The organism is Segatella copri (genome assembly GCF_009494395.1).
Taxonomy (GTDB): Bacteria; Bacteroidota; Bacteroidia; order Bacteroidales; family Bacteroidaceae; genus Prevotella.
Window position 1 is genome coordinate 1 of sequence record NZ_VZCB01000098.1, and the last position, 113,548, is coordinate 113,548.

The 113,548-nt window shown below is 46.1% G+C and carries 84 protein-coding genes and 1 pseudogene; 31 read left to right on the plus strand and 54 right to left on the minus strand.

Annotated elements, in window-relative coordinates; all coding sequences use genetic code 11:
- Positions 1 to 37 precede the first annotated feature (37 nt).
- From F7D73_RS13825 to F7D73_RS13835, 3 genes are read right to left on the minus strand one after another with little or no spacing between them, the layout of a single operon-like run.
- Entirely contained in the window at positions 38 to 499 is a 462-nt protein-coding gene (locus F7D73_RS13825; RefSeq protein ID WP_228117751.1) for a hypothetical protein, read from the minus strand.
- A gap of 7 nt (positions 500 to 506) precedes the next feature.
- Positions 507 to 2,114, minus strand: a complete 1,608-nt coding sequence (locus tag F7D73_RS13830; RefSeq protein ID WP_153125602.1) for an RNA-binding domain-containing protein — start codon at positions 2,112 to 2,114, stop codon at positions 507 to 509.
- On the minus strand, positions 2,111 to 2,326 hold the full coding sequence (locus tag F7D73_RS13835; RefSeq protein WP_119064809.1) for a helix-turn-helix transcriptional regulator: 216 nt from the start codon (positions 2,324 to 2,326) through the stop codon (positions 2,111 to 2,113). The genes F7D73_RS13830 and F7D73_RS13835 overlap by 4 nt, the downstream gene beginning before the upstream one ends.
- Positions 2,327 to 3,043: 717 nt before the next feature.
- Here F7D73_RS13835 and recG point away from each other — a divergent pair.
- From recG to F7D73_RS13850, 3 genes are all read left to right on the plus strand, one after another.
- Positions 3,044 to 5,140, plus strand: coding sequence for an ATP-dependent DNA helicase RecG (gene recG, locus F7D73_RS13840; RefSeq protein WP_153125604.1), 2,097 nt, complete (start codon positions 3,044 to 3,046; stop codon positions 5,138 to 5,140).
- Between the two features lie 84 nt (positions 5,141 to 5,224).
- On the plus strand, positions 5,225 to 5,557 hold the full coding sequence (locus tag F7D73_RS13845; RefSeq protein WP_153125606.1) for a hypothetical protein: 333 nt from the start codon (positions 5,225 to 5,227) through the stop codon (positions 5,555 to 5,557).
- Positions 5,558 to 5,782: 225 nt separating this feature from the next.
- Positions 5,783 to 6,730 (plus strand): M23 family metallopeptidase, encoded by a 948-nt coding sequence (locus F7D73_RS13850; RefSeq protein WP_153125608.1) that lies wholly within the window; start codon positions 5,783 to 5,785, stop codon positions 6,728 to 6,730.
- Between the two features lie 155 nt (positions 6,731 to 6,885).
- Here F7D73_RS13850 and rseP read toward each other — a convergent pair whose 3' ends face one another.
- The 6 genes from rseP to tsaB all read right to left on the minus strand — a co-directional run bounded on the left by rseP (position 6,886) and on the right by tsaB (position 12,778).
- Positions 6,886 to 8,268 (minus strand): RIP metalloprotease RseP, encoded by a 1,383-nt coding sequence (gene rseP, locus F7D73_RS13855; RefSeq protein WP_153125610.1) that lies wholly within the window; start codon positions 8,266 to 8,268, stop codon positions 6,886 to 6,888.
- A 102-nt stretch (positions 8,269 to 8,370) separates the two neighbouring features.
- A complete protein-coding gene (locus F7D73_RS13860) occupies positions 8,371 to 9,531 on the minus strand; it encodes a 1-deoxy-D-xylulose-5-phosphate reductoisomerase (RefSeq protein WP_153125741.1) in 1,161 nt (386 codons plus the stop codon).
- 11 nt (positions 9,532 to 9,542) lie between these two features.
- Positions 9,543 to 10,064, minus strand: coding sequence for a ribosome maturation factor RimM (gene rimM / locus F7D73_RS13865; protein WP_153125612.1), 522 nt, complete (start codon positions 10,062 to 10,064; stop codon positions 9,543 to 9,545).
- A 20-nt stretch (positions 10,065 to 10,084) separates the two neighbouring features.
- Positions 10,085 to 11,395, minus strand: a complete 1,311-nt coding sequence (gene murA / locus F7D73_RS13870; RefSeq protein WP_153125614.1) for a UDP-N-acetylglucosamine 1-carboxyvinyltransferase — start codon at positions 11,393 to 11,395, stop codon at positions 10,085 to 10,087.
- Between the two features lie 25 nt (positions 11,396 to 11,420).
- Positions 11,421 to 12,029 (minus strand): DUF4290 domain-containing protein, encoded by a 609-nt coding sequence (locus F7D73_RS13875; RefSeq protein ID WP_153125616.1) that lies wholly within the window; start codon positions 12,027 to 12,029, stop codon positions 11,421 to 11,423.
- A 56-nt stretch (positions 12,030 to 12,085) separates the two neighbouring features.
- Positions 12,086 to 12,778, minus strand: a complete 693-nt coding sequence (tsaB, locus tag F7D73_RS13880; RefSeq protein WP_153125618.1) for a tRNA (adenosine(37)-N6)-threonylcarbamoyltransferase complex dimerization subunit type 1 TsaB — start codon at positions 12,776 to 12,778, stop codon at positions 12,086 to 12,088.
- Positions 12,779 to 12,869: 91 nt separating this feature from the next.
- Between tsaB and F7D73_RS13885 the strand changes: the two genes are divergently transcribed.
- The 11 genes from F7D73_RS13885 to F7D73_RS13935 all read left to right on the plus strand — a co-directional run bounded on the left by F7D73_RS13885 (position 12,870) and on the right by F7D73_RS13935 (position 24,108).
- Positions 12,870 to 13,748 carry a YicC/YloC family endoribonuclease gene (locus F7D73_RS13885; protein WP_153125620.1) on the plus strand — a complete coding sequence of 293 codons (879 nt, stop codon included), beginning with the start codon at positions 12,870 to 12,872 and terminating at the stop codon, positions 13,746 to 13,748.
- A 135-nt stretch (positions 13,749 to 13,883) separates the two neighbouring features.
- Positions 13,884 to 14,459, plus strand: coding sequence for a guanylate kinase (gene gmk / locus F7D73_RS13890; RefSeq protein WP_153125622.1), 576 nt, complete (start codon positions 13,884 to 13,886; stop codon positions 14,457 to 14,459).
- 131 nt (positions 14,460 to 14,590) lie between these two features.
- Positions 14,591 to 15,178, plus strand: a complete 588-nt coding sequence (gene nadD / locus F7D73_RS13895) for a nicotinate (nicotinamide) nucleotide adenylyltransferase (protein ID WP_153125624.1) — start codon at positions 14,591 to 14,593, stop codon at positions 15,176 to 15,178.
- Between the two features lie 99 nt (positions 15,179 to 15,277).
- Complete coding sequence (locus F7D73_RS13900; RefSeq protein WP_153125626.1) at positions 15,278 to 17,188, plus strand: phosphoethanolamine transferase; 1,911 nt, start codon at positions 15,278 to 15,280, stop codon at positions 17,186 to 17,188.
- Positions 17,185 to 18,330 (plus strand): acyltransferase family protein, encoded by a 1,146-nt coding sequence (locus F7D73_RS13905; protein WP_153125628.1) that lies wholly within the window; start codon positions 17,185 to 17,187, stop codon positions 18,328 to 18,330. The genes F7D73_RS13900 and F7D73_RS13905 overlap by 4 nt, the downstream gene beginning before the upstream one ends.
- A 138-nt stretch (positions 18,331 to 18,468) precedes the next feature.
- Entirely contained in the window at positions 18,469 to 19,473 is a 1,005-nt protein-coding gene (locus F7D73_RS13910; protein ID WP_153125630.1) for an acyltransferase family protein, read from the plus strand.
- A gap of 45 nt (positions 19,474 to 19,518) precedes the next feature.
- Complete coding sequence (locus tag F7D73_RS13915; protein ID WP_153125743.1) at positions 19,519 to 20,391, plus strand: decaprenyl-phosphate phosphoribosyltransferase; 873 nt, start codon at positions 19,519 to 19,521, stop codon at positions 20,389 to 20,391.
- A 30-nt stretch (positions 20,392 to 20,421) separates the two neighbouring features.
- Positions 20,422 to 21,063, plus strand: coding sequence for an HAD family hydrolase (locus F7D73_RS13920; protein WP_153125631.1), 642 nt, complete (start codon positions 20,422 to 20,424; stop codon positions 21,061 to 21,063).
- Positions 21,064 to 21,118: 55 nt separating this feature from the next.
- Entirely contained in the window at positions 21,119 to 22,129 is a 1,011-nt protein-coding gene (locus F7D73_RS13925) for an acyltransferase family protein (RefSeq protein ID WP_153125633.1), read from the plus strand.
- Between the two features lie 20 nt (positions 22,130 to 22,149).
- Complete coding sequence (locus F7D73_RS13930) at positions 22,150 to 22,590, plus strand: GtrA family protein (protein WP_153125635.1); 441 nt, start codon at positions 22,150 to 22,152, stop codon at positions 22,588 to 22,590.
- A gap of 30 nt (positions 22,591 to 22,620) precedes the next feature.
- Positions 22,621 to 24,108, plus strand: coding sequence for a DUF6080 domain-containing protein (locus F7D73_RS13935; RefSeq protein ID WP_153125637.1), 1,488 nt, complete (start codon positions 22,621 to 22,623; stop codon positions 24,106 to 24,108).
- 86 nt (positions 24,109 to 24,194) lie between these two features.
- Here the strand turns inward: F7D73_RS13935 and F7D73_RS13940 are convergent, their stop codons facing one another.
- Positions 24,195 to 25,220, minus strand: coding sequence for a hemolysin activation protein (locus tag F7D73_RS13940; RefSeq protein ID WP_153125639.1), 1,026 nt, complete (start codon positions 25,218 to 25,220; stop codon positions 24,195 to 24,197).
- A gap of 182 nt (positions 25,221 to 25,402) precedes the next feature.
- On the opposite strand from F7D73_RS13940, the gene F7D73_RS13945 reads away from it, so the two are divergent.
- The 4 genes from F7D73_RS13945 to F7D73_RS13960 are packed head-to-tail and all read left to right on the plus strand — an operon-like array spanning position 25,403 to position 29,580.
- A complete protein-coding gene (locus tag F7D73_RS13945) occupies positions 25,403 to 26,761 on the plus strand; it encodes a DUF6080 domain-containing protein (RefSeq protein ID WP_153125642.1) in 1,359 nt (452 codons plus the stop codon).
- A gap of 51 nt (positions 26,762 to 26,812) precedes the next feature.
- Positions 26,813 to 27,532, plus strand: coding sequence for an IspD/TarI family cytidylyltransferase (locus F7D73_RS13950; RefSeq protein ID WP_118065759.1), 720 nt, complete (start codon positions 26,813 to 26,815; stop codon positions 27,530 to 27,532).
- A gap of 16 nt (positions 27,533 to 27,548) precedes the next feature.
- A complete protein-coding gene (locus F7D73_RS13955; protein ID WP_153125644.1) occupies positions 27,549 to 28,637 on the plus strand; it encodes an NAD-dependent epimerase/dehydratase family protein in 1,089 nt (362 codons plus the stop codon).
- Between the two features lie 25 nt (positions 28,638 to 28,662).
- The gene (locus F7D73_RS13960) at positions 28,663 to 29,580 is read left to right on the plus strand and encodes a hypothetical protein (protein WP_153125646.1); all 918 of its coding nucleotides are present in this window, start codon (positions 28,663 to 28,665) and stop codon (positions 29,578 to 29,580) included.
- Between the two features lie 28 nt (positions 29,581 to 29,608).
- Here F7D73_RS13960 and F7D73_RS13965 read toward each other — a convergent pair whose 3' ends face one another.
- The 14 genes from F7D73_RS13965 to F7D73_RS14030 form a co-directional block, all read right to left on the minus strand.
- Positions 29,609 to 30,430 (minus strand): LicD family protein, encoded by an 822-nt coding sequence (locus F7D73_RS13965; protein ID WP_228117752.1) that lies wholly within the window; start codon positions 30,428 to 30,430, stop codon positions 29,609 to 29,611.
- A 6-nt stretch (positions 30,431 to 30,436) separates the two neighbouring features.
- Positions 30,437 to 31,873 (minus strand): lipopolysaccharide biosynthesis protein, encoded by a 1,437-nt coding sequence (locus F7D73_RS13970; RefSeq protein ID WP_153125648.1) that lies wholly within the window; start codon positions 31,871 to 31,873, stop codon positions 30,437 to 30,439.
- Positions 31,874 to 32,313: 440 nt separating this feature from the next.
- Positions 32,314 to 33,090, minus strand: a complete 777-nt coding sequence (locus F7D73_RS13975) for a glycosyltransferase family 2 protein (RefSeq protein ID WP_153125650.1) — start codon at positions 33,088 to 33,090, stop codon at positions 32,314 to 32,316.
- Positions 33,087 to 34,361 carry a glycosyltransferase family 4 protein gene (locus F7D73_RS13980; protein WP_153125652.1) on the minus strand — a complete coding sequence of 425 codons (1,275 nt, stop codon included), beginning with the start codon at positions 34,359 to 34,361 and terminating at the stop codon, positions 33,087 to 33,089. The genes F7D73_RS13975 and F7D73_RS13980 overlap by 4 nt, the downstream gene beginning before the upstream one ends.
- 695 nt (positions 34,362 to 35,056) lie before the next feature.
- The gene (gene ispF, locus F7D73_RS13985; RefSeq protein WP_153125654.1) at positions 35,057 to 35,536 is read right to left on the minus strand and encodes a 2-C-methyl-D-erythritol 2,4-cyclodiphosphate synthase; all 480 of its coding nucleotides are present in this window, start codon (positions 35,534 to 35,536) and stop codon (positions 35,057 to 35,059) included.
- A gap of 36 nt (positions 35,537 to 35,572) precedes the next feature.
- Positions 35,573 to 36,772 carry a type IX secretion system outer membrane channel protein PorV gene (gene porV, locus F7D73_RS13990; protein ID WP_153125656.1) on the minus strand — a complete coding sequence of 400 codons (1,200 nt, stop codon included), beginning with the start codon at positions 36,770 to 36,772 and terminating at the stop codon, positions 35,573 to 35,575.
- A gap of 23 nt (positions 36,773 to 36,795) precedes the next feature.
- Positions 36,796 to 40,380 (minus strand): type IX secretion system sortase PorU, encoded by a 3,585-nt coding sequence (gene porU, locus F7D73_RS13995; protein WP_153125658.1) that lies wholly within the window; start codon positions 40,378 to 40,380, stop codon positions 36,796 to 36,798.
- 35 nt (positions 40,381 to 40,415) lie between these two features.
- Positions 40,416 to 41,033 (minus strand): fumarylacetoacetate hydrolase family protein, encoded by a 618-nt coding sequence (locus F7D73_RS14000; protein ID WP_089544418.1) that lies wholly within the window; start codon positions 41,031 to 41,033, stop codon positions 40,416 to 40,418.
- A 120-nt stretch (positions 41,034 to 41,153) separates the two neighbouring features.
- Positions 41,154 to 42,149 carry a translation elongation factor Ts gene (tsf, locus tag F7D73_RS14005; RefSeq protein WP_153125660.1) on the minus strand — a complete coding sequence of 332 codons (996 nt, stop codon included), beginning with the start codon at positions 42,147 to 42,149 and terminating at the stop codon, positions 41,154 to 41,156.
- 108 nt (positions 42,150 to 42,257) lie between these two features.
- Positions 42,258 to 43,028, minus strand: coding sequence for a 30S ribosomal protein S2 (rpsB, locus tag F7D73_RS14010; RefSeq protein WP_153125662.1), 771 nt, complete (start codon positions 43,026 to 43,028; stop codon positions 42,258 to 42,260).
- A gap of 154 nt (positions 43,029 to 43,182) precedes the next feature.
- Entirely contained in the window at positions 43,183 to 43,569 is a 387-nt protein-coding gene (gene rpsI, locus F7D73_RS14015) for a 30S ribosomal protein S9 (protein ID WP_006848006.1), read from the minus strand.
- A 10-nt stretch (positions 43,570 to 43,579) separates the two neighbouring features.
- Positions 43,580 to 44,041, minus strand: a complete 462-nt coding sequence (rplM, locus tag F7D73_RS14020; protein ID WP_153125664.1) for a 50S ribosomal protein L13 — start codon at positions 44,039 to 44,041, stop codon at positions 43,580 to 43,582.
- Between the two features lie 330 nt (positions 44,042 to 44,371).
- Positions 44,372 to 46,561, minus strand: a complete 2,190-nt coding sequence (locus F7D73_RS14025; protein ID WP_153125666.1) for a glutamine synthetase III family protein — start codon at positions 46,559 to 46,561, stop codon at positions 44,372 to 44,374.
- 167 nt (positions 46,562 to 46,728) lie between these two features.
- On the minus strand, positions 46,729 to 47,529 hold the full coding sequence (locus F7D73_RS14030; RefSeq protein ID WP_153125668.1) for a hypothetical protein: 801 nt from the start codon (positions 47,527 to 47,529) through the stop codon (positions 46,729 to 46,731).
- Positions 47,530 to 47,850: 321 nt separating this feature from the next.
- Between F7D73_RS14030 and F7D73_RS14035 the strand changes: the two genes are divergently transcribed.
- Positions 47,851 to 49,224, plus strand: coding sequence for an ATP-binding protein (locus tag F7D73_RS14035; protein WP_153125670.1), 1,374 nt, complete (start codon positions 47,851 to 47,853; stop codon positions 49,222 to 49,224).
- 140 nt (positions 49,225 to 49,364) lie between these two features.
- On the opposite strand, the gene F7D73_RS14040 is transcribed toward F7D73_RS14035, so the two are convergent.
- The 16 genes from F7D73_RS14040 to F7D73_RS14115 all read right to left on the minus strand — a co-directional run bounded on the left by F7D73_RS14040 (position 49,365) and on the right by F7D73_RS14115 (position 76,267).
- Positions 49,365 to 49,529, minus strand: coding sequence for a hypothetical protein (locus F7D73_RS14040; protein WP_228117753.1), 165 nt, complete (start codon positions 49,527 to 49,529; stop codon positions 49,365 to 49,367).
- Positions 49,526 to 51,766: a peptidase domain-containing ABC transporter gene (locus tag F7D73_RS14045; protein ID WP_153125672.1), complete on the minus strand. Its 2,241-nt coding sequence runs from the start codon at positions 51,764 to 51,766 to the stop codon at positions 49,526 to 49,528. The genes F7D73_RS14040 and F7D73_RS14045 overlap by 4 nt, the downstream gene beginning before the upstream one ends.
- A 2-nt stretch (positions 51,767 to 51,768) precedes the next feature.
- Positions 51,769 to 52,554, minus strand: coding sequence for a galactosyltransferase-related protein (locus F7D73_RS14050; protein WP_194256929.1), 786 nt, complete (start codon positions 52,552 to 52,554; stop codon positions 51,769 to 51,771).
- Positions 52,544 to 53,551 (minus strand): hypothetical protein, encoded by a 1,008-nt coding sequence (locus F7D73_RS14055; RefSeq protein ID WP_153125676.1) that lies wholly within the window; start codon positions 53,549 to 53,551, stop codon positions 52,544 to 52,546. Before F7D73_RS14055 ends, F7D73_RS14050 begins: the two co-directional genes overlap by 11 nt.
- A gap of 7 nt (positions 53,552 to 53,558) precedes the next feature.
- Positions 53,559 to 55,850, minus strand: a complete 2,292-nt coding sequence (locus F7D73_RS14060; protein WP_153125678.1) for a TonB-dependent receptor — start codon at positions 55,848 to 55,850, stop codon at positions 53,559 to 53,561.
- A 1-nt stretch (position 55,851) separates the two neighbouring features.
- A complete protein-coding gene (locus F7D73_RS14065; protein ID WP_153125680.1) occupies positions 55,852 to 57,144 on the minus strand; it encodes a radical SAM protein in 1,293 nt (430 codons plus the stop codon).
- 68 nt (positions 57,145 to 57,212) lie between these two features.
- Positions 57,213 to 57,356, minus strand: a complete 144-nt coding sequence (locus F7D73_RS14070) for a hypothetical protein (RefSeq protein ID WP_153125682.1) — start codon at positions 57,354 to 57,356, stop codon at positions 57,213 to 57,215.
- Positions 57,357 to 57,419: 63 nt separating this feature from the next.
- Positions 57,420 to 59,081: a DUF707 domain-containing protein gene (locus F7D73_RS16255; RefSeq protein ID WP_228117754.1), complete on the minus strand. Its 1,662-nt coding sequence runs from the start codon at positions 59,079 to 59,081 to the stop codon at positions 57,420 to 57,422.
- Positions 59,082 to 59,591: 510 nt separating this feature from the next.
- Complete coding sequence (locus tag F7D73_RS14080; RefSeq protein WP_153125684.1) at positions 59,592 to 61,364, minus strand: hypothetical protein; 1,773 nt, start codon at positions 61,362 to 61,364, stop codon at positions 59,592 to 59,594.
- Positions 61,365 to 61,916: 552 nt separating this feature from the next.
- Entirely contained in the window at positions 61,917 to 63,857 is a 1,941-nt protein-coding gene (locus F7D73_RS14085) for an alpha-L-arabinofuranosidase C-terminal domain-containing protein (protein ID WP_153125686.1), read from the minus strand.
- Positions 63,858 to 64,065: 208 nt separating this feature from the next.
- Entirely contained in the window at positions 64,066 to 67,335 is a 3,270-nt protein-coding gene (locus tag F7D73_RS14090; RefSeq protein WP_153125688.1) for a glycoside hydrolase family 2 TIM barrel-domain containing protein, read from the minus strand.
- 62 nt (positions 67,336 to 67,397) lie between these two features.
- Entirely contained in the window at positions 67,398 to 68,603 is a 1,206-nt protein-coding gene (locus F7D73_RS14095; protein WP_228117755.1) for a glycoside hydrolase family 88/105 protein, read from the minus strand.
- A gap of 27 nt (positions 68,604 to 68,630) precedes the next feature.
- On the minus strand, positions 68,631 to 69,878 hold the full coding sequence (locus F7D73_RS14100) for a DUF2264 domain-containing protein (protein ID WP_420377615.1): 1,248 nt from the start codon (positions 69,876 to 69,878) through the stop codon (positions 68,631 to 68,633).
- 148 nt (positions 69,879 to 70,026) lie between these two features.
- The gene (locus F7D73_RS14105; RefSeq protein ID WP_153125692.1) at positions 70,027 to 71,148 is read right to left on the minus strand and encodes a glycoside hydrolase family 43 protein; all 1,122 of its coding nucleotides are present in this window, start codon (positions 71,146 to 71,148) and stop codon (positions 70,027 to 70,029) included.
- A 341-nt stretch (positions 71,149 to 71,489) separates the two neighbouring features.
- Positions 71,490 to 73,211, minus strand: a complete 1,722-nt coding sequence (locus tag F7D73_RS14110) for a RagB/SusD family nutrient uptake outer membrane protein (protein ID WP_153125693.1) — start codon at positions 73,209 to 73,211, stop codon at positions 71,490 to 71,492.
- An 11-nt stretch (positions 73,212 to 73,222) separates the two neighbouring features.
- A complete protein-coding gene (locus F7D73_RS14115) occupies positions 73,223 to 76,267 on the minus strand; it encodes a SusC/RagA family TonB-linked outer membrane protein (RefSeq protein WP_153125695.1) in 3,045 nt (1,014 codons plus the stop codon).
- 250 nt (positions 76,268 to 76,517) lie between these two features.
- Between F7D73_RS14115 and F7D73_RS14120 the strand changes: the two genes are divergently transcribed.
- Positions 76,518 to 80,654 (plus strand): hybrid sensor histidine kinase/response regulator transcription factor, encoded by a 4,137-nt coding sequence (locus tag F7D73_RS14120; RefSeq protein WP_153125697.1) that lies wholly within the window; start codon positions 76,518 to 76,520, stop codon positions 80,652 to 80,654.
- 47 nt (positions 80,655 to 80,701) lie between these two features.
- Here F7D73_RS14120 and F7D73_RS14125 read toward each other — a convergent pair whose 3' ends face one another.
- From F7D73_RS14125 to F7D73_RS14155, 7 genes are all read right to left on the minus strand, one after another.
- Positions 80,702 to 82,591 (minus strand): heparinase II/III domain-containing protein, encoded by a 1,890-nt coding sequence (locus F7D73_RS14125; protein ID WP_153125699.1) that lies wholly within the window; start codon positions 82,589 to 82,591, stop codon positions 80,702 to 80,704.
- A 145-nt stretch (positions 82,592 to 82,736) separates the two neighbouring features.
- Entirely contained in the window at positions 82,737 to 83,645 is a 909-nt protein-coding gene (locus F7D73_RS14130; RefSeq protein ID WP_153125702.1) for a hypothetical protein, read from the minus strand.
- Between the two features lie 27 nt (positions 83,646 to 83,672).
- Complete coding sequence (locus F7D73_RS14135) at positions 83,673 to 84,434, minus strand: hypothetical protein (RefSeq protein ID WP_153125704.1); 762 nt, start codon at positions 84,432 to 84,434, stop codon at positions 83,673 to 83,675.
- 35 nt (positions 84,435 to 84,469) lie between these two features.
- Positions 84,470 to 84,970: an RNA polymerase sigma factor gene (locus F7D73_RS14140; protein ID WP_153125706.1), complete on the minus strand. Its 501-nt coding sequence runs from the start codon at positions 84,968 to 84,970 to the stop codon at positions 84,470 to 84,472.
- A gap of 138 nt (positions 84,971 to 85,108) precedes the next feature.
- The gene (locus F7D73_RS14145; protein ID WP_153125708.1) at positions 85,109 to 87,184 is read right to left on the minus strand and encodes a glycoside hydrolase family 127 protein; all 2,076 of its coding nucleotides are present in this window, start codon (positions 87,182 to 87,184) and stop codon (positions 85,109 to 85,111) included.
- A gap of 159 nt (positions 87,185 to 87,343) precedes the next feature.
- Positions 87,344 to 88,339 (minus strand): family 43 glycosylhydrolase, encoded by a 996-nt coding sequence (locus F7D73_RS14150; protein WP_437182328.1) that lies wholly within the window; start codon positions 88,337 to 88,339, stop codon positions 87,344 to 87,346.
- A 295-nt stretch (positions 88,340 to 88,634) separates the two neighbouring features.
- A complete protein-coding gene (locus F7D73_RS14155) occupies positions 88,635 to 90,596 on the minus strand; it encodes a glycoside hydrolase family 97 protein (protein ID WP_153125712.1) in 1,962 nt (653 codons plus the stop codon).
- A gap of 238 nt (positions 90,597 to 90,834) precedes the next feature.
- Here F7D73_RS14155 and F7D73_RS14160 point away from each other — a divergent pair, with 238 nt between their 5' ends.
- A complete protein-coding gene (locus F7D73_RS14160; RefSeq protein WP_367383727.1) occupies positions 90,835 to 91,641 on the plus strand; it encodes a Cof-type HAD-IIB family hydrolase in 807 nt (268 codons plus the stop codon).
- A 368-nt stretch (positions 91,642 to 92,009) separates the two neighbouring features.
- Here the strand turns inward: F7D73_RS14160 and F7D73_RS14165 are convergent, their stop codons facing one another.
- Both F7D73_RS14165 and F7D73_RS14170 read right to left on the minus strand, forming a co-directional pair.
- Complete coding sequence (locus tag F7D73_RS14165) at positions 92,010 to 93,374, minus strand: response regulator (RefSeq protein ID WP_153125716.1); 1,365 nt, start codon at positions 93,372 to 93,374, stop codon at positions 92,010 to 92,012.
- 42 nt (positions 93,375 to 93,416) lie between these two features.
- A complete protein-coding gene (locus F7D73_RS14170) occupies positions 93,417 to 95,810 on the minus strand; it encodes a ligand-binding sensor domain-containing protein (RefSeq protein WP_194256930.1) in 2,394 nt (797 codons plus the stop codon).
- Between the two features lie 145 nt (positions 95,811 to 95,955).
- Between F7D73_RS14170 and ilvA the strand changes: the two genes are divergently transcribed.
- From ilvA to F7D73_RS14185, 3 genes are read left to right on the plus strand one after another with little or no spacing between them, the layout of a single operon-like run.
- Complete coding sequence (gene ilvA, locus F7D73_RS14175) at positions 95,956 to 97,155, plus strand: threonine ammonia-lyase (RefSeq protein WP_153125720.1); 1,200 nt, start codon at positions 95,956 to 95,958, stop codon at positions 97,153 to 97,155.
- A gap of 57 nt (positions 97,156 to 97,212) precedes the next feature.
- A complete protein-coding gene (locus F7D73_RS14180; protein ID WP_006848032.1) occupies positions 97,213 to 97,587 on the plus strand; it encodes a RidA family protein in 375 nt (124 codons plus the stop codon).
- Positions 97,588 to 97,631: 44 nt separating this feature from the next.
- A complete protein-coding gene (locus F7D73_RS14185) occupies positions 97,632 to 98,420 on the plus strand; it encodes an ABC transporter ATP-binding protein (RefSeq protein ID WP_153125723.1) in 789 nt (262 codons plus the stop codon).
- A gap of 277 nt (positions 98,421 to 98,697) precedes the next feature.
- On the opposite strand, the gene F7D73_RS14190 is transcribed toward F7D73_RS14185, so the two are convergent.
- From F7D73_RS14190 to F7D73_RS14205, 4 genes are all read right to left on the minus strand, one after another.
- Positions 98,698 to 100,533, minus strand: coding sequence for a VapE domain-containing protein (locus F7D73_RS14190; RefSeq protein ID WP_153125725.1), 1,836 nt, complete (start codon positions 100,531 to 100,533; stop codon positions 98,698 to 98,700).
- Positions 100,534 to 100,685: 152 nt separating this feature from the next.
- A complete protein-coding gene (locus tag F7D73_RS14195) occupies positions 100,686 to 101,138 on the minus strand; it encodes a DUF6078 family protein (RefSeq protein WP_153125727.1) in 453 nt (150 codons plus the stop codon).
- Positions 101,139 to 101,545: 407 nt separating this feature from the next.
- Positions 101,546 to 101,917, minus strand: coding sequence for a hypothetical protein (locus tag F7D73_RS14200; protein WP_153125729.1), 372 nt, complete (start codon positions 101,915 to 101,917; stop codon positions 101,546 to 101,548).
- A 78-nt stretch (positions 101,918 to 101,995) separates the two neighbouring features.
- Positions 101,996 to 102,895, minus strand: a complete 900-nt coding sequence (locus tag F7D73_RS14205) for a DMT family transporter (RefSeq protein ID WP_153125751.1) — start codon at positions 102,893 to 102,895, stop codon at positions 101,996 to 101,998.
- A gap of 87 nt (positions 102,896 to 102,982) precedes the next feature.
- On the opposite strand from F7D73_RS14205, the gene F7D73_RS14210 reads away from it, so the two are divergent.
- Positions 102,983 to 104,713 (plus strand): RluA family pseudouridine synthase, encoded by a 1,731-nt coding sequence (locus F7D73_RS14210; RefSeq protein ID WP_153125731.1) that lies wholly within the window; start codon positions 102,983 to 102,985, stop codon positions 104,711 to 104,713.
- 55 nt (positions 104,714 to 104,768) lie between these two features.
- On the opposite strand, the gene F7D73_RS14215 is transcribed toward F7D73_RS14210, so the two are convergent.
- Positions 104,769 to 106,427: a putative transporter gene (locus F7D73_RS14215; RefSeq protein WP_153125733.1), complete on the minus strand. Its 1,659-nt coding sequence runs from the start codon at positions 106,425 to 106,427 to the stop codon at positions 104,769 to 104,771.
- Positions 106,428 to 106,622: 195 nt separating this feature from the next.
- On the opposite strand from F7D73_RS14215, the gene F7D73_RS14220 reads away from it, so the two are divergent.
- From F7D73_RS14220 to F7D73_RS14245, 6 genes and pseudogenes are all read left to right on the plus strand, one after another.
- The gene (locus F7D73_RS14220) at positions 106,623 to 107,492 is read left to right on the plus strand and encodes a PfkB family carbohydrate kinase (RefSeq protein ID WP_153125735.1); all 870 of its coding nucleotides are present in this window, start codon (positions 106,623 to 106,625) and stop codon (positions 107,490 to 107,492) included.
- A gap of 66 nt (positions 107,493 to 107,558) precedes the next feature.
- The gene (locus F7D73_RS14225; protein ID WP_153125737.1) at positions 107,559 to 109,616 is read left to right on the plus strand and encodes an AAA domain-containing protein; all 2,058 of its coding nucleotides are present in this window, start codon (positions 107,559 to 107,561) and stop codon (positions 109,614 to 109,616) included.
- 237 nt (positions 109,617 to 109,853) lie between these two features.
- Positions 109,854 to 111,146 (plus strand): ATP-binding protein, encoded by a 1,293-nt coding sequence (locus F7D73_RS14230; protein WP_089543334.1) that lies wholly within the window; start codon positions 109,854 to 109,856, stop codon positions 111,144 to 111,146.
- A 96-nt stretch (positions 111,147 to 111,242) separates the two neighbouring features.
- Positions 111,243 to 111,644, plus strand: a complete 402-nt coding sequence (locus F7D73_RS14235) for a hypothetical protein (protein ID WP_153125739.1) — start codon at positions 111,243 to 111,245, stop codon at positions 111,642 to 111,644.
- 60 nt (positions 111,645 to 111,704) lie between these two features.
- Positions 111,705 to 113,069: an MATE family efflux transporter gene (locus tag F7D73_RS14240; protein WP_228117756.1), complete on the plus strand. Its 1,365-nt coding sequence runs from the start codon at positions 111,705 to 111,707 to the stop codon at positions 113,067 to 113,069.
- Between the two features lie 204 nt (positions 113,070 to 113,273).
- A pseudogene (locus F7D73_RS14245) lies at positions 113,274 to 113,548 on the plus strand (hypothetical protein); the annotation flags it as partial.

Sequence of the window (113,548 nt, forward strand, 5' to 3'; positions counted from 1 at the left end):
TTTGAGTATTAATAACTTATTTAATAATCGTCTCGTTTTAACGGGACACTAGTGATATGCAATAGAAAACACTTACGCAAAACAGAGTCAACATCAGATAAAGCCCCTCTCTGATATACAGGCTATGATGAAGACTGATACCCACGCAAAAGGCCACAATGATGGCAGCATAAATGCCACTACACATCAGTATCATCTTTCTGAGGTTAGCACGGGTGGTTTCTATGTTGTAGATTCCTATGGAGATGAGCGAGAAGCAGGGGGTATAGAGGAGGATGTTGATGACCGCCCCCAGATTATCGTGCATAGCACGGAACCCGAAAGTCATCTGCAGCACATATTGTATCGCCAGTCCTATCAGGGCAGCAACAATCATCCATCGAGAACGCTCATACCGCTTGTTCTCCCATCTTACATGCAGATGAGAGGCTGCCACGATGAAGGCATTGATGATCATGAATATGAAACATGCAAACTGAAGTAGAAATAATGAATCCATACGCTTCTTATCTTTTGTTTACTTTCTTGTATTTTTGATTACTTGCTGTAGGATTATCTGGATTAGTCATCTGCAAATATCCTGCTGCAACAAGGGATGTAATGTAACGCTCTCGGTTCTTGGTTTGATTGGATAAATCAAGGCGTTCCATGATCTCTGCGGTGGTTCGAGGAACTGAACAGAAATTGACTATATCCCTTTGCTTATTAGACAATGACACTTTTTTAGTGTCAGAGTGTCTAAGTCGAGTGTAAGAGTCTTGGACTTGGTTACTTTTTTCCTCGACTTGGTTACTCTCCTCTTCGACTTCGTTACTTTTTTGTTTGACTTGGTTACCGACTTGGTTACTTTTCCCCTCGACTTGGTTACTTTTTTTCTCGACTTCGTTACTTTCTTCTCTCCAAACCGTGATGACAAATTCCTGTGCCTTGTCATTATTCATAAACGTGACATTGATATCTTCGTCCAGTGCACGAGTGATGCCGCTACCTACACCAGTATATGGCAGCAAGTATATGGCATTGTTAAAAAGGAACATATTGCGAGGCATGGATGTTCCAGCCTTGATGTCATCAATAGTGAGTCCGTTAGGCAATGCACCTGGACTGTGAATCTCCACACGATTGTCGAAAATGAAAATGCGAACAGGGGCTTTCATATTCAACGAACGATGTACAAGGCTGTTTACTGTGAACTCAACCAAACTGGTATAAGGTATTTCCAACTTACCCATGCTGTTGAATTCATCTCCCACCTGCACATTATGCAGGTTACGAGTGAAGAAATCCATGATAGTATCATATTGGTGAAGCAGATTTCCCTCCATATCTGCATCATTCACCTTGTCACGGAACACCTTGCTGCCAACACTGTTGCCAGCAAAACAGATACACTTGGCTGTCATCATTGGCATCCAGCGTTGGGTGTATTTGCCAAACAGAAGCATGGCAGCAACGGTCAGTGTGCCATCGGGACGGATAAATCGCAGATTGCGAAGTATCTTCTCACAGTCATGTCCCTTAGCTATGGCAGAGCATATCATATCAAGTGATGCTTCATTAAAAGCGTCACCTGTCAAGCCTTTCTTCTCCAACACTCTTTCAAAACGATTGCCAAGAAACAGCTTGATAGTCGTTGCATCAAGGTCGTTGACAGTTGCATCCCTAACACCAGCCTCGTCTGGTGCAAAACTACCGCAGTCGGTCATCATTTCTGCAAGTTCTGCATTATCGAACACTTTACGCTTGTCGGCACCATTCTTCACCCATACGATTCCCTTGTTGTCATGATAAGGCTTGTTGAGTCCTTCCTTCACAGTAGCAATAACCAAGTTGCCATCCTCAACTTCAACAGTATCTATCTTTATCAGAATGGATGGCACTACGTTTTCTGAAGCAATATCACTCAATAAGTTGGTTGTTTCTTGTACCTCAGAATACGACAAGGCATTGGGTTCTCCGGTCTTATCCTTTATGCCAACTACCAATTTGCCACCATGTGAATTACTGAACGCCACTAACTCACAGGCAATATCATATTTGTCGAGAATGCGTTCCTTGAACTGCACCCCCGACACCTCGCCTGCCTTTATCTGTTTCAATATATCGTCCATCATTCTTTGATACATTCTTTGTTCAACAAATCGTTTACATCCACTTTCAGCAAATCAGAAATCCGTATTAAGGTTTCCAAGTCTGGTTGGCAAGTGTTGGTGCACCATTTAGAAATGGTTGCTTGGTCTTTGCCCAGCATTTCTGCCAGCCACTTGTTTGAGTGCCTGGTTACTGCCAACATTATCTTCAATCTGTTTACATATTTCTTTGCCATACATTATTATAAAATAGGTGAATACGCTTGCAAAAGTACGAAAATAATTTCAGAAAAAGGAACAATAGCCTCAAAATGTTTACGAAACATGCAAATAATTGAGTATTTCGCAATATTGCCCGTTTCATAAATAATCATAAAAACAAAGTAAAAAAAGGTGTTTTTTGGAAAATTAGATTTATCTTTGCATATATATTTGAAGGCGTTCTTTGCATATTGCAAAATACAGAAACGAGCAGAAGTCCGCTCGTTTCCATATTGTTACCTATATAATATAGGCAAACGCCCAACTTCTTGATTTTCAATCAAAGTCCAATTTAGAGCGAGTTATTTTTATTAACAATACCCCCCGTAAATGTTAAATCCGTTTAACAGAACTCTGCAGGGCGTTTCTTGCTTAACAATGATATTGCCGACAAGGACTCCTTCATGGACTTCTTGAACGAAATTATATAAAGTAGAAAGGAGGTTATTATGAGAACTGCTAATGAAATAGTTTCCAAACTAAAGGAGCATCAGTCTTTTTTGCATAGTTTTTAAGCAGCAAGACATACGTCTTAACTCCTTAACTTCCTTAACTCCTTTAACTTCCTGATATGCGAAAGCTCAGTTGTTTATAAGGTAAAGACGCAGAAATCCTTGTTTTGTAACGCAATTATAAAAAAAATAAGTAAAACTTTTGGCAGTCTTGGCATAAAATAGTAATTTTGCAACAATATGAGTAGTATTTTAGACCAAGACATCATGTACCTGCCAGGCGTAGGTCCCAAGAAGAAAGAGATACTGAGCAAGGAGCTCGGCATCAACTCTTACGGTGACCTGCTGGAATACTATCCATATAAATATGTAGACCGCTCCAAGGTCTACCATATCAGCGAACTCACCTCTGAGATGCCTTACGTACAGATAAAAGGAAGGATTCTGAGCTACGAAGAAATAGATACCGGCAAGCGGAACAAGATGCTGGTGGCTCATTTCTCCGACGGCTTCGGCGTGGTAGACCTCACCTGGTTCCGTGGTGCACAATACATCATGAAAACCTATAAGGTGGGCACGGAATACCTCGTCTTCGGAAAGCCTACCGTCTTCAACGGCAGATTCCAGTTTACCCATCCCGACATGGACGATGCTACCCATCTTCAGATATCAGAGATGGGCATGCAGCCCTACTATTCGCTTACCGAAAACCTCAGGAAGCGCGGCTACAGCTCACGTTCCATCGAGAAGATGAGCAAACAGCTGGTCACCATCCTTCCTCCTCTTCCCGAAACACTGCCAAGCCATATCGTAGAGCGCCTGCATCTGGTTTCGCGAGATGCTGCCATCCGCATGATTCACTATCCGCATTCCCATCAGGAGATGCAGAAGGCTCAGGTGCGCCTCAAATTCGAAGAACTCTTCTATGTGCAGCTTAATATATTAAGGTATGCCAGCGACCAGCGACACAAATACCGGGGCTATGTCTTCAACCGCATCGCCGACATCTTCAACGGCTTCTATGCCGACCATCTGCCCTTCGAACTGACGGGAGCGCAGAAACGGGTGATGCACGAAATCAGGGCCGACATGTGCAGCGGCAGACAGATGAACCGCCTCCTGCAGGGCGATGTAGGCTCGGGCAAGACGCTCGTGGCACTCATGACCATGCTCATCGCCCTGGACAACGGTTATCAGGCATGCATGATGGCACCTACCGAAATCCTTGCCGAGCAGCATCTCCAGACCATCCGCTCTTTCCTGAAGGGCATGGACATCCGGGTAGAACTGCTGACGGGCATCGTGAAAGGAAAGAAAAGAGAAAAGATTCTTGCCGACCTCTCCACCGGCGATATCCAGATTCTGGTCGGTACCCATGCCGTACTGGAAGACCCCGTGGTATTCCAGCGCCTGGGCATTGCCGTCATCGACGAGCAGCACCGCTTTGGTGTGGCACAGAGAGCGAAACTGTGGAGCAAGAGCGAGAATCCACCGCATATTCTCGTGATGACAGCCACCCCTATCCCACGCACCCTCGCCATGACTATCTATGGCGACCTGGACGTGAGCGTCATCGACGAACTGCCACCGGGCAGAAAGCCGATACAGACCCTGCATAAGTTTGATACCCAGCTCACCAGCCTCTACCAGAGCATCCGCCATCAGATTAATCTCGGCAGACAGGTATATATCGTCTTCCCGCTCATCAAGGAGAGCGAGAAGAGCGATCTGAAGAACCTGGAAGAAGGCTACGAGACGCTGAAACAGGCGTTTCCGGAATTCAAGCTGAGCAAGATTCATGGCAAGATGAAATCAGCCGAGAAGGAAGAGGAGATGGAGCTTTTCGTGAAGGGCGAGACTCAGATTCTCGTTGCCACCACCGTGATAGAGGTGGGCGTGAACGTGCCGAATGCCTCGGTGATGGTGATACTGGATGCCCAGCGCTTCGGTCTCTCCCAGCTGCATCAGCTGCGAGGCCGTGTGGGAAGAGGCTGCGACCAGAGTTACTGCATCCTCGTCACCAACTTCAAGCTTTCTGAGGAGACACGCAAGCGCATCGACATCATGTGTGATACCAACGACGGTTTCCGCATCGCCGAAGCCGATTTGAAGCTCCGTGGTCCCGGCGACCTGGAAGGTACGCAGCAGAGCGGCATGGCTTTCGACCTGAAGATAGCGAATATTGCCAGAGACGGTCAGCTGGTTCAGTTGGCACGCAATGAAGCCCAGAAAATCATCGACAACGACCCGCAATGCAATGCCCCTCAGAACGCCCTGCTCTGGAACCGCCTCAAGGAATTGAAGAAAACCCATATCAACTGGGCAGCCATCAGCTAAAGCGGCAATCAAAAAGGCGGCAATCAGCCCCCGTTCCTGGCGTTTCCATCGCCAGGCAAAAAACATTTAAAAACAAAAGCAATTATGGATAGAAGAAGAAAACCAGCCATCAGAGAACCTCGTCCGGAACTCACCATGGACAAGATGCGCGCCATCTTATCGGAATTGAAAGAAATAGAAAGCGTAACGGGCATCAGATACATTAAATTACATGTAACCGCCAAAATGATTATCGGCATCCGGGAATCATCGGGCAAGGAATTCACCATCAACCTGGATGACCTGTTCCGAGCCTATCAGGAATGCCTCAGATTTACCAGTCCGGAGGTAAAAAAGTATATTTTCATGGGACATTCCCCTGCCGTGGCATTGCTCAGAATCCTGCAAAAGCATGAAAACGAGCAGATTGACAATTAATTGCACCGAACCTTCATAACAAACGTTAAAAACTAGATTATCACGTTAAATATCGGGGAGTTGGCGTTAACAACCATTGTTTTTCGAGATATTTTTGTTATATTTGCAACGTCTATATAACAAAATCGCGGATTAGGGTACTTGCCCTAGTGGTTTTTGCAGAATTTGGATTATGGATTCTGCGCTTATTGACATGGACCTAAAAAAGAAAATAGAAAAAGTAGTATGAGTTTTAAAAAAAGAATGAAAAAAATTTCGGTCGTTGCCTTGTTGGCGTTAACAGCTGTTCCCGTTTGCGGACAGGATCTGTTAGCAAGACAAGCTCCAGTAGACCACAGAATGAAAGCGCTTGACACGCTTGCTGTCTCGCACTATCGACTAGTGGAAGATAGAGAAAATCCTGCAGCTGAACTGTACGAGGACTTCTCTAACAAGTATGCCCATAAGGCAACAAAATTGCCAGAGCACTTCCGTATCGATCTTCGTCATTTCTGCATGCCAACTCCTAGTCGCGTTGTCACAAGTAACTTCGGTTACCGTGCTAGCTTTGGCCGCCAACATAAAGGTATGGACATCAAGGTTTATATTGGCGACTCAATCCGCTCAGCCTTTTCAGGCAGAGTTCGCATCGTAAGATATGAAGGTGGTGGTTACGGTAAGTACATCGTTATTCGTCACAACAACGGCTTGGAGACTATCTACGGCCACCTCTCAAAGCAGCTCGTTACTGAGGGCGAAGAAGTAAGAGCAGGAGATGTAATCGGCTTGGGTGGTAACACCGGTCGAAGCACAGGTTCTCACCTCCATTTCGAAACACGTCTCTGTGGCGTGGCTTTGAACCCGGCACTCTTCTTCGATTTCCGCAACCAGGACGTCACTGGCGACTTCTACAGTTTCAATCGCGATACCTACGAGAGCGAATATGCAGAGGCTAACGCTGCACGCGGCAAGATTGGAAACGGTGGATATACCAGGGAGCAGGTGAACGGTGGAGAGGTTGGAAGATATACCGCCAGTCCATCAGGAGAAAAGCTCTATCACAAGGTTAAGTATGGTGAAACGCTCACGAGCATCGCTGAGAAACGTGGTGTAAGCGTAGAGCAGATTTGCCGACTCAACGGTTACAAGAAGGATAAGAAGCTGTCACCGGGACAGATTATCCGCTACTCATAATTAGGAAACAACAAGACACGAAATACGATAAATAGCAAACCTAATTTAAAATTAACAAAAACCGATTCATATAAAATGCAAACAAAAAGGTCGCTACCGTCATGGCAGCGACCTTTATCTTTTCTATATTTTATCCACCTTATTATATAAGGCATTTACATCAGGTGGAAGAATCTCAGCACATCATTCAGGTTAGCTACAACGAGCAGGAGGAGGAGAATAGCGAAACCGACATACTCGGCACGCTCCATGAACTTATCGCCCGGCTTGCGGCCTGTAATGATTTCGTAAAGGAGGAAGAACACATGTCCACCATCCAATGCCGGAATAGGAAGAATGTTCATGAACGCCAGGATAATGCTCAGGAAAGCGGTCATCATCCAGAAGGCGTGCCAATCCCACATAGAAGGGAACAAGCTGCCCAAGGCTCCGAAACCACCCAGACTCTTGGCACCTTCCTTAGTGAAGACATACTTCATATCGCCTACATAGCCCGACAATACATTCCAACCATACTTGATACCCGCAGGGAAACTCTGGAAGAAGCCGTAGCTGATATGGGTAACCTTATAATCCTGGAGAACAGGATGATTATAGAAGCCAAACTTCACACCGTTCTCGGTAGACTGCAGCATGACATTGTTCTTCAATGTATCGCCAGACGCCTTGAGATAGGTTACCTGAGCTGTCAATGCCTTCACGCTGTCCTGATGAGAAGAGGTAGAGGCGAGAACATCATTGATGCGTCCCAGCTCCAGCTGGAATTCATTGAAAGAATCCACCTTCTTGCCATTCAGAGCGAGAATCTTATCACCCTTTGCCAAACCCAGTTTGCTGGCAGGGGAATCCTTCATCACACTGTCAATCTGCAATGGCAGATAAACCTCTACGAAGCGAGGACTCTCCTTGATCATGCTGAGCATGTCGAGGTCGCCTGGCAGATTGAGACTCATCGGCTTGCCGCCTCGGATGATATCTACACGAGTGGCTGTAGAAAGATCGCGATACATGTCGCCATCAAAGGTCTTGAAAGCTCCGAATTCAGTACCCACGAGAATATCATGGTCCTGGAAACCCAATGCCTTTGCCTCGGTATTGAACTTCATTCCCTGAGTCATGTCCTTGGTAGCTACATAGTCTTCGCCCCAATGGAAAAGAATCATGGAATAGATGAAAAGAGCCAGAATGAAATTGACCAGCACACCACCAATCATAATCAGCAGGCGCTGCCATGCCGGCTTGCTGCGGAATTCGAATGGCTGCTCAGGCTGTTTCATCTGTTCGGTATCGAAACTCTCGTCTATCATACCCGAAATCTTACAATATCCTCCGAGCGGCAACCATCCCAAACCGTAAGTGGTATCCGAATTCTTTGGCTTGAACTCGAAGAGATGGAACCAAGGGTCGAAGAACAGATAGAACTTCTCTACTCTTACACCGAAGAGCTTGGAGAAGAAGAAGTGTCCGCCCTCATGGAGCAACACCAAGATGGAAAGCGACAGCATCAGCTGCAACGCTTTGATCAAAAATACTTCCATTTATTTACTTTGAACTTTGAACTTGGAACTTTGAACTTGATGATGAGTCCTATATCCTGCGTTCATTTTAATTATTAATTATTAATTCTACATTATTAATTATTATTTATGCATCAGCTCCGTTGCTATGCGGCGAGCCTCAGCATCCGTCTGCAGATAGACATCAAGATCAGGATTGCTGTCGAAGGTGGCCTTAGCCATCGTCTCCTCGATGATGTCTGCCATCTGAAGGAAACCACATTCGCCCTTGCGGAAGCCGGCATTCACAATCTCATTGGCTGCATTTACGATGCACGACATATTGCCACCCTTCCTGATGGCATCAAAGGCAAGTTGCAGGCACTTGAACTTCTTACAGTCAGGCTTGAAGAACTGCAAATCCTGCGTCTTGAAGAGGTCGAGACGATCGCCATCGAGATGCAGACGCTGAGGGAACGAGAAGGCATACTGGATAGGCAGACGCATATCAGGCACGCCCAACTGAGCCTTCACGGCTCCATCGACAAACTGAACAGCACTATGAACAACACTCTGAGGATGGATGAGAACCTCTATCTTGTCAGCCGGAACCCCAAAGAGCCATTTAGCTTCTGTCACCTCGAAACCCTTGTTCATGAGCGAAGCCGAATCGATGGTAATCTTGGCTCCCATATCCCAGGTAGGATGCTTGAGGGCATCGGCTGCAGTAACCTTCTCCAACTGCTCGTGGGTATAATTACGGAACGGACCGCCCGAACAGGTCAGGAGAATCTTCTCTACCTCGTTGTCGCCCTCGCCCACCAGACTCTGGAAGATGGCGCTGTGTTCACTGTCTACCGGAAGGATAGGCACATGATATTCCTGGGCAAGATTACAAATCAACTCACCTGCCACCACGAGGGTTTCCTTGTTGGCAAGACAAATTTTCTTACGAGCCTTGATGGCATGGATAGTCGGCTCCAAGCCGGAAAAACCAACCATGGAAGCCAGCACCATATCGATAGGCTCTGCCTGTACGATGTCGCAAAGCGCCTGGGCACCTGCATAAACCTTGATATCTGGCTCATCGCTCAGCATATCCTGCAATTCCTCGTAGTGGTTCTCATTGGCTATCACTACGGCAGCAGGGTGGAACTTATGTGCCTGTTCGGCAAGTTCCTTCACCCGGTTGTTGGCGGTAAGGCAATATACCTCGTAAAGGTCGCTGTGCTGTTCGATGACATCGAGTGCCTGCGTGCCGATACTGCCGGTAGAACCGAGAATACATATCTGTTGTTTCTTCATCATTATATCATTTACAAGTCAAGCAATCCTTCGGGGATTGCCATTCTGATTTCCTTCTTTTCAGCATTCACCTCTTCGATGAGGTCGTTGCTGGCAGGGATGAGAATGTCATCACCTTCAGGAGTCGTCACTTCGAAAAGGAGGTTGAGGGTGGAATCATCAACACGCTCCAGAGTACCTACCAACTTTCCGCTTACGGCATCTACCAGCTGAAAACCGATGATTTCTGCCCAGGTCATGTTCTCACCATCGCTATCCGAAAGGTGGCGTGGAAAGAAGACCTCGCGACCGGTATAGTTGCGAGCCTGCTCCTGGGTATCGATATCCTCAAATTTCACGAGTACATTCTCATCATTCTTGAAACGATACTCCTCTAAATAGAAAGGTACGAGGATGCCGTCGATGTCGAGCACCAGATACTCGGCATCCACACGGTCGAAAACATCATCGGTAATGGCAAAGGTTATCTCGCCCTTCACCCCATGAGGCTTTCCCAACTTACCTATCTTATATACTTCGTCACGTCTTATCATATTACTTGGAACTTTGAATATTAATCGCTGACACGGGTAATCTTGGCACCCAGCGCATTGAGGCGATGCTCGATATCCTCGTAACCACGGTCTATCTGAGCAATATTCTCGATACGGCTGGTACCGTTGGCACTCATGGCAGCAATCAGCAGGGCGATACCGGCACGGATATCCGGACTCGTCATCCTGCCAGCACGCAACTTGATTTTATGGTCATGACCTACCACCACGGCACGATGAGGATCGCAGAGGATAATCTGTGCACCCATATCTATCAGCTTATCAACAAAGAAGAGACGACTCTCGAACATCTTCTGATGGAAAAGCACACTGCCACGAGCCTGGGTAGCCACCACGAGGAGCACCGAAAGAAGGTCTGGTGTAAGTCCAGGCCATGGAGCATCGGCAAGCGTCATGATGGTACCGTCGATAAACGAATCAATCACATAATGCTTCTGCTCCGGAATGACAAGATCATCGCCCTCTACCTTGATCTTCACACCGAGACGGCGGAAAGAATCAGGAATGATACCGAGATCCTTGACCGAAACGTCCTTGATGCGGACACCGGCACCACACATGGCAGCCATTCCGATAAACGAACCCACCTCGATCATATCGGGCAGGATGCGATGGCTGGCACCATGCAGCTTCTTGACGCCCACAATGGTAATCAGATTGCTGGCAATGCCACTGATCTGTGCTCCCATCGCATTGAGCAGATGGCAGAGCTGTTGGATATAAGGTTCGCAAGCCGCATTGTAAATGGTGGTGGTTCCCTCAGCCAGGACGGAAGCCATGATGATATTGGCTGTACCCGTCACGGAAGCCTCATCAAGCAACATATAGCAGCCCTTGAGCTTCTTTGCCTGAATCTGATACACATTGCGCTCCTCGTCATGGACGAAGGTTGCACCCAGATACTTGAAACCCAGGAAATGGGTATCGAGACGGCGACGACCAATCTTGTCGCCACCCGGCTTGGCAATGGTAGCCTTGCCGCATCTTCCGAGCAGCGGACCAAACATAAGCACACTGCCGCGGAGCGAAGAGCATTTCTTCACAAACTCCAGACTTTCGAGATAGTCCAGATTCAGTTCGTCACTCTGGAAGGTATAGTCGTGACGGTTATGCTGAGTAACCTTCACACCTATTTCCTTGAGCAACTTGATGAGGTTGTTCACATCCAATATGTCCGGCACATTATTAATGCGCACAGGCTCATCGGTAAGGATGGTGGTACAGATTACCTCCAGCGCCTCGTTCTTGGCGCCCTGGGGATAGATGGTACCCTGGAGCGGATGTCCGCCCTCTATAATGAAAGACTCCATAGAATTCTATTTAATAATGTGTTACTTATTTTCTCTTTTTACCGTTATTATTATTGTTATTATTGTAAGGCACATCACGGATAGGAGCAAACTTAAAGGTGCCCAGATCCAGCTGTATCTTACCATGAGTATAGCGGGCAAGGTCAGAAGCCACCTTCTCCTCATCAGCCGAGCCATGACTCCACTGCATCAGGTCGCGACGCATCTGATTGGCTGTCAATTCTACAAGCGCATCACGCTCTGCTCCCGGCTCCATATGCTCGAGTTGTTCAAACACACCGAACATCATGGCTCCATAATGGCGCACAGGAATGCGCTTCATCGGATAGTCCATTGGCTCTGGCTTCTTGGCAATCTGAGCAGCATGAGCTATATCGTAAGGATAGTCGATATCCAGCTGGAATCCGCTCATGATGGCAAGATGATCCCAGAACTTACGGTCTTTCTCTGCCTGCGTCATTCCCTCTGGGAACATACGTTTCATGATACTGATGATGGACTCAGCGCAACGCTGGCGCTCATTGCGGTCAGTGAGCGTCAGACAGTGATCCACCATCTTCTGGATTTCGCGGCCATATTCTGGCAGCACGAGTTTCTCCCGCTGTGTATTGTAATCTAATCCTTGTATATTCATATTCTTCTTCATCTAATTATTTTAATATAGTCAATGCGCTCATGGATGAGAGCCGCTTAAATTAATTTCTTCGGCATCTTGGCTACGAAGTCCTTGAGATAGAAAGGCACGAAATAGGCAACATCCTCAAACTTGCCTTCTACAAATCGCTTCTCGGCAAGCGGAGCCATGTTCTTTGCCAATGGTTCAATGCCCTCTACGAGGTGAGCGTTAGGATGATTGATGGTCTCCATACACTTGGCAGCACCATTGCCGAAGAAATACACATGATGCTGATCAAGGTATTCCTTGTAAGTATCAGCATCCACAATATCAGCCTGGATAGGGCGAACCACCTTCAAGGCGCGGTCGAGCACTTCGGCATATACCTCCATGCGACGGGCGTCGAGCATAGGTACGATGAGGGCGTCTTCATCTTCAGGATGTTCGCCTAGCAATACAGGCACAGCCATCAGTTCAAGGGTTGGAACTGCTATCAACTTCACGCCACGGCCATAGCAGATGCCCTTCGCCATACTCACGCCGATACGCAATCCGGTATAGGAGCCTGGACCACAACTTACAGCCACAGCCTCTAATGGAAGACCATGAGAATCGAGGAAATCCAAAGCCTCATCAACATACACACCCAACTTAACTGCATGGTTAGGACCTGAGTGATCTTCCTTGTTGAAAATCACCTGTCCACTATCACTAATTGCCACTGAGCACACGTCCGTACTCGTCTCAATATTCAAAATACACGACATAATTAAAAAATATATTCTTAAATAAGTTGCAAATATACGCATTTTCTCGCTTTTTTTTGTACTTTTGCAGAAATTTAACGCGAAAGATTATATGATACAGTCAATGACAGGCTTCGGAAAAGCTACCGCGGCCTACAAAACAAAGAAGATTAATGTAGAGATAAAGTCATTAAACAGCAAGACGCTTGACCTCTCTACACGTATAGCTCCGCTCTACAGAGAGAAGGAGATGGAAATTCGTCAGTACATCGCTAAGTCATTGGAAAGAGGCAAGATAGACTTCTCTATCTGGATAGAGAAGGACGCATCTACCGACGCCACACCTATCAACGGTGCGCTTGTACAGAATTATTACCAGCAGATCAAGAAAATATCGGAAGAAACCGGTATTCCTGAGCCAACTGACTGGTACAACTGTCTGTTGCGTCTTCCTGATGTAACAACGAAGACAGAAGTCGAAGAATTGACAGAAGAGGAATGGGAGGTTGCCAAAAATGCAATTTGCGAGGCTGTGACCCATCTTCAGGACTTCCGCAAGCAGGAAGGAGCCGCTCTTCAGAAGAAATTTACCGAGAAAGTGGATAACATCCAGGCTCTCCTGGCTAGCATCGAACCATACGAGAAGGCTCGCGTGGAGAAGATCAGACAGAACATCGTTACCGGCTTGCAGCAGATTCCGAATGTGGATTATGACAAGAACCGACTGGAGCAGGAGCTTATCTACTATATCGAGAAGCTCGACATCAGCGAGGAAAAGCAGCGTCTTGCCAACCACCTGAAGTATTTCCGTGAGACCATGAACGAGGAAGGTCATGGCGTAGGAAAGAAACTCGGTTTCATCGCACAGGAAATGGGACGCGAAATCAACACTACCGGCTCCAAGAGCAACCAGGCAGAAATGCAGAACATCGTGGTGAAGATGAAGGACGAGCTGGAGCAAATCAAGGAACAGGTGCTGAATGCTCTCTAAAGAGAAAAGCTCTCCCCCCAAAAAAGAAAAGCTCTCCCCAAAAAGACCCCCCAAAAAAGAGCCCCCAAAAAGAGCCCCCGTTCCAGGCGATTCCATCGCCTGGCAAAAGAATGGCATATAAAAGAAAAAGGAACAATGAAGAACGGATTATTAATTTTCAGTGCCCCATCGGGCAGTGGTAAGAGTACCATCGTCAACTGGTTGATGAAAGAACACCCAGAGTTGAAGTTGGCTTTCTCCATCAGTTGTACCTCTCGTGCTCCTCGTGGCACAGAGCAGAATGGTGTTGAATATTTCTTCCTCTCTCCTGAGGAGTTTAAGGCTAAGATAGAAGCTGATGAATTCCTGGAATACGAGGAGGTTTACCAGGACAGATTCTATGGCACCTTGAAGTCGCAGGTGGAAAACCAGCTTGCCAAGGGCGAGTCGGTAATCTTCGACGTTGACGTTAAAGGCGGTGTGAACATCAAGAATTTCTATGGCGACCGTGCCCTGAGCATCTTCGTACAGCCACCTTCGGTTGAGGAATTGCGCCGCCGCCTGGTGGGTCGTAATACTGATGCCCCAGAGGTTATCGAACAGCGCCTTGCCAAAGCCAGCTATGAGCTGACCTTCGCTCCTCAGTTCGACCACGTCGTTGTCAACGATGACCTGGAGAAGGCTCAGCAGGAAGTTTATCAGCTCGTAAAAGCCTTTTTAGACGCAGAATAGCTAAAGCATAAGCAAAGAATAGTTAAAGCGAAGCCCGCTATCAGAAAGCAAAGCCCCCGTTCCAGGCGATTCCATCGCCTGTCCAAAAGGCAAATACAGCTCGCTTTGCTAATCATAAAGTTCAAAGTTCAATGTTCAAAGTTCAAAGTAAGAAAGTAGGAATCTTTGGCGGTAGCTTCAACCCCATCCATACCGGCCATATCGCATTGGCGAAAAGCCTGTGCGAGAAGGCGGGACTGGATGAGGTATGGTTTATGGTATCGCCTATGAACCCCTTTAAAAAGACGGCAACCGACTTACTCGATGACCATCTGCGACTGGAAATGGTAGAGAAGGCACTTGAGAAGGAGCCTCAGCTCAAGGCATGCGACTACGAGTTTCGCCTGCCCAAGCCATCCTATACCTGGCACACGCTTCAAGCCATCAGCCAGGAATTCACAGACATCGAGTTTACGCTGCTGATAGGTGGGGACAACTGGGCTGCCTTCGACAAGTGGTATCATCACGAAGATATCCTTGCCCACTACCCCATCGTTGTCTATCCCCGTCAGGGAAGCAGCGTGGGCGAAGTGCCGGAAGGCGTAACAATAGTAGAAACTCCATTGCTCAACATCAGCAGTACCGAGATACGGCAGCGCATCAAAGAAGGAAAGAGTATCAAGGGAATGGTACCGGAGAGCATCGAAGAACTGGTAAAAAGAAACTATAACGCCCGATAAAAAATAACATCCGGGTGTTTGGAAACTTCTGCCTTTTAAAAGCATATAACGTTTGCTTCAAAAAACTGTTTACAACATTTTAAACAACAATAGAAAGATATGAGTTGGAAAGAAATCATCAAGAAGTGTCTTAGTGTGGCATCTGCTCCTATTCGCAGAAATGCCAACTTCTTCGTGTTCATGTACTTATTGGGCACGATCAGTTCACTGGTGACCATACCGAAATATGGCTCATTGTACGACAATCTGTTCCTGGAACTCTTTGTCGACCTCTACCTCCTGTGTGCCATTCTTGCTATCTTCCCCAAGAAGGTACGCTTCTGTCTACGTATCGTGCTATACATTATATTATATAGCACCGCAGCCGCAGACACCTATTGTTTTGTGAATTTCGGCTCTACACTCAATCCTTCCATGCTGATGCTGGTGGGCGAAACCAACAGTGCAGAGGCAAGCAGCTTCCTCTCGGCACTCATCTCTGCCGAAGTACTCTTCAGCAGTGTAGGCTGGATTCTGCTCCTGGCTCTGATTCAGATACTCATCGCCATCTTCCGCAAGCAACTCATCAAATTTTACGTCTTCCTGATTACCTGTCTGGAATTGGCTTCCTGGAAAAAACGAATCAAGTCGGTTCCACGCATCACCGCAGCCATGCCGGCAAGTTTCGGAATCCTCTGTATCGCTGTTTTCATCACTGGCTTGTGCACTTCCTGGCACAACAAGACGGCTTTCCACAAGCTGATGTCGGGCAAAACCATCGGAGAGGTGGAGCACACCCTGACAGAGAAAGACCATGCCGTGCTCTATCTACCTATCTACCGACTCGACTTCAGTATCTATGCCAATCAGCTGGCAGCACACCAGATCACCCAGCTTATCCGTGCCGCACATACCGTAAAGGTGGACAGCTGCAGCTATCGCTCACCTAACATCGTACTCATCATCGGCGAAAGCTACGGCAGACATCACTCGCAGCAATACGGCTATTTCATGGAGACGACTCCTAGACAGAGTGCACTGGAAAAGAGCCGGAAACTCACCAAATTCACAGATGTAGTAACCTGCTGGAACCTGACCAGTTTCGTATTCAAGAACATGCTCTCCACCCATGTGATAGGCGAGAAAGGAGAATGGTGCGACTATCCGCTCTTCCCGGAAGTGTTCAGAAAGGCTGGCTACAACGTTACCTTTATCACCAACGAATTCCTGCCGCAGGCTAAAGAAGCCGTCTATGACTTCAGCGGTGGTTTCTTCCTGAACAATCCAGAACTGAGCAAGCTGCAGTTTGACCATCGCAATACCCAGTTGCACGATCTTGACGACGGATTACTGAAAGACTATGACGACAGTCTGAAGACATTCCAAAAGGAGCACAACCTCACCATCTTCCACCTGATGGGACAGCACGTGAACTACAAGCTGCGCTACCGCAAGGAACAAGCCAAGTTCTGGGCAAGCAGCTACGAGGAAAAGCGACCAGAGCTGACCACGGCACAGCGCAAGATGCTGAGCCATTACGACAATGCTACCCTCTACAACGACTCTATCGTGGCGCAGATCGTGAAACGATTCCAGAAGGAGGATGCCGTTGTCATCTATGTGCCAGACCATGGCGAGGAATGCTATGAGGAGGACCGCGGCTTTATCTGCCGTAACCATTCAGCCAACATCGACTGGCCGCTGGCCCACTACGAATTCGAAATTCCTTTCTGGATATACTGTTCACCGAAGTATATCAGGAACCACCGCGACATCTACCGTCAGATACGCAAGGCAAAGGACAAGAGATTCATGACCGATGCCCTGCCTCACCTATTATTATATCTGGCTGGCATCGAGACGCCTACCTACAAGGAGGAATATAATATCCTGAGTCCGAAATACAACGAGATGCGACCACGTATCCTCAAGAATTCAGCCGACTACGACCAGCTGCGCGACGAGCATCTGGAAAAGGTAGAAAAGGAAAAAAGTAAAAAGGAAAAAAGCAAGAAAGGAGATAAGAAATGAAACAGTCGATATTAACAAGAGAAGCCTGCAATGCACTGAGAGGACTTGCCATCATCGGCATCTTCCTGCACAATTACTGTCATTGGCTAGGTCCCATCGTCAAGGAGAACGAATATCAGTATATCCAGCACAACGTAGACTGGCTGGCACAGGTTATCGTCAATCCCGACTTTAACCTGCCTATCCACCTGCTCTCGTTCTTCGGTCATTACGGAGTGCCGATATTTCTCTTCCTAAGTGCCTACGGACTGGTAATGAAATATGAGGCAAACCCCCACCTCTCAGCAGAACAGGAAGCACAGATATATCATATCTCTGGTGAGAAATCGGCTTGGCGCATCAACTGGCGCGAGCCGCTGCGCTTCGTGCGCTATCATTATCTGAAACTCTTCAAGATGATGATAACCGGTTTCGCAGCATTCACCATGCTCGACCTCATCACGCCGGGCTCTCACCACTATGCTGCACTCGACATCGTGGCAATGCTGGGCATGTTCAACAATGTATTGCCAAACCCGGACAACATCATCTGGCCAGGTCCATACTGGTTCTTCGGACTGATGCTGCAGCTCTATATCGTATACCGCCTCTTCATCTATCGCCGTCACTGGGGATGGACGGTGGCGCTGATGGCAATCTGCATCGGCATCCAGCTAGCCTTGGGATTCGACAATCCGGAGAGCGAGGCGATGAACCGCTACCGCTACAACTTCATGGGAGGCATGCTGCCATTCGGACTCGGCATCCTCTATGCCCGTTATGGCGAGAAGATATTGATGACTTTCCATTCACCAGTCACCAATTTCTTTGGCATCGTCTTCTGCATCTCGCTCATCTACAGTCTGAGCGGAAGCATGCTGGGCTGGACCTTCGTTCCCTTCTTCATCTGTCTGCTGAGCGTACTGCTTGCTGAACTTCTGCAGGACATCAACTGGCTGAAGGGCACTTACAAGGTATTGGCATGGATGGGCAGCATCTCAGGTGCTCTCTTCGTCATTCATCCGGTAGCCCGCAAGCTCTTCATCCCTATCAGTCGCCGTGGCGACATCTATGCCGGTCTGCTGCTCTACATCATAGCCAGCGTTTGTCTGGCATGGCTGTTTACCCAACTGATGAAGAAGATTCCAAATCCAAAGTATTGAGAGTGAAGAACGAAGAGTGAAGAGTGAAGAATTCAATAGCTATTGAAACTCACCCTTCGTTTTTCACCTCCATAACAAAAAACAAACAAGAAGACAAGAGAATTCTTCACTCTTCGTTCTTCACTCTTCACTTAGCTTATGAAGATTAAAGATATAGAACTGGCAAATATCAGCCGATTTCGTGGCGAACTGATGGGAGCAGCCATGCTGTTCATCATCCTGTTCCATGTAGCACTACCTAGAGAGGATGCCTTTTTCGGGCTTCGCAGAATGGGCAATGTGGGAGTAGATATGTTCTTATTCCTCAGCGGAATAGGACTGTGGTTCTCGTGGACGAAGAATCCTTCTGCCAAGCATTTCTTCATCCGCCGCTATCTGCGCATCTACCCAACCTGGCTCATCATCGCCTGCCTCTTCTATATCCCAGGATTCCAGGGAGGCAGTGCATGGAACTGGATCAATCTCTTTGGCGAGATAACCATCAACTGGGGGTTCTGGCTGCACGATGAACTCAACTTCTGGTACATCCCAGCCACGATGATGCTCTATCTCTTTGCCCCTGCCTATATGGAACTCATCAAGCGCCACCCTATTTACCGGTGGTTGCCGGTGGTAATGATCATGTGGTGCATCCTGGTACAATATGTCACCCCGATACATCAGGCTGTGGGACATCTGGAGATATTCTGGAGCCGCGTGCCTATCTTCTTCATCGGCATCAATATGGGTGAGATGGTAAGACAGAAGCAGACACTCGACGGAGCCTCGATATGGATGATATGGCTGATGTTCCTGATGACGCTGCTGGCGAGCATCTTCCTGGAACAGGAGAAACATGGCATGTTCCCGCTCTTCCTGGAGCGAATGCTCTATATCCCGCTCACCATCACGAGTATCCTGCTGCTCAACCGCATCTTCCGCCGTACGCCCCACTGGTTCAACCGTGGTTTCATGCTGGTAGGAGCACTGAGTCTGGAATGTTATCTCATCCACATCCACTTCGTACTCAAATATATAGAGCCTCTTCATCTGGGCTATTGGCCAACCTTCCTTGCCTGCATCGCCATCACCCTGCCTGCAGCATGGATATTGAGCAAGATAGCAGGATGGATTTCTAAAGAATTAGCTAAGATTATCAAGTAAAAAGGAGTTTTTATGAACGAGAATAAAATGAAAGACAGCAAAGGAATGGCTGCCTTAATGCGACTGATTCGCCCTAAACAATGGATCAAGAACGGATTCATCTTCGTGCCGCTGTTCTTTGGCGGTGCCCTGTTCCATATCGATGCTTTGCTGGCTGGACTGATTACCTTCTTTGCCTACAGTTTTGCTGCATCGAGCATCTATTGCTTCAACGACATCTTTGATGTAGAGGCCGACCGCCGTCACCCCGTAAAATGTCACCGCCCGATTGCATCAGGAGCGGTAAGCATCAGGCAGGCATACGGTCTGATGTTTCTCATGCTGGCACTCTCCATGGGTACATGCTGTCTGCTGGAATCATGGGAAACCATGGGCATCATCGCCTTCTATTGGCTCTTAAACCTCTGCTACTGCGCCAAGCTCAAGCAGTATGCCATCATCGACGTATGTATCGTAGCCTTCGGTTTCGTACTCCGCCTGTTGGCAGGTGGTGTGGCTACCCATATCATGCTGAGTAAGTGGATTGTGCTGATGACCTTCCTCATCACCCTCTTCATGAGTTTTGCCAAGCGCCGCGACGATGTATTGCGCATGGAAAAGACGGGCGAGGCTCCCCGCAAGAACACCAGCCGCTATAACCTCACCTTCATCAACCAGGCTATTACCATTACCGCCTCGGTTACCCTGGTATGCTACATCATGTATACGGTGAGTCCGGAGGTTATCGAAAACTTCCATACCGATTATCTCTATCTTACCAGTGTATTCGTATTGGTGGGTTTGCTGAGATACATCCAGATAGCAGTGGTAGACCAGAAGAGCGGCGACCCTACGAAGATTATCCTGCGCGACAGGATTACCCAGTTTATCGTCCTTGCCTGGCTGCTCTCCTTCCTCATCCTTATCTATATCGTATAAGAAAGAGTTAATCCAAAAGAAGAACAAGAAATGAAGAAGAAAATATACTGTTTCGATTTCGACGGAACGCTGACAACGAGCGATACCTTGCTGGAATTCATCAAGTATGCCAAGGGAACCAGCCGTTTCCTGATGGTTTTTCTGATGTACAGTCCGCTCCTGGTGCTGATGAAACTGCATCTCTTTCCCAACTGGAAGGCAAAGCAACTCATCTTTGCTCACCTCTTTGCCGGCATGCGCATCGAGAAGTTTGATGCGCTCTGCCGTGGGTTTGCAGAAGAAAGCCAGCATCTGCTTCGTCCTAAGGGCATCACCCTGGTGCATGAAGCATTGGTAGCTGGGACTCAGGTCTTCATCGTAAGTGCCAGTATCGACAACTGGGTGCGCCCCTTCTTTGAGATTCGGAATCTGACAGGCATCCAGGTGCTTGGTACACAGATAGAAGTTGTGGATGGCAAACTGACGGGCCGCTTCAAGAGCAACAACTGTTATGGAGCAGAAAAAGTATGCCGAATCACGGAAGCCCTTTCTTCATCACAAACAGCAGATACCGGTGACAAGACATTTCTCGACCGTTCTCTCTATGAGATAGAAGCCTTCGGCGACAGCCGTGGCGATAAGGAGATGCTTGCCTTCGCAGACCAGGGGCACTACAAGCCTTTCAGAGAATAATCATTTTAGAAAGATAAGTCAAGGATATAGAAACATATAAATCAGAAGGAACCAGATGAAAAGAAATACCGATCTCGATTTCATTCGAGCCATCCTCATTGTCCTCATGATATTGATTCATATCGTGAGCTTCGGCAACGCATATCCCCAGCTGAAGGCAGGCATCCTGTCATTCATGATGCCTACCTTCCTCATCATCACGGGCTATCTCGTGAACATCGAGAAGACCGGAAGACAGATGGGAAACTATCTGAAATGCCTCGCCCTGCCCTATGTCATCATGGTGACAGGATTCTCGGTCCTCTCCTATTATATGCCGGTGAGAGATGGTATCACTGAGCTCTCCCTCTCCCAGATAGGCGAGAAAATCTTCATTACTTCCATCGGTCCCTATTGGTTTATCCAGACCATGATTATCTGCGGAACGCTCTATTACTTCTGCTTCCGTGGAAGGAATTGGAATGATTTACGCAAGAATTATACGAAAAGAGATACCTATGCCAGCCTTTTCGTCTTCGCAGTTACGCTGCTTCTGATATCAGAGACTCCAGCCCTATCGGCAAGTGCAGCTGCCTATTACTTCATCGGCGTGGTCATCCGACAGAGCAAAACGGAGTGGAACAAGCTGTTCCGCCACGAGTTCTTCGCCATCATCCTGTGGATTTATCTGCTCAACCACGATGACTGGTACGACTGGGGGAGTCTGGCTATCGTCTTTTCCTGCTGGTGCTGCATCAGCACCCTGCTGTTCCTGCAACACCTGCTCGATGCTCCCGAACGCTTCAAGGATTTCAGTCCAATGATAGGAAAAGCGGCAAAGGTGACCAACAGAATCAAGGACACCTTATTATATATAGGTCGCAACACGCTGCCTATCTACCTCTTCCACCCCATCTTTACGATGGCTGCGAAGTTCTACCATCCCCTCTTCAGCTGGGATCCGAGCGAGATTTCGTTTGCTCTCTTCACCGTGATACTCGCCATCCTGGGAAGTATCGCCATCGCCAGAATCATGGAAAAGACCAAGCTGGCTTACCTCTTCGGAAAGGGAAAGATATTAAGATAATTCAATAAAAGAATAGAACCATGAATATCAAGAAAAAAATAAACGATATGGATGATGCCAAGCGGGAAAAGCTGGGCGAAGTAGTGCGCTTTGGCATTGTGGGCGGACTAGCCACCATACTGCAATACGTCATCTACCTTGCCATGATGCCAGCCCTGGCTCATTTCATTCCGCAGATAGGCGACCATACCCTGGCAACTACCGCCAATACCATCGCCTACCTGGTGAGTTTCATCTTCAACTTCATCGCGAGCACGCGCTATACCTTCAAGGTGAAAGCGAATGCCAAGCGGGGAGCAGGATTCACCTTGTCGCACATCGTCAACTATTCGATGCAGACCCTCTGCCTGAATGTCTTCGTAGGGCTGGGACTCGCCAAACAATGGGCAATGATTCCTACGCTCTGCATCTGCATCCCAGTCAACTTCCTCCTGGTGAGGTTCTTTCTCAAAAAGAAATAGAAATAAAAGATTTATCATAGCAAAACCAATATGAGAAAAGTTTTCGATATATTCAAGATTAGAAAAGAAGAAAGATGGCTGGCACTCGTCATTTTCCTGATGCTTGCCGTCCTCAACAGCTTCGTTATTGCCCGATACGCTGGGGCTTTCACACAGATAACCGATGATTACTACAAGAATTTCATCCGCCACTTCTGCGTATCAGGCTTCGACCCGCTGACTTACTGGGTATTGAGCGACTGGAGTGCGGCATATAATGTCTACCGCCATCCATTGCTGGCAGCCTATATGTACGTTCCCTATCTGCTGAATATGGGACTGATGAAGCTGACAGGCTACAACTGTGCCCTCTTCATCGCCATCACCATTCAGATATTCTGCGGCTTCTATGCCATGATATTCCTCTATCGTATCTTCCGTGAGGTTGTAGAATTGGGACAGAAAGTTTCCCGGATGCTCACCCTGCTCTTCTTTTCCTTCGGATTCGTCATGGTCACCACCATCGTTCCCGACCACTTTGTCATCTCGATGATGCTGCTGATTCTGGCACTTTATATCTCCGGCAAGAGAATGAAGAGTCATCAGCAGTTCAAGATCTGGCAGAGCATCCTCTACTTCCTGCTCACCGCAGGAACCTCGCTCAACAACGGTTTGAAGATTTTCCTCTCTTCCTTCTTCGTTAACGGCAAGGCGTTCTTCCGGCCTAAGCACCTTCTGCTGGCAGTCGTCTTACCGGCAGGACTGCTCTGGGGATTCTGTCAATGGGAATACCGCACACTGGTATGGCCTCAGGAAATGGCGAAGAAAGAGGCGAAAGCCAAGAAGATGGCGGCAAGAAAGGAAAAACAGCAGCGTGCAGCCAAACTGAAGCAGCTGAAGGATTCGCTCGTTCAGGATTCCATCCAGCGAGGACTCAAGATTATCACGCCTGAGGAAATCGCACAGAAAGCCAAGAACGACAGCATACAGAAGGCAAAACAGCTGGCAAAGGAAGAGGCTAAGAAGAAAAAAGGACCAAAGCAGGGAGCACCGATGAAGAAGGTGGGATTTCTGAGCTGGACCGATGTCACTACCTCCAGAAGCCAGGCGCTCATCGAAAACTTCTTCGGTGAAAGCATCCAGTTGCACGAAGACTATCTGCTGGAAGATGAATTGAGAAACAACTGTGCCCGTCCGATGTTTGTACCTTATCGCCATTGGTGGAACTATGCTGCAGAAGCCATCCTGCTATTGCTGTTTGCCGGAGGTATCTGGGCAGGCAGAAAGCACAGGTTCCTGTGGCTTGCCCTATCCTATTTTGCACTCGACCTGTTTCTGCACATCGGATTGGGATTCGGACTGAACGAAGTATATATCATGACGGCACATTGGATCTATGTCTTGCCAATAGCCATGGCATATCTCTGCAAGTCAGCCCAAGGCAGATTCCGCAAGGGCATCATCACCACCATCGGCATCCTGACCGTCTATCTCATCCTATATAACGGATCATTGATATTCAGATATTTCTGTCTGTAAACAAGAAACGCCCTGTAAAGGCAAAAGCTTTAAAACTAAACGTTAATGATGCTTTTGCTCTTACAAGGCGTTTTTTATACTTTCATTTAAACATGCTTTTCCGTTCCCATCCACTTTCCAAACCGTTTCCGAACGGCTTTCAGGATGATGGAGAAATTGCCGTATCGCAGATTGAGGAAGAGTTCTTCCAGCGAACGGCCTATCTTAATCCACGGATGGCCCCAGCAATTAATTTTGTAGAGACGTTCCTTATACTCAACATCTTCCAGGATATAACGGGGATGCTTGAGCGGAAACTCCAATTCATGGCGCTTCATCATGAAAATCCTGCGATAAGCCTTCGGCGTGGTCTTCATGCTACCCGAAAAATGGGTAGACTCATCAGACAAGCCAAGATTATTAATCAGATTCTTTGCCGGCATAATCGCCATACCCGAACTCAGTAGCATGGCAGACCAGAACAGACTTTCGAAATACAGCTTGCCCGAAGCACGATGGTCCTGCATCATCCGGATAAGATCAGAACGCAGCTTCCTGCTCTTGGCAAACGACTCCAACTCCCGCATGGTATAAGCATCATCCAGGAAAGCATACTGCTCATCGCGCTTCTCGAAAACACGACGCCACGAAGCCCACCCCCAGATGGCAAATACCGAAGTAAAGAAATAACTGTTGGGACAATAAGCGGTAATCTCGTCCTCATTGAATCCTGCAATCATGGAGATACGCTCATCGTGCTCATACCGGTCGAGCATTTCCTTGCAGAAAGGAAAAAACGACTGAGACGGTACACAGTCATCTTCCAGGACGATGCACTTGTCGACCATCGAGAAAGCCCATTTCTGCGAGAGATGTCCCGAAGGGTCACATCCCTGGTTCTTGGTCTGATAAGAACGATGCACCTCACATTCCCAGTCGATATTCTCATCCGACGCAATCTGGCGGCACGCCTCAATACCCGGCACATCCCGCTCTCCCCTAGCTCCGTCCTGATAGAGGAACAGCTTGGCAGGACGAGCCTTCCTTACCTCGTCGAAAACTTTCTGGAAATGATCCGGGCGATTGAAGAACAGCATCAATACAGCCACATCTATCTTAGCAGGTTGTTTCATATATATTACTTGTTTACAAAATTAGCCAACTCTAGAAACTATATTCTCTGCAAAGATAACGCAAAAAGGAGACAATGCCAAATAAAACTGCCCCAAAAACAAGCCAAGATGCAATATTTCCCATTTTTTCTTCCTACAATCAATTTTTTACACTAACTTTGCAGGCAAATAAGAAAAGAAGAATGAAGAATATTTTTAAAATCAAGAAAGAAGAAAGGATACCGGGCCTCGTGGCTTTACTGGTATTCGTACTGCTCAACGGGTTGTTCTTCTACAAATACGGCAACCTTTTCCTCAGAGCGCACCACGTCAGCTTCTGGCAGTTGTTCGCCAAGACCTTCCATGTATCCGGATTTGATGCATGGTCGTATATCTTTATGTCGAATGGCAAACTCTATTTCGAGATTCCCCGCCATCCGCTCTTTGCAGTCATCCTTTATCCCTTCTATCTCATCAACAAGGAACTGATATCTTCGGGCGATACCAACTATGCGATGATATTCATGGCCATCCTGCTCATTGCAAGCGCCTTCTATTCCTTCATCTTCGTATATCGCATCTTCCGGGAAATCATAGAACTGAAGAAGAAAGACTGCATTCTTTTCTCCACCATGCTCTATTCCTTCGGTATGGTGATGGTTTCCATGCTGGTACCCGACCACTTCTGCTGGTCGCTCCTCATGCTGACCATGACGCTGTATCTGGCAGGCATGGCGATGAAGGAAAGACGCCAACTGTCTGCCTGGACCATCGGCATCCTCAGTTTCCTAACCGGAGGAGTCACTCTCAGCAACATTGCCAAGACCTATCTGGCAGCCTGGTTTACCAACGGCAGGAAGGTCTTTGCCCCTAAGAATCTCGTGGCTATGATTCTGCCAGCCATCCTGCTGGTAACTACTGCCTATCTTATCTATACAGAAGTAAGGGAACCCCAGTTTCATGCAGATAAGCAGATTGAGGTAAAGACACATGCCAAGGATCCGGAACAGCAGCGAAAGGATTCCATCCATCATGCATGGGTTCTGGCTCATACAGGAGAACCGATGAAGAAGGAAGGATTCTGGAAATGGACCGATACGTCAACTTCCAGGACAGATGCCCTGATTCACAACATGATGGGAGAATCCATCCAGCTCCACGACTCTTATCTCCTGGATGATATGTGCGTAAACCGACCTACCATCGTGAAGTATAACTACACATTCAATTATGTCATCGAAGCCATCATCTCGCTGCTGTTCCTCATCAGCATCGTGGTTGGCATCCGACATAAGTTCTTCCTCATGGTACTGAGTTGGCTGGGATTAGACATCGTCATCCACTTCGTGATGGGATTCGGACTGAACGAGATGTATATCATGGCTTGCCACTGGATATTCATCATTCCTATTGCCATCGCCTATCTGATGAAGTCACTCACACCGGGCAAACAGGTTATCCTGAGATATTTCTGCTGGTTACTCACCCTGTATCTCTGGGCATGGAATGGCTACTGGCTATTCACCTACATGTCAGACCAAGCAACCCAGATCATGAAATAAGCGGCCCCCAAAAGCCACATTCTTTATAATAACTCTCTAAAAAGGAATCTTATGAACATAGCAGTCATCTTTGCAGGAGGCTCTGGCCTCAGAATGCACACCAAGTCAAGACCTAAGCAGTTCCTGGAACTGAACGGCAAACCTATCATCATCTATACTTTGGAATTGTTCGACAATCATCCGGAGATAGATGGCATCGTCGTAGCCTGCATCGAATCATGGATTCCTTTCCTGGAGAAGATGATACGCAAGTTCGAAATCAGCAAGGTGGTCAAGATTGTACCGGGTGGCAACAGCGGACAGGATTCCATCTATCACGGACTCTGTGCTGCCGAAGAGTTTGCCGGCGGCAAGGATGCCAACGTGCTCATTCATGACGGAGTACGCCCACTCATCACCGAGGAAACCATTACTGATAATATCCGCAAGGTGGAAGAATGCGGCTCCTGCATCACCTGCATACCAGCCACAGAGACTTTCATCGTAAAACAGGAAGACAACTCGCTGGAAATTCCGGAACGAGACAATTCTCTGATTGCCAGAGCACCACAGAGTTTCCGACTGAAAGATATCCTCTCTTCACACCGCAAGGCGATTGAAGAAGGCAGACACAACTTCATTGATTCCTGTACGATGATGAGCCATTACGGCTATAAACTCGGTACCATCATCGGACCGATGGAGAACATCAAGATTACAACGCCAACCGATTTCTTCGTGTTCCGTGCCATGGTAACAGTACACGAGAACCAGCAGATTTTCGGTTTCTGATAAAGATAGAGAAGATATGAAACATAACGAAATAGAACTGGAAGACTGGAAAGACTTTGCCAAAAGCTTTCCGCTTTACGAACAACTGAGAAACAAGACCATCGGCATTACGGGAGCTACGGGCTTACTGGGCTCCTGCATGGTTCATTGCCTGGAAGAACTCGACAGACAGCACGGACTGAACCTGACCATCGTCTGCTTCGTAAGAAACGAAGAAAAGGCGCAGCAGGTACTGGGTCATCCTCAGGAAGAAGCCCATTCTGCAGAGGTTTTGGACAAGAACATCGTGATTCTGAAGCATGATTTTAGCAAGGCAGAGGAAATGCCGCAGGAGATTCACATCGATTATCTGGTGCATTTTGCCAGTCCTACCGCATCCCAATACTTTGTCAGCAAACCGGTAGAAACCATGATGACCGATTTCGACGGCACAGCCCAGCTCCTGCGTTTCGCCCTCCGACAGAACACCGCCTCTATCGTCAATGTTTCATCCCTGGAGGTATATGGAAGCATCTATGATGATTCCCATCCGCTCAGCGAGGAAGAGCAGGGCTACATCCATCTTTCAGATACCCGCAGCAGCTATCCCGTAGCCAAGAGAGCAGCCGAATGCCTCTGCCATGCCTATGCTCGCGAGTATGGAGTGCACGTCAAGACAGCGCGCCTCGCACAGACCTTCGGAGCTGGCGTTACGGCAGATGACAACCGCGTCTTCGCACAGTTTGCCCGCAACATCATTGCCGGAGAAGACATCGTTCTCCATACCACCGGTGAACTGAGCCGCTGCTATTGCTATACGATTGATGCCATCGAGGCAATCCTTTTCATCCTGCTGAAGGGTGAAGACGGCGAGGCATACAATGTTGCCAACGAGTCAACCTACATTTCCATCATCGATATGGCGAAGTTCCTCTGCAAGACTTTCAATCCCGACATACAACCGGTCATCCAGCTGAAGGAAGGCATGGGCTATTCTCCGATGACCCGGCTCCGTCTGTCCTGCAGCAAGGTGCATCAACTCGGCTGGACGCCAGGATACGACATGAAAACCATGTTCCAACGTCTCATTAATTCCCTGAAAGCTTCAGCAGCAGCTTCTCATTAAAACATTAAAAGCATCCATCAGCATCATGACATCCATTCTAAAGAGAATATACAAGAGTACATTGGGAATATACGAGCGCAAGGACCTGTCGTCCTGGAGCCATACTCCTGCCTGTTCTACTCCCATCTACGGCATCTACCATATCTTCTGCGACGCCAACTGGAAAGAGATGGTAAGGGAACAGATGCAGCATCTCGCCGACAGCGGACTGCTCGAGGCAAGCAACCACCTCTATATCAGCTGCATCGCCAGAAACGACGAAGACATCATGGAATTGGAAGATATCCTGCGACAATACTCTAAAGATAAGATAGAATTTGTTTCCAAGACCACCAATCCGCAGCGATTCGAGTTTCCGGCGCTCGACTATATGTATGAGAAATCGCAGCACGAAGACTTCCTCTTCTATTATTTCCATACCAAGGGAATCACCTATCAGACTCCCCTGCATCAGGAAGACAGGGAATTCAGGGGGTTCGTGGATAAGATTGTGGCATGGAGAAGAATGATGGAATATTTCCTGATGAACCAGTGGAAAGTGGCTGTCAACACCCTGGAAGCGGGATATGATACCTACGGAAGCTATCTCTTCCCTCCTTTCAAGAACAAGATGTATGCCGGCAACTTCTGGTGGGCAAAGGCTTCTTATTTCAGAACGCTCCCTGCCCTAGACGAAGATACCAAGCTGCACAACCGGTTCATGGCCGAGGAATGGCTGCTGAGTCTGCCGAGAGTAAAGGCTTTCTCGGCTTTCGATACGGTGGCAGACCTGTATTTTGTCAGAATTCCGCCAACCATCTATGAGGTGGGCAGACATTCCCTTTGGGATTCCCTCAAATACTGCACCATCTATACCTATAGAAAATATCAGCGCAAATGGTTCGGTTACAGCTATAAGCAGCACTGCCAACAAAAATTCCAGCAACTCAAGCAATCGCTTTAGTTGCTGGAATTTTCCATTTATAACTGGTTCATGACTTGAACTCCAACTTACCGACGTGCAGATTCACCTTGTCCAGATCCGGCAACTGCATATAGTTGCCATATTGGTCGGTCAGCACCTTGTCGTAGTTTCCCGGCACAGGCATCTGATGCCCCTCAAACTCCAGGGTGGTCAGCGGGAAGATATCTTTCAGATGGCGCTCTACGACAAAAGGCACACCGAAAGCATCCAGATAGGCGCCACCGGTCAGTTTGGCGATGCCTCTCATCACCGGATAAATCAGCCGTTCATTCAGATGTACCCAGCGCATCACCTTGCCCACGAGCACTTCATCCTGCAGATCCTTCCGCTTCAATATCTTGTAGGTGTGCCCGATGGTCTGCATCGACAACCGCTGCAGCCATTTGGGATGCTTGTCGATAGGAAAGATATCTATATAGATGCCCCGCTCCTTGAAAATCCTGTCATAGCCATTGTTTTCATCCAGCACCGAACGGCGGTCTCTCAACTTGGCATACTGGAAGAAATAGTTTTCGTCCGTCTGCCTGCATTGCAGCGCCATCGTTTCATCAAGTTCGCGGGGCAGAATCTCAATCATCTTCAGATAATCCTCCCGAAGCATCTGCACATCCATATCATCATCCCAGGGAATAAAACCCTGATGGCGGGCTGCACCAATCAGTGTGCCGCCTATCAGCCAGTAACGGATGTGATGGCGCTTGCAGATGGCATCAAAAGCCAGCAGCAGCTCTACCATCCTTTGCTGATGCTTCCACAGCAGAGAACCTTCGGGATTGAACCGGGCTCTCAACTCCTCATTACTATATTGTCTTGTCTGATTTTCCATCATATTCATCTATTTTTTCTTTAATACAAAACGGATACACTCATCCAATATGGCAACCCGAGCCACTTTCATGACCACGAAATATAATACGGCTGCCATCACAACCCTAGCCAGAAGCAGACATGCCTGATTGGTAATGCTCATCGTTGCCAGATAGGTGAGGCTCATCACGCCCAGAGCCGCCAGCAGGAACGGACAGGTATCTTTCAGAAAGTCCAGCGGACGGTAACTGATATAGCGGTAAGCCAGCGCATACCATACAAACATCCAGACGATGGTCAATGCCACATAGACTGATACCATCAGATGGATGCCATAAGGCCAGAGAAGCAGCATCAGCACAATCTGGGTGACACTCAAGGAAACCGTACACCAGAAATAGGCACCGGATTTTCCCTTACTGATAACCACATTGGAAAACAGCGTATAAAGTGGCATCACCGAACCACCCACGCACAGCATGCGCAGCAGTTCTGCACTCGACTGCCATTTCTCGGTCAGCGTGATGATAATGAACTCATTGGAAACGAGTCCCAATCCGAACAGCAGAGGGAAAGAAAGGAAGCAGATAAACCTGACCATCTTTCTGAAAGCCATCAGCTGGCGCTCCCTGTCGTCAGAGAGATTCACCAAGGTAGGCTGGATCACCGGATTCAGCATTCCCTGCAGCAGGAGATAACACTTCGAGTTCCACTGATAAGCCTGGTTGTAGCTACCCGTAATGGCATTGGTATAGAAACGGCCCAGCAGGATATTCATCACATTGTCGTTGATTTTGGTGGCGATGGTTGTAGCTGCAATCTTGAAACTGAACGGAAACATCGTCCTCACCGGTGCGAAATCTATCTTCAGGGAAGGTCGCCAGGTGGAATAATGCCATACCAGCAGGGTGTTCAGTCCCACATAAACCACTCCCTGGGCAGCCAAGGACCAATAGGCAAAGCCATTCCATGCCATCAGCACACCCACGCTACTCGACAGCAGCACTGCCGTGATACTCGCCTTTGCCTGCTGCTTCACCATCATGTTCTTGAAAAGAAATGCCGCCTGAGCCGTACCCAGGCTGGAAAAGAGAATGTTGATGAAAGCCAGTCTGCACAATGCAACCAGCCGTTCATCATGATAGAAATCGGCTATGAAAGGGGCACAGAAGAAAAGGATGGTATAAAGAGAACCACCCACAAGGATGTTAAACCAGAATACGGAGTTGTAATCATTGGCTGTAGGATTCTTCAGATTGCCGATGGCTGAAGCGAATCCACTGTTCTGAAGAGCAATCGCTATGAGTGGGAACACATTGATCATCGCCATCATTCCATAGTCTTCCTTCGACAACAGTCTGCCCAGGATGATGCCGAATACCAGTCCGATAACCTGCATCGCCCCATTGTTCATGGCTCCCCAGAAGAGCCCCTTCGCTGTTTTTTCCTTTAATGTTTCTGCCATTGATTTCTTAAATTTGCTGCAAAGATACAATAAAAACTGCAAACAGACATGCATTTTCATAAAAAAAGAAAGCGCTAGTCATCACGACTGGCGCTTTCTTTCTTAAAATATGTAATCAAGTAATTTCTCACCTGATATATTTTAAATACCTATTGAACCATAAATAAACCGAATTATACGGCTAAAATACCAAATTAAATATCAATTCTAGATAACACTAAACTTAAATTTCTTATGAAAAAATATCTTGAGTGTAAATGACATGTTTACGTGCCACCACACTGATCTGTCTTTATTTCGATTACAAAGATAGTGAATTTTTTGAATACGCAGGGTATAATAATTGTTTTTTAGGGTGTAAATTCTATTTTTATAGTGTAAATAAAACAACCTCAAATACTTCTTTTCTATTTTTTACCCCTATTCAAATTCCTTCTTTTTTATCGTTTCAGTACACCTCTTACCGCAAACCAGGCATGGACACAGAGGGTTGTAAGTAGACCATAATGGGTTTTCATCACCTGGAAACGCTCCTTCAGCGATGCCTTGTGATACTGGCTGGTCATTCCGCCATCCAGGAAATTCGTCAGCACCGTATGCACATTGCGCAGCGGTAATCCTCTACGAGCCGACTCCTTCATGATTCTGATGCACCAGTCTACATCTGCCGAATAACGGTAATGCAGGTCGTAATGAATCTGCTTGGCGATATCTGTACGGGCATAGAAAGACTGATGGCACACCAGCATGCCCCATTTAAAGGAACGCCAGGTCAGCTTCTTCGGTGGAGCCAACCGGCGATGGCGCAGGAATCGTCCTTCCATATTCACGATATCCGTATCGCCGTAGAGCACGCCCGGCAGGTCTTCACCTTCACCCACGCATCCTTCTACCAGCTCCAGGGTATCATCCGACGGGAACACATCTCCGGCATTCATAAACACCAGGTAATCGCCTGTTGCCCGGTCGATACTCTTGTTCATCGCATCATAGAGTCCCTTGTCGGGTTCTGAAACCACCACTATCTGATGAGCATTCTCACCTGCTTCGGTCTTGTGCTCATAGGTCTTCACCATTGAAAGGGTCTTGTCCTTCGAACCGCCATCCATGATGATGTGTTCTATATTGCAATACGTCTGGCGCTGGATACTGTCCAGTGTACGCTGCAATACGGATGCCGCATTGTAGGTACAGGTAACAACTGTGAATTTGATCATATACGATAGTGTTTGAAAGCCATCGCCTGGTTATATACCTCAATATATTGCAAAGCAACAGCATGTTGTGAATAATTGTGCATCACCTTCTGGAGGCATGCGGTCTTGATATTCTCCTGGTCTGCCTCGAAGAGTACCCAGTGGATGCCGGCAGCCAGATCCTTGGCATCCCGGTAGTTGGCTACATAGCCATTCCTGCGGTGGTCTATCATCTCCGGAATGCCTCCCACCTTGAATCCTACGCTAGGCACTCCACATGCCATGGCTTCCATGATGGTATTCGGAAGATTCTCCGACAGGGAAGGCAGGACAAATACGTCTGCCGCATTATAAATGTCAACAATGCGCTTATCCTCGCTTACATAGCCCAGGGATATGGTCGGGAAAGGCAGTTTGCCTTCGAAATCCTCACCATGACCGCCAAGGATTGCCACGCAGGTATTGTCCCGCATCTCCGGATAGGTTTCGCTCATCAGCTGGCAGGCTTCTATCAGATAATCCATTCCCTTGTAAGGATTGGTCGCCTTTTGGGCAATGAACAGTATGATGTGTTTATCCTCAGGCAGAAGGGTACGCAGGCGTGCCTCCTTCTTGTCTTCCGGACGATAGAGATGTGTATCTATCGGATTCGGGATGGTTTCTATGCGCTGACCGGCAAGAAGTCCGCTGAGCTTTGCCTCGGAAGCCAGCCAGCGGCTGCAGGTTACGAACGAAATGCTTCCAGCGCTGTACACTTTCTGTTTTTTCTTCCAGATACGGGCCGATAAGTCGTTCTTGCCTCCTCCCTGAGGCAGATACTTGCAGTTGCCGCATCCGTTATTATAGTGATGACATCCCAGGGTGAGGTGGCAGATGGAAGAAGCAGGCCAGATGTCGTGCATGGTCCAGACTACCGGCTTGCCACTATTCAAGATTTTCCTGATACCTTTCAGCGACAGCATTCCCTGATTCACCCAATGCAGATGAATCACGTCAGCCTCCTTGAATTCGGGCAGGGAAGTGATATCGTTTCCGGCATTGGCTATATCTAGGGCAAAGAGATTCTTTTTGGAAAAATGCAAATGCCAGAAAATGCACCAGCGCTCCCAAAGGAAACTCCACTGTGACTTGAGCGAACGGGGCAGTCCCACAACCGTAATATCCTCGCTCACCTTATCGCGCACCAACATCTTGGCCTTAACACCATTGTTGTTAAGGGCATCCATCAGGCGATTGGCTGCAACAGCAGCTCCACCCGCCTTCTCACTTGTATTTACTATGAGTACTCGCATTGCTAATATATTTTACGATTGCAAAGGTAAGGAAAAAAATGTGCAAACAAAAGAAAAACAAGAAAAAACTCATGCAGATTGCGCAAATTACGCTGTTCCATACCTTTTTGCCCCCTTGAACATGAGCACGGAAAACTATCCCCCAACCTACTTTCTCAAACGGGTTGGGGAATTTTGTTTCAGTATAGACAGATGACCGCACAACGGCCGAGCTACGGCTGCACAACACGTGGTGGACATGTGCACAACAGCTGATATGCGAGCGCACAACAGCTGTTGTGCGGCCAAGATACCTATATCTTACGGAAATATATCCTTATTCTTCCGACGACTTATAGTACTCTTTTAAGAGAGCTGTCAGACAAACATAACAGAGGAATGCATAAAAAACATGCCACAACTCTCAACGAGCTGTGGCATGCAATATGTTTAACTTAAAAATTCTAATCAAAGATAGTCTCACGACCTTCATCAATTATCTGTTAAACAATCTACCTTAAAACCTAATAACTAAAAACCTAAATCTATTACTACTAACCTAAACAATCTATTAACCTTTTGACGCTGCAAAGATACAATGATTTTTTCTATCCACCAAATATTTTATCAAAAAAATACTCCTTTTATGAATATTTTTTGATTTACATCAACCGAATTGCAATAATTCAATAGTTCTTAACAGCTATTAAGTGTAATTATGCCCTTTGTATCAACACCGTAGCATAAGCCGAGATACCCTCCATTCTTCCCGTAAAGCCAAGCTTTTCGGTGGTTGTAGCCTTGATGGAAATCTGGTCTTCGTCTACTCCCATCACTTCAGCCAGGCACGCCTTCATGGCAGGGACATGCGGATTGAGCTTAGGTCGCTCAGCACAGACGGTAGCATCAATATTGCCCAGGGAATAGCCCTTGGTAGCAATCAGGTCCATCGTCTTGCGGAGCAATATCTTGGAATCCACATTGAGCGTCTCGGCAGCCGTATCCGGGAAGTGATAACCAATATCACGCATATTGGCAGCCCCCAGCAAAGCATCGCAAATGGCATGTATCAACACATCGGCATCACTATGACCCAGCAATCCCAGTTCATAATCTATCTTGATGCCACCCAGCCACAAGTCTCGCTCTGCCACCAACTTGTGGACATCATATCCAAATCCTACACGTATATTCATATCTATATATAATAACTAATCAATAATCACTAAAAACTATCTCTTAAAGAGGTCCTTGAGACCGTCCATATCAAAGGAGAGGGTGAAGCGGAGCGTCTGGTCGAGCGGATTGCTCTTAGCGGTAGCCACCACATAGGCAGCATCTAGGGAGAAGACGTTCATCTTGAAACCTGCACCCACCGTGAAATACTTTCTGTTGCCCTTGCTCTGACTCTCGTGATGATAACCGGCACGCAACGCAAACTTATCATTGTAAACATATTCGGCACCCAAGCCATAGTTGATTTCCTCCATCTCTTCCTTGAAGCCGCCCGGCGCATCGCTGAAACTCTTGAAAATACCGCTGATGGCAGAAACATCATTATATTCCCTGAGCACACGATCCTTATATTCAGCCGCATCCTCACCCTCTTCCTGCTGTGGAACCGTAGGAACGAGGAACTTGTTGGCATCGGCAGCCAGGGTAATACGGTTGTACTCATCGATAGGAATCATCAGGGAAGCTCCCAGACGGAGATTGGCAGGCAGGAACTCGCTATACTCCTCACCGCTGAAAGTAATCTTGCTACCGATATTGGAAATATTCAAACCCACACCCAGCTGGCATTCACGCTGACCGATAACCACATAGTTCTGATAATAGGCGGCAATATCGGCAGCAAAGGCAGAAGCCGGAGAACTGTCCTCCTTGTAATCGAAACGCATATCCGAATAAATCCAGCGGATAGCTGCAGCAAGAGAGAACTTCTCGCTGAGCATCAGAGAATAAGCCACATCGAGCGACATCTCGTAGGGATTGATGGTCATGGCATTGGAATTGGCATTGGAATTGGCATCCGGATTTTCGGTATAAACCTCACCCATATTAAAGTATCGCAAAGAGGCAGACACTGCGCTGTAATCGCCAATGCGGTAATAACCAGACAGATAGGCAAGGTTCATGTCATTGACCAAAGAACGCAGCCAAGGGGTGAAGTTCAGGGAGACACCTGCACGCGAAATATTGAACGGATACTTTGCCGGGTTCCAATACTGGGAGTTGACATCCGGGTCGGTAGCCGCACCCACATCACCCAAACCGCCACCACGGGCATCAGGCGCAATGGTCTGCGAGATGACAGCGTAATTGACAGGATTGAACAACTTTTCCTTTGTATCATCATCATCTGCCGCCTTCACTCCCAAGGACAGACAGGAGAGGACTCCTACTATGATTATTCTGAAAGTCTGATTCATATTATGTTTATTTTTTATATTATCTATTTGATTACTATCAGTTTTTGGGTTTTCGATGCATAACTGCTACCCCCGGCAGCAATCCTTACCCGATAGAGGTAGACACCTGTAGACAAAGGTCGCCCGCCATCAACCGTCAAGTCCCATTTCACGGTATAGGTCCCGGAAGCAGGAACTCCATTTTCTGCATGTCGCCATATCAGACGACCGGAAGTATCATAGAGTTCTATCACCACATCCATATTGCTCTCTGCCCTATCATGAGAGATGATGAAGGTAGTAGAAGTACGGGCAGGATTCTCCGTCACGCCCACCTGGAAGAGATTAGGCGTAAGTCCCTTCACCACGTTGAAGTTCAGCCGGACCGTAGAACTGTTGTTCTGGATATCCCATGCACGGAACATCAGCTGATGCTTGCCCGGCTCCAACTCCGGAATGCTGTAATAAGTGGAACCACTGGTATAGCTTCCGAAATCATACGTGAAATGATCGTTGAGCACATAGGTCTTCGACATATCTCCATCTATCACGAGCTGCAGGTCATGTCCGATACCGCTACCAGACACATTCACTCCGTCCTTATCCGTAATCTGTGCCACGAAATAAGGAGTGGCATTCACCCTTCCGCCATCCGTGAAAGAAGGAGAATTGAGATAGCAATAGATGGAAGGACCGATGGAATCGTTCTGCATCTCCTCACTGCCTCCCACCAGGAAACGGTCGGAAGCCCCCTGCACCGGCAGGTTCTTGCTGCCGTTGATGGCAAAGAGATTCACCAGACCCGCACTATCCGAATAATTAATATCCTTAGGAACAGCAAAGGAGAGGACAAACTGACCATTTCTTACACTATCAGAACCATTGAAGAGGGTTTTCTGACGGTCATAGAACCTGAAAGCCTCAAAAGCTCCATCATCAGAAGTATCGTTCAACTTACAGGTAATCTGATTTCTGGAATCGCGAACCGTAGCAGTCACCACACCCTGATAATCCTCTGCCCCTTCAATATGTCCGGCAATTCGGGCAATAGAACCTGCCTTCAGTTTCGCCACCGCATCTGTCTGTCGGCAATCCACCCCATTGATGGAGTCTACCACCACCTTCATCTGAGGCAGATTGAGCGAGAGGGCAGGATCGCCCAAAAGGGAATACTGGAGATGGTTCTCTTTATTATCCTTTTCTCCCTGGACCACAGCGCCCATCATGATGTCATTCTGAGCCAGACGATGTGCCTCGCCCAATGTAATCGGCTTGCCATCCACATAGCTGAGTACTCTGCGCATAAAGGCGCGGTTGATATATTTATTCTCCAGTGCATAAACCGTACGGGTAGTACCATAGAAAGCCACAGCACCGCCATTCGGATTCAGTATCGCCTCTTCACCGATATTGGAAGTGACACCGTCAAACGGCATAATATCACAGCAGGCAGTAACCCACAAAGGCAGATTGGTATTGCGAAACTCCTTGAAATCGGTAATTTTCAACACGCCCTCGTGAGAAACCTGGGTTTCACTGGCATGTCCGGCATAATCCATAATCAATGCACCCGCTGCCTGCTGTTGCTTGATAATCCTGGTTGCCTCCGGATAAGTATTACCCGTAGAAGAGGAGACACGGGTATAGGCATCCCACATTACTTTCTTGATAAGATAACCCGGGTAAAGAGCTGAGACAAAATCAGCTACCTCATTGGCATCCTTCATGTGCAGGTTGCTGTTGCCGTCATCGCCCATGAACATCAGGGTGTTCTGCCAGCTTCCGGCATTCTCGTTATTGGCATAGTTGATGGTCTTGTCTACCATAATCCTAGCCTCGTCGACGGTGGTTACCGGGAATCTTCCAACACCCACATCCTGCAGTTCGGTTCTCGGATCCGTTCCCTTTCCTTCGCCCAGGATGCCCAGCCAGCTGTCGCTCACGAAGCAATGCACCTTGCAGAAAGACTCCTCGCTTTCATAGCAAAGCAGATAGTCGTCAGGATTCAGCGTCTTACAGCTTGCCGTCAGCATTCGGTTGTCCCAGACGCAATCGCCAAACATCAGCAGATACTTAGGCATATCTGCCTCGGTCTGAGCCTTGTCGTAGAGCATTCTCAGATAGCGGCGATAGGCATTGGCATCAGGGGTTCCGCTGGCAAACTCGTTATAGAGTTCATCAGCCGGCACTATCGTAACTCTCAACCCGTCATGGGTTTCATGAAATTCTTTCAGTCTTTTAGCTTCTTTCAGTAATTTCTGGGAGGTAGGGATGATGATGACCATATCAGCCGCCCCGTCAGCATGATGGTCCTGATTGGTGATACCATATACATATTGAGCCGCAGGCACCTGGCTGTTGAATCCAGGAAAAGGTATTGGCTTTTCCCAAGTCATCGCCACATAGTCGAGATGCATCGGACCTCCCGTCTTCGGCAGCAGGGTGATGGTATCCTTTTCTGATAAATCCTTTAGTGGATAGGTGGCAAAGCTCTCTACTGCCATCTGGTAGGAAGCATCAGAGGTCACCGACTTCTGCAGGGTGATGGTTCCCAGATAAACGCCATTCTTCTGAACTTCTACCGAACCATTGACACCCATCGTAACCCCAACGGTCAACTTTCCGTTACTGCTTCCGGTCTGATTGACGATGGCTACCTGCTGTTTGCCTCCCAACGGTACTTCGGTAGGGTCGAAGAGATTCCTTCCTCCAGGGAACCAGCTGTATCCATCCTTCTCATAGAGCGAATGATAGTCTTCTGCCTGGGGAAAATAGGTAGATATAAAGGTGGCAGAATCCATCTGCGTAGGCTCTTCCCCAGTCTGGGTAATGAAATAATATCCGTAATCAGAATAAGGATTCCGGATGCGCTGGATAGAAGTCTTGTCCTCCCAGCTTACAGGTCCCTTAGCATAGAAATAGTGCTTGCCATCAACAATACATTGCGGCACTTCCTGCAAATCATCAAGCTTCTTCAGTTCACCAGCTATAAGCGCCTCATTCTGCAGATTTCCGCCATAGCCATAAATCTTCACCTTATTTATATTAGAGAATCCGGCTTGGCGCACCACGGCATCCGTCAATTGATGAATGCCCGATTGGCTCACTCTAATCTTAGCCCATGCTCCCGATGCCAGGACAGAATGGTCAGCATAGAGCGAAGCCGATTTGCCCGCAGCACGGCTTTTCATCAGGTTTTCCTTGCCGGCTTCCTGCTGTGCCCGCTTCAAGGGCTGCGCCTTGACATCGAGCATAAAGCTCACCAGCGCCTGATATCTGTTCTGCCTAAAGAGGAGCGGAGAAAGAGAAATCATCAGGACTCCCTTCTTGCGGCATTCCATCACCTTCTGGTTTACCACCACCTGACCAGGCAGAATGGCACCGGAAAGATGATTATAATGCGCAATATCATCAGCCGACATATCGATATATTCCGGATATTTCAGCTCTACGGTATAAATGGAATCCTGATAATCACCCTGCAAGGGATAGGAATAGATGAATTGCGGCAAGACAGAGTCTACCTTCACTTCATCCGAAGTGAGGTTAAAGAACTTCTGTGCTGAAACGGGCAATGCCATGAAGAGAAGGCACAACCCTATCCACCATATCCGAAAAGTCTTACTCATATTCATATATTCCTACCTAGAATTCTATCTTTTGATTATTTACACATAAAATCGAGCACCTTTCTGTCTTCCAGATAGCCCTCCAGATGGTCGTCAATCTTCACCGGACCGCAACCAGTAGGACAGCCCGTATAGAGCAGGTCGCCCGTCTTCAGCGTGAAGTACTGGCTGATATAGGAGATGATTTCATCCACCTTGTAGAGCATATCGCTCGAACAGCCTTCCTGCACATTCTCGCCGTTGATGTTGAGATGGAAGTGGATAGCCTGGATGTCACGGAACTTCTGGATATCCACCCATTCGCCGATGGCTGCAGAACCGTCGAATCCCTTGGCAAGTTCCCATGGTTGTCCAGCCTCTCTCAGCTTCTTCTGCATCTCGCGGGCGGTAAAGTCGATGCCCACTGTCACCGCATCATAATAGCGATGGGCGAAACGCTGCGGAATGGTCTTTCCCAACTTACAGATTCTCACCACCAGTTCGGTCTCATATTCAATTCTTCCCAGATGGTCTGGAATGAAGAAAGGCTTGCCGTTGTTGAGCAGAGCCGAGTCTGCCTTGGTAAAGATAACAGGACGCTCTGGTTTAGATAACGTACCATGGAGCGATTTATTGTGTTCGGTATAGTTCATACCGATAGCAAATATCTTCATAACTCAAAAATATATATAAAAAAGAAATGGGAGTTAGAAGCAAAGCGAGGCTTAACTTCATAACTCCCGGGTATTCTAATTTAACTATAAGTCAAATTAACGCTTGCTTTTGAGTAATGATTACTCAGCAGCAAGAGTAAAGCGCTGGTAAGCAACGATCTTGAGATCCTTGCTCTGAGAAGCGAGGTACTGAGCAACAGTCTGCTTGTCACCGTCACCGAACTGGAACTCCTGGTCAACGAGGCAGTTCTCCTTGAAGAACTTAGCCAGACGACCATTAGCGATGTTCTGGATCATAGTTGGGTTCAAAGAAGCAGCCTTCTCCTCACCTACAGTCTTCTTGATGTTGCGAGCCTCTTCAGCCTGCTCAGGTGTCAACCAACCCTTCTTGGTGTTGCTCTCGATGTGATCCTCAGAGTCAACGTGAGCTGGGTTGATGCCAGCCTTCTTCAAAGCTGCGTTAACAGCCTTCTCTACGAGCTCTTCCTTAGTCTTGGCAACAGCAACCTCGAGCTCAGTCTTCTTTGTCTTCTCAGATACAGAAGACTCATTAAGAGCTACAGGGCGCATAGCAGCTACCTGCATAGCTACCTTGTGACCAGCCTCCTCGTTGTTCTCGTTGAGCTGAACCATAGTACAGAGAGTGTGCTTGTTCATGTGGTCGTAAACCTCGATGTTGTTACCCTCGAGAACGCAGTAGCCGTCGAGCTCCATCTTCTCACCGGTGATACCAGAGCGCTGTGTAACAGCAGCCTGAGCATCAGACTCGCCAACCTTCAAAGCCTTCACCTCGTCAAGAGTATGAGCCTTTGCAGCGATAGCAGCATCGAGGATGTCAGATGTCAACTTGATGAAGTCAGCACCGTTAGCAACGAAGTCAGTCTCACACTTGAGAGCGATGATAGCAGCGAAATCGTTAACCTTCTTAACGAGAACGCAACCGTTAGAAGTCTCACGGTCAGAACGCTTAGCAGCGATAGCGAGACCACGCTCACGGAGCAACTCCTTTGCCTTATCGAAATCACCTTCAGCCTCTGTGAGTGCCTTCTTAACGTCAGCAAGACCAGCACCAGTCATAGCGCGAAGTTTCTTGATATCTTCAATTGAAACAGCCATAATATTTTTTTAATATTAAAAGTTAATAATAATCTTTGCTTTAAAAGTACTAAAGCCATCGAATCATAAAACAGAATCAATGGCTCCAGTATATTTTTGTTTGCCTAATTACTCAGCCTCGTCCTTGCGAGCAGCCTTCTTCTTAGGCTGATCCTTCTGCTCTGCAGCAGCCTTGTCGTCAGCCTTCTCAGCCTTACGCTCCTCGATACCCTCAGCGATAGCACCGCAAACAGCAGTGAGGATAGCCTCTACTGAGTCCTTAGCGTCATCATTAGCTGGGATAACGTAGTCGATATTCTTAGGATCTGAGTTTGTATCAACGATACCGAAAACAGGAATACCAAGACGGTTAGCCTCCTTAACAGCGATGTGCTCCTTCATTACGTCGATAACGAAGAGTGCGCTAGGGAGACGGCTCAAGTCAGCGATAGAACCGAGGTTCTTCTCCAACTTAGCGCGCTGGCGGCTGATCTGCAGCAACTCACGCTTAGAGAGGTTAGAGAATGTACCATCGTTCATCAACTTGTCGATGTTTGTCATTTTCTTAACTGCCTTACGGATTGTAGGGAAGTTGGTAAGCATACCACCAGCCCAACGCTCGTTAACGTATGGCATATTTACAGAAGCTGCCTTCTCGGCAACTACATCCTTAGCTTGTTTTTTAGTAGCGACAAACAGGATTTTCTTACCTGTCTTGGCGATTTCCTTGAGGGCCTCAGCAGCCTCGTCAACCTTAGCAACAGTCTTGTTGAGGTCGATAATATGAATACCGTTACGCTCCATGAAGATGTAAGGAGCCATTGCTGGATTCCACTTGCGACGGAGGTGTCCGAAGTGGCAACCTGCCTGAAGTAACTGGTCAAAATTTGTTCTTGACATTGTCTTTTCTTTTTTAATTGTGTTTACTTTCTTTTGAATTCTAGCTAGAATCAGTCGATGAGTAGTCCCCGATTAATGGAATCTCACCGATTTAGATACTAAACTTTTTAGCTCAGCTATAATAATCTGAATATATAATAATATATGTATAAGATTAACGCTTGCTGAACTGGAAGCGACGACGAGCCTTTGGCTGACCTGGCTTCTTACGCTCTACAGCACGTGAGTCACGTGTCATGAAGCCTGCATCCTTCAATGCCTTCTTATCGTTAGCGTCGATCTTAACGAGAGCGCGAGCGATAGCGAGGCGGAGAGCCTGGCTCTGACCGGTGAAACCACCACCGTCGAGGTTTGCCTTAATATCATACTTACCCTCAGCTTCGAGCAACTGCAATGGCTGCTTTACTACATAGCGAAGGATTGCTGATGGGAAATATGTTTCAATATCTTTCTTGTTGATTGTGATCTTACCTGTACCCTCTGTGAGGTATACGCGAGCTACAGCGCTCTTACGGCGACCAATTGCATTAATTACTTCCATTCTACCTTAATTATTTATACTGGTTAATATCAATTGCCTTTGGCTGCTGAGCCTCATGCTTGTGCTCTGTGCCATCGTAAATGAAGAGGTTGTCCATCAAAGAGCGACCGAGAGGGCCCTTTGGCAACATACCCTTAATTGCATGACGGAGGATCTTGTCCATTCCATCAGGACGCTTGCGCAACTCAGCTGGAGTATTGAAGCGCTGACCACCAGGGTAACCAGTGTAACGTGTGTAAACCTTATCAGTCTCCTTCTTGCCAGAGAATACAACCTTAGCTGCATTGATAATGATTACGTTGTCACCACAATCTACGTGTGGAGTGAAAGTTGGCTTGTACTTACCGCGAAGCAACTTAGCAACCTTTGAGCAAAGGCGACCTACTACCTGGTCTGTTGCGTCGATTACAACCCACTCTTTCTTAGCTGTCTCCTTATTAACAGAGATAGTCTTGAAACTTAATGTGTCCATTTTAAAATTTAAATTTACTACTAAAAAACGTTTTTAATCTTTTCTTACTCACTTATGTTTCGGATAGGTGATTCACTAACCGCAAATCCCGGCCACAGGAAGTGCTATTAACACACCATATCCAGGGGACTCTAAGTGTATCCCCGAAATAATCGGACTGCAAAATTACACATTTTTATTTGATTATGTGTAGGTTACGAGTTCTAACCCTAAACTTTTATGAATATTTAACTTAGTTTGCGCTTTTCTGCTCAGGATAAGCAAAAAAAGAGTGCATTGTTAACGGCAATGCACTCTTTTTTATTATATCAATTCCTTATCCAGGAAATATTATCTGATGAACAGAAGTTCACGATACTTTGGCAATGTCCAAAGTTCATCGGCTACGAGAAGCTCGAGCTTGTCTATCTGATAACGGATTTCCTCCATCTTTGGAGCTACCGTGTCATGATAAGCTACCGCCTTCTCGCGCTCGCTCTCAATCTTGTTGGCTACCTTACGAGCCTCAACCAGAGCTTCTACACCACGCTCAATTGACTCGGTGCGTTCGGCTATTTCACGGATAATCTTCACGTTGCGGGCAGTCAACTTCTTGCCTTCCTCGCCACCGAAGATGTGAATCATGCCCTCTACGTTCTTTGCCAGACGGCTCTGATAGTGGGTTGCCACTGGGATGATGTGGTTCATGCTCAGGTCGCCCATCACACGAGCCTCAATCTGAATCTTCTTGGTATAGGTCTCCCACTTCACCTCGTTGCGCGCCTTCAGCTCGCTTTCGCTCATCACGTTGGTCTTGGCGAACATCTCGATGCTCTCCTTGTCAAGATAGCGGTCGAAGACTACCGGGCAGGATGCCTCGCAATCCAAGCCACGCTTCTGAGCCTCTTCCTTCCACTCATCAGAATAGCCGTTGCCGTCGAAGCGGATAGGCTTGCAGGTCTTGATGTCCTCGCGTACAATATCTATAATAGCCGATGTCTGGTCCTCACCCTTTGCTATCAAGGCATCTACACGAGTCTTGAAGTCTTCGAGAGCCTCGGCTACGGCAGCATTCAATACGATAAGGGATGACGCACAGTTGGCCTCTGAACCTACAGCACGGAACTCGAAACGGTTGCCGGTGAAGGCGAATGGAGAGGTACGGTTGCGGTCGGTATTGTCAATCATCAGTTCCGGAATCTCAGGGATATCCAGCTCCATACCCTTCTTGCCAGCCAGGGCGAAGAGTTCGTCCTTATCTGCCTTCTCGATATGGTCGAGCAGGTCGGTCAACTGCTTGCCGAGGAACGAAGAGATGATGGCTGGTGGTGCCTCGTTGGCTCCCAGACGATGGGCATTGGTAGCGCTCATAATTGAAGCCTTCAGGAGTCCGTTGTGCTTGTATACACCCATCAGGGTCTCTACGATGAAGACTACGAAGCGAAGGTTGTCCTCCGGTGTCTTGCCTGCTGCATGGAGCAGCACGCCGGTATCGGTGCAGAGACTCCAGTTGTTATGCTTGCCCGAACCATTCACACCGGCAAATGGCTTCTCGTGAAGGAGCACACGGAAACTGTGCTTATGAGCCACGCGCTTCATCAAGCTCATCAGGAGCATGTTATGGTCTACGGCAAGATTGCATTCCTCATAGATTGGTGCCAGCTCAAACTGGTTTGGTGCCACCTCGTTATGACGGGTCTTGCAAGGGATGCCGAGTTCGAGCGCCTGTACTTCCAAGTCTTTCATGAAAGCCTGCACACGCTCAGGAATGGTTCCGAAATAATGGTCGTCCATCTGCTGGTTCTTTGCAGAGTCGTGTCCCATCAGGGTACGACCCGTGAGCATCAGGTCAGGACGAGCCGAGTAAAGGCTCTCGTCTACCAGGAAGTACTCCTGCTCCCATCCGAGATTGGTCTGCACCTTCTTCACCTGAGGGTAGAAATAGTGGCACACCTCGGTAGCCGCCTCGCTCAGGGTATGGAGCGAGCGGAGCAATGGAGCCTTGTAGTCCAAAGCCTCACCGGTATAAGATATAAAGATGGTAGGGATACAGAGGGTATCGTCGATGATGAACACAGGCGATGTAGGATCCCATGCAGAATAGCCACGAGCCTCGAAGGTGTTGCGGATACCGCCGTTAGGGAATGAGCTGGCATCAGGTTCCTGCTGTACGAGCAGCTTGCCAGAGAATTCTTCTATCATACCCCCCTTTCCATCGTGCTCCACGAAGGCATCATGCTTCTCGGCAGTACCCTCGGTCAATGGCTGGAACCAGTGAGTATAATGTGTTACCCCGTTTTCCTCAGCCCAGAGCTTCATGCCGGCAGCCACGGCATCAGCGATGGAACGGTCCAGACGAGTACCATTATCAATCACATCGATGAGTTTCTCGTACACATCAGATGGCAGATACTTGTACATCTTCTGACGGTTGAATACATACTTAGCGAAGTACTCCGAAGGGCGCACCTTGGGAGCCTTTACCTCTACAGGTCTTTTCTTAAAGGCCTCGGCTACAACCTCAAATCTCAAATTAGCCATTCTTCTTTTATTATTTATAAGTTTGCGGGTGCAAAGTTACGAAAAAATGAGCAGATTGCTAGCGTTTGAGCGTATTTTTTATGCAAAATTCAAACTTTTCTTGTACATAGCCTGCAAAAGTTCATCATTCCATGCACCTGCCAACTATTTTTCCCATCTTGGCAACCTTAGAAGATTCTGCCTACAATCTGCAATTTGAGCACCGGATAGTACTTCCAGTCTTCGATAAACTTGGAGATGTCGTCAGCATCATCGCCCATCGTATCGTTCAACACCTTGTTGATTTCCACCTTCTCATCGTTCTGGTAAACCTTCAGGGTTCCCATAAACTGGCATCCCAGTTCCACACGTACACCTACGCGCTTCTTGGGAACCAGTCTGCCGAAGCCCAGACCCAGATAAGGACGGAAGGAATTACAGCGGATGTCGCCATGGATATCGAAGTTATCGTCCAGCTTCACGTTATAATCAGCCAGTCCCACGCTGACCAGGTCAAGGATTTCCTGCTTGTAAGCTGGATACTGGTTGGCGAATCTCTCAATCTCGTCACTATGACCGCTCAGTTTGGCGATTTTAGGATTGCCGAATGAGAAACCACCAGTAAGGAAGAACTTGCTGTTTCCTCCAAAAGGATAGAGATGTGCCTTGACGTTGAAGGTAGTACGTGCGATATCCACCTCGGTATTCACCGTAGCATCCGGGATTCTCACCGCCACTCCCTGCACGTTGAGCGATGCATTCGAATGCAAGTCAACATCGGCATTAGCCTTGATGCTTGGCATGAGACTGACTCCCGCCTCCAGCTCAAGATAATTGGTGATAGGAGCAGCCACACCCACGTTGATACCCTCAGTGCCAGCACCCACATTCAGCCCCACGTGGTTGAATATAGATCTCTGGAACTGTGCGAAACCACTTGTCACAAACACCAGGCTAAGAACAGCCATCATAAAGATTCGTCTTTTCATACTCATCTAATTTTAAATTGTTATTATTTCAGTTCTCAATAAAGTCATGATTACTTATTGTTTGCAAAGATACGACTTTTTTCTGATACCACCAAAAATGCCCTGCAGAAATGTGTTAGTAACTTCTGTAACCGCAACCACTGTAACCACCTCTGGGAGGTGTGCAAACTTTGGGACAAAGATTGATTCACGCATATTATTTCTCGGATTTGAGTATTTTAACGTCGATTATTTCTCGGATTTGAGTATTTTAACGCGATTTATTTCTCGGATTTGAGTATTTTTACTACATTTGCACCTGTTATTCAAAGAGTTACGATTATGGCAGAATATATACATAGAAACATAGATTCAGAACTCATCGCCTGGAAGGAAGATTCCATGCGGAAACCCTTGCTGCTTCGTGGTGCCCGACAGGTTGGAAAGTCATCAGCAGTTAAAAACTTTGGAAAGCAATTCGAGTATTTCGCCGAGGTAAACTTCGAACGTAACAAGGCTATCAAAACCTTCTTCCAGGGGGATATTGACGTACGATTGATTGCTAAAAAAATCAGTAGCTATATCAATGTCCCTATAGAAGCAGGTAAGACACTTCTCTTTCTCGACGAAATCCAGGAATGCCCAGAAGCCATCATGGCACTACGCTTCTTCAAGGAAGATTATCCTGAGCTGCATGTCATAGCCGCAGGATCACTTCTGGAATTTACGCTTCAGGAACTCCCTACTTTTGGAGTAGGAAGGATTCACTCGCTCTTCATGTATCCGATGACTTTCGATGAATTTCTGTATGCCAATCACGAAGAAGGGCTCATCCTTCTCCGAAATGAAGCATACGGAAACCAGTCTTTAGATCAAGCCTTCCATGATAAACTCGTGGAATACTTCCGCACCTACCTGCTTGTAGGAGGCATGCCGGAATCTGTTCTGGCATGGACCAAGACACACGATTTCAACCGATGCAGAAACATCCAGGAAGACATCATACTGACATACGAAGATGATTTCAGCAAGTATAAAAAGAGAGTCAACCCAGATTTACTGCGCACAACGATGCGTGGCATCTGTCATCAGGCAGGAGAGAAGTTGACATACAAGCAAATATCAGCAGATTATCAGAGTTCACAAATCAGAGAAGCCCTCCGCCTGTTGACACTTGCAGGAATCGTTACTCCTGTGGTTGCTACCTCGGGCAATGGTATTCCGCTGGATGCGGAAGCTGACGAGAAAAGCATGAAGGTTCTCTTTCTGGACCCAGGATTACTGTTAGCTGTGCTTCAACTGGAAGGCGACCTGTCTCAGCAGCTCATAGAACTTATTTTAGCCGGCACCCCTCAGGAACTTGTCAATAAGGGAGGTGTAACAGAAATGGTTGCCGGACTCGAGATGATGCGTTACAAGCCATGCATCCAGCGCCAGAAGATGTTTTATTGGGAGCAGAAGGGGAAGAGTGTTGCCGAGATAGACTATCTGGAAATCCACAACATGAAGATTACCCCTATCGAAATCAAATCAGGCACTCAGGGCGGCATGAAGAGTCTCTGGCTATTCATGAGAGAGAAAAAGCTCACCGAAGCCTTCCGTTGTTCCTTAGAGAATTTTGGATCATTTGATTACATTGACAAGCAGGACGATGACGCCATAAGGCATGTCACCATACTGCCTCTCTATGCATTATCTCTATTGAGAAGCCGTTAATAAAAACAAGTCATAGTTTTAGTGAAGAAAAATCCCTTGCAACATGGCTGCTGCAAGGGATTCATCATCTTTCTAGCTTAATGGTAATACACTACATAAACTTAAAAACTAAACATCAAATCCATATACAATAGATTATCTTAGAATCTATATACCACGAAGCTGTTCGCCTTCAGCTTCACATTCAAGACGTTGCCGTTAGCCTGAGCATCTGATACAACCGGAACAACCACGTTCTTGTTGTCGATCTTGTTCTCTGCCTGGATATCATCAGCATGAGGAACAGTCATCTTGTCAGGATTCAACTTCTTGATGCCATTGAAGGTAACGTTGAATTGAAATTTTCCAATTGGTTCTTTAACAAATTATAATAATATCCATTCTTTGCCACCAGTTCCTTATGCGTACCCCGCTCCACTATCCTACCCTGTCTCATGACTAGTATCTGGTCGGCATTCTTCACCGTGCTTAGGCGATGGGCTACTACCACCACAGTCCTTCCGTGGTAAAAAGCGTTCAAATTATGCATAATCTCTGCCTCATTGGTTGTATCAAGGGCATTGGTTGCTTCGTCAAAGAAGATGTACTCCGGATTCTTGTAGATTGCACGTGCAATCAGTATGCGTTGGCGCTGCCCTTGGCTCACGCCACTTCCCTCCATACCAATTCTTGTATAATATCCCATTGGCATCTTGCGCACAAAGCCATCGGCATTAGCCATGATGGCAGCACGATGCACACGATCCATTTCAAGTCGGTCCGTATCGAGAGCTATGTTGTGGGCAATGGTGTCGCTGAAGATAAAACTCTCCTGCATTACAGAACCAGTGATACTTCGCCAATAATGAGGGTTGATGTCGCACAAGTCCGTTCCACCAATCTTGATGCTGCCATGGCTAGGCAGGTAAAAACCCTGCAAAAGCTTGATGAGTGTAGTTTTTCCGCTTCCACTCTCCCCAACAATGGCGGTTACTCTACTCTCAGGTATCTCCAGACTCACATCGTATAGGGCATAGTTGCGCTCCGCACCATCATAGCTGAAGGTAACATGTTCCACCCGGATGGTCTTGTCGGCAGGAAGAACGGCTGCCTTATCCTTTATGTCTGTATCCTCATCGGGCTGGGAATGAATCTCATTCAAGCGTTCAAGGCTCAACTTAGCATCTTGCACCGCCTGGATAAAACTTATGAAATCATTGATAGGGGCAGATAGTTGTCCGATGATATAGGTAAGCGACATCATCATACCCAGCGTCATGGTGCCCATGATTACATTTCTCGCAGCAATAAATGTGATGAGGATATTGGTGGTTTGACTAAAGAATACGGAACCAGACTGCTGGAACTGTCCTATCTTGAGTCCTCTCATACTGATGCGGAAGAGCTTCATCTGCACACGTTCCCATTCCCATCGTTTCTGTCGCTCACAGTTGTTGAGTTTAATATCCTGCATACCCTGTATCAGCTGAATCATCTTGTTTCGCTCCGTCGCCGACTGATTGAAACGCTTGAAGTCCAACTCCCTGCGATATTTCAGGAAGAATGTCACCCATAATATATATAAGGTGTTACCCAACAAAAACACGCCAAGCACCAAGAGATTATAATACCCAAGCACCACAGAGAATACCACGAAGTTGGCGAGGGAAAACACGAAGCCCAACGAGTTGCCCATCAAGAACGACTTGATGCGTGAATGATCGTCGATGCGCTGCAGCAAGTCGCCCATCTTCTTGGTATCGAAGAAATGGAGCGGCATATTCATCAACTTAATTAAGAAATCAGAAATCAAGGCGATGTCTATGCGAGTATTCACATGCAGCAATATCCACCCACGGATAAAATTCACGCTGAGTTGCGCCACGAAAAGAACGAGCTGGGCGATGAGGATGAGCGTGACGAAGCCCAAGTCCTTGCCATTGACACCCCTATCCACCAACGCCTGTGTCAAAAAGGGGAAAACTAATTGCAACAAGCTTCCCAACAACATTCCCAAGAGAAGCAAGCCCACCTGACGTTGGTAAGGCTTAAGATACTTGAAAAAGAATTTTATGTTACGCTTATGATTCTCGCATTCCTCCTTGCGCTTGCCAAAGTTCACCCCAGGCACCATCAGTAACGCCATGCCGCAGTCCTGTCCTTGCACCTTGGTACTCAGCCAGCAGCGCAGAAATTCCTCCTCCGTGTAGCAGAGTTTTTGCGAGGCAGGGTCGGCGATATAGAAACGATAGCGACCTCTTCTGTCTTTCCTCACCTTGTAGCAAACCACGAAGTGGTTCTGGTTCCAATGGAGAATACATGGAAGCGAGGCATCATGGGCTAGCTGCTCCATGGTAACCCTTACCCCAAGCGTACGAAAGCCCAGATACTCAGCGGCCTCGCTGATGCCCAGCATCGACACACCATTTCGGGTTATATGGCAATGCTGGCGCAGCATCTCCGCTGAGTACTCCTTGCCATAATACTTGGCTATCATTCTCAACGAGGTGGAACCACAGTCCATCTCGTCGAGTTGCAGATAATGAGGAAAACTCTTGTACATATCTATATATCTAAGTTCAAGCGTTGCTTTATTTCCGTGGCAGACGAAAAACAAGTTATATCTTTTTGAAAAACAGAAACCCGGCGTTGGGCATCAGAGTTGTGCCTTCCATTTATATCACGAGGATGCGACAGATGATACAAATTACCAGTAATATTCTTCAATCGATATCCTAATGCTTTCCATCGCTCTATTCGTTCCCAATCTTCAGGTCCCCAGCCATAAAAGTTCAAGTTTTCCATACCAGCAGCCTTGTATCTTTCTGTATTTACCATAAATGCGCCTCCTCTCATTTCATTACCATAAGGTAAAGACATAAGGTCTCTCAACTCAGACAACACCAACATGTCACCAGACTCTACATACATTTGTCGAATGATGGTTCCGGTATCCAAGAATGTACCATCATAGGGAAATACGACATCGAAATTCTTTGAGCGTAAAGCCTCTGCTGCATCTACAACTTGTCGAGGAGGAAAGATGACATCAGAATCCCACACACCCAAATATGGAGTACAAACATCACTCGCCATTTTATTGATATATTTCGTACGATAAAATACAGGATCCATATCTTGTACAAAATGGTAATTTATCGAAGAAGGCAATACTTTTTCCAACACGTGGTTGTTGTGCTTGGAGGCTTCTGTCACAACTATACTTATATTAAAATTACTCAATAAGTAATCAATTACAGCTATCAGATTTTCTAATCTGATTATCGAATCTATCCTCACAGGAATAAGCACTGTAACATCAGCCATATCAATTTTTTCATTATTGTCCATACTCATAATCCAAAAACAGTTTAATTCCATAATAACCATTCAAAGAGAAGTTTTTCTTGGCAAAGTCATCATCAAGCTCCAACCTTTGCCAAAACGAGGATTCAACCACTCGCTTTCTCAAAGCCTCTTTGTCTGCCAATATTCCTTCCCCCACATAAGCTGCGAAAATTTTATCAAGTAAATACATACCGACAACACCCACCTTGGGAAGAATACTCATATCATAGAAATCTCTAAACAAGAGATTCTCAAAATCAACCTGCCCCTTCAGCAGTTTTGCAAAATCCGCCCACATTGACAATTTTGTCTCTTCTGCCACCAATGACACCACAACAAAAAGAGCATAACGGTTAGGATTAAGCATAGGCAGATATGAGAACAAAGAGTATTGTATTTCACCAAGAATATTGTCTATACGCTCTTGTTCTATCCCCAGTTTTCTAATTCTTACCAATGTATATAGGAATAAATATAGACCTGTATGTATATCGAAAGGCAAAGGCTCTCTAAAGAGAGCCAATGTATGTTTTTGATAGATACCATTGAGCAATTCTATCAAAAATCGTCGATGCCATTCTTTCTTATAAGGATTATCCATTTCACCATATCTCAATGAGGCATAAAGCAAGACATCAACCAGCGTCTTAGTGTCTTTACCATTTAACTCCATATCTAAACTTCTGCATGCCACCTTATATATATATTCATCCATTTTTTCCAAATAGGAATTTACTGTCCCTTTGAGATAACTGTTTTTTATGAGAAAGCGGAAACCAAATGCAATTCCGACCAATCCCTCCTCCAAATCTATACTTGTCACTTTGGCGATATTTTTCTGAATATCCTGCAAAAGCACTAATCCTTGTTGATAATAAGTGCTGTGTGTGTCATGCTTGCTCAACACAAACAATGACACACAAGCTCCCATTTTTCCATTAGACAGTCCTATTTTTGGGGACTCCATGGCATATTTCCATATTTTTTCGTTCAATGACATATTCCGCTTATTTTTCTGAGTCAACCACAAAGCGATTCTCGGTCATTCTCGTTTGCTTGCCGCCATTTAAATAAAGGCGTAAATTGAGATTGACAAATGGTCCTGTAGCTTTATTCAGGGTTGCATCAAATCTTCTTGTATAAAATTGGGTGTTCGTTGTCTGATAGATTTCCCTCTTGAATAACCCAACTGGACATATTGCCGTAACAGAAACTTGGAGTTTATCATGAAAGAAAGGACGAACAAGTGTGAACTTTGCCAAGTCTATCTTTGACAGTCCTGTACCTTGTATCGTTTGATGATGCTCTTCTATATATTGATACACCATCTGTGCCTTCAGTTTAAGAGCATTAATGGTATATTGCCCCAACAAGTCACCCATGTATACATCGGTATGTTTATTTTTCCCATCAACATCAACTATTCCATCATTGCTATAATATACATCTCCCCCAAAATAGAAGTCCTTGAATATTTTATACTTTCCTGATAGAGAAAAGCATAGACGACTCCAATCTGTATTGAAATAGCTTCTCACGATTTTATTATCATCGACAAGACTATACTGCAAATATTCATGAGAATTCTTATTTTTAAAATACTGACAGGCAATTGTTACTATCTTATCAATAAAAATGTAAGACTCCCAACTTATAAAAGTAGAGTTTTTCAAGAGTGGGTTTCCCTTTTGCCATATCCAAGAATCTACCTGATACTCAGTTGACGAAAGTTTCTCTAGATTTGGAGCAGAAGTAGAAAGTTCGAAGTTACTTCTGATCGCCACATTGTTCCAAGGCTTGTAATACAAACGGAACAATGGATTTAAAGAATAATCAGAGGTTTCTCCCTCATTGTTATCATCTCTACTACCTATCCATTGAAGTCCACCACTCAATGAGAATTTTTCAAAAGGATGCCAAGTCAACATACCAAGAAGATTATGGCGCACATTCTTTGAGTAATAACTTTCGTTACCAGTATTACGGTCTTTTTCATCATACTTCCTCCAAGTCCATGAATAATCCACATACCAATCAATATACTTGCTAATTGGAGTACTCAAATTGACATTGTATCTTACGTAGTCTTTCCTGCCAAGGGTAGGATTGACACAATTATTTTCTCCATCAATGAAAGTTCTCGTTTTTTTAACACTATAATAATTGTATGTCAAATCACTATTCAGTCTAGACTTTTTCCAAAGAGTACCGCGATAAAACAGACCTGCCGTATAATCACCAGAATAGTCTTTAATTTTAGACATTTGCTCTTTTTCATATTTTCCATCAGAAGACTCTACAGAGAACAAATAGTTTTGACGATTGTTACCTTGGTTATAAGAGCCTTGCAATTGCACGGAAAGACTGTGATTCTTTGCCATTCTATATTCTGCACCGACAGACAGGTTATATAAGAGCTCATCATCTTTATCATTTGCTACATTTTTATCCATAGGAGCAGATTTTTGTGTTATTTTGCCGAAATAAACACTCGTTTGTTCCTTACTGTCTCGTGTTGCATCATTAACTAAATTAGAAGAGATATTAAAAGAGAACTTATTTATACTATAAGTAAAGGAAACACCCAAATTCTCTTTATTCATATTTGCCTTTCCATATTGCAAATAAGAATAAGGGGTCAGGTCCCATCCCTTGTAATCATCGTACAAGCTGATGTTAACCAAAACTTTCTTGTCAGAATATTTACCCAAAGGATTATGAGTGATTTCAATCTGCTTAATTCTCTTAGGGTTTAGCTTCATCGCATAGTTCGCCCCTTGCTCCACATTATTGACAAGTATGATAATATCTTCCTTCACACCATCAATAATCAAATTGTCATTAGACCAGTCACGTAACACTCCTGGAAGCTTTTCTATCAGCTGAGCACTGCTCACAATTCCCTTACGAAGAGAGTCCGTAATTACATAAATATCCTTATCCATTTCTTGCTTCCTCAAGCTTCCCTTGACAACTACATCTTTAAGCTGAACGCTTTTTGACGAAAGTTCTATTACACCAATATCAGTTGACACAGCTAAAGTATCTGTTTTTACGAAACGTTCATAACCTAAGCAGGTAACGACAACTTTATTGATAACTTTATCAATCGGTGCCTCAAATGTACCATCATCTCTAGTCTTTGCGCCACCTAGAAATACATTGTCATAAAACAACTGAACCGTAGCGTCAGAGATTGGTGTCCTGTCATCCTTACCAATAACAGAGCCATGGTAGCTTTGTCCATAAACGACTTGCAAACAAACCATTAAAAAGAAAAATAAAATATTTCGTTTCATATTAACTAAGTTTTTTATTGTTGATAGTACGAAGACAATAGTCTTTTATTGCAAACTCTATATGTTCTTTTACCGAAGCATTACAAACAAATGTTTTTCCTTGTTGCTTATTTTTCAAACGAATAGCAGGGCATTCTCCAAGACAAACAGGATAATATACACACCCCATGCACTCAGACGGAATTTCGGGAAAGACATTCTCCTGACCCCAATTTACATATCCTTCATTTGTTATAACGCCTCTAGCATTACCATGTGCAAAATTGTCACAAATATCAACCTTACCATTATAATAAATAGTTTCGAAATGCCGCTTTTCGACATAACAAGGCTCAAACATACCACACGTATTTAGTCGAAAATGCTTCTCTACAAATTTCTTTTGAAGCAAATCCAATTTCTCCAATGAGACATCTTCTTCATTAACTTGCCATATTTTATGTAAATCTACAAGAATCCTACTTCTAAATCTCAACGGTATGTTTTTTTCCAAATCATCAACTATAGCCAAATGACTTATACTATCTGGCGTATAATTAACTCTCAATATAATTGAAGCTTTTTCATTAATTTGTAAAAGATTAGAAATATTACCAGTAATTAACTCGAAAGAAGAAGGAGAGTTGTCATGCTTGATTTCATCATGAAGGCTCTTATCTCCATCTAACGTTATCTGATAGTTGTCAATGTGTACTTGCTGCAGCATATTTATAGTAGGAATATCAAGCAGAGCACCATTGGTCGTAACTTGTCCTACAAACTGAATATTGTTTCTATGACAATATTCATAAACATCTAGCGAAAGCTCATAAATAATTTGCTTTTGAAGTAACGGCTCTCCACCAAACCAATACAAGATATACTTGGGGATATTATAATCTGCTAAATAATTTAATATATGTTTTTTTACTAACTTGACTACGTTAGATGACATTTGGGTTTGCTGATGCTTCTGGATGCAATACCAACAATGATAATTACAATCATATGTAGGAAGTATCATCGTATGAAACTCATTCCTATTGATATATGATTGTATATTATTCTTTATCCGTTCAAATTCATTTACTGTAGAATCCACTAAAATGTTTGCCTTCAATAAATCTTGCAAAATGGCAGTTACTGACTTATTTTTAAATTTGTTCAGATCATCACCGTTCTTTAAGACAAGCAAATATTTATCAAGTTGACGAGTGGAAACTACAACAAACTGCTTGGAATATCCATTGAAAAGCACAGTTCTTGCTTCATCAAGTTTTAATATATAAGTATATTGACTAATTTTGTAACTCATAAATCAAAAAATAATTTAGAAGAGTGCGTTAGATTGCGCACTCTCCTCTAAAAGTCATTTGTCTTCGATTAAAAACAAATAATAAAAGTACACTTGTTGGAGGTATAAGAATCCTCTTGACCACCTAACACTTCCAACATGTCTGCCTCTGAAAGCAGACTTTCATCGAATGATTGCAAACCACTCAAATCCAACTTGTTTAATTCTTCCATTGTTTAATATAATATTAATTAGTAAATTACCTTCTACATAATCTCCATAAAAAGGATTTGTATTTATGATTCTGATACATTAGGAAACATACAACAACGTAATTTATGCACTAATCTATCAACTACATCCCATGAGTCCTGATCATTCCATAAAATGGAAATCAACATCAAAGAATAGATTGCATAATTCATTTCAGACTTTTTCATCTTAAGCAATCCACCATTTAATAGGTTTTGTTTCAATTTACCAGATTGCCTTCTTAGTTCATCAAAAGCTTGCTTACAATCAGAACCAACACCATCCCAAAGCATACCGTCATACTCTTCAATGTCAGGAGACAAATTGTACTTTTCTAAATATTGTTCTAATTGCTTTTGGCATTCCATACTCCAAGACCTAATAGGTTGAGTATGCCTTGCACCTATTGAATCAATGATAGCCATATCTTTGTGGTTTGAGCCAATAAGAACTGACCAATGATATTCTATTCCACACCACCGTACATGTGCCTCAAAAGTAGGTAATACCTTTTTTAATGCATCTCTAGAAAAACATGGCATCATCATCTCCACAAAATTCGTATAACGAAGAATGTAAAAAGGGTGAAAAGCCGTATGTGGATATGTATAATAAGACATAATCAAAGATGGTTGGGCAATTTTAAGTTGATATTCCCTCATCTTTAAAAAAAGCCTATTCACATCCTCTGTAGTTATCATGATATCATCATCTAGCAAGAAGAAATATTCATACTTCTCCAAAAGCTTAGGATGACGATGAAGATAACGATAGGTCATATCCATCTTATAGCCTGCATCACAAGCTATGAAATCAGAATCATTACAAAACTTGTTATAGGAACCATCATAGATAAGCAAATGTAAGTCGAAGTCGGCATCACCTTTTAGTAATTGGCGATGCAAGCTGTCCTTACCAACAGGAACAAACACGGCATTCTTCTTGTATGACCCATCCTGTCTTACTTTTTCCTCCTTGACAGGATGAAACAGATAGTTTTTCCTATCATCAGGCAACACTGGGGCAATGCGCATTGAAGTATCGTCATAAAACTTTGCTTTGTTTTCTGGACGCACAAACGTCCCCTCCCCTCCAAAATCCTCTAAGAGAAATCCCTCATTATATAATAAGGTAGGGAGAAGGACTTCGTGATGCCCCATCCAACCTATTATTAAATAGGCATCGATACATGCTAATGCCTGACGGGACAAACGATATATAGGATTGAATGACTTCAATAGTTTTTCCTCTGCTATGACTTCATTGCCTGTTTTAAGACTTGTCCACCAATACCAATTAGGATTCTCAGCCTTTGTTTCAATGACAGAAGACAGGAAATCAGATGTACACGAAGCAAAACTGCCAAAGAATTCTTTCCATTCACCAGAAAAACGGACATCGTCCTCCACTAACCAATAGTAATCGTAGCCCTGATTCTCCTTGAAGAATTTCAAAAGAGGGAAATGGTTGCTACCAGGCACCAGCTTACCTTCCTCTATTGGAGTATACCCCAATTCACTCAGGATATCCGAAGTAAAAACAAACTGGTTCTCTATATTTTGCAAAGATACAGGCAATACATCTCCTTGCTGATGGTATGCAAAATACACATCAGCTTTCCCTTGCAGGGATTGCTCCAAAGCATGAAAGGCACTTAATGTCCATTCATTGCTTTTGTTTGTGAGATATAATACTGCCTGTTTCATCTTATCTATTTTTACTGTTAAAGACTGATTTCACCCTTATAGGATACATCATTCATTTGTATCAAAAGTTCGAATTGTCCATGCAAATCTGATGGTAGGACTACTACTCCATTTGCTGGCAACATGCATTCATACACAACATTATCTGCATCCGACAACATACAATATATACTCTCATCTTGCGGTACATATATAATATTTTGTTCCTGCCAAACACATAACGGTTGCGCAGGTGTACGACGTATAATATTACCATGCGAATTATCATCTCTTGAACAACAATTCAAATACAGAGGTTATCTTGAAGCAGATGTATATATCGTAAATGTTACGAAGCACACCAAAATCAAAAGTCTTTTAGCCATAACGTTTTCTTTTTCTTACAAAGTTAAGCAGTTACAGCTATATTATATATCACACATGCCGATTTTAACATTTCACAATTTCACAATAATGAACGCAACGCTCTAAAAAACATATAGTTATTTAAGAGTTTCACAATTTCACATTTTAGTCACCTGTACGTATTTTACGTATTTCATCATCAAATTTGCTCGTTGTCATCTCCTTATCGAAGAGTTTTTTAGACAAACGCTTTCTTATGTTCGAGATGTTTGACGAAGACATATTCATTAAAATCTTCATCTGATTAGGAGCAAATCCCAACCAAACCAACATACATATTCTATATTCATTTTCATTTAACCTACTGTTCTTCTCTAGCGATAGTCTAAACTGCTTGAAAAATGATTCGAATATATTATCCAGAACGTCCCATTGTTGAGAAGAAGGCTCTATACCTTTTTCTGCCAATTCCCTAAACTTAATCACCATAGCTTTTTGCTGGAAGATAGCATAACTTTCATTGTTGTCTTGTGGGCAATCATTAGTCAATGCCTCTATTTTATCCTTCAGCATCATTATAGACTTCTCCTTGTCTAACACAAGCAAAGATTTTGAAGATAGTTCATTCTTCATTTTAGCCAATTCATCCTGGCTTTTCTGCAATTCCTGCTCCTTCATTATGATTTGTTGCTTAACAAACAAGAGTTGCTCTTTTCTTATCTGCCTCTCTTTTCTTAAATTCTTGACATACAGTATAACAACAATAAGCACAATAACCAGTACTATCATCAGAAGAATAACCATACGAGCCCTATTATTCTCAATTTCTTGCACCTTTGCCTTTTTCTGCCATTGAGAATAATTATACAATGCAGCCGTTTGGGACATAGCTTCAACCTCATTATGCGCCCTAACACTATCACTATATTGGATAAATAAATCTGCATACTTTATGATAGAGTCCAATTGATGCCTCTGCTTATAAAACTTATACCATCCGTCAAAAGCCACACGTTTCGCATTTTGGGATTCAGCCATATTCGAACATCTCTGAAAATATATTTTGGCAGAATCAGAAGAATGCACATTTAGATAATACAGCCCCTTTGCATAGAAATAAGTATAGTAACGAACGCCAGGATTTCTATTACCACTAAAATAACCCGACTCTCTTTCATACACATCCATATAGCGTTTAGCTTTTGCGAACTGCTTTGTCAAAACCAAAGATTCAACAACTATACCCAAAGAACGAGCCGCCTCTTTAGGATAACCAAACTTCTTATATTTTTTGTATATCTCCTCAAACTGTTCTATAACTTTCTGAGGAGACATTAGTAGCGGCATGATATTGACTTGTGCCTCTGCTATTATCAAAGCATCCAGCGTATCCTTGGCTAGCCAAGAATATTTTTCTGACACCTCATAAGCATTTTTTGCATTCAATATCATCCTTTGTCTTTGATATTCCTCTCCTATTTGCCCATAAATTCTCGCCAATGTATGATAATCACAATCTCGGCTTAATGTATCAGCCTGCTCTGTCGCCTGGAGATAGCAATCCAAGGATGCAGGAGAGTCATCGAGATCACGATACGCACATCCCAACAGATAATAGGCTAGCATTCGCTCATTGGCCGAGCCATGCTGGTTATAGTAGGCTACAACTTGCTTCATCACGCTATCCGTAGTAAAATCTACAAAGCCTTTGTTCATGCCTTTGGCATAAATCAAATCAAAACGCATCTGTTGAGCTTTACTCATCTTGGGATTGTTCTTTCTTAGGCTATCAAGCATACCTAAAGCTACTAAAGCAGAATCTGAATTGGTTTCCATCAGACTATCTGCTCTAGTTATCTGCTGATCTATGACTTTATTTCCAGTACATGAAACCAGCAGCAACAAAACACTCAATATATATAATTTGACCTTTATCATATAATTTCTATTATTTCCGTCCACAAAATTAATAAAAAAGGATGAAATAAAGGAAACTATTAGATATTTTAAGGGAACAATCCGTTAATTATTGAACATTTGCATGTGGTTCAAGAACGGGCTGAAGGTCCAAAAGTACCAGAACCACATGCGAAAGTTCTGCAGATTTATTTTCTTGCGTAAAAATGTTTTTTCGTGAAAAAAGTATCAAAGTCTCATTGTCGGGCAGAAAAATTATTATAAAGCATTGATATATAATGATATGCAAAAATGACACTTCCTAATATCTTTACAAAAAAGTATCATCGAAGTATCATAAAATAAGGAGAAGTATCATGAAATAAGGAGATATCATAAATTACGTCCCGACGTAGACTTTACTACATAGCGACGTAATCATTCCTACGTCCCGACACAGAGAATCCTGCGTCGCCATGTATTTTCAAGGGCATCGGGAGAAAAAAACAATCCCTTGCGGCATCGCTGCCGCAAGGGATTCTCATCATCTTTTTACCTTATACAGAAAACTTGCGTTAAAAAACGCACCAACTCTTAGAATTTATATACCACAAAACTATTTGCCTTCATCTTGACATTCAGGACGTTACCGCTAGCCTGAGCATCTGATACAACAGGAACAACCACGTTCTTGTTGTCAATCTTGTTCTCAGCCTGAATATCGTCGGCATGGAGAACGGTTACCTTACCAGGGTTCAACTTCTTGATGCCATTGAAGGTTACGTTGATTTCCTTCTCCTCGTTAGAAGTGTTGGCAATCTTCACGATGTAGCTCTTGGTTGTCTTATCGAAACAAGCGGTAGCATAGAGACCATTCTCGCCTGCTACAGCCTTGCCGTTCTCGGTAAGCTTCAATACGTTGGTACCCTTGTTCTCGCCGTAGAGCTGCTGAACATAGTAGTTGGCAGAACGGACAGAGCTGAGGTTATCGAACCAGATGAGGTCCGGACGCCACTGCCATCCCTCAACGTGAGCGAAGAGAGGTGCATAGGTAGCCTGATAAACCACATCGGCATTACGCTCCAAACCCGTCATGAAAGCTGCCTCAGAAAGCGCAGCCTCCCATGAGTTAGGATCGTGCTTGGCATGAGCTGCATACTCACCGGCAAAGACCTTAGGACCCTTGCGGTCGTACTTGTCGTAACGGCTGGCATTGCTGCGGAACCACTCTGGGCTCTTGTAATAGTGCTCATCCACCATATCTACGCCCAACTTGCGCATCTGCTCCCAACCGTAGTCGAAGTCCTTGCCGTCAGCAGATGGACCAGATGAACCGCAGATCTTGATCTTTGGATACTTGGCATGAATCTGCTCCATGAACTTCTGCAAGCGCTCAGGATACATAGGTCCCCACTGCTCGTTACCGATACCAATCTGCTTCAGATTGAATGGAGCAGGATGGCCCATATCGGCACGGAGCTTACCCCACTTAGAGGTGACAGGACCATTGGCGAACTCGATGAGGTCGAGTGCATCGTCGATATAGCTCTGGAGATCCTTGACTGCTACATGCGCATTAGGATCCTTATCATCGTTCTGATACTGGCAAGCCAGACCTACAGAAAGAATAGGCAATGGTTCAGCACCAATCTTCTCTGAAAGAAGGAAATACTCATAGAAGCCCAAGCCCAATGACTGATAATAGTTAGGGAAAAGGCGATGTGGGAAGGTATCTCTCCAGCGGTTCTCGTTCAGAGGACGGTTCTCAGGAGCGCCCACAGAGTTCTTCCACTCATAACGGGTATCGAGGTCGGTACCCTCTACGATACATCCACCAGGGAAACGGAAGATGCCTGGCTTCAGGTCGGCAAGATCCTGTACGAGGTCGGCACGGAGACCGTTCCAGTTATCTTCTGGGAAGAGAGAGATGTGGTCGAGGTCTACGCTCTCAGAACCTTTCTCCAGATAAACACGCATCAAACCCTTGGCATCGGTCTGAGGAGAAGTAAGGGTAGCAGTAAGCTTCTGCCACTTATTATTGGTGATGTTGATGACCTGCTTGGCAATCACATCATTCTTTGAATTGACGAGTTCCACACGAATCTTACCCTGCTTGCCATCGATGAGATGAAGACGGCCATAAACAGAGAAATCGTACTTCATATCCTTCTTCAAGCCCATACCGAAGAAGCCACGGTTCTCAAGACCGGTCTGCTTCTCACGTGCGCCTGCGCTCTCAAGTGTTACATAATGAGGGTTGCGGTCGAAGGCAGGTTTTACGTCGCTGAGGGTTACATTTCCGAATGTATTCCAACCCATCAGGCGCTGTGGAAATTCGAAGGAACGGTTCTCTACCATCTCTGCATAGAGACCACCATCGGCACCGAAGTTGATATCCTCGAAGAAGATACCATACATGGTAGGCTGGATTTCTGCTCCAGGTTTGTTGGCCTGAACAGTAAACTGATGCTGTGCGAAAGCTCCGAGTGAAGACATCGCCAGCAATGCTGCTGCGAAAATTTTTGCTTTTCTCATATTGTTCGTTATTGTTTATTTTTTAGGTCTGTACTTACACCTTATTAAATATAGGTGGTGCAAAGATTACACAAACGAGCGCAATGAAAGCTTGCTTTCAAATTGCCGAGTGCAGTAAATCTTCTGCAAAGATAAAAAAATCCACCCCAAATGAGGTGGATTTTCTGTTTAAATATATTGGATTTTTATCCAATTCCCTGTTTTTCTACTATTTATCTAATGGAATGAGCACGAAAGTGAAGTTCTTATCGCCATAATGGAGGCGATATTTCTCCAATGGCCATGCACCCCAAGAGTTCTCACCAGCCACACCAGAATGCTCTGCATCGAGGAAGAGATTGGTGAATCTTGACTTCTTCAGGTTGAAACTGTGACGCTGATCCTTGTCATCATCATCATCCAGTTCTTCTGTATCGAAGTGGATAGCGGAAGCATAGAATGGCTTGCAGCTCTTCACCTTGAATCCGAAGCCGGAAGCATCGGTCTGGTTCCACCAGCGCATATCGCCCTTGGTTCCACTCTCCTGTGGACGGATGTATGGGAAGTACTGGTTGTCGGCATCAGCGCTGTAGATTCCGATACGCATGCAGTCCTCACGGTCTGAATAATTCTCGATAGGACCACGACCGTAATACTGGCTCTTGTCCATATCGTATGGCAACTGCATCAGCATACCGAAACGGAACAGATCGCTAACCTTGGCATCATCAGAAGCATCGAACTCCTGGCTTACCTTCATCGCACCGGTGTTAGGCATGATGAGATATTCGATTTCCAGCTCGCCCTTCACTTCTGGCATCTCATAGGTTGCACAGATATTGATGGTGTTTGCCTTCTTATCCTTTTCAACAGCTACACCCTTCAGGTTCATGACAGGGTTCTTCCAAACCTTGAACTTCTTCTGCAGACCTGCACCGAAATCATTATCGGTAGGAGCACGCCAGAAGTTTGGCTTCAGGGTACCGCCCTCGCCGAGGAGCGACTTGCCACGATAGGTATATTCAGAGATGAGACCGGTGGTACGGTTCACCTTCACGGTCAGATCAGGAGTAGTAACGGTGATATCCTGCTCGCCCTTCTTGTCGATGAGCTTAGCCTTCACCTTCTTGCCGTCCTGAGCCTTAGCCATGTTGTCTGCACAATGACCGCAGCACTTCTTCTCCTTCACTGCCAGCTGGGCATAAGCCACAATCTGACCAGCCTCCATCAGAGGTTCAGCCTTCTTCAGACGGAAGTCGATGTTGAGGAATACCTCCTTGCCCTTTACCTTAGAAAGGTCGTAAGGGATGGTGAAGTTCTTGGTCTGCTGGGCAGCCACTTCGATATCAGCGATGGTACCGTTCTGAGTCTCCACGCCATCCTCAATGAGGCTCCATGCCAAGGCATAGTTGCCTAAATCGCGGAAGAAGTTCTCATTGTGTACACTTACTTCGCCCTTCTCGGCATTCACCATCTTAGCCCAGATGTTCTGATACTGGTAGGCTACCTCGTAGGCATGAGGATTGAGCTGACGGTCTGGACCGATGATACCATTGCAGTTGAAGTTGTTGTCGCTAGGGTCGTAATTGTTGTAATCGCCACCGTAGCAATATTCTATCTTGCGGAGCTCTTCATTGCTCATCTTCTCTGGATTCTTGATGGTCATCGGCTTCAATACCTTGCGGTGCAAGCCCTGGTCAACGAAATCCCAGTCGAAACCACCCTGGAGGATAGGATACTTGCGAATCAGAGCCCAGTAATCCTTCAGGTTACCGCCTGAGTTACCCATAGTATGGTTGTACTCGCACTGGATGAGCGGCATCGGACTGTTAGGGTCCTTCGCATACTTTTCACAAGCACTTACAGGATAGTACATAGGGCAGAAGATATCGGTACCCTCGCCTCTGCGAGCCTGCTCATACTGAACCGGACGGCTCTGGTCCTGGCTCTTGATCCACTTGTAAGCCTGCAGGAAGTTATCGCCCATCACAGTCTCATTACCCATACTCCAGGTTACGACACTAGGATGATTGAAGTACATGGAAACATTGTGCTGGTTGCGCTCCATAATCTGCTTGGCAAACATCGGCTTCTTGGCAGCTGCATCATCGCCATACTGGAAACCGTGACTCTCCTGGTTAGCCTCAGCTACCACATAGATACCATACTCATCGCAGAGTTCGTACCAGCGTGGATCGTCAGGATAGTGGCAAGTACGGACAGCGTTGATATTCAGGCGCTTCATAATCTTGATATCCTGAATCATGCGCTCCATGCTCAATACGTAACCTCCGTCAGGGTCCATCTCATGACGGTTGGCACCCTTGATAAGCACAGGCTGACCGTTGACAAGGAACTGCTTGTTCTTGATTTCCACCTTGCGGAAACCTACCTTGACAGGAGTCATGGTTGCTGATTTCATGTTGCCATTCTTCAGCGCACTTGAGAGGGAAACCTGAAGGGTATATAAATAAGGTGTCTCTGCATTCCACTTGTGTGGATTCTCTACGTTCATCGTAATGTTGGCTGTTCCATTCTTTGCCAATCCTGTAGCTGTAGCCACCTGCTTGCCCTCTTTGTCGAAGAGGATGAAGTTCAGCTTGCCATTACCCTTTACCTTGGTAGAGATATTGAGCACACCATCCTTGTAGTTGTTTACAAGGTCAGGAGTAACACGGATATCCTCCAAATGCAACTTGGCATCGCGGGCAAAGAGATAGCTTTCACGAGCCACACCGCTCAAGCGCCAGAAGTCCTGATCCTCATCCCAGGAACCATCGCACCAGCGGAAGGTCTGGAAGGCAATCAGATTCTTGCCCTTCTTCAGATAAGGAGTGATGTCAAACTCGGCAGCTACCTTGCTATCCTCTGCATATCCGGCAAACTTGCCGTTTACATAGAGATAGATGTTGGAAGTTACGCTACCGAAATGGGCTACTACCTGCTTGCCATCCCAGTTGGCAGGGATGTCGATGATACGGCGGTAAGAACCAACATGGTTGTCCTTGGTAGGAACAGCTGGTGGCTGCTGGTCGAAATGTCCGCGCCAGCCGAAGCCTACGTTCACATATTCCGGATCACCGAATCCGTTCATCTCCCAGATGCCAGGCAGATTCATGGTCTTCCATTTGGAATCATCAAGATCTTCCTTGTAGAAGTCAGTAGGACGCTGGTCTGCATTAGCCACCCAGTTGAACTTCCAGGTTCCGTCGAGCGAAAGGAAATACTTGCTTTCCGTCTTGTTCATGTGCAGGATATCCTTGCTCACGATTTTACCGTCTTTCTCAGAAACCCAGTCATCTGCCGGATAGGTGAAGAAATTGGTGTGCAACGGAAAACGATTGATGGCATTCACCTGAAGGTCGTGCCATTCTGTGTAAGTTGGCTGCTGGATGGTAGTCTTTTTCAACGACTTAATGGCAGCCTTCGGTTTGGTTGCACCGAAGGTTGCCATAGCCAATCCTGCCAAACTTAATGTAACGAACAGTCTCTGTTTCATGTTTGTCAGTTGTTATTAATACTATTTTAAATTGATATATACCTTGATTATATATAGGCATCTTACTTGATGGCAAGATACTTATCATATTCGCATGCTGTGAGAAGCATGGCACCCACACCGAAGTTAGCCTGAGAGTTGGCATCTACGGTCTGACCTGGGATGGCTCTCTCGCCTATAGGCTGAACATAACCCACCTTGCCATCAGGCTGAACGGCAGTCTCTGTCAGATAAGTCCAGGCACGGTCGATGACCTTCTTGTACTCCTTCTTGTTGAGATAACCATTGTTGACACCCCAAAGCATACCGTAGGTGAAGAAGGCTGTACCGCTGGTCTCTGGTCCTGGCGCATGATCAGGATCCATCATAGAACGGGTCCAGTATCCTTCCGGCTGCTGGATTTCAGCTACCGCCTTAGCCAGTTTCTGGAACTTGTCTACGAAGAACTGATAGTGCTTGTAGTCCTTTGGCATATCCTGGAGCACCTTAGCCAAACCTGCGAGAACCCAGCCATCACCACGAGCCCAGAAGTCTTTCTTTCCGTTGGCACTCTTGTGCTTTGGATAAACGTACTTGCCGTCACGGAAATAGAGATTGGTCTCCTTGTCGAGCATAATCTCATCGGTGGTGAGGAGATTATCGTAGAGTTTGTCGAGATACTTGGTATCGCCGGTCAGCTTATACATCTTGGTCATCACAGGCATCACCATGTAGAGGGCATCGCTCCACCACCAATAATCTGTTGGCTCAGAGTAAGCCTCGTAGTGCATTACCTCCTTGGCACGCTTCACCATGAATTCTGATGCTGCGGCATTTCCCTTGGCAGCCTCGATGTTATAGAGGTCGATGTAGGTCTGGAAACAAATCTGCCAGTCGCCGAAGAGAACGTGATCCTTACCCTCGCCGTATGGCTTGTACTTCCACTTGGCAGGATTAGCCTCTGTGGCGCCGGTCCAGTCGTTATGTTCAGCCCAACGGATGGTGTAGTCGAGCATCTTCTGGTCTTTCAGCATCTTATATACCTCCATATTGCCGGTATGATAAGCGGCATTGTCCCAGAAGGCACGAACCTGAGGCTTGTTGTTAGCCTGCCAGTAGTTATTCACCTTGGTGATGAGTTCCACCACCTGCTCATGATTCCATTTCCTGGAAGCCTTCACTTCCTTCTTATTCTGTTTCTTGACCTTAGCGGTCTTCTTGGCTGGCTGTGCTGCATTCAAAGGCAAAGCCAAGGCTGCAGCTGCCAGCATCATCATTATCTTGCGCATGATTAATTATCAATTATAAATTGTAAATTACCACTTGTCCTTGGTTACAATCTCGTCCTTCCAATGGTGATCCTTAGGGAACTGCTGGTTGTTCCATGCCTTCACCTGAGTCCAAGGCTGTGCTGCATCGGTCCAGAAAGGATGGTCGGCAGGCAGACCGAGAGGCATGAAGGCAAGGGTGGTCATATAGAGCGAACCGTTGTTGGTATACCAGTCAGCAACGTTCTTCTGACTGTTTCCGCAGAAACCAATAGAGAGATAACCCTTCTCATTGAAGTTATTCTGCTTATCGAACATGCGATGGAGCACCTTGGTCAGGGCTGCACGAACCTGACCATTGCTCAAATCCTTAGGCAACGTCTGATACCATGCCATCAGAGCAAGCGGCTGCATGGTTGCCATGCGGTAAGGAATGCTTCTGCCGAAAGCCGGGAAGGTTCCTTCCGGAGAGATGAATCTCTCGAGGATGATGCTGTACTTCTGGCAGCGCTTCAACTCCCGGTCGTAGTACTTCTGATAGTCGAGGCGGGAATTCACCTTGGCATCCACCATCGCCTGGAGTGTTTCCAGATACATCGGATGGAACACATAGCTGCTGTAGTAATCGAAAGCGAACGAAGGACCATCGGCATACCAGCCATCGCCTACATACCACTCCTCTACCTTGCGGCAAGCCGAATTCACGCGATATTCATCGAAATCGCCACCCGCCTTTGCCATGAAGCTCTCGATGGTAGAAGAGAAGAGCAACCAGTTGGTATAAGGAGGATCGATGTGGCGGAGCTTGGCAAACTCCTTCAGGTATCGCTGCTTGGTCACCTCGTCCAAAGGCTTCCAGAGTGTATCGTAAGCACGGAGGAAACTCTCGGCGACATAGGCTGCATCAACCAGGTTCTGACCGCCGATGCCCCAGCAGAGATAGTCAGGACTCTGAGGGTCTACGGCATTCTTGTAAGAAGCCAAAGCCCATTCACGCAACTGCTTGCGCTGCTTGCCTTCGGCAGTAGCATCATCTGGAAGAGTGAGCCATGGAGCCACGCCAGCCATCAGTCTGCCGAAGCACTCCATATAGAGCACCTTCTTGTTGCGGTTGTCGAAGCTGGGACTGAACTCTGTCTGCATGTTCTTCTGTAACTCGCCCTTAGCCATGTTTTCCAGAACAGGCTGGGCCATCTTGTAGGCAAGCGAGCACCAATATTGGCGGTCGCTCTGCTGAACTGCCTTCTTCTTAGCAGAAATTCCCATGAAAGGAACCAGCGCCAAGACGAGGGTCATCATGATACTTTTAAATATATAATTCATAGATAGTTGTATATTGTTTGTTGTTATTAATAATTGTAAGTTGAAAGTTGCCAGTAGCCTCAGCTAAGCAACTGCAAAGATATGTATAATTAATTATAAACAAGCAGAGCGACCGTATTTTTTATTGTTTTTTCAACACTGGTGCACCGTTTTCCCAAGAAATTGGTACCCACAAGTGTCTACTGTCACTCAAGTGTTTAGGATTCCACATGTCTGCCATGAATACATAGTCGGCGCCATGGAACATCTTCTTCTGTGCTGCAGTTTCCACCTTATATATATAGGTACCCTGTGCACCGAAGGTCTTGTTGGCACCCTCACCACGGCAAGGATTAGGCAACTGCTCCCAAGGACCGTAGATATTCTTAGCCTTGAACATACGGGCAGCATTAGGCGCCCAACCGGTACATCCGCTGGTGATCATCCAGTAGATGCCATCCTGTTTGAAGATGGTAGGAGCCTCGTTCTGTCCACCTGCTGCCACACGTACATAGCTGCCGTTGTGCTGCATGTAGTCGTCTGTCAACTGTGCAATCTGGAGTGTCAGGTTTTCTTCAGAAGAATAGATGTGGTAAGCCTTGCCGTCATCGTCGATGAAGATGGTCATGTCTCTTGACATCTGTCCTCCCTCGAAGTCTCTCATCCAGAACATGCCGCGCTCTATCTGCTTGCGCCATTCCGGAGTCCACCAGCTCTTCAGTTCCGGGAAGAGAAGCTGATGCTTGAGGTCGGTAGTATCTGGCTTGGCGAACCCTACAGGATAGATGCCCGGATTCACTCTTCCAGAACAGATGAACTTGAAAGGTCCGAAAGGAGTATCGCTGGTAGCCACACCATAGCGGGCTGCACCATATCCCCTACCCTTCAGTTCGAGATGGAACCACATCACGAACTTCTTGGTCTTCTTGTTGTAGAGAACCTTCGGACGTTCGATGATGCATCCGCCCTCAATGTCGCTGCCTGCTTCTTTGGATACAGGAAGCACCAATCCATGATTCTTCCAGTTCTTGAGATCCTTGGAAGTGAAGCAGCTTACGCCGAGAGAGCTGTAAGGCTTGCCATCCTCCGAGCGGCTTTCGCCATACCAATAATAGGTACCTTTGTAGTTGAAGATGTTGCCACCATGAGCATTGATATGCTTGCCGGTATTATCCTTCCACACGCCTCCGTCCATCGGAGCCTGAGCCAGAGTCGGGAGACACGACATCATCCACAACATGATAAATACGAATAGTTTGTTCATTTTGCTGATGTTATTATTAAGTTAGTGAATACGCTAATTGTTTATTCCGATTGCAAAATTAAAGAAAAAGCCCCTTTTCGGGGTCTATTATTCGGTATAAAAGGGATACAAATCGGGAAAATGCAGGAAAACAAATGCAAATCATCACTTCTCCCCCTCTACAAATTTGTTATTTACCATAGATGGCTTTTCCTATCACCATTCTGCGCGAAATGATGTATGATGTATTTAGAATCTTTGCATCAATAGTATTTATAAATACAGCTTCATAGAAACGACAAAAAGGGTGCATCATTAACTTATGACACACCCTCTTACTTCATATTTAGCAGATAAAAATATTATTTTTCATCAACCTCATAACCTGGATTTTGCTCCAATTTAGCATCCTTGTTAAGCTGAATCTCGGTCAAAGGAATCGGTAATAAGATATGCTTATTTGCATCAAAGCCAGAGATTCTCTTATTTTCTGATTTCTCTGCCCACTTGGTAACCATCATATTAACACGATTAGCAAGTTGTCCTGTTCTCATTAATGTGAAGCGTCGGTTTTCCTCGCCTACCAGTTCTCGGATACGCTCATCAAGGATAAAATCGATGGAAATATCAGAAGCACTAACCTTGCCAGCTCCAGGAGCAATCTGTCGATAATCCTTGAATGCACGGTCACGGAGAACATTGATATCATCAGCTGCCCCCTGACTATTGCCCTGACGGAAACGAGCTTCAGCTCTTAACAAGTAGGCTTCAGCAAATCGCATCAAAGGAATATCCTTGACCATTGCATATCCAAAGTCATCTGTAGGGTCGTATGCACCCCACTTTGTTGTATGTGGATACATTACATTCAAAGTGTCTGCTTCATGGCAATATACTTTATCACCCAATCCAATTGTAATCTTCTTGACAACTTTACTTTCGTCATTTTCCCAATATCCATTAGCATTGATACCAATGGTTGCCTTATCTGCCTTCGGTTGCTTGTTACAATAGATGGTACGACGGATATTGAAGTTGGAGTTACGTATGTCACCTTCCTCAAAAATTCCATATTTTACATAGTTACTCAAACGAAGGCGACCGTTTCCACGTCCACCTATAGAATCAGCATTCTGCATAAAGTCTGATAACTTATGGAAGGCAGGAACCCAGTTACGACGCTGCTGTGCATTGTCAATAGTACCGCCAGATACAGAAGTATTATATTCCTGTTCATAAGTCCATATTCCTTCGGTATTACCTTGGCTTCGGCGTTGATTTCCCCAACGGAACATATCATGATAGTAATCACCAGCCTCACCCGTAAATTTACCATAACGTTCAGAAATCAGCTTGTAATTTCCACTGGTAATTGTTGGGGTTATAGCATCTTCAGCTTTCTTATAGTATGAGTTGTCACGCATACCTATACGAAGAAAAGCTTCTGCTGCAACCATACGAGCTGCATCCTTGCTAATTCGTGATTCTTTTGTCAATGCATTCACTTCAGGAAGACCTGCAATAGCCTCAGTGATATCCTTCTCTATCTGAACGTCAATCTCTGCCACAGGTGTACGAGTATAGTCTGTTTTTGGATTAGACGCAGACTCTGTTATCAAAGGAACTGCTCCCCAACCAGTAACCAACTTGTTATAACAATAAGCACGGAAAAATTTAGCTTCTGCTACACACGCTGTAGCACTGGCATCTTCTCCATTGGCTGAGATAATTTGATTTGCACCATTGATGATGCTATATAGTCTTTCCCAATAAAGACGTACGCCTAAACTCTCAGAGTTCAGCTCTCCATACTTATAGAATGGAACCTCTGAACCCTCTGTGTCGCCAGGAGCACCGACATCTGTACCATCCTGCCAAATACCCCAGAAACCTTGAGGCCATGATATTCCTAAAAGTTGACCTATCTGATAGTGTAAACCTAAAACTTTAGCATTCACATCAGAAACATCGGTTCCATAGTTAGAGTACATCTTCTCATCAAGAAAGCTATCGCTACATGATGTGCTTCCCAATGCCAATACAGAGGCTACTGCAGAAGCAATTATAATCTTATTTAGTTTCATTGTTTTCAATTTTAGAATGTCAAGTTGATTCCGAATGTATAACTCTTTGTCATTGGATAGTTGTCTTCCCAATTATCTGATCCACGTCCATCCTGGCGGGTTTCAGGATCCCATCCAATCCAGTCGGTAAAGGTGAAAAGGTTGCGACCTGTGAAGTATACAGTCAAGCCACCTAATCCCACTTTATGCATGGTTGTTTCTGGGAAAGCATAACTCAATGTAACATCTTTAACACGGGTAAAGCTTGCATTCTGGGCAAATCCATATCCATGTTTATTTGAGTTTTTGCGCAAAGAACGCCATTCATTACTCTTATTCTCTGGAGTCCAGTAGCCAATCTCTGTAGTTGTATTACGACGACCCATCTCATCTCCAGCCATACCAATAAGATTATTATTCTTCTTCATTCCCTGCACAGTTTGGATGAATACACTCAAGGACAAGCCTTTGTAGGTAAAGGTATTGGTAATACCTCCAATCCATTTTGGAGTAGTCTGTCCCTTAACATGTCGGTCGTTATCATCTATCTTGCCATCGTTATTACGGTCTGCCAACTTTACGTCACCTGCTTCTGCTACCGGATCCCATTTTTTATGTAATCCAGCGGCAATTTCATCTTCCTGCCAGATTCCTACCATGTCATAATCATAGATTACACCGATAGGCTGACCTATGAACCAGCTGTTGCCCAAATCGTCCTTACCATCACCATAGAGATCCTTGATACGGTTCTGGTTCCATGAGAATACCAAAGTTGTTCCCCAAGTAAAGTCCTTGGTAACAATATTCTTTGAGTTTACAGTAAATTCTACACCCTTGTTGGCTGTTTTACCCATATTGGCATATACATCACTGAAGCCTGACACCTTAGGCAAATTACGCTTCAGAAGCAAACCTGTTGTTGTTGAAGTGTAAATATCCAAGTTTCCATTGATACGATTATTCAACAGTCCAAAGTCTAATCCAACATTGAAAGTTTTGGTAGTCTCCCAAGAGAGGTTGGAATTACCCATACGACTATTTGGAACAAGACCTACTACAGAATTTTTACCCATAGCAAATTTTTTCACGTCCATTTTCATCAATGTCTGATATACGCCGATTGCCTCATTACCTGATTTACCATATGAAAGACGAAGCTTTAAGTTATTCAGCCAATTCTGAGACTTCTGCATGAACTGTTCGTTTGCAATATTCCAACCCAATGCTACAGAAGGGAATACACCATACTTGTTATTCTCTCCAAATACAGAAGAACCGTCACGACGTACAGTAAATGTAAACAGATAACGACTATCATAAGAATAGTTCAAACGTCCCATTTGTGAAACGGTAGTGTATAAATCTGCATAAGATTTCACAGAAGCAGACTCTGCACCTTCCAAATTATCAAATCCGAGGTCATCATTGATAAACTTGCTACCTTTAGCTGTTGACTCCGAATATTTTTTACGAGAAGCAGCATACAATCCCGTTAAATCGAAATGATGCTTTTCGATATCCTTTGCATAAGTAAGGATATTCTCAATAGTATAGGTCTGAGTATCCTTGTTGATGATTTCACCAGTTCCATTCAGATCATTAGCTGCAGCACCTGTATAGGTATTTGTACGGGCTGGCGCATAAGAGAAACCTGCATTGAGTTTATATTTCAAGCCAGCTAATGGTTTCCAGATGTTTCCGAAATCCATTTCAGCAAAACCATTGATGCTAACATTCCATTGACGACGTTCTGCCTGCTTGGTCTGACCGATCATAGGATTGGCCCACAACTGCTCTGAATACATAGGATAAATGCAGTAGCTACCATCTTCATTATACATCTTTCCCCAAGGAGACATAGCCTCTGCATTCAAGAAATTAACACGTCCTCCATCACGGTTATGAGATGCAATATAGGTGTTAGTTCCCACCTTCAGATAATCGGTAACATCCATATCAATATTGGTGCGGAGAGAATAACGTTTATAGTTGAATCCCTTCAATACACCTTTTTGGCTCAGATAATCACCAGAAACATAGTATCTGACTCTTTCTGCACCACCTGCTACACTGATATTATGGTCTGTAATAATTCCTGTTTGTGAAGCTTCATCATAAATCCAATCTGTCTGAATACCTTTCTCATAATTTTCAGCTTCATTTGCATACTTAACATTATCATTATACATACTCTCACCAGGATTGATAGCAATATAATCCTTGTAACGCTGGATAATCTGGTTTCCATCGCAGAACTTCAATTTATGAGAAAAATCTTCTAAACCGATATAGCCACTATATCTGATAGTAGGTTTTCCTGATTTACCATGCTTGGTAGTAATCAGAATAACACCATTGGCACCATTGGTACCATAAATAGCTGTGGCAGAAGCATCTTTCAAGATTTCCATTGATTCGATATCAGAAGGTGCAATATCATTGAGAGAACCACCAGTCTTGTTGATAGGCACACCATCAACTACGATGTATGGTCCTGAATTAGCATTAATAGAGTTTTGACCACGTACCAATGCACTTGGAGCATCACCTGGAATGGAAGAACTTTGAGTAATGGTTACACCGGCTGCCGCGCCCTGAACAGCCTGCAGCACGTTAGTAACAGGAAGTTTCTCAAGGCGTTCTTTGTTTACAGATGTTACAGACCCCGTAACATCCGACTTTTTCTGGACACCATAACCTACGACAACCACCTCATTGAGTGTCTGGTTATCGTCCTGTAACGTTACCTTTACTGATCCTTTACCGACCTTAATGGTCTGCGTTTTAAAACCAATATAGGAGATTTCTAAAGTTGAACCAGGAGCAGCGTTCAAAGAGAAGTTACCTTCAAGGTCAGTAACTGTACCTCCTTTTTGCCCCCCCACTTTTACGGTAGCACCGATAATAGGTTCACCGTTGCTATCAACGACTGTACCTTGTACCTTACCTGACTGCTGAACAATCTGTACAGAAGGAACAGCCATAACAGACTGAGGAGAGAGAGCCAAGCCTGAGGCTATAGCAGCTAACGCCATCAATCTTCTAGACGTGATGTTTAGATTTACATTTTCCATTAGTTGTAAATTTTGTTAGTTATATACTTTCAGTTTATTCTCGCTTGTCATTTGCGGATTTAACAAATCTCACACATAGAATGTTCGTTGTTCTAGGTGCAAAAGTCGTTCTTTTTTGTTAATATAAGGAGAAAAAATCGGTAATCATAGGGAACATATCGTTAAAAACCACTTATTTTTGCTCTTTTTACTAAATTCTTTATATCTTTGCAGTAAAATTTAAGAAACCGACGATTAATAAATATAAGACATGAAATCTACATTTATACACATTCTAGTCTGTCTGATATGCTTTGTCTCCCAGGTCAAAGCACAGGATTTTCCATACCGTTATCTCCCTCCAATCACCATTGCGCCTACCGAAGAGGCTAGCTGTATGCTCTTCGATAAGGAAGGTATGATGTGGGTGGGAACCAATGCCGGAGTGAAATCATACGATGGCTATCATGTGAAAACCTACAAGACGAATGCGTACCAGCCAGGCATACTACCCAATAATACCATCCGGTCCATAGCCGAAGATCATCAGGATAATCTTTGGCTGGGAACTCGCAATGGTCTGGTAAGAATGAACAAGCGCACTGGAAAGTTCAAGACTTTCTTCCTGCCAGATGAATCTCAGCGCATCATCTATACCCTCTTCGTATCAAAAGATGGAACTTTATGGATTGGAACTGATGGGGGAATCTCCTACTTCAATCCCAAGACGGAGACTTTCTATACCTATAATAATAAGAATGCATGGCTCATTGATGAGAATGGCAGCAGAAAGAAAATGCCCGGCTATAGCGTGAAAACCATCATAGAAGACAGAAACGGCGACCTGCTCATCGGCACCTGGTCGTCAGGTCTCATGCGCTTCCGCCGTGGAGGCAATACCTTCTACCGCTATCCGCAGCTCAATGCCACCAATTCCGCCTACTCCCTCTTCCTCGACAAGCACAACCACCTGTGGGTGGGAACCTGGGGATATGGCGTTGTACGTCTGGACAATCCGGGAAATGTGCGACAGCCAGAAATGCATCAATACCCGTATAGCACCAGCCATTTTGATACCTTCTATAAGATAGTACACGACCCTGTAACGAAAACGCTCTGGGCATGTACCCGAGAAGGTGTGTGCTATCTCGAAGAAGATATGCCTAATGCTGAATGGAAAGGATTTACCTCCATCGGCAACAACCCTCTCAACTTCAACAACGACATCGCTACCGATGGCAAAGGCAACATCTGGCTCTGTACGCAGAACAACGGTATTCTGCAGGTTAACACCCAGCCATCGCTGTTCAAACTCTGGAATCTCGATACCAGTCATACTCATCTCACCATCAACTACGTATATTCCATACTCACTACCGATGGCGAGAATTTCTGGTTGGGATTGAATCCATACGGCATCGCCCTGCACAACCGAAAGACAGGTAAAACACTCTTCAACCAGGAAATTCCGGGATTTTCTGACATCCCATCCAGAGCCTTTACCACAAGTATCTCGGATATTGCCCAGAGAAGCAATGGAGAAATCTGGATAGCCAACAACAATTATGGCGTCATCGTCAAGCCTTTGGGTAAACCAGCCTATCAGATTACGCACGAAAAGCATCCATCCATCATACAGGATAATTTCGTCAACACCTTGTTCGAATCGAAAGATAAAGTAATGTGGATAGGACAGCGCAACGGCTTGAGCATAGTAACTCCAAACAATCAGGGCCATCGGATCACGATGAAGGAGGGAAAGAAGAACTTAACCTCATGCGACATCCGCCATATCTCGCAAGATAAGCAAGGAAACATCTGGCTGGCTACCGATAATGAAGGTATCATACGCATATCGGGCAACGCCAGGAACAAGAAGACTTTGAAATTCAAACAGTATAATCCAGACCATCATAACTTTGCCATTGATGATGCCATCGCCTGCCTCGAAGACTCGAGAGGAAGGCTCTGGGCTATCTCCAACAGTGGCGGACTCTTCCTATATAATAAGGTGGAAGACCGTTTTGAACCGAAGAACCATGAATATCATCTGCCGGGCGACCGTGTGCTCACCATCAAGGAAGATGAGAAGGGCAATCTCTGGCTCACCACCGACTATGCCCTCGTGAACATCATCTGGGGCAATGACAGCGAAAAACCGCAGGACATCACCTACTTTACCAGCGAGGACGGCATAGGAAATGTTCTCTTCTCGCCAAACACGGCATGCAAGTATGGCAAGGAACTCTTCTTCGGAAGCCGGACCAGCTTCTTCTCGTTCATGCCGTCCATGAAGGCTAAGCTAAAAGACAATAGAAGACCGAAACTGGTGATAACAGACGTCATCATTGATGACCAGCCTTTCGCTCAACTCGATTCTATCGACAAGGAAGAGATTTCGAAAGAAACACCAGGCTATACCCGCAAAATCACGATACCGGCAAGGGTGAAGAAATTCTCCGTAGAATTTTCTCTCCTTACCTACGGCAATACAGAGAAAAACGTATATGCTTACCAGCTGGAAGGTTATGACGAAGACTGGCAGTACTGCAACAAAGGCACGCATAAGGCTGTTTTCCAGAACCTTCCTTCCGGAACCTACCACCTGAGGGTAAAGGCTACGGATGGTTATGGTCATTGGCAGGAGCTGCCATACACCATCTCCATCCAGGTGCTGCCGCCATGGTATGCCTCCAGAATAGCCTTCATGTTCTATATCCTGATGCTGATAGGCGGCATCTTTGCTACTGCCAGATGGTATAAGGAGCGGGTGAAGACCAGAAACAGTCTGCAGATGGGAGTCATCCTCACCAACATCACCCACGAGCTGCTCACCCCGCTCACCGTCATCTCTGCCACCATCTACAAGCTCAAGGAAAGAGCGCCACAATATGAGGAAGATTATCTGGTGATGGACAACAACATCAACCGTACCACCCGACTCCTGCGACAGATTCTAGAAGTAAGAAAGTCGCAGGCAGGACAGCTGCATCTGCTCGTGAGCCGCGGCAACCTGATTTCGTTCATCGAAGAAGCCTGCGAGAATATCCGTCCGATGGCAGAACATCAGAAGGTTACGCTATCACTGGAGAAGCCAAAGGCAGAAGGAACGGCATGGTTTGATGCAGACAAGATGGATAAGATTATCTACAATCTGCTCTCCAACGCCATTAAATATAATAAGGTGGGAGGCAAGATAGATGTATCGCTCAGCCTCGGCAAGGACCAGGTGGTCATCACCATCGCGGATAATGGCATCGGCATGTCGAAGGAGAAGATGCAGCATCTCTACACCCGATTCTTCGATGGCGACTACCGCAAGCAGAACATGCCGGGAACCGGTATCGGACTATCGCTGACCCACGACCTGGTGAAACTGCATCATGGCGACATCCAATGTGAAAGCCAGGAAGGCGAAGGCACTACCTTCACCCTTACCCTGCCTATCAGGAAGAGTGCATATGCACCAGATGAAATAGACAACTCTGACAAACCAAATGCAGTAAATCAGGAAGCCATCAGACAGGCAAGCCAGGAAACGAAGCAGGATTCCCAACCTGCTTCCGATGACAAGCCTAAGCTGGCACCAGTCCGCCAGAGCATCTTCATCCGCAAGAATGCGAGCAAGATCCTGGTGGTTGAGGACAACGAGGAGCTGCTCGCCCTGATGCTGCAGGTATTGAGCAAGAACTATCATGTGTTTACGGCAAAGAACGGAAAGCAGGCAATGAGCATCATCATGAAGGAGAAACTCGACCTCGTGGTGAGCGACGTGATGATGCCGATTATGGACGGTATCGAACTGACCAAGCAGCTCAAGTCTGACAAGAGCTTCTGGCAGCTGCCTATCATCCTGCTCACCGCCAAGAACAAGGAAGAGGACAAGACCGAGGCTTATGCCGTAGGAGCAGACGCCTATATCAACAAGCCGTTCAAGTTTGACGAACTGGAAGTCCGCATCAATGCCCTGCTTGCCAACCGCAAGAAGATGATAGAAAAGATTCAGGCTGAAATTTCGCTCCAGACAAGCGCTGAGGACGAAGCACAGGCTGCATTACATTTGAGCAACCCAGACCAGGCATTCATCACTCGTGCCACAGAGGTAGTGATGCAACATCTTGCAGATGGCGATTACAACCGCGAGTCTTTTGCCAAGGATATGGCGATGGGTGAATCCACCCTATATAATAAGGTGAAAGCCACAACGGGGCAAACGGTCATTGCCTTCATCACCAGCATCCGCCTGAAGGAGGCTCAGCGCATCATCCGGTCGAACCCTAACATTCTGATCAGCGATGTGGCAATACAAGTGGGCTTCAACACGCCGAAGTATTTCTCCAAATGCTTCAAGAAGGAGTTCGGCGTCTTCCCGAAGGAGTATGCTGAGCAACTGAAAGATATCAAATAAATACTATCTCCCTGTCACTATTCTGCGCGAAATCCATAGAATAAACTTTACCTCGTTCCTACGAACCGGTATTTCACTTTTGCCATCGGATAGTTATCGTTCAGTCGCAGAATGATGCGATAGACGTTATCCTTCCACTGCGTCTTCATGATGCCATCCGTCATCTGCACCTTTTCTACGGATGCCGAAAGATACTGCGCATCATATTCCAGACGAACCATACCGCCCTGAAGGAGGATTCTGCCAGTCTTCTGAACCACCGGCTTGCCATACGCCATCAGGATAATCTGATTATCAAAGACCTGACCATTCAGTCGGTCCTTCTCTATCTGCAGGGAATCGAGCTTGTACTGTTCGGTTACTTCTACCCAGTTATATTCTCTATCCAAGGCAATGGTACGCTGCCATTTATCCACATGCGCTCCTTCGGTATAAGCCTTTTCGAGATTCAACGACAGGGAAGAAACACCATCTGCAAAGACATGATTTACCTTCTCGGCACGATACTTCCTGCCATCCTTCTGCTCCAGACCATTGATGATAGGAACGTTGTGATAAGCCGAACGGCAGTTCATCAGCTCAAAGCGCTGGTTGCTGAACGACTTCGAGGTATAAGTATCACGTCCCAGGTCGATGACAACCGGCTGATTGTTGTGATAAACGATAAAGTTGCCGATATCGTTGTGGTTATGGCTTTCGGCATTGTTACCACCTTTCGCCGCCACAAACCAGTTCTTGTTGCTCGCCACCATAATCTGGGAATTTTCCAGATAGACATCTTCCGTCTTTGGCTCTACAGCTGCAGTTTCCTGATACTTCGGCAGCATGGAGAGGAGCATCAGTTCCCTACCCAGCTTCGGATAGTTGCCCGATTTCAGGAAGAGCGTTGTAGGCTTGAGGGTATATTGATATTTCTTGCCCACATAAGCTGCCAACTGCATCATCTGCAGGTTCTGGAGATAGGCTCCATAAGGAAAGAGGATGTTGATGTTCGGAACGTTCTGAGCCTGGGCATCCGAGAAATTCACAAAAGTAAGGTCGTTGATATACATCGTAGTGATGAACCTACCCATATTCTCCACCTTTTTCTTCTGAGCTTCATTCAATGTCAGGACAGCCTGCTTGGGAGCAAACTGCATGAAATAGAGCGACTCGAAGAACGAGGCTCCGGCACAGTCCCAATAGCTGACACCTTCCTCACAACCGCCATCATCAGGATAACCCTTCAGGAAGGTTCGCAGACATTGCTGCACTCCCTTGAAGGCAGCATCTCGCTGCTTGGCATCTGATTCGCAAATCAAAACAGTTTCCAACCAGTTACTCGTAATCCAGGTATTCCAGTTGTTGGCATTGTTCTTCCAGCCCTGCGGCTGGTTCAACACCGGTTGCAGGAATCGGCGTTCTATCTCGTTTCTCACCTGATCGCAGAGTCCCTTTTCCTTCCTGTTGATTTCATCTTCCAGCATATAGAGGGTCCATGCAAGCATGCCTGCCGTCTCTGCATTGAAGAGATCAACCGACTGGATATCCTTTTCAGGATGGTCTTTCGGATAATGCGCCGGTATTCCCCACCAGGGTTCCTTCTCTATAAAATAATGTAAACCCTTGCGGATAGAAGGCAGAAACCGTCCCCTGCCCTGCATGATTTCTGCCATCACCAGACAGACAAACTGTTTTCTGATACCAAAGCTAGCTTCCTCGTATCGGGTACGGTTACCATTGGTTCGGAACTCGGCAAAAGTTTCAGCAGGGATGGCATTCCAAGGTTTCTTCTGATAGAGATTGCCCAACCGGATATAATCGTTGCGCATCGCCACCGGCACCTGCTTCTGCCAATACTTGTCGCCAGCCTTCGGGAAAGGCACAAAAAAAGCCTGGGCTTTCATCAACATAGATGAAAGCACCAAGCCTAATATCATTATCAATTTCTTAGTCATATCGTTTACTTTTTGCGTACAAAGTTACGAAATAATAACAAGACCTAAGTCTAGAAAAAGATAATTTTAGAGAAAATATCGCTTTAAAGCGGTATTTTAAGAGAGAGAGTTTCACATTTTCCTCTGTTTATCCACCCAGAACAGACTACTTACTCAAAGAATTGGCTGTCAGTCCCAGAAGGCTCTGCAGATATTCATCGTCTGTATCCTTCTTCATCACATTCAGCGAAGTGGCGCAGAATTTCTTCTCGTCAGCATTCAGCAACTTAGCATAGCCCTTACAGAGCTTGACTATCTTATTGGCAACACCCGTCTGGAGGGTACGTCGAGTTACCTGATTTCCCAAATAAGGGTATTGGTCTCTGGCATTCTTAAAGGCAGCACGGAGCGTGTTGAGTTGCATTATAAACTCTGCCGCATCCTTTGGAGGAGTCATATCCAAGCCATAACTGCGAACCAGATTTTTGTTATACCTGATGTTGCCCAGAGAAACAAGAGAATCAAAACCCTGATCTGCTTTCATCTTATAAGTTGATGACTCTTTATAGGCTTGCGGATCCTTGGAGTGGAACTTATACACACTGCCCAATACCATATCATTCTTTCCTGGATACCACACCAAGGCATAAACATATCGCATGGTAGAATCCTTGCAGTCACGGAAATACTGCAGGTTATAGTTGCGGTCCTTGTGAGCACCAAACAAGTAGGTCGTGGAATTGTTATTGCCATATCCCACCCGATTCGTCTCAATGCTGGCAGAACCCGCTTTCTTGGTAAAACTGCTATAAGCGAGACGACTATTGCTCAACAAAGCCTTATGAAAGGTATCCACCATTTTCTGCTTCTTTCCGGGAACGGCGAACTCAAATCCCTTCATCATACCTATATTGTAGGTATTCATCGTGGAAGAAGTAACGAGGTCGTCTTGCGACAAATCCTGTACGAATTTATCAAAAGCCTGGTCGATGTTCGGTATAGGCTTCTGGGCATGGCAAGCCGAAGAGAGCATCATCAGGCAAGCCACAAATGCTAATTTAAAAGTTGTTTTCATATTCTTCTTCTTTTTAATTGTTTCTTGTTAATAAACCTCCTGGTCATCACTCACATGGTCCTCATCATGCACATTCTCCTCGCCTTCGAACGAGGCACTGGCAATATCGGCATTGAGCGACTGGGTCTGAAGAGCATCGACGAGATAGAGTTTGAAGAACATTTCGTTCTGCTGTGCCTCCATCTCCCGGAGATGCTCATCGGCAAGCTTTTCCGGCTCTGCCAACAAAGAATCGGTAGCAATATTCTGAGCTATCCAAAGCTTTGGAGGAGCAGGAGCAAACAGATGCTGACGATATTGCCTCTGCTTGTGCTTCCTTGTCTTGGGAGATACGGAATCACCCGACTTTTTTATCTTTTCAGGCATGGAGAGATCGGCATTTGTCGATTTCTTCTCGTGGACAACAGCAGAATCTATATCCTCCGGAGTCGTTCTTCCATCGAGTTGAGCCATCTTCGAATCATCCTGATGCCCTGTCTGTCGCCCTATCCAAGGAACAGCAAACCATATCAGCAGGGCGATGGATGCTGCCAAACTAAGCGGCAACCATAGGCGGCGCATTCGTGCCTTAGCCTTTGGATGAGCATTTTCTACATGCTCCTCCGCCTCATGGTCAAGAGGCATACCCTCGTCGAAATATCCAAACATCATCTGGTATTCCTTCAAGTCATCGCTCACATCGGGATGCTGCCGAAACCACTCCCCTAGCAGAACCTCCTCTTCCCGGGAAGTCTCACCAGCCATAAACCGGTCGAGCAACAAACGTATGTCTTTTTCTTTTTCGTTCATATCCTATTTCCTCCTTTATTGATTATACATAAGAGCTATCGACATCTTTTTCTGATTTCCTGCAACATCTGCTTTCTTGCCCTCGAGAGCAACACAGATACAGATTCTATGGTGATGCCCACGATTTGCGCTATTTCCTCAGAGCTTTTCTTCTCTACTTGTCGCAGATAAAGCACCTGATATTGGTTGGAGGGCAGCGCCTTGAGGCGTTTTTGGAGCCACAGCTCGTTCTCCGAGTTTTCCACTTCCACATCGGGCGGCGCATAGTGGCTAGGCGACTTATCGAAAGGCTGGGCATCTATCGAAATCATCTTCCGCTTGCGAAAGAAGTCGATGCAAAGATGCTTAGCTATGCAGCCCATCGAACCTTTGGCATGAGCAGCAGACTGAATATCATCCTTGATGGCCCAGAGCTTGAGCATCGCATCCTGTGCGATATCCTCAGCCTCATCGCAGCCAACACCATAACCTTGACTGATCTGCAAGGTTATCTGCCGCAACTGCGGAACGATATGGATGAATTCATTCTCTGTCATTAGCTCTCTTTTGTTTTATTTGTTCAAAACTACAACATAAACGGAAAAAAAGTGTTTTTCTTAATGAGATTAACCTATATTAACAAGAAAGCCTGGCAATAACGGTTGCCAGGCTTTCTTATTTTATAAAACTGCAAATTATTTATCCAAAGCATTCAAGTTCTGATAGAACCAGACATTCATTTGGTTGGCACCACGATGATTCCAGGCATAGTAAGGAATCAGGGTGAGCTTCTGGTTCTTGACAGAAACGGTGCCATCAGCAGCCTGGTCGAGCACCTGCGAAGAGGTCTGGATAGCCTTTACCGAGAAGGCTGGAGCACCCTTGGTCTCTGTGTTCTCGATGCTGTAGTTATCTACCAGCGAGAATGCAGGCTTCTTAGCCATTACGGCACGGAGCACTGGCTCGTTCTGATTATCCACAGCCTCAGCGCAATATACCAATGGTCCACGCTCTACGGCAACCTTACCCTTATCATCTGCAACCTTGCCATTAGCAACTACTGTACGAACCGGCATATCGAAGTGGATGCGGATGACATCGCCCTTCTTGATGTTCTTGACAGGGAGATAACCCTTGTTGGCATCGAGGTCAGCCTCCACAGCCTTGCCGTTTACGGTTACGCTATAAGCAGGCTTCTCTGCATCGCTATACTTGTAAAGATCGCTAGGCACCACCTGGTTGCGAACCCATCCAGGAATACGGACCAGGAGGTTGGCATTCTTTACACCGCTCTTCTTCACAGCAATCTTGATATCGCCGTTCCAAGGATACTCGGTAGTTTCCTCCAGAACCACATCCTTACCATTTACCTTGATGGTAGATGTATTGCCGGCAAAGAGATTCACATAGATATCGTTATCCTTCACGCCATAGAGATAACCTGGAACAGAAGGGATGAAGCGGCACAAGTTACTCGGGCAGCAGGCACATCCGAACCAAGGCTGGCGGGTGGTGTTGCCATCGGCATTAAACTTATACTTGCCATCGCTAGACAATGGGTTAGGATAGAAGAATCTGCCACCATCCATGCTCATACCCGAGATGACACCATTATATAAGGTACGCTCCATGCAGTCGATATACTTGCTCTCGCCGTGAAGGAGGAACATACGTTCGAAGAGGTAAACCATAGAGATGGCTGCACAGGTCTCGTTGTAGGCAGTCATGTTTGGCAACTCATAGTTATCACCGAAAGCCTCACCGGCATGGCGGGCACCTACACCACCTGTAAGATAGTATTTCTTGCCAACGATGTTTTCGAAAATGCGGTCGATCACCTTCATATAGGCAGAATCCTTGGTCAGGGCAGCCACATCGGCAATACCGGCATACATATAGCCGGCACGCACCGCATGACCTACCGCCTCTTTCTGCTCCAGGATAGGAGCCTGACTCTGAGAATATGGGTTGCGGATATGAGTCTTGCCACGATAGTCGAGCAGATACTTAGCCTCATCCAGATACTTCTTCTCACCGGTCAAGGTATAGAGACGAGCCAAAGCCATCTCTGCAATCTGGTGTCCCGGAACGATGGTAGCCTGTCCTGGTTTAGGTCCAACCTCCTTTACCACGCAATCAGCATAACGCTTGGCGATATTCAGAAACTTGGTGCTTCCGGTAGCCTGATAGTGAGCGCAGGCTGCATCTACCATGTGACCGAGGTTGTAAAGCTCGTGGCTCGCCTCCTCGTCCTTGACCCAACGCTTATTTCCCGACCATCCGTGTGGATGCTTTGGGTTAATGGTACGGGCGGTATAGAGATAGCCATCTGGCTCCTGTGCCGCAGCTACCACATCGAGCACGCTGTCGATGTAAGCCTTCAACTTCTTGTTCGGATAAGTCTGTAGGATGTAGCTGGCACCTTCGATGGTCTTATAAACATCGGTATCATCGAAAGAGAAGCCCATGAACTTGCTCACATCCCACTCCTTGGTATCCAAGCCCAGGTGGTTAGGATGCTGCAAGGTATAGGCAGCCATCTCGAAGTTCTTGTAACGGTGCTCGCTCTCACACTTGCTGAAAGCCAATGGCACGGTTACCTCTCGGGCAGCCTTCAGACGGGCACCCCAGAAAGTATTCTGTGAAATCTTCACACTGGTGAATGGTACTTGAGTGAATGGATAGCCATTGCCCAATGTCTTCTGCTTCTGCGCCATTGTTGGCATTGCCACGGCAGCAGAAAGCAATACTGCTGAAATTAATCTCTTCATTGTTGATAGGTTTAAATAAATTATTATTGTTTTGCGGTTGCAAAGATAATAAAACTTATCGAATAAAGTGTGAAATAAACAACAAAAGATAGGTACTAATCGTTCAAAATAACATTTAGCACCTATCTTTTACCTTATTTATATACCTATTTCAGCACTTTATATCCCTTTATGGGTAGGAATCACTCGCTTGATGGTGCCATCGGCATTGAATTCCATCTTGTCGATACAGACCTCACGATGAACACCTGGCTGATGATGAATGTAAGCCTTGTTGATGCGATGATATACGATATACCACTCATCTGTACCTGGCTTCTGAATCACGGAATTATGAGCTGTGCCATAAATCTCATGCTGTGGGTCCTGAATCAGAACGATAGGATCCTTGGCCACCTCGATAGGACCGAACGGAGACTTGGATGTACCATAAGCCACATGATAGTTGGCTGCACCGGTATCATCCACCGACCACATGAAGTAGTAGAGTCCGTTGCGATAGAACACGTATGGAGCCTCGCGGTAAGCATAGTCCTTCAGGCTTCCACCCTTTGGAGTCATCACGGTTACGGTTTCATCCTTAACTTGAGTCATGCTTGGTTCCAGCTCGGCACCAGCCATGAAGCTGTTGCCCCAATAGAGGTAAGGCTTCTTCGATACCGGGTCGATGAAGACATCCACATCAATGAGCTGACCGTTGCAACCCGGATGGTTCTTCGCCAGAAGAGGATGACCCAGGTCAACGAATGGACCCGTAGGAGAATCCGCAACCGCTACACCCATCTGCTTTCTGCCGTTGTCATTAGGACGGGCACTGAAATAGAGATAGTACTTGTAGCTGCCGTCCTTCTGCTTCACCTCTACGGCTGCCGGAGCCCAGAGGTTGCCGTTGGCCCAGGAAATCTGGTCACTCTTTGCATCGAGCACCACACCTTCGTTCTTCCATTTCTTGAGATTCTTGGATGAATAGCAATAATATTGCCATCCACCCCATCCAGGAGTTCCATCCGTGGTGGAATAGATATAATACTTCTTTGTCTTGTTGGAATACAGGATTTCCGGATCCGCATGAAAATCCGGAAGAATCGGATTTCCCTTACCCGTGTATGAAGGGTTAGGCACGGTTGGTTTCTGTGCCATCACAGGAGCAGCCATCAGGAAGGCTGCTGCCATCATTCCAACGATTGTCAGTTTTCTGTTCATCATTATCTTGTTTTAAATGTTAGTCTTCACGATTTACCTGCAAAGATACATCATTCTATACGAACAGAGGAATACAATTTCTGAGAAAAAGTATAATTATCGTTCAAAAGGCAGTTTTTTCACCCTTAAACCAGAAAATCTCCTTAGCTTCTTTATTAATTTTAAACATTAAGACGTGGGACCAGCGATGGAATCGATGGGAACAGAGGTACAAAGGGGGAAAGGTTCTTTTTACTTTTTTACCTTTTTACTTTTTAACGATCAATCCACCCTTAGGCTGCATTTCCACCTTCAGGTTTCCCTTCTTATCCACCTTCACGTTCTTCATCTGCGATACTGGCCAGAGTGCCTTCTTGTCCTTGCTGACTGTTTCATGATAATAGGTAACACTCTTGCCGGCAAGCATTGGCAGATTCAGGGTGAGTTTCATCACCTGGTCTGTGCCGTTCAAACCTGCCACATACCATTTATCACCATGGCGACGTGCCACAACCGCATATTTTCCAGGATAACCAGCGATGAACTTCGTCTCATCCCAGGTAGTAGGAACACTCTTCAGGAAATCAATCTCGTGCTGAGGAAGCTCAGAAAGATTGTTCGGATAGATGGCGATGCACAGGATAGCTGCCTGGTTCATGATAGCCGAAGCCATCTCGAAAACATCGGTGGTATAACGGCGATGACGACTCTTGTTATCCTTGGAGAGATACTTGTTCATGATGGTACCACCCCAATCCATCGCTCCCACGGCATTACGGCAGAATGGATGCATGGTGAGTTCGAAAGCCTCCTGCTTGGCATGATAATCAGAGAAGAATACATTCTCTGAAGCCAGTACAGCCTCGCTCGATACATAGTTAGGATACATGCGCTCCCAACCTCTTGGCAAAGTACAGCCATGGAAGATAACCTGAATGCCATAATCGTTGGCATCGCTGAGGATGTCTTCATACTGCTGCATGGTGTGCTGCTTGTCGCCACCGAAGAAATCTACCTTGATACCCTTGATGCCGATGCTCTTCATCCAAGCCATTTCCTTCTTGCGGGTCACGATGTTATCCATGATGCCACGAGGTCCCTGAGGTGCATCGTTTGCCACACCATTGGAATTATACCAGAGCATCAGACTTACATTCTTGCTCTGCGCATACTTGCTCAATTCGGCAATCTTGTCTCTTCCAATTTGAGTATCCCAGAGTGCATCAACCAGCACATATTCAAATCCCATGGTAGCAGCCAGGTCGATGAACTGCTTCTGGTCGTTATAGTTACAGGAACCATCCTGCCAGATGAGCCAGCTCCAGGCATACTTGCCTGTTCCGTATTTCTGGGAAGCCTCGAATCTTGGCTCCACTACATCGTATGGAATGGTGGTCTCTACCAATGGCTTCAAATCAGAACCCACGGTGATGGTTCGCCAAGGAGTGGACCCCGGAAGTATGAAGGCGCCCGATGTAGAACCTATGCCATCTGCCTCTTTCTCCATCGGGAAGGCTATCTGATAACCCTTTGCTGCATCGTAATCGCTGATATGACAACCCGGATAGTTGCCGTGAGTACCCGTTTCGCTGACCAATACCCAGCCATCGCCGCCTACCTTGAAGAGGCATGGGAAGGTATAGCCATGACCATAACCGGATTTTGCCGTTAAAGGCTGATCTACCTTGTAATCCTCCTCATAGCTTGGTTTGGTTCGGGCAAAACCGATGAGCGGATCCGACTGTGGACAAAGGTAAGTGGTGGTTGCCTTTGGAAGATTGAAGGCTGTCTTCTCTTCGTTTACGATGAGATGCTGAGCCTTCAGCTGATTGAAAGTATAACGGAAAGCCACATCGTTGTTGCTCACGTTGAAGGTAACCGTCATCGGCTGCTTCTTGCCGTTCAGATAAGTCACGTTGAGCTGGTTGGCATGATAATCTACATGCGAAACCTTGGCGGTACGGAGATCATAGCTCTTCTCCACCTTTGCTTCTTTCTTATTCTGATAGGTCAAGCCCTGACTGAAATCGCCCACATTGGCAAGGAGTCCGAGCTGCGATTCCTCCATCATTCGCTTGCCTGCATAGTCGATGGAATAATAGAGTTTGCCATCGCGGTCTTCCACCACGACATTCAACTTACCATCAGGAGAAGTGATGGTATTCTTTTCGGCATAGGCGCCGATGCCAGCCATCAATGCCAGCGCTACTGCTAAAACGTTTTTCTTCATTTCCGATTGCGTATAGTTTAGTTATGATTATATTTTTGTGATTGCAAAGATACAGAATTTAAACGATTATCATGTCCTCAAATCGATAGAAAAAGTATATAATTCATCATTTTGGCACAAATCATAAAGTTTAAGTTACAATACAGACAATCCTTTTGAGAAAACTTTGGTGCGGTCAGTTTTTTATATTAACTTTGCAGCATAATAGCAAAATAAGACAATGGAAAAAACAAAACAGATTCCTTACCGTGCCATCGCCTTAGACTTGGATGGCACCTTGACAAACCACGAGAAGGTGGTCACCCCAAAGACTCGTGAAGCTCTCCTTCAGGCATCAGCCAAGGGAGCAGTAATCATCCTTGCTTCCGGTCGACCTACCTACGGCATCGAACCGGTGGCAGAATGCCTGGAGCTGAACAAGCAGGGAGGATACATTCTTTCCTATAATGGCGGCAATATCGTGAATGCCAAAACTGGCGAAAAACTCTTCTCGCAGTTCCTGCCAGATGAAGTGATACCAGAATTATATGCGTATGCCGAGGAGAACGGTCATGCCCTGCTGGGATATGCCGGCAACGAAATCATCACCGAGATGCCGGATGACCAGTATGTCAAGGAAGAATCACGCATCAACAAGATGAACATTCGAAAGGTAGAGAACCTGTTTGAAGCCCTGGAGCCTCATCCAACCAAACTCCTCATGACGGGTGATCCGACCCTCATGCTCAAGGCAGAGAAGGAACTGGTGGAGAAGCTGGGAGACAGAATGGATATCTTCCGCTCAGCTCCTTTCTTCCTGGAACTAGTACCTAAGGGTATCGACAAGGCTAAGTCACTGAGTCGTCTCTTAACGAAAATCAACCTCACCCCTGCCGATATGATTGCCTTTGGCGATGGCTACAACGACCTCAGCATGCTGAAGCTTGCAGGCATGGGAGTGGCTATGGAGAATGCTGCACCAGAGGTTAGAGCCGAGGCCGACTACGTAACTTTATCGAATGAAGAAGACGGTGTGGCAGCTGCTCTCGAACACTTCAACATGTAAATTCTACCACTACTTCACTCATAAAGTTCGAATCATTCTAATCATTCATATTTCAAGAAATCCCCCTATTTGGGGGATTTTTTGTTATTCTCTATTGGAAAATTCGTTACTATCAGGTATTTTTTCGCTATTATTCAGCATTTTTATAGATTTTCGAAAAACAATTATATAAAATCGAAACACATCCCAATGGAAAAGCCCTACCTTTGCTAGGTCAAATCATTTTAGCATGCAGAATATGTGTTCTGCATAAGATGAATTTGAGTGCCAAAAATAAATATCAATGACACAAACAAAACATAGGCAATCCAAAAAAAGATGCGAAAACGCTGGAACTCGCTTGGCGAGACATACTCAAGCAATTGAGCCTATAGGTATTCACTCGGCGAAACACCGAACTGCTTCTTAAAAGCTACAGAGAAATGGGCCGCAGTACTAAAACCAGTCAACACGGCTATTTCAGAAATACTGTACTTGCCTTCACGCAGCCAAGCTGCTGCTTTGTTGAGCTTATACTTACGGAAGAAGATACCAGGTGTCTCGCCAGTGAGTTCCTTAATCTTGTAATTAAACTTCGCCGGACTGATCAGCATGTCGCGACACACGGTAGCCACATTCAAATCCTGCTCCGCAGAACGTTTTTCCATCCTTCTATATAATTCATCCATAAACTTCTGGTCTTGCAGAGAAAGGGTATCTGCCACTTTCGCAGACAGCGAAGCAGTCTCTGTACTCTCACTCAAGCGCTGACGGAGCAGTTGCATATTATGCAACTGCGACTTGACAAGTGCCTTAAGATAAACCGGGTCGAACGGCTTGGTGACGTAAGCCACAGCCCCCAGCTGCAAACCATCAATCTGCTCGCTCATCGTAGACATGGCGGTAATCAGTATCACTGGGATATGGCTGAAAGAAAGATTACTCTTCAAAAACTTGCAGAATTCAAATCCCGACATCTGTCCCATAATCACATCGCTGAGAATAAGGTCCGGCTTCACCACTTCCAAATCTGCCAAAGCCTCTTCGGCAGAATAGCGATTCACCACTTCATAGGCTGATGCAAAGATATGATGAAGGTATTGAGCTACATCCACATCATCATCTACAATCAGGATTCTAGGCAGAATCTTACCGGAAGGAGAAGTATTTCGGGTAGAATCATCCTTTTCAGCAAGAGAATTCTTCACTCTTCCCTCTTTACTCTTCACTTCCAAAGCTCTTCCCTCTTCACTCGTCACTTCCAGCGGTATCTGCATTATGCGTTTCCCGCGATCAGCGATTTCCACCTTATTGTATATAGACTTATCAGCAGGAAGGGCGAAACTGAATTCCACACCATTCCTGAGCGAAGCCTCTTCCGAAGTCTCGCTCACCACTTTGATATTCTTCACCCTAACAGAACCATGATGAAGTTCTACCAGACGCTTTACATAATAGAGTCCGATACCCGTACCCCAACCATACAGATCAGAATCCTGCGAATCAGCCAGCTGGTAATAGCGCTTGAAAACATCCTGCATCCTATCCTCAGCCATCAATTTGCCACTATTGAAGACAGATACCTTCAGAATATCATCGTCAACATGGGCGCTTATTCTGATTACACCGCCAGGCGAAGTATGCTTCAAGGCATTGGTAAAAAGATTGTCCATGATTTTCTCCACCTTATCACCATCCAGCCACATCAGGTAGTTACCTTGCTTGATGACCAGTTCCAGTTTAATGCCTTTCACCCTAACAGATTCTTCAAAGGAAGCTACCTGCTGGCGCAACTCTTACGCAGCATCAACCTCTACAACCCTGAGGCGCAGCTCATCGGTCTCCAGCTGGTTAAAGTCGAGCATCTGGTCGATGAGCCTCAGCATTCTATTTACACTTATACAGACATGATTCAGGATGCGATGCACCGAATCGGGCAAAGCCTTGTCGGCATTCAGCATCATCAGCGGACCGGCAATGATGGTGAGAGGGTTACGAAATTCGTGCGAGATATTGGCAAAGAATTTCATATTCATCTCCTTGGCACGCTTCTCGCGCTCTGTTTCACGCTGTTCTTCCAGAAGACGAAGATGATTGGTACGGGCCTTCAGATAGAGCCTGTTGAAAGTATAGAGCACGAAAGCGATGATACCAAAATAGAGCAACCATGCCGCTGACGACCACCAAGGAGCCGGCTTGATGATAATCTCTATCTTACGCTCTGCCAATGCAGGACGGTTCATGGAAGAAATCAATCGCAGATGGAAGGTGTATTTACCTGGTGCCAGATTGGAATAATGAGCCACACATTCGTAAGTAGGTGCCTGCCAATCCTTATCATAGCCCTCTAACCGATACTGACACATCAATGCCGATCGACGACCGAAGGAAGGATAATAGAAACTAAACTTCAAGTCGTTCTCATCATAAGTAAAAGTATAACGGCTCAGACGCGATACTTCATCGGTAACGGCAAACACCTTACCCTCTTGATTCTTCACCTCCAAACCAAAGATATTGAGCATCTTGCTGGCATGGGTACCAACATAGGTTCGCAGAAAATCAGTATTCATAGCCTGAGGAGGCATGAACTTACAACCGTCAGAACTGCCAAACACAACACTCCCGTCAGGAGAAAGACAAACAGAATTGGCATAGAACTGCCAGTCATCCTGATCCTGGCTAGCCGATAGAAGACTGCTCATCAGGAAGGTTTTGTTGGCATGCGTCAAGAAGAAGGCATTTCTCATCGTGGTAACCCAGACCTGCCGGTTGGCATCTTCTACCATCGCTTTTATATGCTCATCGCTCAACAATAGATTCACACGGCGCATATACTGCTTCTTCATATCCATGAAATAAAGTCCATCCCGCATCGTGCCCAACCACAGATAGCCATACGAATCCTGCCTTACAAAAGCAGGGTCCATATTGCCATTATGAGGCATTCCCGCCACCTTCAGTTCCTTCAGCTTACCGGTCTTGGGAGAGAAGATAGCAAGATGCATACCTACCATAAACAGCATGATATCGCCATTGCTGAGCTTTACCATTTCCGTATCATCCGTATAATGGGGACTGGAAATCCGGAGGGTATCAGGCTGCAGATTATCAAACCTGAAGCGCAGAAGTTTTCCATCACGGCTACTCACATAAAGATGACCGTCTACCGCCAAGCCGTTACCCAGCATAGGAAGAATCACAGGCGACTTATGGAGCACTTCTACACGCTCGTTGCTGATACGGCAACTCAGCACCTGATGATCACTCACTAACCAGGCATGCTGGTCATCATATTTCACCATGTTGTTGAGATTGATTTTCCGAGGGGCAGGAATCGAATCGAAAATGTTTTTCAACGGAGTCTGACCTATCTTCTTATTTTGCTCATCATAGATAAAAATACGGAGGGCAGTACTTGCCAGGATATGTTTTCCCACAGTAGTCATGGAAAGTATTGCAATTCCCTTCGTTTTTTCAGCCAGAAGATTATCGTTGGCTTTCTTGTAGGCAATACGGTTCTGGGAAACGACCTGGATACCGGCGTTGCGATAACCCACCCAGAGATTATCGCCCAAGTCCTTGAAGGTTGCACTCACCACCTCTACCGGCTTGCGCAAGATAGAATGGTCTTCAGGAAGTGGAGCTTTCAGATTATTGGGTTCTATCTGTCGAGCCGATGGGGTTATCTTCTCATCTCCACTGATATGAAAAGTCTTATTGCCATCACTAACCAATATCGCCAGAGAGTCATGCTTTTCCGGACTATCCTCTATAGCTATAATGTTATCATTCTCACCGGGAAGCGGGATACGATGGAAGCGATAACCTCCCACGTATCGTGCCAATCCATTCTGAGTACCCACCCACATTCTGCCTTTCCGGTCCAGATGAAGCACATTGATATAGTCATCGGGAAGCGCAGTAGTATCCTTGATATCATAACTGAACTGCACATAATCTTTGCCGTCGTAAACATTGATACCAGCCGACGTACCAATCCACACCAACTCTCGTCTATCACTTGCAATAGACGTAACGCTCTGCGATGAAAGCATATAATCTTTCGTCGCCGTCTTACCTTTTTCCTGTAACAACGCAAGAGTAGCTTTTCTGCCAGGATCCAGGCAGTAAAGGGCAGCAAGCAGGCAGAACATGGCTGCAAATATGATGACTATCGCTTTTTTCATGTCGGCAAAATTACACATTATTATCGAATAAACAAAAATTAAACCAATTTATTTTGTGATTTCTTCAAATTAAAGTATCTTTGCACAATTATTCAAACAGGATGACAAATCCTGATATTAGGGACACTAAAGCATATCAGCAGTTATGTTACAATTAGACAATTTCTACAAGGCTCGCTTCGTGCTGAGCAAGGTGATTAGAAAAACTGAGCTGGTTCACACACCAAGAATCAACCCAGATAGTGATGTTTATCTGAAACCGGAATGTCTTCAAAAGACAGGTTCGTTCAAGATTCGCGGTGCGTATTATAAGATTTCTCAACTTTCTAAAGAGGAGAAAGATAAGGGAGTGATTGCCTGCTCAGCAGGCAACCATGCACAGGGCGTGGCGCTCGGAGCTACCGCCATGGGAGTGAAGAGTCTCATCTGCTTGCCGGAGGGTGCTCCTATCTCCAAGGTAGAAGCTACCAAGCGACTGGGTGCCGAAGTCTGCCTGGTGCCGGGTGTCTATGACGACGCTTATCAGAAAGCTTTGGAACTGAAGGATGAATATGGTTATACCTTCGTGCATCCTTTTGATGATGAGAACGTAATCGCTGGTCAGGGAACCATCGGGCTGGAGATTCTCGACCAGTTGCCAGATGTAGAAGCGGTCGTTGTACCTGTAGGTGGCGGCGGCTTGATTTCAGGAGTAGCCTTTGCCATCAAGTCATTGAATCCTAACGTCAAGGTTTATGGTGTTCAGGCAGAAGGAGCTGCCAGCATGGTTCAGAGTCTTCATGATCACAAGCAGGAGAAATTACCATCTGTAGCTACCGTAGCCGATGGCATCGCCGTGAAGGAGCCGGGAAAGCTCACCTTTGAAACCTGCTCCAACTACGTGGACGAAATCGTGACCGTAAGCGAGGACGAGATTTGCGCTGCCATTCTGAAACTCCTGGAAAGCGAGAAGATGGTAGCCGAAGGCGCTGGTGCAGCTAGCGTGGCAGCCGTGATGTATAACAAGGTGCCGGTGAAGGGCAAGAAAACCATCTGCGTGGTGAGTGGCGGTAACATCGATGTAACCATCCTGAACCGTGTCATCAACCGTGGTCTCTCGAAGAGCGGACGTCTCTGCACCATCGAGATGGAGCTTGATGATAAACCAGGCGAGCTGGTAGAGGTTGCATCCGTCATCGCAAGTATGGGTGGAAACATCACGGGAGTTCATCACGACCGTTCTGCCAATCGCAACAAGGTGAATGCCTGCGTACTCCGACTCACCATGGAGACCCGCGATTCCGCACATGTCAAGGAAATCAAGGAAGCCTTGGAACAGAAAGGCTTTCATCTCTGGATTGTATAGCGATAAGCTATAAATCGTAAACTACAAATTATTAATTATAAATAAATAAAGATTATCATGAACGCAATTCACACAGACAATGCGCCTGCAGCTATCGGTCCATATAGCCAGGCTATCGAAGTAAACGGTTTTGTATTTGCATCAGGTCAGATTCCTATCGACCCTGCAACAGGCAATTTCGTAGAGGGCGGCATCAAGGAGCAGACCCGTCAGAGTCTTACCAATGCCCAGAACATCCTGAAGGCAGCCGGTACCGACCTTTCTCACGTAGTGAAGACTACTGTATATCTGAACAGCATGGACGATTTCGCAGCCATGAACGAGGTTTATGCCGAGTTCTTCAGCCAGCCATACCCAGCTCGTTCAGCCGTAGCCGTAGAGAAGTTGCCTAAGGGTGCATTGGTAGAGGTAGAAGTATTGGCTGCCAAGTAAATCTCCGCTTCGACAGTATAAACATTTCGAAGGAAGAAGATTTGATGGGAGCAGGAATCACATTCAAGAATCTAACGATAGGCTATCGCTCGAAGCATCAGCTCAGAGCGGTAGCCTCATCTATTCATGCCTCACTCCAGGAAGACAAACTGACCTGTCTCATCGGAGCCAACGGAGTGGGCAAATCTACCTTGCTCCGCACCTTATCCGGATTTCAGCCACCCCTTGATGGAGAAATCCTGATTCAAGACAAACCCCTATCCGATTATTCAGTCCGCGAACTCGCCCAGGAAATAGGTGTAGTTCTCACTAACCGTATGGATACTCCCCAACTTTCTGTTCAGGAAATCATCGGCATCGGCCGTTCTCCCTATACCGGCTTCTGGGGAACCTTATCCTTGGCAGATCAAAAGATAGTAGATGAAGCCATCCGGCAGACAGGCATCCAGCACTTAGCCTCCCGTTCTATCACAGAGTTAAGCGATGGCGAGCGCCAGAAGGTGATGATTGCCAAAGCGCTGGCTCAGCAAACCAGCCTCATCATCCTGGATGAGCCTACCGCCTTCCTCGACTTTCCGAGCAAGGTGGAAACCCTCCAGATGCTCCGTCGCCTTGCCCACGAGCAGCATAAGTCTATCTTATTGTCAACCCATGATGTGGAACTGGCCCTACAGATTGCCGATCAGCTCTGGCTGATGGAAGAAAGCCATCTCTCCATCGGTACCCCCAAAGAGCTTGCAGCAGACGGCTCGTTATCCAGATTCATCGACCGGGATGGCATCAGATTTGATGTAGAGAAGATGAGGGTAGAATTATCTTCTACATTTTCATAGTGCAATTTCCTACCGCTTATTCTCTGTATCAAACCGCATAATCCCATCTCCCCGCATCATAGCCCCTATTAAGTAAAAACGCATTTTGATATTTCGGAGTTTTTGACTATATTTGCATCAGAAATCCAACAGATTTCCATGACAGGAAAGTCTGAAACTAGAAATCTATCATACTAAATAAGAAAATCAGCCATCCAGCAGCAGTCCGTTGCCAATTGGCTGATTTTTCATTTTTTATCCGTTCGCTATCGAAATTCATCTATCGGGATGCCATCCCTCACGATTTTCGCACCACCAGATACCGCATGCCGTCGTTGAAACGCTTGCGGTGGATGGATGGCATCTGAGAAAGTTTGCGGCCAAAAGTGATGAGATTGCTCAACTTCAACGATGAACCGATGTGACTCTTCAGCTCTTGGAAAATCTCGGCTGCCGTAAGATATTCGCCCTGTTTGGCATCATCGGTCAGGTCGAAATAGAGATCAAAATACTGGTCTACCGGCGAAACCACCTCAAACTTCCTGTTGTTCGCCATGATCAGCCGAGTCTGCTCCGCATCAAAATAAGTCTTCTCGCCTGCCCGTAAAGCAGAGAGAGCCTGCGCATAGAGCTGTTCATAATTCGGACGCTGACTCACATTGATAGGTCCCGTAAGCTCTACACCTAGAAACCGGCGATTACCGGAAGGATCGGAAAGAATATCCTCCATATTGCTCGTAGCAATAAAAGACGCCATTCTCGGAAACTCCTGTACATGACTGCCATACGGTGGCTTCATCTTGACACTCGGCAACTGGATGATGTTTTTCAGGAATCCCTGCTGCACCTGAGGAGAAATCTGGTTGAACTCATCCAGGTTGATGACCAGCGACTGGCACATTGCCTGAAGCACCTGTCTTTTTTCTGACAACACAAGGTTATCGTTATACCCCCACTGCAACTCCGGCGGAACCAGAGATCTGCAGAAAGTACTCTTGTTGTAACCCTGCTTGGAGATGAGAAGCGGCGCCACAGAGTTGCCATATTTGCGATGACTGTAGGCACGCCACTGGTCAACCATCGCCAGAAACCAGGTATAGAACCAATCCTCCCAATAAGGATTATCAGTAGGCACCGTGCGCGCCAAGGCACGGATATGATCCTTTCCATCCCATTTCCCCTCACACTTATACAGAAAGTTTTCTACAGGATTATAGGTAGAAAGAAGGTCCGACTCCAGATAATTGCGCACATCCTTGATACTCACACGGATGTTGGCGAGCTGTACCTCCAGCGTCATGCGCTTCTGCACACGGGCATCCACAGGCTGATAGCCCCAATAATCTTTTTCCTTCGGCCGGTATTCTGTGCATTTCATTACCGAATTATAACGGAAATCATATTTCTTACACAGAAATCCGATCATACTCATGATATTGTCACTCAACTCTTTACTGTCGTTATCCACATCTGCGGAAGAGTTATCAGCATCCCTCTCATCAACGCTCTCCACAGGTTTTTCTGCGTCATAAAAAACTTCATTCAACGTCAGGGGCAACGCATCTTCACGATAATAAGGAAAAGAATCTCTTGTCATCAGGAAATCAGAGAAGATAGAAGGCTCGGGCATCTGCATCTTTGCCTTCACAAGTGCCTGATAAAGCGGAGCAAAGGTCAGGAAAGCCTGCTTGTAAATCCTGTCGGCAGCAACCTCCTCATCAGGTAACGTCCCCTTTGCCAGAGCATATTTCGCCAGGACATGCAGACTGATGCCATCGGCTCCCACAAAGGCTGCAAGAGTAGAAGGCATACTGGCTACTTTCTGCTTGATGGCATCTGCGCCTCCATCCTCATCTATATGAACAAATGTAAGCAGCAGAACGCCGTTGTTTTTCTTTATCTTCAGGAGACCGTTCTCCGATTTCTGAAATTCTGCCGCAGGATGAACATGCATCCAGGTTGGCATATCCTTATATCCATCATAACCATTCGTGAGATAAGGTACATATTCACGGAAGTTCTCCACAGTATTCCTGGCATCATCGTTTACGATGCGCTCAAGGAAACGTTCCAGACTCTTGGTACTTACCAGGAGCTGGTTCTTTTTATTTCTATGTGTTATGGTAAATTTCATTGTCTGTCATTTAAAAAAGTTTATCGATATGAAACACTTTATTTCATGCTATGAAACAGTTTGTTTCAAGCTGAGAAACTCTCCGTTTCACACTGTGAACCGAATCGATACGTCACATTCCCGCTTTCGATACATCGGCAGGGGATTCTGCTTTATTCGTAAATGAATCCGATTTCTTCTGCATAATGATCATAGGCAGGTTCCCCATAACCATATTCAGCAAAGACCTTCTTCACCTGCTCCTGCATTTCCGGCGTAAGATGTTTCTCCCCCCGATGTACACGATAATAGGAAGTGCGGTTGCCCAGAACATCCATGACCCGGTACTTGATGGTCTGCATTTCGACATGTTTTACCTGGTCGTAGAGATGGGAAAATCCCCATGCTGCCTTGAACTGGTACACACGCATGAAATGGGAGCAAGATGCATGAAGGTTAGCATCGGGATAAACCGCATTTCCAGCAGTAACATCATCGGGTTTGAACTTTGCCGAGATGAATCGGATGCATTCTGCTGCCCGAGGACAATCGGCATTGAAGCAGTACATCCAATGATAATCTACCAGACTTTTGATAAACTCAGGATCATTAAGATTTAATTTCATGAAAGAATAAAATTTAAATTAAACATTAGGTTTCGCAGTGGTTATTGCCATTGTGGAATCTGTGTTGTCAACTCTCCGCAAAGAAACACGGGGCATCTATGACAAGAGCGTCGGTCCCATGTAACTTGGTTGCTGCAAAGATACAAAATTTTAAAGCCAAATGCAAGCTTTGTCCCAAAAACTTTCATCCTTGTCCCGAATCACGTGCATAAAAAAGCGTTTTCAGCAAGAAGATAAACTGAAAAACATGATGGATAAAGGCAATAAGTGATGGATAGCGTGAGGGATTTTGCAAACATTTCGTTCATCTATCACGCTACACAAAGAAGATAACATTCTTATTATCAAATGATTATAGATTCAAAAAGAGAAAACGTGAGGGATATGAGGGATAAAAAGAGAAAAAACTATTTCCCTTTTTGCTGTTCTCTTATTATTCTGAACGTCAAATCGGCTAGCTTTTTGAGTTGTGCATGAATCCTTCCTCGCCCGAAAGCCCAGAAAATAAGAGCGGCAGAGGCTGGTGCGGCATGTGTTCCAACATATTGGCGCATTTTAGGAACAGTACAGTTTTCGATGCCAAAATCTTGCATGGCACAGAACACTTGGGTGGCAGGTACTTCAAAATCGGCCTTGGTGCGTTGATCTCTAAGTACCAACGTAGTCTTGTTAACCTTTACCACCTTATATTCCTTATTGGCGTTACTGCGATATACCTTAATAGTCTTTATCGTTTGAATAAAACTATCGAATGTCAATGTATTAATATCTTCTATCATTATTTTTTGAATTAGATTTTGTGGTGGTGAGGACATCATTCCACCTCTTATTATATTTCTCCTCGTTTATACTGAACTTTATGATTCTCCCCTCGTTTTCTTTTCGGCAATATACATACCTGCCAGGATGCAGGCAGCACCTACCAGGAAGTAAGGGGTGATTTGCTCATCGAGTACCCATGAAGCGAAAATCATGGTGGTGATAGGGTTGAAGTAAACCCAGTTGGTTGCCTTTACCGCTCCAAGCTTGGAGATACACCAGTTCCACGTCAGGAAGCAGACCATGGAAGCCAGACAGCCCAGGAAAAGCAGATTGCCGATAACCTGCGGACGGGTGAAGACTTCCAGAGGAGGAAAGCCCGGGATGATGAGATAATAAGGCAAGATGGTGAGTACACCATAAAAGAAAACCTTTCTCGTAATGAAAGCCGCACTATAATCGCCCGTTACCGACTTCATCAGCAGCGAATAAATCGCCCAGCACATACACGCCGTAAACGCCAGAGCATCACCTACCGGAGAGAGATGGAGCACAAACCTGCCGTTCAATACCACGATGATCATACCCACAAATGCCAGAAGAGAACCCAGCAGCTGCACGATATGGATGCGGGCAGAATCCTTATAGACCAGCCTCACCAGCAAGGTGGCAAAGAGCGGACACGAACAGACAATGAGCGAAGTATTGGTGGTAGTGGTGAAGTTCATCGCCTCGTTCTCGCTACAGAAATAGAGCGAACCGCCCGTAATGCCCAGCAACGCCATCTTCAGCTCATCCTGCCAGGAGTCGGCAAAGAACCGGCGATGATTGAAAGCCAGCATCAGTATGTAGGCGATACTGAAGCGCAGGGTGAAAATCTGAGCAGGCGACAGCCCGTTCAGCATCAATACCTTGGTAGATACGAATGTTGTTCCCCATATTGCCACCGTCAGGAAGGCGATCAGGTGATAGAATATGTTGCTGTTTTGCGTATTCATCATAAATTTTCATTTTTATTTTGCAAAATTAAGACTTTTCTGTGGATAAACCAAGAGTTCTATCTATTTTTTTTGTATTTTTGCAGCATGATTTTCCATCCATTCCATCATACTTCAGAAAATGTTCCTGCAAGGATGAACAATCCTTTGGATTACGAACCGGATCCGCTCTGCATCCAGGCGTGCAGGGAAGTGCAGGAGATGCTTGCCAGACGAGAAGACTGGCAGGAAGAGATTGCGCGCGGCAAAATGTTTGGCGTGCTCATCGTAGAAAATGTAAAAACAGATACCGATGTCCCGAAATGGGGATACCTGGCAGCCTACAGCGGACAGATTGGCGGAAGAAGCGACTGGGAGGACTTCGTGCCTGCCGTATTCGACTATCTGCAGCCCGACGGCTACTTCAAGACCCACGAGGCAGAGATTTCCCGTATCAACCAGAGCATCAGCCACCTGGAGAAGGATGAAAGGATGAAGGAAGCCAGAACCCTGATCCGGCAACTGCAGGAGGAGCGGAAGCGTACCATCGCCGCCTATCAGGAGAAGATGAAGGAAGCGAAGGCAAAGCGTGACAGCCGCAGAGAGGCAGGAAACCTATCAGAAGCGGAAGAGGCGCAGATGATCAGGGAAAGCCAGTTTATGAAGGCTGAACTGCGCCGACTGAAGAAATCGCTCTCGGAAAAGACTGCCCTGGAAACGGAATTTGAGGATTATCAGGAGAATATACTGAGGCTGAAGCAGCTGCGCAAGCAACTCTCTGATGCCCTGCAGCAATGGCTTTTCTCGCAGTTCAGAATGCTGAACCAGGAGGGAGAAAGCAAAGACCTGCTGGAGATTTTCAGAGATGAAGCCCTGAAGGAGTATCCGCAGGCGGCGATAGCTACGAGCAGGATTGCAGCCCTGAAGATGGTGCCGCCAGCCGGGAGCGGCGAGTGCTGCGAACCGAAACTGCTGCAATATGCCTACCAGCATGGTTACAAACCGCTGCAGATGGCTATGTTCTGGTGGGGAGAAAGCCCGAAGGAGGAAATCCGTCACCACCTGCAGTTCTATCCAGCCTGCAACGGCAAGTGTAAGCCGATACTGCATTGGATGCTGCCGCCATCGGTATTCGAAAGCCCTGCATCGGCAGAAAACGGCATCGGCGGACAGAAGGGACCATTCCCTAAACAGATAGAGATGCTCTATGAGCAGGTGGAAACGCTCTACGAAGACTGCGAGCTGACCGTGATCCACAAACCTGCAGGATTGCTGTCTGTACCGGGAAAAGACGCAGCCCAGCCTTCCGTCTACGCCCTGATGCGCAGCAAATATCCGGAGGCTACCGGTCCGCTAATCGTTCATCGCCTGGACATGCCAACCAGCGGCGTGATGATGATAGCCAAGACAGAGTTTGCCTATCATCGGCTGCAGAAAGCGTTCCTGAATCATCAGATACAGAAGAAGTACGTTGCCATCATTTCGGGAAAGGACATTCCTGAAAAGGGAATCATCTCGCTTCCTCTAATGCCCGATTATCTGGACCGTCCCCGTCAGATTGTAGACCATGAGCAGGGCAAGGAGGCGATTACGGAGTATGAAGTACTGGAGCCTGTCGACGATTCCCATCTCCGAATAGCTCTCTATCCGAAAACCGGCAGAACCCACCAGCTCAGAGTGCATTGTGCCCATCAGGAAGGACTGAATGCGCCCATCCTCGGCGATCCGCTCTACGGCAACGAGAAGGCTGCCCGACTGCATCTACATGCCGAGGAGATTACCTTCGAACATCCCCTGACGGGTAAGAAAATAACGATAAAGAGAAAGGCTGATTTCTAAACGGAATCAGCCTTTTTTCTGTCTATTTTTATTCAAATTTTTCAAGTTAAGCCCTTCAGACAAAGAACATGATGATGACCTGGGCGATGATGACTCGGATAAACATGCCGAGCGGATAAACCGTAGCATAGCTGATGCTAGGCGTATCGCCATCCAAGGTCTCGTTGGCGTAGGTAAGCGCCATCGGATTCGCCATACTGCCGCAGAGAATGCCGCAGATGCTTCCGAAGTCGTACTTCTTGGTCTTCAGGATGATAAGACCCACAATAACTACAGGCACTACCGTGATGAGGAAGCCGATGCCTACCCACATCAAGCCTTCTGGACGAACCACCGTCTCGAAGAACTGTCCACCTGCCGACAAGCCCAGACAACCGAGATAGAGGGCAAGCCCCAGCTCGCGGAGCATCAGTCCCGCACTACGGGTCATATAAGAGATGAAATGCACACGAGGTCCGAGCGCACCAATCAGAATACCCATCACGATAGGACCACCTGCAATACCCAGACGCACCGGAGCCGTCATTCCCGGAATATTCAAAGGAATGGTTCCTACGGCAAGTCCGAGGATGATTCCGAGGAAGATGGCGCCCAGGTTAGGCTCATTCAAGGTCTTTACCGCATTTCCCAGGAACTGCTCTACATGGTCGATACTCGTAGGATCGCCAACCACCGTCAGACGGTCGCCATACTGCAGACGGAGGTCATCGGTAGCCAGCAGACGGATATCACCACGCAACACTCGGCTCACGTTGACGCCATAGGAATTTCTCATCTGCAGGCTTCCCAGTCGCTTGCCGTTCAGTCCCGGACGGGTCATCACGATGATGCGGCTTTCCACCTTTGCATCAATCGCATTCCAGTCTACCTTATCATTATTCCACTCCTTGTTCACCTTTTTTCCGAAGAGAATCTGCATCGCCGAGACCTCATCTTTATTGGTAACCACGAGCACATTATCATTGGTATGGAGAACCGTATCAGCCTGAGGCACAATCACCTGCTCTCCTCTCCATACACGTGAGATAATGAACTTGCGATGGGTCATCATCGAGATTTCGGCGATGGTATTGCCATTGAGTGCCGGGTTCACGATGACGTACTGTCCGATGGCTGTATGGTCGTCTTCATCGGCACGTCGGATTTCCAGGTCAGCCGGCTTGACGAAGAGCTTGCGCAGGAACATCATCGCCAGGATGACGCCCACCACTCCCAAGGGATAAGTGACCGCACAGCCCAAAGCCGCTCCACCACTAGGCAATCCCAACTGCTGCAAGGCCTGCTGGGCAGCACCCAGAGCCGGCGTATTGGTAGTAGCACCACAGAGAATGCCCACCATATCAGGCAGACTGACAGGCAGCACCAGGCACAAACCGAGCGAGAACAAAGTTCCCACGGCAATGACTGCCAAGCTCCAGAGATTGAGCGAGATGCCCTCGTGGCGCATCGAACCGAAGAAGTTAGGACCCACATAGAGTCCCAGCACATACACGAACATGGTGAGTCCGAAGCTTTCTGCAAACTCCAGCATGTTCTCACCGATGGTGAGTCCGAGATGACCCGCCACGATACCCACGAAAAATACGAAGGCTATGCCGAGGGAGATTCCCTTGACATGAATCTTGCCCAGAGCAAGACCCAAAGTACAAATCAATGAAAGAATGACGATGCCCTGCACCGCCGAATGCACGTTGATTAAATTATCAAACCACATAATATAGTCTAATCTATTCTCTAGATAATGTTCAAATTATTTAAATCCGGTGCAAAGGTACATTAAAATACGAATACCACCAAAAGAAATCCGGCTTTTTCTTCTAAATATTTGCCATAAAAGCAGAATTAAAAGAAAAAACTCTGAAATACTCAAAGTTTTTTTGTAACTTTGCAGTCGTTTTAAATAGAAAAAATGAAAGATATTTGTTGTATCGGTCACATTACCAAAGACAAGATTGTGACCCCGAATCGTACTGTATACATGGCAGGCGGAACTTCTTTTTACTTCGCTTATGCTATCAATCAGTTGCCCAAGGATGTGAGTTTCTCACTCATCACGGCAATGGACCCAACAGAGAAAGAACCTGTTGAGAAGATGCTCGAAGCCGGCATCGACGTAACGTTGAACCCTTCCCGCAACACGGTTTTCTTCGAGAACATCTACGAAGAAGACCAGAACAAGCGCAAGCAGCGTGTACTTGCCAAGGCTGATCCGTTCACCATCAGGCAGTTGGAGCATGTAGAGGCCAAGGTTTATCATCTGGGCAGTCTGCTGAGCGATGATTTCTCGCCAAAGGTAGTGGCTTATCTTGCCGGTAAGGGCAAGGTTTCCATCGATGTGCAGGGCTATCTGCGCGAGGTAAGAGACGAGAAAGTTTACGCCATCGACTGGAAGGACAAGCTTGATGTACTCAAGAACACCTATTATCTGAAGGTGAACGAGACGGAGATGGAAACCATCACCGGATTGAAAGACCCGGTAGAAGCCGCCAAGCTGATTCATTCCTGGGGCGTTACCGAGGTAATCATCACCCTGGGAAGCGAGGGTTCGCTGGTTTATGTAGACGACACGTTCTACGAGATTCCAGCCTATGCTCCTCACGAGGTGGTGGATGCTACCGGATGCGGCGACACCTATTCGGCAGGCTATCTCTACAAGCGCCTGCAGGGTGCCACTCCTACCGAGGCTGGCAAGTTTGCGGCTGCCATGTGCACCATCAAGCTGGAGCACAACGGTCCGTTCAACCGCACCATCCAAGACGTAGAACGCGTCATGAAATAAATTTTAGATAATTTATCCTATTATCTTCTTATTTTTGCCTGAATTGGTGTAACTTTGCAACCAATTATGGAACAGATTTCACCAATTCAGGCATTATTGCAACAACGCACCCTGCTCCAGCTGGAGTATTATACCGAGAAAGAAGCCTTCCGCAAGCTCACCGAACAGATGGGAATGCAGCGAAAGGTGAAACGAGGTGATGCCTGGTTCCCGCTCCGTGTGGGAAAAAGCTTTTATAATTCGCTGAACCAAACAGCCATCGAGGTCTTCCGTACCTCTGACCAGGATATCGAGCACAACTTTGAGTTCGGTCGCCCCGTCATGTTCTTTATGGTCAAGAAGATGGGCAAGAATGAGAACCAGGGCAACACAGCCCTCCAGCTGTCAGAAAACGCTAATCAAAAAGTTCAAAGTTCAAATCTCAAAGTTCAAAGTATCAAATATTTCTCCTTCACCGGAACCGTAAGCTATGTGGATGGCGACAGAATGGTGATTACCGTACCCGATTCTGCCCCATTGCTCGATTTGCAGCAATCTACGGAGCCTATCGGCGTACAGCTATCCTTTGATGAAACCAGCTATAAGCTGATGTTCGAGGCCTTGGATAGAGTGATGAAGGCGAAGAACAACCGCCTGGCTTATCTCCGCGATTTATTCTATTCGCATCAGAAGGCTGGCAGATTCTCCTTCGAACCGATGAAGTTCCCTTGGCTCAATCCTACCCAGGAAAGGGCTGTGAATGAGGTGCTCTGGGCAAAGGATGTGGCGATTGTTCACGGACCTCCGGGAACCGGAAAGACCACAACCCTGGTGGAAGCCATCAACGAAACCCTGATGAGAGAGAGTCAGGTGCTGGTGTGCGCACAAAGCAATATGGCGGTGGATTGGATTTCTGAAAAACTGGTGGATAGAGGTGTGAATGTGCTCCGTATCGGAAACCCAACCCGTGTGAACGACAAGATGCTGGGCTTCACCTACGAGCGCCGTTTCGAGAGTCATCCCGACTATCCGCAGCTTTGGGCTATCCGCAAGGCAATCAGAGAATTAAGAAAAAACAGGAAGAAAGGCAGCGAGAACTATCATCAGAAGATGGATAGGCTGAAGAGCCGTGCCGCCGAAATAGAAATCCGCATCAATTCTGAACTCTTTGGCGAGGCGCGTGTCATCGCCTGCACCCTGGTAGGTTCTGCCCACAGATTGCTGGAGGGAATGAAGTTCGGCACCCTCTTTATTGACGAGGCTGCGCAGGCTTTGGAAGCAGCCTGCTGGATTCCGATGAGAAGAGCCAGCCGGGTGATTCTGGCTGGCGACCATTGTCAGCTGCCACCTACCGTAAAGAGTATTGCGGCATTAAGAGCCGGACTGGGCAAGACCCTGATGGAGCGCATCGCCGAAAACAAGCCGGAGGTTGTAACCCTGCTGAAAATCCAATACCGCATGAACGACGAAATCATGCGATTCTCCAGCGACTGGTTCTACGGGGGCAAGGTGGAGAGTGCGCCACAGATCAAATACCGCAGCGTATTGGATTATGACCATCCGATAACGTGGATTGATACTTCGAACGAGGAGAATCAGATAACGATAGAAGGAGAAGATGCTCCTGAGGATTCTGCTTCTACATCATCTTCTGTATCTGCAGCCAATCAGAATTCTGATTTGAACTTCAAGGAGCAGTTTGTGGGCGAGAGTTTCGGGCGTATCAACAAGGCAGAGGCAGAGCTAACCCTGCTGACTCTGGCGGAATACTTCACCAAGATAGGCAAGCAGCGGGTATTGAGTGAGAGCATCGACGTGGGCATTATTTCGCCTTATCGTGCCCAGGTGCAGTATCTGAAGAAGCTCATCAAGAAGTATGAGTTCTTCAAGCCTTACCGCCGCCTGATCAGCGTAAACACGGTGGACGGTTTCCAAGGGCAGGAAAGAGACGTGATACTCATCTCGCTGGTACGTTCCAACGATGAAGGTCAGATAGGATTCCTGAAAGACCTCCGCCGCATGAACGTGGCGATGACGAGAGCCCGCATGAAGCTCATCATCCTGGGCAACAAGGACACAATGACGAAACATCCTTTCTACAAGAAACTGTGGGAGTATGTGGAGGCAATCAATAATGATGAATAAGACAAGGAAAGCGGTTGTCATGAACGTAATACGAGAAAAAGTTCGTGTAAAAAATGCAAGTGTACGATGAAAGTTCGTGTAAAAAAGTGTACGCATACGATGAAAGTTCGTGTAAAAAAGTGTTGAAAACATTTGGGAGTTCGTGTAAAAAAGTGTATCTTTGCAACCGGCAGAGCTGTTTAAACATCATAACAGCAAGTTATTAACATCATTAACAACTTCAAAATGTATGTAAGGATGAAAAGAACGATTATAGAACAATTAAAAGCATGGAAAGAGAGCCTTTACAGAAAGCCCTTAATCTTATCAGGAGCAAGACAAGTAGGCAAGACTTATATCCTCCAGGAGTTTGGGAAACAGGAATATGACCACGTTGCCTACATCAACTGTGATGGAAACTCTGAGATTGCCAACATATTTGCAGAAGATTATGATATGAAGCGAGTCCTAATGGTTATCGGAGCCATTAGCAAACAGCCTATAATCCCTGGCAAAACGCTTATCATTCTGGATGAAATACAAGAACTTCACAAGGGACTTTCCTCGCTGAAGTATTTCTGTGAAAATGCACCAGAATACCATGTGGCTGTAGCAGGTTCACTTTTAGGCGTTGCCATGCACCAAGGAGAATCCGCCCCAGTGGGAAAGGTTGACATCATTCGCCTCTACCCTATGTCTTTCGAAGAGTTTCTTATGGCAAAAGACGAAGAACAGTTGCTGAACATATTGAAAAGTAAAGACTGGAAGACCATCACATTACTTCATGATAAACTCATCAAGATATTAAGAGAATATTATTTTGTAGGGGGAATGCCTGAGGCTGTGAAAACTTATCTTGCAACTAACGATGCAAATCTCGTCAGACAGGTTCAGAACAACATTCTCACCATTTATCGTAGTGACATGTCGAAGCATGTCAGCCCAAATGAAGCCACTCGCATCAGCATGGTTTGGCAATCCATCCCTTCCCAGCTTGCCAAGGAAAACAAGAAGTTCATCTATGGAGCGGTGAGAAGCGGAGCACGAGCCAAGGATTTTGAGATGGCAATACAATGGCTGGTGGATGCAGGTCTCACCTATCGCATTTCCCGAGTAAGAGAAGTTGGAATGCCTTTGAAGTTTTACGAAGACCTCAATGCCTTCAAGCTGTTTCTCCTGGATGTCGGCCTCCTGGGTGCGCTGAGCGAGATGGAACCTGCCCAAATGCTCATCTCCAACAAAGCCATGACGGAGAGCAAGGGGGCGTTCACGGAAAACTACGTCCTTACCCAGCTATTATGTCAACAGGACATTTACACCTATTATTATAGTAGGGAAGACGCTCGCTTGGAGATAGACTTCCTTGCCCAGCACCAAGGGGTGATAACTCCGATAGAGGTAAAAGCGGAAGAGAACCTGCGTTCCAAGTCACTTCGCGCCTTCTTTGACGCCCATCCCGACTTGCGAGCCATCCGCTTCTCCATGTCGCCATACAAGGAGCAAGAGTGGATGAAGAATGTCCCATTGTACGGGGTAGAGGAGAGTTTCTAGGAACTCTTCTCACAATACTCCCTGAACTTTGCCTTAGTCATGGCAATACCAATGAGTCTATTAGATAACGCAACAGTAACAACAAAATAAAAAAATATGCTACAACGAGACTACATACAGCGATTGATTCGCGAGTTTATGGCGGCACTCGAAAGAATGCTCGAAAAGAAAGAGGTGGAGGTGAGACGTGAGAAGATTAAGGAGCTCTACAATCAATACGTGGGCCCTTATGCCTTCTACAGCATCGCCACCATCGAGGATGTGATGAAGGCAATGGCAGGAATTGCCGATGAGGAGAAACGACTCTCCAAGATGGATATGCTTGCCGAACTCTACTATCACGAGGCTGACATGGTGGGACAGCCCACAAGAGATGAACTCCTGAACAAGGCCTTCATGCTCTTCGATTATGTGGAAGCTCACGGGGATACGTTTTCCATTGAGCGCCGCAATAAAATGGCACAAATCAAACAGAAGATTGGAGATGCACTCAAATAAAGAGTGCACCCTCCTCCTTTTTTATATTTCTAGGATAACAAAAACTAATCATAAAGTTCAATGTTCAAAACTCAAAGTTCAAAGTCAACAAACGACATGACTGTAGGTTCGCCCTTGCGAGCCATCATCAAATTTGCGATTCCGCTGATTCTAGGCTACATTCTTCAGCAGATGTATCTCATCATCGATGCCGCCATCGTGGGAAGATGGATTGGCGTAGGGGCTCTTGCGGCAGTTGGCGCATCCAGCTCCATCATGTTTCTCATCATGGGCTTCTGCAACGGCTCCTGTGCCGGTTTTGCCATCCCTATCGCCCAGGCTTTCGGTGCCAAGGATTATGCCAAGATGCGGGCTTACGTAAGCAACAGTATCCGCATCGCCGTGGTGTTTGCCGTGGTCATCACCTTTCTTTCCTGCATCTTCTGCGGAAAGATTCTGCATCTGGTGAATACGCCGAAGGAGGTGTTCGATGATGCCTACATCTTCCTGATGCTGCAGTTTGCGGCAATTCCTTTTACCATCGCCTACAATCTGCTCTCCGGTCAGATCCGCGCCCTGGGCAACTCGAAACAGCCTTTCTATTTTCTCATTACCGCCTCGGTCATCAACATCATTCTCGATGGCATTCTGATTCTCGGCATGGGACTGGGCGTAGAGGGTGCGGGCATTGCCACCTGGCTCTCGCAGGGAATCTCCGTGCTGCTCTGTATCTGGTTTATCAAAAAGAAGATGCAGATTCTAATTCCGAAGGGTGAGGAAAGGAAATTCGACAACAAAAAGGTAAGCATTCTGCTGAACAACGGTGTTCCGATGGGTCTGCAGTTCTCGATTACCGCCATTGGTCTCATCATGCTCCAGAGTGCCAACAACGCTCTGGGAACGGTTTATGTGGCTGCATTTACTGCCTCTATGCGCATCAAATATCTCTTTACCTGCGTTTTCGAGAACATCGGAGTGGCGATGGCTACCTATTGCGGCCAGAACCTGGGAGCCAGGAAGCTGGATAGAATCGGTCAGGGCGTAAGGGCTGCCATCAAGATGATGGTGGTTTATTTCGTCTTCACCTTCCTGCTCATCTATCCGTTTGCCGACGAGATGATGATGCTCTTCGTGGATAAGGGCGAGGCTGAGGTGGTGACCTATGCAGCCCAGTTTATGCGCATCGCCAACTATTTCTATCCTTGTCTGGGCTTGCTCACCATCCTGCGCTACAGCATCCAGGGCTTGGGTTACAGCAATCTCTCGATGCTGAGTGGCGTGATGGAAATGATAGCGAGATGCGGTGTGAGTCTCTGGCTGGTGCCTGCCCTGGCGTGGACGGGAGTCTGCTTCGGCGACCCTGTGGCGTGGGTCATGGCAGATCTCTTCCTCATTCCCGCCTTCCTGTGGCTTTACAAGCATCTGAAGAAGGAGCAAGTCCACTAGAGTAAGAGAAAAAGCAAGCCCGCTAGGCGTTCCTCCGGATTTGCAATCCGGAGTCAAAAAAGGTTCGACCTACTTCTTGCGGATTTGCAATCCGCACAACCAAGCTCTCATTTATTTAAAAATTTGCATTAAAAAATATTCTGCTAAGGGTTAGGAAAATTAAAATTCGATTGTAATATAGGCAAAAGAAAAGAAAATAAAGTAATGCAAATAAACAAAGAAACGATAGAACAGCTCTTCCGGCAGCATTATCTGAGGATGTACCAATTGGCCAGGGTACTTCTGAAGGATGATGCAGCCAGCAAGGATGTGGTGAGCGAAGTCTTTGCCGATGTGCTCGACGGAAAGACCCAACTGGGACTTGATAACGAGACGGCTAACGACAAGACAATAGCCAGCGAACCGCCCCTGCCTTCCACCAACGCCGGGAGCTATCTTCTGGTGTGTGTGCGCCATAAATGCCTCAACCTGTTGAGCCG

What these genes read in the sequence shown, in the direction of transcription:
- F7D73_RS13825 (WP_228117751.1), bottom strand. Translation starts at nt 499, where the DNA reads ATGGATTCATTATTTCTACTTCAGTTTGCATGTTTCATATTCATGATC.
- F7D73_RS13830 (WP_153125602.1), bottom strand. Translation starts at nt 2,114, where the DNA reads ATGATGGACGATATATTGAAACAGATAAAGGCAGGCGAGGTGTCGGGG.
- F7D73_RS13835 (WP_119064809.1), bottom strand. Translation starts at nt 2,326, where the DNA reads ATGGCAAAGAAATATGTAAACAGATTGAAGATAATGTTGGCAGTAACC.
- recG (WP_153125604.1), top strand. Translation starts at nt 3,044, where the DNA reads ATGAGTAGTATTTTAGACCAAGACATCATGTACCTGCCAGGCGTAGGT.
- F7D73_RS13845 (WP_153125606.1), top strand. Translation starts at nt 5,225, where the DNA reads ATGGATAGAAGAAGAAAACCAGCCATCAGAGAACCTCGTCCGGAACTC.
- F7D73_RS13850 (WP_153125608.1), top strand. Translation starts at nt 5,783, where the DNA reads ATGAGTTTTAAAAAAAGAATGAAAAAAATTTCGGTCGTTGCCTTGTTG.
- rseP (WP_153125610.1), bottom strand. Translation starts at nt 8,268, where the DNA reads ATGGAAGTATTTTTGATCAAAGCGTTGCAGCTGATGCTGTCGCTTTCC.
- F7D73_RS13860 (WP_153125741.1), bottom strand. Translation starts at nt 9,531, where the DNA reads ATGAAGAAACAACAGATATGTATTCTCGGTTCTACCGGCAGTATCGGC.
- rimM (WP_153125612.1), bottom strand. Translation starts at nt 10,064, where the DNA reads ATGATAAGACGTGACGAAGTATATAAGATAGGTAAGTTGGGAAAGCCT.
- murA (WP_153125614.1), bottom strand. Translation starts at nt 11,395, where the DNA reads ATGGAGTCTTTCATTATAGAGGGCGGACATCCGCTCCAGGGTACCATC.
- F7D73_RS13875 (WP_153125616.1), bottom strand. Translation starts at nt 12,029, where the DNA reads ATGAATATACAAGGATTAGATTACAATACACAGCGGGAGAAACTCGTG.
- tsaB (WP_153125618.1), bottom strand. Translation starts at nt 12,778, where the DNA reads ATGTCGTGTATTTTGAATATTGAGACGAGTACGGACGTGTGCTCAGTG.
- F7D73_RS13885 (WP_153125620.1), top strand. Translation starts at nt 12,870, where the DNA reads ATGATACAGTCAATGACAGGCTTCGGAAAAGCTACCGCGGCCTACAAA.
- gmk (WP_153125622.1), top strand. Translation starts at nt 13,884, where the DNA reads ATGAAGAACGGATTATTAATTTTCAGTGCCCCATCGGGCAGTGGTAAG.
- nadD (WP_153125624.1), top strand. Translation starts at nt 14,591, where the DNA reads ATGTTCAAAGTTCAAAGTAAGAAAGTAGGAATCTTTGGCGGTAGCTTC.
- F7D73_RS13900 (WP_153125626.1), top strand. Translation starts at nt 15,278, where the DNA reads ATGAGTTGGAAAGAAATCATCAAGAAGTGTCTTAGTGTGGCATCTGCT.
- F7D73_RS13905 (WP_153125628.1), top strand. Translation starts at nt 17,185, where the DNA reads ATGAAACAGTCGATATTAACAAGAGAAGCCTGCAATGCACTGAGAGGA.
- F7D73_RS13910 (WP_153125630.1), top strand. Translation starts at nt 18,469, where the DNA reads ATGAAGATTAAAGATATAGAACTGGCAAATATCAGCCGATTTCGTGGC.
- F7D73_RS13915 (WP_153125743.1), top strand. Translation starts at nt 19,519, where the DNA reads ATGGCTGCCTTAATGCGACTGATTCGCCCTAAACAATGGATCAAGAAC.
- F7D73_RS13920 (WP_153125631.1), top strand. Translation starts at nt 20,422, where the DNA reads ATGAAGAAGAAAATATACTGTTTCGATTTCGACGGAACGCTGACAACG.
- F7D73_RS13925 (WP_153125633.1), top strand. Translation starts at nt 21,119, where the DNA reads ATGAAAAGAAATACCGATCTCGATTTCATTCGAGCCATCCTCATTGTC.
- F7D73_RS13930 (WP_153125635.1), top strand. Translation starts at nt 22,150, where the DNA reads ATGAATATCAAGAAAAAAATAAACGATATGGATGATGCCAAGCGGGAA.
- F7D73_RS13935 (WP_153125637.1), top strand. Translation starts at nt 22,621, where the DNA reads ATGAGAAAAGTTTTCGATATATTCAAGATTAGAAAAGAAGAAAGATGG.
- F7D73_RS13940 (WP_153125639.1), bottom strand. Translation starts at nt 25,220, where the DNA reads ATGAAACAACCTGCTAAGATAGATGTGGCTGTATTGATGCTGTTCTTC.
- F7D73_RS13945 (WP_153125642.1), top strand. Translation starts at nt 25,403, where the DNA reads ATGAAGAATATTTTTAAAATCAAGAAAGAAGAAAGGATACCGGGCCTC.
- F7D73_RS13950 (WP_118065759.1), top strand. Translation starts at nt 26,813, where the DNA reads ATGAACATAGCAGTCATCTTTGCAGGAGGCTCTGGCCTCAGAATGCAC.
- F7D73_RS13955 (WP_153125644.1), top strand. Translation starts at nt 27,549, where the DNA reads ATGAAACATAACGAAATAGAACTGGAAGACTGGAAAGACTTTGCCAAA.
- F7D73_RS13960 (WP_153125646.1), top strand. Translation starts at nt 28,663, where the DNA reads ATGACATCCATTCTAAAGAGAATATACAAGAGTACATTGGGAATATAC.
- F7D73_RS13965 (WP_228117752.1), bottom strand. Translation starts at nt 30,430, where the DNA reads ATGATGGAAAATCAGACAAGACAATATAGTAATGAGGAGTTGAGAGCC.
- F7D73_RS13970 (WP_153125648.1), bottom strand. Translation starts at nt 31,873, where the DNA reads ATGGCAGAAACATTAAAGGAAAAAACAGCGAAGGGGCTCTTCTGGGGA.
- F7D73_RS13975 (WP_153125650.1), bottom strand. Translation starts at nt 33,090, where the DNA reads ATGATCAAATTCACAGTTGTTACCTGTACCTACAATGCGGCATCCGTA.
- F7D73_RS13980 (WP_153125652.1), bottom strand. Translation starts at nt 34,361, where the DNA reads ATGCGAGTACTCATAGTAAATACAAGTGAGAAGGCGGGTGGAGCTGCT.
- ispF (WP_153125654.1), bottom strand. Translation starts at nt 35,536, where the DNA reads ATGAATATACGTGTAGGATTTGGATATGATGTCCACAAGTTGGTGGCA.
- porV (WP_153125656.1), bottom strand. Translation starts at nt 36,772, where the DNA reads ATGAATCAGACTTTCAGAATAATCATAGTAGGAGTCCTCTCCTGTCTG.
- porU (WP_153125658.1), bottom strand. Translation starts at nt 40,380, where the DNA reads ATGAGTAAGACTTTTCGGATATGGTGGATAGGGTTGTGCCTTCTCTTC.
- F7D73_RS14000 (WP_089544418.1), bottom strand. Translation starts at nt 41,033, where the DNA reads ATGAAGATATTTGCTATCGGTATGAACTATACCGAACACAATAAATCG.
- tsf (WP_153125660.1), bottom strand. Translation starts at nt 42,149, where the DNA reads ATGGCTGTTTCAATTGAAGATATCAAGAAACTTCGCGCTATGACTGGT.
- rpsB (WP_153125662.1), bottom strand. Translation starts at nt 43,028, where the DNA reads ATGTCAAGAACAAATTTTGACCAGTTACTTCAGGCAGGTTGCCACTTC.
- rpsI (WP_006848006.1), bottom strand. Translation starts at nt 43,569, where the DNA reads ATGGAAGTAATTAATGCAATTGGTCGCCGTAAGAGCGCTGTAGCTCGC.
- rplM (WP_153125664.1), bottom strand. Translation starts at nt 44,041, where the DNA reads ATGGACACATTAAGTTTCAAGACTATCTCTGTTAATAAGGAGACAGCT.
- F7D73_RS14025 (WP_153125666.1), bottom strand. Translation starts at nt 46,561, where the DNA reads ATGGCTAATTTGAGATTTGAGGTTGTAGCCGAGGCCTTTAAGAAAAGA.
- F7D73_RS14030 (WP_153125668.1), bottom strand. Translation starts at nt 47,529, where the DNA reads ATGAAAAGACGAATCTTTATGATGGCTGTTCTTAGCCTGGTGTTTGTG.
- F7D73_RS14035 (WP_153125670.1), top strand. Translation starts at nt 47,851, where the DNA reads ATGGCAGAATATATACATAGAAACATAGATTCAGAACTCATCGCCTGG.
- F7D73_RS14045 (WP_153125672.1), bottom strand. Translation starts at nt 51,766, where the DNA reads ATGTACAAGAGTTTTCCTCATTATCTGCAACTCGACGAGATGGACTGT.
- F7D73_RS14050 (WP_194256929.1), bottom strand. Translation starts at nt 52,554, where the DNA reads ATGGACAATAATGAAAAAATTGATATGGCTGATGTTACAGTGCTTATT.
- F7D73_RS14055 (WP_153125676.1), bottom strand. Translation starts at nt 53,551, where the DNA reads ATGTCATTGAACGAAAAAATATGGAAATATGCCATGGAGTCCCCAAAA.
- F7D73_RS14060 (WP_153125678.1), bottom strand. Translation starts at nt 55,850, where the DNA reads ATGAAACGAAATATTTTATTTTTCTTTTTAATGGTTTGTTTGCAAGTC.
- F7D73_RS14065 (WP_153125680.1), bottom strand. Translation starts at nt 57,144, where the DNA reads ATGAGTTACAAAATTAGTCAATATACTTATATATTAAAACTTGATGAA.
- F7D73_RS14070 (WP_153125682.1), bottom strand. Translation starts at nt 57,356, where the DNA reads ATGGAAGAATTAAACAAGTTGGATTTGAGTGGTTTGCAATCATTCGAT.
- F7D73_RS16255 (WP_228117754.1), bottom strand. Translation starts at nt 59,081, where the DNA reads ATGAAACAGGCAGTATTATATCTCACAAACAAAAGCAATGAATGGACA.
- F7D73_RS14080 (WP_153125684.1), bottom strand. Translation starts at nt 61,364, where the DNA reads ATGATAAAGGTCAAATTATATATATTGAGTGTTTTGTTGCTGCTGGTT.
- F7D73_RS14085 (WP_153125686.1), bottom strand. Translation starts at nt 63,857, where the DNA reads ATGAGAAAAGCAAAAATTTTCGCAGCAGCATTGCTGGCGATGTCTTCA.
- F7D73_RS14090 (WP_153125688.1), bottom strand. Translation starts at nt 67,335, where the DNA reads ATGAAACAGAGACTGTTCGTTACATTAAGTTTGGCAGGATTGGCTATG.
- F7D73_RS14095 (WP_228117755.1), bottom strand. Translation starts at nt 68,603, where the DNA reads ATGCGCAAGATAATGATGATGCTGGCAGCTGCAGCCTTGGCTTTGCCT.
- F7D73_RS14100 (WP_420377615.1), bottom strand. Translation starts at nt 69,878, where the DNA reads ATGACCCTCGTCTTGGCGCTGGTTCCTTTCATGGGAATTTCTGCTAAG.
- F7D73_RS14105 (WP_153125692.1), bottom strand. Translation starts at nt 71,148, where the DNA reads ATGAACAAACTATTCGTATTTATCATGTTGTGGATGATGTCGTGTCTC.
- F7D73_RS14110 (WP_153125693.1), bottom strand. Translation starts at nt 73,211, where the DNA reads ATGAAACTAAATAAGATTATAATTGCTTCTGCAGTAGCCTCTGTATTG.
- F7D73_RS14115 (WP_153125695.1), bottom strand. Translation starts at nt 76,267, where the DNA reads ATGGAAAATGTAAATCTAAACATCACGTCTAGAAGATTGATGGCGTTA.
- F7D73_RS14120 (WP_153125697.1), top strand. Translation starts at nt 76,518, where the DNA reads ATGAAATCTACATTTATACACATTCTAGTCTGTCTGATATGCTTTGTC.
- F7D73_RS14125 (WP_153125699.1), bottom strand. Translation starts at nt 82,591, where the DNA reads ATGACTAAGAAATTGATAATGATATTAGGCTTGGTGCTTTCATCTATG.
- F7D73_RS14130 (WP_153125702.1), bottom strand. Translation starts at nt 83,645, where the DNA reads ATGAAAACAACTTTTAAATTAGCATTTGTGGCTTGCCTGATGATGCTC.
- F7D73_RS14135 (WP_153125704.1), bottom strand. Translation starts at nt 84,434, where the DNA reads ATGAACGAAAAAGAAAAAGACATACGTTTGTTGCTCGACCGGTTTATG.
- F7D73_RS14140 (WP_153125706.1), bottom strand. Translation starts at nt 84,970, where the DNA reads ATGACAGAGAATGAATTCATCCATATCGTTCCGCAGTTGCGGCAGATA.
- F7D73_RS14145 (WP_153125708.1), bottom strand. Translation starts at nt 87,184, where the DNA reads ATGAAGAGATTAATTTCAGCAGTATTGCTTTCTGCTGCCGTGGCAATG.
- F7D73_RS14150 (WP_437182328.1), bottom strand. Translation starts at nt 88,339, where the DNA reads ATGGCTGCTCCTGTGATGGCACAGAAACCAACCGTGCCTAACCCTTCA.
- F7D73_RS14155 (WP_153125712.1), bottom strand. Translation starts at nt 90,596, where the DNA reads ATGAAGAAAAACGTTTTAGCAGTAGCGCTGGCATTGATGGCTGGCATC.
- F7D73_RS14170 (WP_194256930.1), bottom strand. Translation starts at nt 95,810, where the DNA reads ATGAAAAAAGCGATAGTCATCATATTTGCAGCCATGTTCTGCCTGCTT.
- ilvA (WP_153125720.1), top strand. Translation starts at nt 95,956, where the DNA reads ATGTTACAATTAGACAATTTCTACAAGGCTCGCTTCGTGCTGAGCAAG.
- F7D73_RS14180 (WP_006848032.1), top strand. Translation starts at nt 97,213, where the DNA reads ATGAACGCAATTCACACAGACAATGCGCCTGCAGCTATCGGTCCATAT.
- F7D73_RS14185 (WP_153125723.1), top strand. Translation starts at nt 97,632, where the DNA reads ATGGGAGCAGGAATCACATTCAAGAATCTAACGATAGGCTATCGCTCG.
- F7D73_RS14190 (WP_153125725.1), bottom strand. Translation starts at nt 100,533, where the DNA reads ATGAAATTTACCATAACACATAGAAATAAAAAGAACCAGCTCCTGGTA.
- F7D73_RS14195 (WP_153125727.1), bottom strand. Translation starts at nt 101,138, where the DNA reads ATGAAATTAAATCTTAATGATCCTGAGTTTATCAAAAGTCTGGTAGAT.
- F7D73_RS14200 (WP_153125729.1), bottom strand. Translation starts at nt 101,917, where the DNA reads ATGATAGAAGATATTAATACATTGACATTCGATAGTTTTATTCAAACG.
- F7D73_RS14205 (WP_153125751.1), bottom strand. Translation starts at nt 102,895, where the DNA reads ATGAATACGCAAAACAGCAACATATTCTATCACCTGATCGCCTTCCTG.
- F7D73_RS14210 (WP_153125731.1), top strand. Translation starts at nt 102,983, where the DNA reads ATGATTTTCCATCCATTCCATCATACTTCAGAAAATGTTCCTGCAAGG.
- F7D73_RS14215 (WP_153125733.1), bottom strand. Translation starts at nt 106,427, where the DNA reads ATGTGGTTTGATAATTTAATCAACGTGCATTCGGCGGTGCAGGGCATC.
- F7D73_RS14220 (WP_153125735.1), top strand. Translation starts at nt 106,623, where the DNA reads ATGAAAGATATTTGTTGTATCGGTCACATTACCAAAGACAAGATTGTG.
- F7D73_RS14225 (WP_153125737.1), top strand. Translation starts at nt 107,559, where the DNA reads ATGGAACAGATTTCACCAATTCAGGCATTATTGCAACAACGCACCCTG.
- F7D73_RS14230 (WP_089543334.1), top strand. Translation starts at nt 109,854, where the DNA reads ATGAAAAGAACGATTATAGAACAATTAAAAGCATGGAAAGAGAGCCTT.
- F7D73_RS14235 (WP_153125739.1), top strand. Translation starts at nt 111,243, where the DNA reads ATGCTACAACGAGACTACATACAGCGATTGATTCGCGAGTTTATGGCG.
- F7D73_RS14240 (WP_228117756.1), top strand. Translation starts at nt 111,705, where the DNA reads ATGTTCAAAACTCAAAGTTCAAAGTCAACAAACGACATGACTGTAGGT.